Annotated in this window: 97 protein-coding genes, 2 pseudogenes and 1 riboswitch (1 of these 100 running past the window's edge); of the genes and pseudogenes, 49 read left to right on the top strand and 50 right to left on the bottom strand. The window is 68.2% G+C overall.

What is annotated here, in order from left to right; genetic code table 11:
* Positions 1–27: 27 nt before the first annotated feature.
* On the bottom strand, positions 28–1788 hold the full coding sequence (locus tag ACFWZ3_RS11515; protein WP_439707872.1) for a GMC family oxidoreductase: 1761 nt from the start codon (positions 1786–1788) through the stop codon (positions 28–30).
* Positions 1788–2504 (bottom strand): gluconate 2-dehydrogenase subunit 3 family protein, encoded by a 717-nt coding sequence (locus ACFWZ3_RS11510; protein ID WP_439707871.1) that lies wholly within the window; start codon positions 2502–2504, stop codon positions 1788–1790. Before ACFWZ3_RS11510 ends, ACFWZ3_RS11515 begins: the two co-directional genes overlap by 1 nt.
* A gap of 358 nt (positions 2505–2862) precedes the next feature.
* Between ACFWZ3_RS11510 and ACFWZ3_RS11505 the strand changes: the two genes are divergently transcribed.
* From ACFWZ3_RS11505 to ACFWZ3_RS11465, 9 genes are all read left to right on the top strand, one after another.
* A complete protein-coding gene (locus ACFWZ3_RS11505; RefSeq protein ID WP_439707870.1) occupies positions 2863–3288 on the top strand; it encodes a response regulator in 426 nt (141 codons plus the stop codon).
* 141 nt (positions 3289–3429) lie between these two features.
* Positions 3430–5376, top strand: coding sequence for a PAS domain S-box protein (locus ACFWZ3_RS11500; RefSeq protein WP_439707869.1), 1947 nt, complete (start codon positions 3430–3432; stop codon positions 5374–5376).
* A gap of 215 nt (positions 5377–5591) precedes the next feature.
* Positions 5592–5864, top strand: a complete 273-nt coding sequence (locus tag ACFWZ3_RS11495) for a hypothetical protein (protein WP_439707868.1) — start codon at positions 5592–5594, stop codon at positions 5862–5864.
* A 62-nt stretch (positions 5865–5926) separates the two neighbouring features.
* A complete protein-coding gene (locus ACFWZ3_RS11490; RefSeq protein ID WP_439707867.1) occupies positions 5927–6979 on the top strand; it encodes a BON domain-containing protein in 1053 nt (350 codons plus the stop codon).
* 278 nt (positions 6980–7257) lie between these two features.
* Complete coding sequence (locus ACFWZ3_RS11485) at positions 7258–8598, top strand: sigma-54-dependent transcriptional regulator (protein WP_439707866.1); 1341 nt, start codon at positions 7258–7260, stop codon at positions 8596–8598.
* 1 nt (position 8599) lies between these two features.
* Positions 8600–9316: a hypothetical protein gene (locus ACFWZ3_RS11480; RefSeq protein ID WP_439707865.1), complete on the top strand. Its 717-nt coding sequence runs from the start codon at positions 8600–8602 to the stop codon at positions 9314–9316.
* Between the two features lie 373 nt (positions 9317–9689).
* On the top strand, positions 9690–9983 hold the full coding sequence (locus tag ACFWZ3_RS11475) for a KGG domain-containing protein (protein WP_439707864.1): 294 nt from the start codon (positions 9690–9692) through the stop codon (positions 9981–9983).
* Positions 9984–10034: 51 nt separating this feature from the next.
* Positions 10035–10685, top strand: a complete 651-nt coding sequence (locus tag ACFWZ3_RS11470; RefSeq protein ID WP_439707863.1) for a DUF4142 domain-containing protein — start codon at positions 10035–10037, stop codon at positions 10683–10685.
* A 4-nt stretch (positions 10686–10689) separates the two neighbouring features.
* Positions 10690–10875, top strand: a complete 186-nt coding sequence (locus ACFWZ3_RS11465; RefSeq protein WP_439707862.1) for a hypothetical protein — start codon at positions 10690–10692, stop codon at positions 10873–10875.
* 45 nt (positions 10876–10920) lie between these two features.
* Here the strand turns inward: ACFWZ3_RS11465 and ACFWZ3_RS11460 are convergent, their stop codons facing one another.
* The gene (locus tag ACFWZ3_RS11460) at positions 10921–11730 is read right to left on the bottom strand and encodes an alpha/beta hydrolase (protein ID WP_439707861.1); all 810 of its coding nucleotides are present in this window, start codon (positions 11728–11730) and stop codon (positions 10921–10923) included.
* Positions 11731–11888: 158 nt separating this feature from the next.
* Here ACFWZ3_RS11460 and ACFWZ3_RS11455 point away from each other — a divergent pair.
* Both ACFWZ3_RS11455 and ACFWZ3_RS11450 read left to right on the top strand, forming a co-directional pair.
* Positions 11889–12569: pseudogene (locus ACFWZ3_RS11455) on the top strand (DEAD/DEAH box helicase); the annotation flags it as partial.
* Between the two features lie 144 nt (positions 12570–12713).
* A pseudogene (locus tag ACFWZ3_RS11450) lies at positions 12714–16706 on the top strand (DEAD/DEAH box helicase); the annotation flags it as partial.
* A gap of 80 nt (positions 16707–16786) precedes the next feature.
* Here ACFWZ3_RS11450 and ACFWZ3_RS11445 read toward each other — a convergent pair.
* From ACFWZ3_RS11445 to ACFWZ3_RS11435, 3 genes are all read right to left on the bottom strand, one after another.
* The gene (locus ACFWZ3_RS11445; RefSeq protein WP_439707860.1) at positions 16787–17158 is read right to left on the bottom strand and encodes a nuclear transport factor 2 family protein; all 372 of its coding nucleotides are present in this window, start codon (positions 17156–17158) and stop codon (positions 16787–16789) included.
* 167 nt (positions 17159–17325) lie between these two features.
* Positions 17326–18921 carry a S10 family peptidase gene (locus ACFWZ3_RS11440; protein WP_439707859.1) on the bottom strand — a complete coding sequence of 532 codons (1596 nt, stop codon included), beginning with the start codon at positions 18919–18921 and terminating at the stop codon, positions 17326–17328.
* A gap of 71 nt (positions 18922–18992) precedes the next feature.
* Complete coding sequence (locus ACFWZ3_RS11435) at positions 18993–19853, bottom strand: EamA/RhaT family transporter (protein WP_439707858.1); 861 nt, start codon at positions 19851–19853, stop codon at positions 18993–18995.
* Positions 19854–19956: 103 nt separating this feature from the next.
* Here ACFWZ3_RS11435 and ACFWZ3_RS11430 point away from each other — a divergent pair, with 103 nt between their 5' ends.
* Positions 19957–20265 (top strand): DUF1272 domain-containing protein, encoded by a 309-nt coding sequence (locus tag ACFWZ3_RS11430; RefSeq protein WP_439707857.1) that lies wholly within the window; start codon positions 19957–19959, stop codon positions 20263–20265.
* A 129-nt stretch (positions 20266–20394) separates the two neighbouring features.
* Here the strand turns inward: ACFWZ3_RS11430 and eda are convergent, their stop codons facing one another.
* From eda to zwf, 4 genes are all read right to left on the bottom strand, one after another.
* Positions 20395–21039 (bottom strand): bifunctional 4-hydroxy-2-oxoglutarate aldolase/2-dehydro-3-deoxy-phosphogluconate aldolase, encoded by a 645-nt coding sequence (eda, locus tag ACFWZ3_RS11425; RefSeq protein WP_439707856.1) that lies wholly within the window; start codon positions 21037–21039, stop codon positions 20395–20397.
* Positions 21039–22856 carry a phosphogluconate dehydratase gene (edd, locus tag ACFWZ3_RS11420; RefSeq protein ID WP_439707855.1) on the bottom strand — a complete coding sequence of 606 codons (1818 nt, stop codon included), beginning with the start codon at positions 22854–22856 and terminating at the stop codon, positions 21039–21041. Before edd ends, eda begins: the two co-directional genes overlap by 1 nt.
* A gap of 43 nt (positions 22857–22899) precedes the next feature.
* The gene (gene pgl / locus ACFWZ3_RS11415) at positions 22900–23613 is read right to left on the bottom strand and encodes a 6-phosphogluconolactonase (protein ID WP_439707854.1); all 714 of its coding nucleotides are present in this window, start codon (positions 23611–23613) and stop codon (positions 22900–22902) included.
* Positions 23614–23682: 69 nt separating this feature from the next.
* Positions 23683–25149 carry a glucose-6-phosphate dehydrogenase gene (gene zwf / locus ACFWZ3_RS11410; protein WP_439707853.1) on the bottom strand — a complete coding sequence of 489 codons (1467 nt, stop codon included), beginning with the start codon at positions 25147–25149 and terminating at the stop codon, positions 23683–23685.
* Between the two features lie 162 nt (positions 25150–25311).
* On the opposite strand from zwf, the gene ACFWZ3_RS11405 reads away from it, so the two are divergent.
* Together ACFWZ3_RS11405 and ACFWZ3_RS11400 are read left to right on the top strand one after the other, a co-directional pair.
* Positions 25312–26064 (top strand): GntR family transcriptional regulator, encoded by a 753-nt coding sequence (locus tag ACFWZ3_RS11405; RefSeq protein ID WP_439707852.1) that lies wholly within the window; start codon positions 25312–25314, stop codon positions 26062–26064.
* Positions 26065–26111: 47 nt separating this feature from the next.
* The gene (locus tag ACFWZ3_RS11400) at positions 26112–27710 is read left to right on the top strand and encodes a tetratricopeptide repeat-containing sulfotransferase family protein (protein ID WP_439707851.1); all 1599 of its coding nucleotides are present in this window, start codon (positions 26112–26114) and stop codon (positions 27708–27710) included.
* 289 nt (positions 27711–27999) lie between these two features.
* Here ACFWZ3_RS11400 and ACFWZ3_RS11395 read toward each other — a convergent pair whose 3' ends face one another.
* The 4 genes from ACFWZ3_RS11395 to ACFWZ3_RS11380 form a co-directional block, all read right to left on the bottom strand.
* The gene (locus ACFWZ3_RS11395; RefSeq protein WP_439707850.1) at positions 28000–31059 is read right to left on the bottom strand and encodes a TonB-dependent receptor; all 3060 of its coding nucleotides are present in this window, start codon (positions 31057–31059) and stop codon (positions 28000–28002) included.
* A 595-nt stretch (positions 31060–31654) separates the two neighbouring features.
* Positions 31655–33361, bottom strand: a complete 1707-nt coding sequence (locus ACFWZ3_RS11390) for a tetratricopeptide repeat-containing sulfotransferase family protein (RefSeq protein WP_439707849.1) — start codon at positions 33359–33361, stop codon at positions 31655–31657.
* A gap of 54 nt (positions 33362–33415) precedes the next feature.
* Positions 33416–35038: a tetratricopeptide repeat-containing sulfotransferase family protein gene (locus tag ACFWZ3_RS11385; RefSeq protein WP_439707848.1), complete on the bottom strand. Its 1623-nt coding sequence runs from the start codon at positions 35036–35038 to the stop codon at positions 33416–33418.
* Positions 35039–35306: 268 nt separating this feature from the next.
* The gene (locus ACFWZ3_RS11380) at positions 35307–38378 is read right to left on the bottom strand and encodes a TonB-dependent receptor (RefSeq protein WP_439707847.1); all 3072 of its coding nucleotides are present in this window, start codon (positions 38376–38378) and stop codon (positions 35307–35309) included.
* Positions 38379–38648: 270 nt separating this feature from the next.
* Positions 38649–38871: riboswitch (cobalamin riboswitch) on the top strand.
* Between the two features lie 136 nt (positions 38872–39007).
* Between ACFWZ3_RS11380 and btuB the strand changes: the two genes are divergently transcribed.
* Together btuB and ACFWZ3_RS11370 are read left to right on the top strand one after the other, a co-directional pair.
* Positions 39008–40858, top strand: a complete 1851-nt coding sequence (gene btuB / locus ACFWZ3_RS11375; protein WP_439707846.1) for a TonB-dependent vitamin B12 receptor — start codon at positions 39008–39010, stop codon at positions 40856–40858.
* 259 nt (positions 40859–41117) lie between these two features.
* Positions 41118–44300: an efflux RND transporter permease subunit gene (locus ACFWZ3_RS11370; protein ID WP_439707845.1), complete on the top strand. Its 3183-nt coding sequence runs from the start codon at positions 41118–41120 to the stop codon at positions 44298–44300.
* 3 nt (positions 44301–44303) lie between these two features.
* On the opposite strand, the gene ACFWZ3_RS11365 is transcribed toward ACFWZ3_RS11370, so the two are convergent.
* Together ACFWZ3_RS11365 and ACFWZ3_RS11360 are read right to left on the bottom strand one after the other, a co-directional pair.
* Positions 44304–45593, bottom strand: coding sequence for an MFS transporter (locus ACFWZ3_RS11365; protein ID WP_439707844.1), 1290 nt, complete (start codon positions 45591–45593; stop codon positions 44304–44306).
* 34 nt (positions 45594–45627) lie between these two features.
* On the bottom strand, positions 45628–46230 hold the full coding sequence (locus ACFWZ3_RS11360) for a DUF2239 family protein (RefSeq protein ID WP_439707843.1): 603 nt from the start codon (positions 46228–46230) through the stop codon (positions 45628–45630).
* A gap of 140 nt (positions 46231–46370) precedes the next feature.
* On the opposite strand from ACFWZ3_RS11360, the gene ACFWZ3_RS11355 reads away from it, so the two are divergent.
* From ACFWZ3_RS11355 to ACFWZ3_RS11345, 3 genes are all read left to right on the top strand, one after another.
* Positions 46371–47747, top strand: coding sequence for a M16 family metallopeptidase (locus ACFWZ3_RS11355; RefSeq protein ID WP_439707842.1), 1377 nt, complete (start codon positions 46371–46373; stop codon positions 47745–47747).
* Positions 47744–49225, top strand: a complete 1482-nt coding sequence (locus ACFWZ3_RS11350; protein ID WP_439707841.1) for a M16 family metallopeptidase — start codon at positions 47744–47746, stop codon at positions 49223–49225. Before ACFWZ3_RS11355 ends, ACFWZ3_RS11350 begins: the two co-directional genes overlap by 4 nt.
* A 173-nt stretch (positions 49226–49398) precedes the next feature.
* A complete protein-coding gene (locus ACFWZ3_RS11345) occupies positions 49399–49926 on the top strand; it encodes an acyloxyacyl hydrolase (protein WP_439707840.1) in 528 nt (175 codons plus the stop codon).
* Between the two features lie 48 nt (positions 49927–49974).
* Here the strand turns inward: ACFWZ3_RS11345 and ACFWZ3_RS11340 are convergent, their stop codons facing one another.
* The 5 genes from ACFWZ3_RS11340 to ACFWZ3_RS11320 all read right to left on the bottom strand — a co-directional run bounded on the left by ACFWZ3_RS11340 (position 49975) and on the right by ACFWZ3_RS11320 (position 55069).
* Entirely contained in the window at positions 49975–51498 is a 1524-nt protein-coding gene (locus tag ACFWZ3_RS11340) for a DHA2 family efflux MFS transporter permease subunit (protein WP_439707839.1), read from the bottom strand.
* A gap of 84 nt (positions 51499–51582) precedes the next feature.
* Positions 51583–52776 carry an HlyD family secretion protein gene (locus ACFWZ3_RS11335; RefSeq protein WP_439707838.1) on the bottom strand — a complete coding sequence of 398 codons (1194 nt, stop codon included), beginning with the start codon at positions 52774–52776 and terminating at the stop codon, positions 51583–51585.
* Between the two features lie 9 nt (positions 52777–52785).
* The gene (locus ACFWZ3_RS11330; RefSeq protein WP_439707837.1) at positions 52786–54264 is read right to left on the bottom strand and encodes an efflux transporter outer membrane subunit; all 1479 of its coding nucleotides are present in this window, start codon (positions 54262–54264) and stop codon (positions 52786–52788) included.
* 23 nt (positions 54265–54287) lie between these two features.
* Positions 54288–54746 (bottom strand): MarR family winged helix-turn-helix transcriptional regulator, encoded by a 459-nt coding sequence (locus ACFWZ3_RS11325; RefSeq protein ID WP_439707836.1) that lies wholly within the window; start codon positions 54744–54746, stop codon positions 54288–54290.
* A gap of 74 nt (positions 54747–54820) precedes the next feature.
* The gene (locus ACFWZ3_RS11320; protein WP_439701033.1) at positions 54821–55069 is read right to left on the bottom strand and encodes a hypothetical protein; all 249 of its coding nucleotides are present in this window, start codon (positions 55067–55069) and stop codon (positions 54821–54823) included.
* A 262-nt stretch (positions 55070–55331) separates the two neighbouring features.
* Between ACFWZ3_RS11320 and ACFWZ3_RS11315 the strand changes: the two genes are divergently transcribed.
* Together ACFWZ3_RS11315 and ACFWZ3_RS11310 are read left to right on the top strand one after the other, a co-directional pair.
* Complete coding sequence (locus tag ACFWZ3_RS11315) at positions 55332–56186, top strand: helix-turn-helix transcriptional regulator (RefSeq protein ID WP_439707835.1); 855 nt, start codon at positions 55332–55334, stop codon at positions 56184–56186.
* A gap of 67 nt (positions 56187–56253) precedes the next feature.
* Complete coding sequence (locus tag ACFWZ3_RS11310) at positions 56254–56616, top strand: hypothetical protein (protein WP_439707834.1); 363 nt, start codon at positions 56254–56256, stop codon at positions 56614–56616.
* Positions 56617–56709: 93 nt separating this feature from the next.
* Here ACFWZ3_RS11310 and ACFWZ3_RS11305 read toward each other — a convergent pair whose 3' ends face one another.
* Positions 56710–59133: a prolyl oligopeptidase family serine peptidase gene (locus tag ACFWZ3_RS11305; RefSeq protein WP_439707833.1), complete on the bottom strand. Its 2424-nt coding sequence runs from the start codon at positions 59131–59133 to the stop codon at positions 56710–56712.
* Positions 59134–59281: 148 nt separating this feature from the next.
* Between ACFWZ3_RS11305 and ACFWZ3_RS11300 the strand changes: the two genes are divergently transcribed.
* The 4 genes from ACFWZ3_RS11300 to hemC all read left to right on the top strand — a co-directional run bounded on the left by ACFWZ3_RS11300 (position 59282) and on the right by hemC (position 63234).
* Positions 59282–59947, top strand: a complete 666-nt coding sequence (locus tag ACFWZ3_RS11300) for an alpha/beta hydrolase (RefSeq protein WP_439707832.1) — start codon at positions 59282–59284, stop codon at positions 59945–59947.
* 539 nt (positions 59948–60486) lie between these two features.
* Positions 60487–61536 (top strand): sensor histidine kinase, encoded by a 1050-nt coding sequence (locus tag ACFWZ3_RS11295; protein WP_439707831.1) that lies wholly within the window; start codon positions 60487–60489, stop codon positions 61534–61536.
* A complete protein-coding gene (locus tag ACFWZ3_RS11290; protein ID WP_439707830.1) occupies positions 61536–62240 on the top strand; it encodes a LytR/AlgR family response regulator transcription factor in 705 nt (234 codons plus the stop codon). Before ACFWZ3_RS11295 ends, ACFWZ3_RS11290 begins: the two co-directional genes overlap by 1 nt.
* Positions 62241–62319: 79 nt before the next feature.
* Entirely contained in the window at positions 62320–63234 is a 915-nt protein-coding gene (gene hemC / locus ACFWZ3_RS11285; RefSeq protein ID WP_439707829.1) for a hydroxymethylbilane synthase, read from the top strand.
* A gap of 198 nt (positions 63235–63432) precedes the next feature.
* Here hemC and ACFWZ3_RS11280 read toward each other — a convergent pair whose 3' ends face one another.
* Positions 63433–64239: a DUF481 domain-containing protein gene (locus tag ACFWZ3_RS11280; RefSeq protein ID WP_439707828.1), complete on the bottom strand. Its 807-nt coding sequence runs from the start codon at positions 64237–64239 to the stop codon at positions 63433–63435.
* 86 nt (positions 64240–64325) lie between these two features.
* Entirely contained in the window at positions 64326–65240 is a 915-nt protein-coding gene (locus ACFWZ3_RS11275) for a hypothetical protein (RefSeq protein ID WP_439707827.1), read from the bottom strand.
* A gap of 125 nt (positions 65241–65365) precedes the next feature.
* On the opposite strand from ACFWZ3_RS11275, the gene ACFWZ3_RS11270 reads away from it, so the two are divergent.
* Positions 65366–66364, top strand: coding sequence for a helix-turn-helix transcriptional regulator (locus ACFWZ3_RS11270; RefSeq protein WP_439707826.1), 999 nt, complete (start codon positions 65366–65368; stop codon positions 66362–66364).
* A gap of 280 nt (positions 66365–66644) precedes the next feature.
* Here ACFWZ3_RS11270 and ACFWZ3_RS11265 read toward each other — a convergent pair whose 3' ends face one another.
* A complete protein-coding gene (locus ACFWZ3_RS11265) occupies positions 66645–68411 on the bottom strand; it encodes an SLC13 family permease (protein ID WP_439707825.1) in 1767 nt (588 codons plus the stop codon).
* 222 nt (positions 68412–68633) lie between these two features.
* On the opposite strand from ACFWZ3_RS11265, the gene ACFWZ3_RS11260 reads away from it, so the two are divergent.
* A complete protein-coding gene (locus tag ACFWZ3_RS11260; RefSeq protein WP_439707824.1) occupies positions 68634–69536 on the top strand; it encodes a patatin-like phospholipase family protein in 903 nt (300 codons plus the stop codon).
* 9 nt (positions 69537–69545) lie between these two features.
* Here ACFWZ3_RS11260 and ACFWZ3_RS11255 read toward each other — a convergent pair whose 3' ends face one another.
* From ACFWZ3_RS11255 to ACFWZ3_RS11230, 6 genes are all read right to left on the bottom strand, one after another.
* A complete protein-coding gene (locus ACFWZ3_RS11255; protein ID WP_209620593.1) occupies positions 69546–69914 on the bottom strand; it encodes a DUF488 domain-containing protein in 369 nt (122 codons plus the stop codon).
* A 166-nt stretch (positions 69915–70080) separates the two neighbouring features.
* Positions 70081–70797 carry a glycosyltransferase family 2 protein gene (locus ACFWZ3_RS11250; protein ID WP_439707823.1) on the bottom strand — a complete coding sequence of 239 codons (717 nt, stop codon included), beginning with the start codon at positions 70795–70797 and terminating at the stop codon, positions 70081–70083.
* Positions 70798–70942: 145 nt separating this feature from the next.
* Positions 70943–71812, bottom strand: a complete 870-nt coding sequence (locus tag ACFWZ3_RS11245) for a ParB/RepB/Spo0J family partition protein (protein ID WP_439707822.1) — start codon at positions 71810–71812, stop codon at positions 70943–70945.
* A 2-nt stretch (positions 71813–71814) separates the two neighbouring features.
* The gene (locus ACFWZ3_RS11240; RefSeq protein WP_439707821.1) at positions 71815–72660 is read right to left on the bottom strand and encodes a ParA family protein; all 846 of its coding nucleotides are present in this window, start codon (positions 72658–72660) and stop codon (positions 71815–71817) included.
* Positions 72661–72693: 33 nt separating this feature from the next.
* Positions 72694–73356, bottom strand: a complete 663-nt coding sequence (gene rsmG / locus ACFWZ3_RS11235; RefSeq protein ID WP_439707820.1) for a 16S rRNA (guanine(527)-N(7))-methyltransferase RsmG — start codon at positions 73354–73356, stop codon at positions 72694–72696.
* A 64-nt stretch (positions 73357–73420) separates the two neighbouring features.
* Positions 73421–73867, bottom strand: coding sequence for an SPFH domain-containing protein (locus ACFWZ3_RS11230; RefSeq protein ID WP_439707819.1), 447 nt, complete (start codon positions 73865–73867; stop codon positions 73421–73423).
* Between the two features lie 180 nt (positions 73868–74047).
* Between ACFWZ3_RS11230 and ACFWZ3_RS11225 the strand changes: the two genes are divergently transcribed.
* Positions 74048–74566 carry a gluconokinase gene (locus ACFWZ3_RS11225; protein ID WP_439707818.1) on the top strand — a complete coding sequence of 173 codons (519 nt, stop codon included), beginning with the start codon at positions 74048–74050 and terminating at the stop codon, positions 74564–74566.
* Between the two features lie 71 nt (positions 74567–74637).
* Here ACFWZ3_RS11225 and ACFWZ3_RS11220 read toward each other — a convergent pair whose 3' ends face one another.
* The 6 genes from ACFWZ3_RS11220 to ACFWZ3_RS11195 all read right to left on the bottom strand — a co-directional run bounded on the left by ACFWZ3_RS11220 (position 74638) and on the right by ACFWZ3_RS11195 (position 81416).
* Positions 74638–75471, bottom strand: coding sequence for a pirin family protein (locus tag ACFWZ3_RS11220; protein WP_439707817.1), 834 nt, complete (start codon positions 75469–75471; stop codon positions 74638–74640).
* Between the two features lie 155 nt (positions 75472–75626).
* The gene (locus tag ACFWZ3_RS11215; RefSeq protein ID WP_439707816.1) at positions 75627–76382 is read right to left on the bottom strand and encodes a DUF4336 domain-containing protein; all 756 of its coding nucleotides are present in this window, start codon (positions 76380–76382) and stop codon (positions 75627–75629) included.
* Between the two features lie 5 nt (positions 76383–76387).
* Positions 76388–77071, bottom strand: a complete 684-nt coding sequence (locus ACFWZ3_RS11210) for a YecA/YgfB family protein (RefSeq protein WP_209620611.1) — start codon at positions 77069–77071, stop codon at positions 76388–76390.
* A 6-nt stretch (positions 77072–77077) separates the two neighbouring features.
* Positions 77078–77848 (bottom strand): exodeoxyribonuclease III, encoded by a 771-nt coding sequence (xth, locus tag ACFWZ3_RS11205; RefSeq protein WP_439707815.1) that lies wholly within the window; start codon positions 77846–77848, stop codon positions 77078–77080.
* Positions 77849–77879: 31 nt separating this feature from the next.
* Positions 77880–79241 (bottom strand): cation:proton antiporter, encoded by a 1362-nt coding sequence (locus ACFWZ3_RS11200; protein ID WP_439707814.1) that lies wholly within the window; start codon positions 79239–79241, stop codon positions 77880–77882.
* Between the two features lie 117 nt (positions 79242–79358).
* Positions 79359–81416, bottom strand: coding sequence for a M3 family metallopeptidase (locus ACFWZ3_RS11195; protein WP_439707813.1), 2058 nt, complete (start codon positions 81414–81416; stop codon positions 79359–79361).
* A 96-nt stretch (positions 81417–81512) separates the two neighbouring features.
* Here ACFWZ3_RS11195 and ACFWZ3_RS11190 point away from each other — a divergent pair, with 96 nt between their 5' ends.
* The gene (locus ACFWZ3_RS11190) at positions 81513–82043 is read left to right on the top strand and encodes a gamma carbonic anhydrase family protein (protein ID WP_439701072.1); all 531 of its coding nucleotides are present in this window, start codon (positions 81513–81515) and stop codon (positions 82041–82043) included.
* Here the strand turns inward: ACFWZ3_RS11190 and ACFWZ3_RS11185 are convergent.
* Positions 82028–82531 carry an energy transducer TonB gene (locus ACFWZ3_RS11185; RefSeq protein WP_439707812.1) on the bottom strand — a complete coding sequence of 168 codons (504 nt, stop codon included), beginning with the start codon at positions 82529–82531 and terminating at the stop codon, positions 82028–82030. The genes ACFWZ3_RS11190 and ACFWZ3_RS11185 overlap by 16 nt on opposite strands.
* Before the next feature lie 228 nt (positions 82532–82759).
* Complete coding sequence (gene aroE / locus ACFWZ3_RS11180) at positions 82760–83599, bottom strand: shikimate dehydrogenase (protein WP_439707811.1); 840 nt, start codon at positions 83597–83599, stop codon at positions 82760–82762.
* A 115-nt stretch (positions 83600–83714) separates the two neighbouring features.
* Between aroE and ACFWZ3_RS11175 the strand changes: the two genes are divergently transcribed.
* Together ACFWZ3_RS11175 and ACFWZ3_RS11170 are read left to right on the top strand one after the other, a co-directional pair.
* On the top strand, positions 83715–83930 hold the full coding sequence (locus ACFWZ3_RS11175) for a hypothetical protein (protein ID WP_439707810.1): 216 nt from the start codon (positions 83715–83717) through the stop codon (positions 83928–83930).
* A gap of 110 nt (positions 83931–84040) precedes the next feature.
* Positions 84041–86131, top strand: coding sequence for a putative bifunctional diguanylate cyclase/phosphodiesterase (locus ACFWZ3_RS11170; protein ID WP_439707809.1), 2091 nt, complete (start codon positions 84041–84043; stop codon positions 86129–86131).
* 91 nt (positions 86132–86222) lie between these two features.
* On the opposite strand, the gene ACFWZ3_RS11165 is transcribed toward ACFWZ3_RS11170, so the two are convergent.
* Positions 86223–87707, bottom strand: coding sequence for a RimK family protein (locus ACFWZ3_RS11165; protein ID WP_439707808.1), 1485 nt, complete (start codon positions 87705–87707; stop codon positions 86223–86225).
* A gap of 205 nt (positions 87708–87912) precedes the next feature.
* Here ACFWZ3_RS11165 and ACFWZ3_RS11160 point away from each other — a divergent pair, with 205 nt between their 5' ends.
* Positions 87913–88395 (top strand): GNAT family N-acetyltransferase, encoded by a 483-nt coding sequence (locus ACFWZ3_RS11160; RefSeq protein WP_439707807.1) that lies wholly within the window; start codon positions 87913–87915, stop codon positions 88393–88395.
* 117 nt (positions 88396–88512) lie between these two features.
* On the opposite strand, the gene ACFWZ3_RS11155 is transcribed toward ACFWZ3_RS11160, so the two are convergent.
* On the bottom strand, positions 88513–89196 hold the full coding sequence (locus ACFWZ3_RS11155; protein WP_439707806.1) for a hypothetical protein: 684 nt from the start codon (positions 89194–89196) through the stop codon (positions 88513–88515).
* A gap of 62 nt (positions 89197–89258) precedes the next feature.
* Between ACFWZ3_RS11155 and lptM the strand changes: the two genes are divergently transcribed.
* From lptM to ACFWZ3_RS11120, 7 genes are all read left to right on the top strand, one after another.
* Complete coding sequence (gene lptM / locus ACFWZ3_RS11150) at positions 89259–89423, top strand: LPS translocon maturation chaperone LptM (protein WP_439707805.1); 165 nt, start codon at positions 89259–89261, stop codon at positions 89421–89423.
* A gap of 5 nt (positions 89424–89428) precedes the next feature.
* Complete coding sequence (gene dapF / locus ACFWZ3_RS11145) at positions 89429–90265, top strand: diaminopimelate epimerase (protein WP_439707804.1); 837 nt, start codon at positions 89429–89431, stop codon at positions 90263–90265.
* A gap of 160 nt (positions 90266–90425) precedes the next feature.
* Positions 90426–91112, top strand: a complete 687-nt coding sequence (locus tag ACFWZ3_RS11140) for a DUF484 family protein (protein WP_439707803.1) — start codon at positions 90426–90428, stop codon at positions 91110–91112.
* A complete protein-coding gene (xerC, locus tag ACFWZ3_RS11135) occupies positions 91109–92002 on the top strand; it encodes a tyrosine recombinase XerC (RefSeq protein ID WP_439707879.1) in 894 nt (297 codons plus the stop codon). The genes ACFWZ3_RS11140 and xerC overlap by 4 nt, the downstream gene beginning before the upstream one ends.
* Positions 92003–92172: 170 nt before the next feature.
* Positions 92173–92724: an ATP-dependent protease subunit HslV gene (hslV, locus tag ACFWZ3_RS11130; protein ID WP_209620653.1), complete on the top strand. Its 552-nt coding sequence runs from the start codon at positions 92173–92175 to the stop codon at positions 92722–92724.
* A gap of 71 nt (positions 92725–92795) precedes the next feature.
* Entirely contained in the window at positions 92796–94133 is a 1338-nt protein-coding gene (gene hslU / locus ACFWZ3_RS11125; protein ID WP_439707802.1) for an ATP-dependent protease ATPase subunit HslU, read from the top strand.
* Between the two features lie 36 nt (positions 94134–94169).
* The gene (locus ACFWZ3_RS11120; protein ID WP_439707801.1) at positions 94170–94784 is read left to right on the top strand and encodes a hypothetical protein; all 615 of its coding nucleotides are present in this window, start codon (positions 94170–94172) and stop codon (positions 94782–94784) included.
* 78 nt (positions 94785–94862) lie between these two features.
* Here ACFWZ3_RS11120 and ACFWZ3_RS11115 read toward each other — a convergent pair whose 3' ends face one another.
* Positions 94863–95474 carry a cation transporter gene (locus tag ACFWZ3_RS11115; protein ID WP_439707800.1) on the bottom strand — a complete coding sequence of 204 codons (612 nt, stop codon included), beginning with the start codon at positions 95472–95474 and terminating at the stop codon, positions 94863–94865.
* A 152-nt stretch (positions 95475–95626) separates the two neighbouring features.
* Here ACFWZ3_RS11115 and rbsK point away from each other — a divergent pair, with 152 nt between their 5' ends.
* The gene (gene rbsK / locus ACFWZ3_RS11110) at positions 95627–96520 is read left to right on the top strand and encodes a ribokinase (protein ID WP_439707799.1); all 894 of its coding nucleotides are present in this window, start codon (positions 95627–95629) and stop codon (positions 96518–96520) included.
* A 99-nt stretch (positions 96521–96619) separates the two neighbouring features.
* On the opposite strand, the gene ACFWZ3_RS11105 is transcribed toward rbsK, so the two are convergent.
* From ACFWZ3_RS11105 to rpmH, 5 genes are all read right to left on the bottom strand, one after another.
* A complete protein-coding gene (locus ACFWZ3_RS11105; protein WP_439707798.1) occupies positions 96620–97156 on the bottom strand; it encodes a YciE/YciF ferroxidase family protein in 537 nt (178 codons plus the stop codon).
* 149 nt (positions 97157–97305) lie between these two features.
* Positions 97306–98646: a tRNA uridine-5-carboxymethylaminomethyl(34) synthesis GTPase MnmE gene (mnmE, locus tag ACFWZ3_RS11100; RefSeq protein ID WP_439707797.1), complete on the bottom strand. Its 1341-nt coding sequence runs from the start codon at positions 98644–98646 to the stop codon at positions 97306–97308.
* A gap of 106 nt (positions 98647–98752) precedes the next feature.
* Positions 98753–100444 (bottom strand): membrane protein insertase YidC, encoded by a 1692-nt coding sequence (gene yidC, locus ACFWZ3_RS11095; protein WP_439707796.1) that lies wholly within the window; start codon positions 100442–100444, stop codon positions 98753–98755.
* A 61-nt stretch (positions 100445–100505) separates the two neighbouring features.
* Positions 100506–100886, bottom strand: coding sequence for a ribonuclease P protein component (rnpA, locus tag ACFWZ3_RS11090; RefSeq protein WP_439707795.1), 381 nt, complete (start codon positions 100884–100886; stop codon positions 100506–100508).
* 14 nt (positions 100887–100900) lie between these two features.
* On the bottom strand, positions 100901–101035 hold the full coding sequence (gene rpmH, locus ACFWZ3_RS11085) for a 50S ribosomal protein L34 (protein ID WP_007809828.1): 135 nt from the start codon (positions 101033–101035) through the stop codon (positions 100901–100903).
* 182 nt (positions 101036–101217) lie between these two features.
* Between rpmH and dnaA the strand changes: the two genes are divergently transcribed.
* The 9 genes from dnaA to ACFWZ3_RS11040 all read left to right on the top strand — a co-directional run bounded on the left by dnaA (position 101218) and on the right by ACFWZ3_RS11040 (position 111625).
* Complete coding sequence (dnaA, locus tag ACFWZ3_RS11080; protein WP_439707794.1) at positions 101218–102546, top strand: chromosomal replication initiator protein DnaA; 1329 nt, start codon at positions 101218–101220, stop codon at positions 102544–102546.
* Between the two features lie 227 nt (positions 102547–102773).
* Entirely contained in the window at positions 102774–103874 is a 1101-nt protein-coding gene (dnaN, locus tag ACFWZ3_RS11075; RefSeq protein ID WP_439707793.1) for a DNA polymerase III subunit beta, read from the top strand.
* Between the two features lie 87 nt (positions 103875–103961).
* Positions 103962–105041, top strand: a complete 1080-nt coding sequence (gene recF, locus ACFWZ3_RS11070) for a DNA replication/repair protein RecF (RefSeq protein ID WP_439707792.1) — start codon at positions 103962–103964, stop codon at positions 105039–105041.
* 65 nt (positions 105042–105106) lie between these two features.
* Complete coding sequence (gyrB, locus tag ACFWZ3_RS11065; protein ID WP_439707791.1) at positions 105107–107521, top strand: DNA topoisomerase (ATP-hydrolyzing) subunit B; 2415 nt, start codon at positions 105107–105109, stop codon at positions 107519–107521.
* A gap of 290 nt (positions 107522–107811) precedes the next feature.
* Entirely contained in the window at positions 107812–109113 is a 1302-nt protein-coding gene (locus tag ACFWZ3_RS11060) for a tetratricopeptide repeat protein (protein ID WP_439707790.1), read from the top strand.
* A 206-nt stretch (positions 109114–109319) separates the two neighbouring features.
* The gene (locus ACFWZ3_RS11055) at positions 109320–109976 is read left to right on the top strand and encodes an energy transducer TonB (protein ID WP_439707789.1); all 657 of its coding nucleotides are present in this window, start codon (positions 109320–109322) and stop codon (positions 109974–109976) included.
* A 53-nt stretch (positions 109977–110029) separates the two neighbouring features.
* On the top strand, positions 110030–110788 hold the full coding sequence (locus ACFWZ3_RS11050) for a MotA/TolQ/ExbB proton channel family protein (protein ID WP_439707878.1): 759 nt from the start codon (positions 110030–110032) through the stop codon (positions 110786–110788).
* An 11-nt stretch (positions 110789–110799) separates the two neighbouring features.
* Positions 110800–111213, top strand: a complete 414-nt coding sequence (locus ACFWZ3_RS11045; RefSeq protein ID WP_439707788.1) for an ExbD/TolR family protein — start codon at positions 110800–110802, stop codon at positions 111211–111213.
* 37 nt (positions 111214–111250) lie between these two features.
* The gene (locus ACFWZ3_RS11040; protein WP_439707787.1) at positions 111251–111625 is read left to right on the top strand and encodes an ExbD/TolR family protein; all 375 of its coding nucleotides are present in this window, start codon (positions 111251–111253) and stop codon (positions 111623–111625) included.
* Between the two features lie 146 nt (positions 111626–111771).
* On the opposite strand, the gene ACFWZ3_RS11035 is transcribed toward ACFWZ3_RS11040, so the two are convergent.
* The 3 genes from ACFWZ3_RS11035 to acs all read right to left on the bottom strand — a co-directional run.
* The gene (locus ACFWZ3_RS11035; protein ID WP_439707786.1) at positions 111772–112515 is read right to left on the bottom strand and encodes a pyridoxine 5'-phosphate synthase; all 744 of its coding nucleotides are present in this window, start codon (positions 112513–112515) and stop codon (positions 111772–111774) included.
* Positions 112516–112558: 43 nt separating this feature from the next.
* Positions 112559–113200 (bottom strand): 4'-phosphopantetheinyl transferase family protein, encoded by a 642-nt coding sequence (locus ACFWZ3_RS11030; protein ID WP_439707785.1) that lies wholly within the window; start codon positions 113198–113200, stop codon positions 112559–112561.
* A 184-nt stretch (positions 113201–113384) separates the two neighbouring features.
* On the bottom strand, positions 113385–113567 hold the 3' portion of the coding sequence (gene acs, locus ACFWZ3_RS11025; protein WP_439707784.1) for an acetate--CoA ligase. 1758 nt of this gene lie beyond the right edge of the window; only the last 183 of its 1941 coding nucleotides appear in the window; the start codon falls outside the window, past its right edge — the gene reads right to left on this strand; the stop codon is at positions 113385–113387.

The following is a 113567-nucleotide window of genomic DNA, read 5'->3' as shown; positions in this document are numbered from 1 at the left end:
CTTGCGGGGAACGGGCAAACGGCGCGCTCATGTCGTCACCAGCGGGCCGGGATTCTTCAGATACCGCTTCATCGCCTCCGCCGACCAGTAGGTCAGCGCGCCGACCGTGCCGGTCGGGTTGTAGCCGGCGTTCTGCGGGAACACGCTCGCGCCCATCACCCACAGGTTGGGCACGTCCCAGCTCTGCAGGTAGCGGTTGACCACCGAGGTCTTCGGATCGTCGCCCATCACGGCTCCGCCGGTGTTGTGCGTGGTCTGGTAAGGCACGATCGAGTACGGACCCTGGCGCTTCTTCTCGTGGATGCCGGCGCCGGGTATCGCGCGGCCGATCTGCGCGGCCTTGTCGGTGAGGAAGCCGGACATCTTCAGCTCGTTCGGCTGGAAGTCGAAGGTCAGCCGCAGCAGCGGATTGCCGTAGACGTCGCGCCAGGTCGGGTCCAGGTCCAGGTAGCTGTTGCGATAGCTCATCACGCTGCCGTGGGTGGCGATCGAGCAGGCGGTGAGGTAGTTCTCGTGCATCGCCTTCTTCCAGCCGGCGCCCCACTTGGGCGCGTTTTCCGGCAGGTAGTGCTGCAGGATCGGCCGCCCGCCCGTGTTCCACAGCGCGATGTAGCCGCCGCCGACGAAACCGTGCGGGCCGTGGTCGAAGTTGTCGCCGTTGAACTCGTCGATCGCCTGCCCGAGCGCGCCGGCGCCCATGAACGGGTTCAGCCGCTCCTTCTGGAAGACGTCGACGGAGGAAGTGATCTGGTAGGCATAGTTGCGCCCGACCACGCCGGTGTTCGACATCGGGTCATACGGCTGGCCGATCTTCGAAAGCAGCAGCAGGTGCACGTTGTGCTGGGCGAACGCGCACAGCACCACCATCTGCGCCGGCTGCTCGAACTCGTTGCCCTCGACGTCGACGTAAGTGACGCCGGTGGCGCGCTTGCCGGTCGAATCGGTGTTGACGCGGGTGACGTTGCAGTGCGTGCGGAAGTGGAAGTTGTCCTTCTTCAGCAGCACCGGAAGGATGGTCGTTTGCGGGCTCGCCTTGGAATAGTTGCCGCAGCCGAACCACTCGCAGTAGCCGCAGTAGGTGCACTGGCCCATCTGCACGCCCAGCGGGTTGCGGTACGGCCGCGAGGCGTTGGCGGCCGGGCACGGGAACGGCTTGAAGCCCACCTCGCGCGCAGCCTTGTCGAACAGCACGGTGGAAGCGCTGCGTTCCAGCGGCGGCAGCGGATAGCCGCGCTTGCGCGCACCTTCGAACGGGTTGCCGCCGACGACCAGCTGGCCGTTGACGTTGCCGGCCTGGCCGGAGATGCCGCAGAGGTATTCGAAGCGGTCGTAGTGCGGCTCCAGCTCCTCGTAGGTGACGCCCCAGTCCTGCAGGTTCATGTCGGCGGGAATGAAACCCTTGCCGTAGCGCTGCTCGGTATGCGAGCGGATCACGAAATCCTGCGGCAGGAAGCGCCAGCACTGGCCGTTCCAGTGCACGCCGGCGCCGCCCACGCCCGCCGCCGGCATGAACGAACCCAGATGGCGCATCGGCAGCGCGGTCTGGCTGGCGTTGTTGCGGAAGGTGAGCGACTCGCGCTCGGGCGATTCGAAGATCTGCTTGCGCACCGCGTAGCGCAGTTCGTCCTGGATGTGGTCGGTGGCGAAGTCCGGGACGGTGTCGCGCCAGGCGCCGCGCTCCAGTGCTAGCACCTGCACGCCGGCGTCGGTCAGCTCCTGCGCGATGATCGAGGCGGTCCAGCCGAAGCCAACCAGCACCACGTCCACGGGCGGCATCTGCCGCGCCATCAGGAAGCCTCCCCGGCATGCGCGAGCGCCGCGCCGGGCACGCGGCCGATCAGGCTGACGTAGGGCTGCTGGTAGGGCTTGCCGTATTCGCCGATCTCGCGCACGTAGTTGTAGCGGGGGCCCGGGAAGCCGACCAGTTTCCAGCCGGCGAAGTCGCGGTTGCCGCCGTAGGCCGGGTCGGCCAGGAAGCCTTCCTGGGTGTTCTGCCAGAGCAGGTTAAAGAAGGTCGTGGAGGGCACGTCGCCCAGGTCGACCTTGCCGCCCTCGAGCGCGTGCAGCACTTCGTCCTGCTGGTCGCCGGTGAGTTTGGCAAATGGCTGCTGGTACTTCCCGCGGCAGTGTTTGTCGATGCCAGCGATCGCCTGGCGATAGAGCTGGGCGGGGGTGAAGCGCAACTGGTAGCCCTGGCCGTTGATGCCAGTGGGCCACGGACCCTGCATGTACCAGCGCTCGGCACGACCGTAGGGGCCGGCCAGTTGCAGGTCGAGGAAGGTGGGGATGCCGGCCTTGTCGCCTCCCGGGCCCAGCGCATCGGTGGGGATCAGTCGCGCGGTGGCGGCCTGGATGAAATCCATCTCCCCGGGTGCGAAGAAGGCGTTGGCGGTGCCGCCGTGCGCATCGGTACCGCTACCCCCGCAGGCGCACAACACCATGCCGGCCGGCACCGTCACGCCGATCAGCCTGAGGAAGTCCCGGCGTGCCGGATCGTGGTTCACGTTGCCGCTCCTCTCCTTCACTGGAAAAAGAGAGCCTAGGCAGGCGGCGGTGAAGAGCCGGCGTCATCGGGGTGAAGGCCGGGTCGTAATTCGGTCGCAATAACTTACGTTTCTTCAATGACTTGCGAGGCCGCGCGGTATCGAAGAGCCCGTTGATCGGCGACTGACGGCCGCTTAATGGCCGGCAAGCAGCCTCGGCGGCGGAAGCGGTTGCACGGGTGGTGAACATTTCTGAACCCGATACCGAAGTTCGCATGCTTAATGCTTGACGCAGCAATGCTTTGGCCTGCACGCTTCCCTCACTTCTGTATGGTCAGGATTCACGGTTCGGGCCGCGCGTGCGGGTGTGGGAGGTGTCATGGCGAAGGACAACCTTGTGTTGCTGGTGGAAGACGACTCGGACACGCGCGAGGTCATGGCGCTGCTGCTCGACGCGGCCGGCTACCAGGTGCTCTCCGCGCGCGACGCCAGCACCGGCATCCGCCTGATGGACGAACAGCCCGGGATCGACGTGATCGTCACCGACGTCAACATCGGCGGCGGCCAGGATGGCATCAGCATGACCGAGGAGCTGCGCCGGCGCGGATCGAACGCGGCCGTCGTGGTGATTTCCGGCGATCCGGAGGCCTCCAGCGAACGGTTGGGCCCGACCGCCACCTTCCTTCCCAAACCGTACGACCGCAAGGCGCTGCTGGCGGCCATCGCCGATGCGCGCGCCAAGAACGCCCGCGCCTGCGCCGTCGCCGACGAGGGTCGGCCGCCGTATCCCGGTTTATCTCATTGACCACTTGAGGTAGGTTCGGTTGAGGCCGGCCAACCGGAACGCGGTCGTGCTGCGACTGCAACCCTTTTGTCCGGGGAACGAATGCCGATGACACCGTCATGGACGGCCGTGACGCGGTGCTTGCTGTGCAAGGACGGTGGCGTGGAGACGAGCGGTCCCAATTCTTACCAGTTGCTGGTTCAGTCCATCCTGGACTACGCCATCTTCATGGTCGATCCGCAGGGCCGCATCCGCAGCTGGAATGCCGGTGCCGAGCAGATCCACGGCCACCGCGCCGCCGACATCGTCGGCCGCGCCTTCGCCCTGTTGCATACCGAGGAGGAACGCGCCGGCGGTAGACCGGAGCTGATCCTGCACATGGCCGCGGCGCACGGCCGCTTCCAGGAAGAGGCCGAACGACTGCGCCGCGATGGCAGCCGCTTCTGGGCGCACGTGGTGTGCGACGCGGTGCGTGACGAGCACGGCCATTTGCTCGGGTTCGCCATGGTCACCCGCGACATCACCGAGCGGCGCATGACCGAGCAACGGCTGCGCGAGGTGGAGCGGCGCTTCCGCCTGTTCGTCGACGGCGTGACCGACTGCGCCATCTGCATGCTCGACCCCAGCGGCATCGTCACCGACTGGAACGCCGGTGCGGAACGCATCAAGGGCTACACCGCCGCGGAGATCGTCGGCCATTCGCTGACGCGGTTCTTCGTCAATCCACTGGTCGCACAGACGGCCATGACCGTGGCCAGCGAGAACGGCCGCTACGACGTGGTCGACTGGCAGGTGCGCAAGGATGGCTCGCGCTTCATGGCCGAGATCGCGATCGATGCGATCCGCGACAACGATGGCCAGTTGCTGGGCTTCGCCAAGATCACCCGCGACATCACCGCGCGGGTGGAGGCGGAGCGTCATCTGGAGGACACCCGCGCGCAGTTGTTCCAGTCGCAGAAGATCGAAGCGCTCGGCCAGCTCACCGGCGGCATGGCGCATGATTTCAACAATCTCCTGCAGGGCATCATCGGCTCGCTGGAAGTGGTCGAGATGCGCCTGGCCGCCGGTCGCCAGGATGTCGAGCGCTTTCTCGGCAACGCGCTGGATTCGGCCAAGCGCGCCGCCACGCTGACCCATCGCCTGCTCGCCTTCGCGCGGCGCCAGCCACTGGCGCCCAAGAGCGTGAACCTCAACGACCTGGTCGCGCAGATCGCCGAGCTGCTGCCGGCCACGCTGGGCGAGCGGATCCGGCTGGAGCTCGACCTGGCGCCCGCGCTGGTGCCGGTGCTGTGCGATCCGAACCTGCTGGAAAGCGCGATCCTCAACCTGGCCATCAACGCGCGTGACGCTATGCCCGAGGGCGGCCAGCTGACCATTCGCACCGGCTCGGTGCCACCCGGCGAAGGGCCGCTGCGCCGTCCGCACAGCCTGCGCGATGCGCCCACGCTGCTGCTGCAGGTAAGCGACACCGGCGTGGGCATGACACCCGAGGTGCGTGCGCGCGCCTTCGATCCGTTCTTCACCACCAAGCCCAAGGGCCGCGGCACCGGGCTGGGTCTGTCGATGATCCACGGCTTCGTCAGCCAGTCGCGCGGCGCCATCGAGCTGGAAAGCGAGCCCGGCCACGGCACCACCGTGTCGATCTACCTGCCCAGCGGCGAGCGCCGCAGCGTGCGCGCGCTGGACGACCGCGGCGGCGCCGGCACGCGCTGGGAGCCTGCCGCCGGCGAGACCATCCTGCTGGTGGAGGACGAGGACGTGGTGCGTGACCTCATCGCCGGCAAGCTGCGCGAGCTGCGCTACCGTGTGCTCGAAGCGCGCGACGGCCATGCCGGCCTGGCCATCATCGAGTCGACCGAGCGCATCGACCTGGTCGTCTCCGACATCGGCTTGCCCGGCCTGACCGGCATGCACATGGTCGAGATCGGCCGGCGCCGCCGACCCGACATGAAGGTGCTGTTCGTGACCGGCTACGCCGAGACGATGCCGGAAGACTGGACGCTGGACGCCAACACCGACCTGCTGACCAAGCCGTTCGAGTTCGACGCCCTGGTTGCGCGCATGCGCGCACTGCTGCCCGGTCCGCTGAAGCAGGCAAGCTCGCCGTAGGGCGGGCTTGAGCCCACCGGGAGCATCCGCAACGGAGGCGGCGGGCTGAAGCCCACCCTACGGCCTCCAGACAGGCAGGCGCCCGCCTGTAAAAACTGCCGCGACCGGTAAAACCTGCCAGCGCCCGGTGCACGGCCGGGCTCGCCGTCGCCCGCGCGTGGGATTGGCACATGGCTTGAATGGCGTCAGATGTCCCTCCTTCACGAGGCATCCCCATGCACGTGTTCCTGCCCTGCCCGCCGCTGGTCAATCCGATCCGCGTGCCGCGCATGCCGCCGCCCGGCAGCATGGTGCCGTCCAAGCCGGTCGGCGATCCCGAATCGCTGCCGCCCGATCCCACGCCGCCGCAGCCCTACGACCCGGGCGATCCGGTTCGCGCGCCGCGTCCGCGCGAACCGGACATGCCAGCGATCGATCCGCACGAGCCCGGCATTCCCGTACCGCGCATCGGCGAGCCCGGCACGCCGCTGTGCCGCTGGCTGAACTGACGAAAAAGTTGACACGAAGTCTGCAATTTTTTCGCGTCCGACCCCTTTCCACAGGAGGCCCCATGAGCCAAGACGACGATCGCTACGACGACGAAAAGTCACGCTACCGCACCCGCGGGGACCGCATCCGGGAACGCAACCTGCGCGATCCGTACGAGGCCGGCCGGCAGGTCCGCACCTACGGGCCCGAGCAGGATCGCCCCTGGCAGGCCGCGCACCCGCACCGCGACGTCGAGCGCAGCCAGCGGCCCGACTGGAACGAGCAGCCCGCCCGCTATGGCGGCGGCTACAACGACGACGATGAGCTGTGGTCGCGCCCGCGTGGCGCACGCGGCGATGCGCGCTACGGCCTGGACACCGACGCCGAACGGCACTTCGTCGAGGGCTACCAGAACCCGGACAACCGCCACCGCGCGCATGGCTACGGTCGCTCCTACGACACCTGGCGCGGTGAACCGCGCCATGGCCAGAGCAACAGCGGCTACGACACCGCGCGCGCCTACGGTCAGGGCAGCCGGCAGGACGACGCACGCAGCGACCGCATGCACGCCAGTTGGACCCAGGAACACGACTACGAAGGCCCGCGCTACGGCGCCGGCGAGCCGCGTCCCTCACCCGGCCGGCGTGGCATCGGCAGCCAGTACGCCCATACCGACACCTACGGCGGTGCCGGTTTCCGCCAGCAGGGCAAGCGCTACTGGTTCGACGAGGGCGACCAGCGCGGCCAGTTTCGCGGCACCCAGCCGCGCGGCTACGAACGCAGCGACGAGCGCCTGCGCGAACTGGTCTGCGAACACCTGACCGACGCGGACGTGGACGCCAGCGACATCGAGGTCAAGGTCAACCAGGGCACGGTCACGCTCGAGGGCAGCGTGAGCGCACGCTGGATGAAGCATGCCGCGGAGGACATCGTGGACGACCTGGGCGGCGTGAAGGACATCCAGAACCAGCTGCGCGTGCGTCGCGGCGATACCGACACCGGGGCACAAGCCGCGTCGACGGGCGGCAACACGGCGGGTACCGCCGCGTCGACTGCTACGCCCGCCGGCACCGGTTCCTCGGGCGGCCTCGCCGGCCAGGGCGGCGGTGACATCGGCGGACGCAGCCGGCATTGACGATGCATGGCGCCTGCCTGCATGGCACACAGGCAGGCGCCGACCGACCGCTGGTCTCACGTGTACGGCATGCGCCACACGCGTGTCGGGCAATCCTTACAACTAGGAACATCTCTTCGACGCTACTTGCACTTCGCATGCGGCATCGTCGGTTTCGTCCACGCCGACCTGCCAAGCGCTGCACGGTTTCAGCTGCCGCCGTGGATACACGGGCGCACGGACGTCCCGATTTCCTCCACGAGACAGCCTGGGGTCACGGACCCCTCCCCGGTGAAATTGTGCCGACGACTGCTTCCATCCTGCTCGTTGACGACGACCTTCAATTCCTAGACGTGGTAACCGCCTTTGCCGAACCGAAAGACTGCACCGTCACCGGTGCCGGAAGCCTGGCGCATGCGCTCAAGCTCACCGCCGAACAACGATTCGATCTTTTGTTGCTCGACCTGTCGTTGCCCGATGGCAACGGGCTGGAACTGATCGGCCGCCTGGACCCGCAACAGACCGGGCAGGTAGTCGTGGTCACTGGACATCCTTCGGTGGAGACCGCCGTGCGTGCGCTGCAACTGCCCGTGCTGGATTACCTGATCAAGCCGATCGAAGGTGCGCAGCTGAACTGCCTGCTCGACCAGGCGATCGCGGCGGCCAAGCTGCGCACCGCCTCGCGCGAAGACAGCGAGCGCTGCGGTGACCTGATCGGCGCCAGCGCAGTAATGCAGCGGCTGTTCGACAAAATCCGCCGCGTCGCGCCGCTGGACGTGACGGTGCTGGTCCACGGTGAAAGCGGAACCGGCAAGGAGCTGGCCGCGCGCGCGCTGCACCAGTACAGCGAACGCAGCGGCCGCTTCGTCGCGGTCAACTGCGGCGCGATTGCGCCGGACCTGCTCACCAGCCAGCTGTTCGGCCACGAGCGCGGCAGCTTCACCGGCGCGGTCAAGGACCATGCCGGCTTCTTCGAGCAAGCGCAGGGCGGCACGCTGTTCCTGGACGAATGCACCGAGATGCCGCTGCAGCTGCAGACGCACCTGCTGCGCGTGCTGGAGGAGCGCGACGTCACCCGCGTCGGCGCCAGCGCCAGCAAACCGGTGGACGTGCGCGTGATCGCCGCGACCAACCGTGATCCGCTGCAGGCGGTGCGCGATGGCGTGCTGCGCGCGGACCTCTACTACCGCCTGATGGATTTCCCGCTGGCGATGCCGCCGCTGCGGGAGCATCCCAGCGACATCCCGCTGCTCGCCCAGCGTTTTCTCGACCGTCTCAACGAGCGCTACGGCACTTCGCGTCGCTTCGCTCCCGACGCGATGCGCCGGCTGCTCACCCACGACTGGCCGGGCAACGCACGCGAGCTCAAGCACGCCGTGCAGCGCGCATGGGTGATGTCCGGCGAAGAGCTGGACATGCGCATCGCCCAACAGCCACAACACCCCCTGCACCAGGCGCACGACCACGGCAGCATGCCCTTCCGCATCGGCATGACCATCGAGGAAATGGAAAAGCAGATGCTCCTGCGCACGCTTGCGCATTTCGACAACGACAAGACGCGGACGGCCGAGGCGCTGGGGGTCAGCCTCAAGACGATCTACAACAAGCTGTCGCGTTACCAGCACGAAGACCGCGAATGAAATGAACGCACGACCGGCCAGCTCAGCCATCACCCCCATCCCCCTGCCGCTGCCGACCACGTTGCAAGCGCTCGATGCCTCCTCCGCGGAGGAGGCCATCACGCGCCTGCTGCAGCACGTCAGCCTGCAATGGCACGCCGAGGTCTGCCTACTGGTGGCTCCGCACCGCCAGAGCGGGCAGGGCCGCTACTGCTGGCAGCTGCCGCCGCCACCAACCTCGCGCCGTGACGCACGCGCGCTGGCCGGCCAGGTGGCGACGCAGTCGCTGCGCTCGGCGCTGACGGTCGAACGCAGCGACGCGCGCGAGCGCGGCGGCAACGCCCGCCTGCGAGCGATCGCCCTGCCGTGCCGGCGTGCGCGCCGTCCGGCCGCCGCCCTGGGCCTGGCCCTGTATCGCCCGCGCATGCTCGACGCAGAGGAACGGGCCGCGCTGGCCCACGTCGGCGCCTGGCTGGCGGTGCTGTTGCAGCGCGAGCGGCGCGAGTCGACCGAGCAGGAGCAAAGCACCGATCCGGTGCTGGTCGTCGACGCGATCAACAACGCACTCAACGTGATTCTGATGCGCACCGACCTGGCCGCGTTGATGCTCGAGCGCAAGGAGCACGCCAACGTGCTCAACGTGCTCAACCAGATCGGCAGCGGCTGTCTGCGCTGTGCCGAACTGGCCCGCGGCCTGCTCACCGAGCCGCGGCCGCTGCGCCGGTCCGAGCTGAACTGACCCGCCCCCATGTAGGAGCCCGCGTGCGGGCGATGCTGTTGCGCAGGTGCATCCGGGCAAAAAGCATCGCCCGCAAGCGGGCTCCTACCAACATCGCGCGGCAAACGTCGAGCCGCGCTCCACACCGCCGTCACCGCCCGTAGCTGCCCGCATCGGCAAGTTTTCCAAGCGGCTTTGTAGTTTTGCCGCGACCGCTTGCGAGCAGGCGCGACAGCACCCGGCCTGTCGACGACGTTGGCCGCGAAACGGCGGCGTTCGGCGCATTTCCAGACTGGCATGGATGTTGCCACCACACGGCAGCCGTCGCGCAACGCGGCGCGCCGTCGGGCCCCCCACTGCTCGACGTCCCCCGAACGCATGAGAGAGCACCCACATGTCCAGCAAGAATCCAGGCAGCAGCACCAGCAAGCGCGGCTTCGCCAGCATGGACGAGGAGCGCCAGCGCGAGATCGCCAGCGAAGGCGGCCGCGCGGCGCACGCCAGCGGCCATGCCCACCAGTTCACGTCCGAGGAAGCGCGCCGGGCCGGCCAGAAGGGCGGCGAGGCGGTGAGCGCCAACCGCGAACACATGGCGGCGATCGGTCGCAAGGGCGGCGAGGCGAGCCATGGCCGCCGCGGCGACACCAAGTCCGCCCGCTCGGGCCAGAAGGACGAGGAAGGGGACTGATCGCGCGCCACGCAAAACCAGGGGCCGCAAACCATCCACGAGGAAAAGCACATGACCGTACGACCCATCAGCCTGGTGCTCGGCACCGTGCTGCTGGCCGGCCTGTCCTGCAGCGCGTTCGCGCAGAGCAGCACGGGCCAGGACAGCAGCGACCGCATGACCCACAGCATGCAGAGCGACGGCAGCCACGACGCGATGTTCATGCGCAAGGCGGCCGCGGCCAACATGGCCGAGATCCAGGCCGGTCGCATCGCGCTGGACAAGTCCAGCAACGCGCAGGTCAAGCAGTTGGCCCAGCGCATCATCGATGACCACACCAAGGCCGGCGACCAGCTGATGAGCATCGCCCAGCGCAAGCAGGTGTCCCTGCCCACCGAGCCGATGCCGATGCAGAAGCAGGAGGCCGACCACCTGAAGTCGCTCAGCGGCTCGGCATTCGACCAGGCCTATGCGCAGGCGATGGTCAAGGACCACCGCAAGGCGATCAAGCTGTTCGGCATGGAAAGCGCCAGCGGCAGCGATCCCGACCTCAAGCAGTTCGCCAGCACCACGCTGCCGGCGCTGAAGATGCACCTGCAGATGGCCGAGCAGCTCCCGGGCGGAAGCGGCATGCACCACGATGCGATGGACCACCACAGCGCCACGCCGATGGACGACAGCGGGTCGATGGGCATGCCCGCCTCGGGCAGCAGCACGCATTGACACCATGAACGCCACCGCCCACCAGCGCTGCGCCCACCCGGCCTGTCGCTGCAGCGTGCCTGTGGGCGACACCTACTGCTCCGAACACTGCCGCCAGACAGTCGACGAGCCGGCCGAGGGCCCGTGCGGGTGCGGACATGCGCCGTGCGAGCCGGGCAACGCGCCCGGGCAACCGCCGGCGAAGCCGTAGGGTGGACTTCAACCCACCATGCGCGTCGGCGGGCTGAAGCCCACGCTACGGGGTTTGCGCCAGCCACGACTCCAGCCGGGCCAGCACCCGGCTGCGGCCGGGCTCGGCCTCGTTGAAGAGCTCGTGAAAGAGATCCTCGTACACGTGCGTCGTGAGGTGGCCGCTGGCCCGGGCCGCCGCGGCGAACGCATGGCTCCCCCGCGCATCGACCAGGCGGTCGGCGCCGGCCACCAGCAGCAGCGTCGGCACCGGCAGCGTGGCGGCCAGCGCGATGCAGTGCCGGCCGCTCTCGAAGATGAAGCGCGCCAGCCGCGGCGTGATCCAGCCCGATCGCAGCGGGTCGTGCCGGTAGGCATCGACCACGGCCGCCTCGTGCGACAACGCCTCGAACGGCAAGCCACTGCGCAGGGGCAGGTTCGGCAGCACGCGTGCGAGCCGCGTGGCCAGCGCCTGCTCCCAGGCCGGCGTCCAGGCCCGCAGCGCCGGCGAGGAAAGCACCAGCGCGGGCGGCACCACCCGCCTGTCGAGTACCGCGCGCAAGGCGACCAGGCCGCCCATGCTGTGGCCCAGCAGCACCGGCGGTGCAGGCAGGTCGGCGGCGAAGCCGTCGTAGACCTCGGCGAGATCGTCGATCAACTCCAGCGGCCTGGACAGTGCGCCGCGCGGGCCCGGCGTGCGCCCGTGCCCGCGCTGGTCGTAGCTGCGCACCGCGTAGCCGCGCGCGTTGAACCAGGCGGCCAGCGGGCCGTAGCGGCCGGCGTGTTCGCCCAGCCCGTGCACGATCAGCACCCCGGCACGGGCATCCTCCCGCGGCCAGTCATGCACGCACAGCTGCCGGCCGTCGGCCAGCGTCATCCGACCGAGCGCCTCCCTGTCTGCCTGCCGTGCATCCACGCGCCTGCCTCGCTCTCCACCGGTTCCTTAAGCTAGCCCGACGGCGCCATCCTGAACAGGCTCGAAGTGTGAGACAGGCGCCCCATATCATCGGGACACGCCCCGCCGTCCTGGCCGCCATGCCGCTCGAACATTTCCACCCCGCCGTCGCGCGCTGGTTCCAGCGCAGCTTCCCGGCGCCCACCGCGGCGCAGGCGGGCGCGTGGCCGAACATCCACGCCGGCCGCCACACCCTGGTCGCCGCGCCAACCGGCTCGGGCAAGACGCTGACCGCCTTCCTCGCCGCCATCGACGCGCTGGTGCGCGAGGGCCTGGCCAACGGCGGCGCGTTGCCGGACGAGACGCGGGTGGTCTACGTCTCGCCGCTGAAGGCGCTGTCCAACGACATCCACATCAACCTCGAGGCCCCGCTGGAAGGGATCCGCGCCGAACTCGAGGCCGAGGGCCTGCCGGACGTGGCAATCCGCACCGCCGTGCGCACCGGCGACACGCCGCAGGCCGAACGCGCGCTGATGCGCAAGGTCAGCCCGCACATCCTGGTGACCACGCCCGAATCGCTGTACGTGCTGCTGGGCTCGGCGTCGGGGCGCGAGATGCTGAAAAGCACGCGCGCGGTGATCGTGGACGAGATCCACGCGCTGGCCAATTCCAAGCGCGGCACGCATCTGGCGCTGTCGCTGGAGCGGCTGGAATCGCTGTGCCAGCGGCCGTTGCAGCGGATCGGTTTGTCGGCCACGCAGAAGCCGATCGAGGAGGTGGCGCGGTTTCTCGTTGGAGCGAGAGACCAGGCTCCTTCTCCCCTCCGGGGAGAGGGCTGGGGTGAGGGGCGGGGCTTGCCCGACACTTCCCGAGGGCGAACCGAAGGCAACTTCCCCGCGAGTTCCGGCCCCTCATCCGACCCTTCGGGCCACCTTCTCCCCGCAGGAGAGAAGGATTCATCGCGCTGCGCGATTGTCGACGTGGGCCACACCCGCCCGCGCGACCTCGCCATCGAAGTCCCGCCCGTGCCACTCGAAGCGGTGATGTCCAACGACACCTGGGAAACGGTCTACGACCGCCTCGCCCAGCTCGCCCGCGAACACCGCACCACGCTGGTCTTCGTCAATACCCGCCGCATGGCCGAACGCGCCGCGCGCCACCTGGCCGAGCGGCTCGGCAAGCAGGCGGTCGCCGCGCACCACGGCAGCCTGGCCAAGGAGCTGCGGCTCGACGCCGAACAGCGCCTCAAGCGCGGCGAACTGAAACTGCTGGTTGCGACCGCCTCGCTGGAACTTGGCATCGACATCGGCGACGTCGACCTGGTCTGCCAGCTCGCCTCGCCGCGTTCGATCGCCGCGTTCCTGCAGCGCGCCGGCCGCTCCGGCCACGCGGTCAACGGCACGCCCAAGGCGCGGCTGTTCCCGACCAGCCGCGACGACCTGCTCGAATGTGCCGCGCTGCTCGATTGCGTGCGACGCGGCGAACTCGACGCACTGGTCCAGCCGGTGCAGCCGCTGGACGTGCTCGCGCAGCAGATCGTTGCCGAGGTCGCCAGCCAGGAGTGGGACGAGGACGCGCTCTACGCGCTGGTGCGCGGCGCGCATCCCTACCGCGAGCTGCCGCGCGAGCAGTTCGACGCCATCGTGCGCATGCTCGCCGAAGGCTTCAGCACCCGACGTGGCGCGCGTGCGGCCTACATCCATCGCGACGCCGTGCATCGGCAGCTGCGTGCACGGCGCAATGCGCGACTGACCGCGGTGACCTCCGGCGGCACGATCCCCGACACCGCCGACTATCTGGTGGTGATGGAGCCGCAGAACACCATCATCGGCTCGGTCAACGAGGACTTCGCGGTCGAGAGCCTGGCCGGCGACGTATTCCAGCTCGGCAATACCAGCTACCGCATCCTGCGCGTCGAACGCGATCGCCTGCGCGTGGAAGACGCGCACGGCGCACCGCCAAGCATTCCGTTCTGGCTGGGCGAGGCGCCGGGGCGCAGCGACGAGTTGTCGATCGGCGTGGCGCGGCTGCGCGAGGAAGTCGGCGCGCTGCTCGACGCCGGCGGTGTCGCCGCGGCGCTTGCGTGGCTGCGCTCGATGCTAGGCATGAGCGAAGCCGCCGCCCAGCAACTGGCCGATTACCTGCACCGCGCCAAGATCGCGCTCGGCGTGCTGCCGACCCAGCACACGATCGTGTTCGAGCGCTTCTTCGACGAATCGGGCGGCACCCAGCTGGTTATCCACACGCCCTTCGGCAGCCGCATCAACCGCGCCTGGGGCCTGGCCCTGCGCAAGCGCTTCTGTCGCCAGTTCAACTTCGAGCTGCAGGCGGCGGCGACCGAGGACGCGATCGTGCTGTCGCTCTCGACCAGCCACAGCTTTCCGCTGGAGGAAGTCGCCCGCTACCTGCATTCGAACTCCGCCGAGCATGTGCTGGTGCAGGCGCTGCTGGACGCACCGCTGTTCCCCGCGCGCTGGCGCTGGAACGCGGTCACCGCGCTGGCGCTGCCGCGCTATACCGGCGGCAAGAAGACCCCGCCGCAGATCCAGCGCATGAAGAGCGAGGACCTGCTCGCCACCGTCTTCCCCGACCAGGTCGCCTGCCTGGAGAACATCGTCGGCGAGCGGCAGATCCCCGACCACCCGCTGGTCAACCAGACCCTGCACGACTGCCTGCGCGAGGCGATGGATGTCGACGGCCTGCTGCGCATCCTGCGCGGCTTCGAGACCGGTGCGATCACGGTCGTCGCGCGCGACCTCACCGGCCCCAGCCCGCTCGCCTCCGAGGTGCTCTCCGCCGCGCCCTACGCCTACCTCGACGACGCGCCTCTGGAAGAGCGCCGTACGCAGGCGGTGCAGAACCGGCGCTGGAACGCCGAGGACGCGGACGACCTGGGCCGGCTCGATCCGGAAGCGATCGCCGCGGTGCGTGAGGAGGCCTGGCCGCAGGTGCGCAGCGGCGACGAGATGCACGAGGCGCTGACGTTGCTCGGATTCATCACCGAGGGCGAGGTGGCGGCCAACATCGGTTGGCAGGAACGCCTGGAGGCGCTCGCCAGGCACCAGCGCGCGACGCACCTCACGCTTGCCTCGAACAAGGCTCCCTCTCCCCTCCGGGGAGAGGGTTGGGGTGAGGGCGCTTCAATCGGATTTCAGCGGCGCGAAGCGCCACGTTCGCTTCCTCTCCCCTCTGGGGAGAGGATTGAGGTGAGGGGCCAATCTTGCGTTGAACTCACTCCAGGCCCTCCCGCGAGCCCCGGCCCCTCATCCAACCCCTTCGGGGCCACCTTCTCCCCCAGCTCTCATCCAACACGGGGGAGAAGCAACGGAAGCGTGTGGGTCGCGGCGGAGGTGTTGCCGCTGTGGCAGGTCATCCACGCGGACGCCACGCTCCACCCGCCCATCAGCGCCCCACCCGACTACGCCGCCCAAGCGTGGACCCGCGACGATGCCCTGCTCGAACTGATCCGGCGCCGTCTCGGCGGCCTGGGCCCGACCACGCCCGCCGCACTGGCCGCCTCGCTCGCCGTCGATCCGGCCGACGTCGAACCCGCCCTGCTGCGCCTGCAGTCCGAAGGCTACGTCATGCAGGGCCGCTTCACCCCGGACGCGCCGGTCATCGAATGGTGCGAACGCCACCTGCTCGCGCGCATCCATCGATACACCATCGGCCGCCTGCGCCGTGAGATCGAACCGGTCAGCCGCCGCGACCTGATCCGCTTCCTGGCCGACTGGCAGCACCTGACGCCGGACATCCGACTGGAAGGCCCCGACGGCCTGATCGCCACGCTGCACCAGCTGGAGGGCTTCGAGGCGGCCGCCGGTGCCTGGGAAACCGAGTTGCTGCCATCGCGCGTGGGCGACTACACCAGCCGCTGGCTGGACGAGCTGTGCCGCGCGGGCCGCTTCGGCTGGAACCGCCTGCGCGCCGGCGGCGGCAGCGCCGGCCCCGTGCGGGCCACGCCGATCGTGTTGCTGCCGCGCCGGCAAATGGCCATCTGGACGGCCATGGCGGCGGGGGAGCAGCCGCAGGAACCCTTGCTTTCCTCGCGCGCCCAGGCGGTAGCCGATGCCTTGGCCAGCCACGGCGCGCTGTTCTTCGACGAACTGCTCGATGCCACGCACCTGCTGCGTACCGAGCTGGAGAACGCGCTGGGCGAACTGGTCGCCGCCGGCCGTGTCACTGCCGACAGCTTCGCCGGTTTGCGTGCGCTCCTGCTGCCCGCCGCCAAGCGCGATTCACGCCCGCACCGGCGTGCCCGGCGGCATGCGCTGAGTGAGATCGAGGACGCGGGCCGCTGGTCGCTGGCACGCACTGTCCTTCTGCCAACCGGGGAGAAGGTGGCCCCGAAGGGGTCGGATGAAGGGGCGGGGCTCGCAGGGAGCTCGGTCGAGAACCACTCGCAGGATCGCCCCCTCACCTCCCCGGAGGGGAGAGGAGGCGAACGTGCCGCTTCGCGCCGCTTCGATTCAGATGAAGCAGAGCACGTCGCGCGGGTCTTGCTTCGCCGCTACGGCGTCGTGTTCTGGAAACTGCTCGAACGCGAAGCCCCATGGCTGCCTTCCTGGCGCGAACTGCTGCGCGTCTACCACCGGCTGGAAGCGCGCGGCGAGATCCGTGGCGGGCGCTTTGTCGAGGGCCTGGTGGGCGAGCAGTTCGCCCTGCCCGAGGCGATCGGCGCCTTGCGCGGCGTGCGCCAGCGCGAGGCCATGCAGCAGCTGGTGTGTGTCAGCGGCAGCGACCCGCTCAACCTGGTTGGCACCGTGCTCGCTGGCGACAAGCTGCCTGCGCTCGCCGGCACCCGCGTGCTGTACGAGGACGGCGTGCCGGTGGCCGCGCTGGTGGCCAACAAACCGCAGTTCCTGCTGGAAGCCGACGGCGCCACCCAGCAGCGCTGGCGCAACGCGTTGCTGCGCCGTCCGGGCAGCGAGGCGCACGGGATCGGCCTGGCGGTGTGAGGTCGTGGTGGGCTGAAGCCCACCCTACGAGTTCTCGGCGGTGCGTAGGGTGGGCTTCAGCCCACCAACCGCGGCCCGCCTCAGTCGCTGATATCGGCGATATGGATCAACAATCCGTCGTGCATGCGGAACTCGCTGCGCCCGTTCAACGCGATCGTCTGTCCAGCCTGCGCGCCATTGGGCAGGTCCAGTGCAAACACGCCTTCGAACGCGATGCCGACCTGCGCCACGCCCTTGCTCTCGGCGTAGCTCGTCACCGTCTGCCGGCGACGCGCGAACAACGGCAGCGTGCTCTGCGCCAGCCGGCGGAACTCCTCGATGCCTTGCGTGTTCACCGTGGTGACGCCCGCGGTGACGTTCTCGAAGGTCACCTGCGGATGCAGCGTGGCCAGCATGCCGTCCACGTCCAGGCGGCTGTAGGCGTCGATGTAGCGGTCGATCAGGGCGCGCATGGGGCTCACCGGCGTTGGGGACGCCGCGAGCATAGCAAGCACGCGATGCAACGCCCCCTCCCTCCGGGAGAGGGCTGAGTGGGGAGCCGGGCCGTGCGGAACGGTCCGCTCGCCCGTCCCCTCCCCCGCTCCACGGGCACCCTCTCCCGGAGGGAGAGGGAACAGCCTCACTTCACGTTGTCGGTCTGCTCGATGAAGCGCGCCACGTTGTCATGCAGTTGCTTCAACGAGTCCTCGTGCGCATAGACCATGTGTCCGGACGGGTACCAAGCGTAGGAGATGTTCTTGCGCAGCGAGTCCGGGATCGGCAGGTGGCTCATCTCGTACTCGGCCGCGAAATAAGGTGTGGCCAGGTCGTAGTAGCCCCCGTTGAGGAACACCTTCAGATCGGGATTGGTCTTCATCGCGACCGCCAGGTCCGGCATCACGTTGGTCGACTGCTGCAGCGCCTCGCCGTGCACGCCCGGCGCCTTGTGTGCGAAGTCCCAGTGGTCGATGTCGGCGAACAGCCGGTATTGCAGGCCGTCGCCGAACTTGAGCTGCCGGCGCACATAGTCGTTGAAGGCGGACACGTAGGCCGAGCTGATCGCCGAGGATTGGGGGTCGTATTCGGAATCCTTCGCCAGCGGATCGAGCGCCGGGCCGGCGAAGCGGCTGTCCAGGCGGCCGGTGGTGAGCCCGCCGTCGAACTGCAGCTCGTGCTCGAACATGCCGCCGGTGACGCGCAGGTCCGCCTTGACCAGGTAATCGACCGGCAGCCCGCTGTACTGGTGCAGCTTCTCGGCCACGGCACGCTTGCGCGCCGGGTCCAGGTTCGCGCCTTGCATCAGCGCGCTGGCGTAATCGCCCAGCGCGTACTGCTCGACCTCGCGCAGGAACGGCTCCAGTTGTGCCGGCGGCTGCGGGAGCTTGTGGTGGTAGTACGCGGTGGCGGCGAAGGTCGGCAGCGCCAGCGCGTAGGGCAGGTCGACGCCCGGGTTGAACTCGGGGCCATCGATGCTGGTATCGAACGAAAGGATCTGCGAAAGCAGGATCACGCCGTTCAGATCGACGCTGGCGTCGTTCTGCAGGATGTTCGCCAGCACCGCCGAGCGGGTGGTGCCGTAGCTCTCGCCGAACAGGTACTTGGGCGAGTTCCAGCGGCCGTACTTCGAGAGGAACTGGCTGATGAACTGCGCGAAGGCATGGCCGTCACCATCGACGCCGTAGACGGCCTTCTTGCGCTTGTCCATCTGCTCGTCGCGCTTGGATTTGTCCTTCTCGTCGGCGACCAGGCGCGAGAAGCCGGCGCCGGGCGCGTCGATGAATACCAGGTCGGACGCATCGAGCAGGCTGTAGTCGTTGTTGACCAGGCCGTACGGCGCCGCCGGCGTGTGGCTGTCGTCGCTGGTGACCACGCGCCTGGGGCCGAATGCGCCCATGTGCAGCCATACCGTCGCCGAGCCGGGACCGCCGTTATAGATGAAGGTGATCGGCCGCCGCGCCGGGTCGACACCCTGCTTGAAGTAGGCGGCGTAGAACATGCTGACGGTCGGGTCGTCGCTGGCGTCGCCGTGCTCGTGCAGCACCAGCGTGCCGGCGACCGCCTGGTAGTCGATCCGCTTGCCCTCGACGGTCACCGAACCGGTGGTCTCGGCCCGGTGCGGCTTGGCCAGCGCCGCATCGGGCCTGGTGTCGTCTGCGGCCTTGTCCTTGTCCGCGGCGAAGGCACCGGGAGCGATCAGCAGCACACTGAGCGCCGCAACGAGGGGAAGCTTGCGCATGGGACGATCTCACGAGGCACACGGAAGCGGCCAGCATAGGCGCGCCCGGCAGCCCCTTCACACCCCAGAAGTCATCCCTGTGCCAGCAGGGCAATCGCCAGCACAGCCAGGCCCAGGCCCGCGAGGTTGATCCGCGAGAGCCGCTCGCGAAAGACCACCATGCCCGCCAGCGCGCCCAGCGCCACCACGCCCAGGTTCATCCCCGCGAACACCAGCGCCGGCTGCCCCGGCAAGGCCTGGTGTGCGCGCAGGTAAAACAGAATGTTGCCGAAGTTGAGCAGGCCGAGCAGCAGGCCGGCGGTCAGGCTGCGCACGCCGAGCCGTGCCGCCCCGCGCGCCAGCCGCCAGCCTTGCAACACGCACGAGACCAGCAGCGCGAGCACGAACATCGCCAGCAGCGCCGCCCCGAGCGGAACGCCGGCGGATGCCACACGCTTGAACAGCACGTCGATCACGCCGAATCCCAGGAACACCAGTAGCGGGTAGATCCACCCGCCTGCGCCGCCGGACGTCGCGTCGCCCCGGGCCGGTCGCCACATCAGGCCCGCCAGCGCCGCCAGGCCGGCGGCCATCCCCCAACTCTTGGCGGCGCTCAGCGGTTCGCCGAACAGCACGAATGCCGCGATCAACGAAATGAGCAGTGACAGCCGCTGCGCCACTTCCGAACGCACGATGCCGGCGTGGCGCACCGAGCCGGCCAGCGCCAGGAAGATGGTCGGCAGCAGCAGGCCCAGGCCGACCAACGCCGGCCACGCGCCGGCCGCGGCATGCAGTGCCGACGACGCGGGCGCGAACACCAATGCACTCGCTGCAGCTGCGACCACATAGTTCCAGGCGATCGCCTGACCCACGTCGATGTCCAGCCGGCGGGCGAGCTTGAGCAGCACCGAAACCAGCACGCTGCACAGCGCGGCGGCCAAGAAGAAGGGCATGGCGGAGGGTCCGGGAAAAACCGAAGGATAAGGGACACACGCTCCGGCGGGGCGGACGCCACCCGCCTGGCGCATGATGTGCGCCTTGGAACGGGAGGCTCCCATGCTCGAACTGCGACCGACCTGCGAACACTGCAACAAGCCGCTGCCGCCGGCATCGACCGCGGCGCGCATCTGCTCGTTCGAATGCACCTTCTGCCATGGCTGCGTCGAAGGCGTACTGCAGGGCGTGTGCCCGAACTGCGGCGGCGGTTTCGTGCCGCGGCCGGTGCGGCCGGCGCACGACTGGAAGAACGGCAACTTCCTCGGGCGCTATCCCGCCACGGGCAAGGTCACGCACAAGCCGGTGGACGCGCTGGCCCACCGGGAACTGGTCGGCCGCCTGGCGGCCATGGCGCCGCACGAACGTTGAGCGCCCGATGGTGCGTGGTCGCTCGAATCGGGCCGCGTAGGGTGGGCTTGAGCCCACCACCGATCCGGCCGGGTCGAACGGCGGTGGGCTGAAGCCCACCCTACGAAGCGGTCGCAGGCTTCGATCGCTTCAGGTCCTGAGGCCTGCCGCGGCGCTGGCGAGCGCTTCGATACCGGCCCAGTCGCCGGCAGCGAGCTTGTCGGCGGGCGTGAGCCAGGATCCGCCCACGCACAGCACGCTGGGCAGGGCAAGGAACTCGCCGGCGGTGGCGGCGCTGATGCCGCCGGTCGGACAGAAGCGCAACTGCGGCAGCGGCCCAGCCCATGCCGCCAGCAGCTTCGCGCCGCCAGCGGGCACGGCGGGGAAGAACTTCAGGTGCCGGTAGCCGCGCTCCAGCAGCGCCATCGCCTCGCTGGCGGTGGCCGCGCCGGGGAGCAGCGGCAGCGGGATGTCCGCGGCGGCATCCAGCAATCGCGAGGTCGCGCCGGGCGAGACGGCGAAGCGTGCACCCGCCTCGTACGCCGCGCGCAGGTCGGCCTCGCCCAGCACCGTGCCCACGCCGACCATCGCGCCCTCGACTTCCGCGGCGATCGCACGGACGGCCTCCAGCGCGGCCGCCGTGCGCAAGGTCACCTCGATCGCCGGCACGCCGCCGGCGACCAGCGCGCGCGCCATCGGTACGGCGGCGCGCGCATCCTCGATCACCACCACCGGGATCACCGGCGCCAGGCGCATCGCCCGTTCGATTTCCTGCTGCCTGTCGGCTTGGTTCATCAGAGCACTCCGGCGCCGAGGTCGGCGTTCATGGCGTGGTTGCGGAACAGGGCGAAGAGTTCGCGGCCGGTGCCGGCCTGGTGCGCCGCCTGGCTGCCGGCGTCAGGCGCACGGGTGGCAAACTCGGCGGCATCGACCAGGACGTCCAGGCGTCCATTCGCACAGTCCAGCCGGATCAAGTCGCCCTCGCGCACGCGCGCCAGCGGCCCGCCTGCGGCGGCTTCCGGCGTGACGTGGATGGCCGCCGGCACGCGGCCGGAGGCGCCCGACATGCGCCCGTCGGTGACCAGCGCGATGCGGTGGCCGCGGTCCTGCAGCACGGCGAGCGTGGGCGTGAGCTTGTGCAGCTCCGGCATGCCGATCGCCTGCGGGCCCTGGAAGCGCACCACCGCCACGAAGTCGCGGTTGAGTTCGCCGCGCTCGAAGGCGGCGCGTACCGCGTCCTGGTCGTCGAACACCACGGCAGGGGCCTCGATCAGCAGGCGATCCTCCGGTACGGCCGAGACCTTGATCACCGCCCGGCCCAGGTTGCCGTCGAGCAGGCGCAGGCCGCCATCGGGACGGAACGGCTCGTCTGCGCTGCGCAGCACGCCGCGGTTGCCGCTCTTCTTGCCGACCGGCTTCCACGCCAGCTGGCCGGTCCCGTTGAGTTCCGGCACGAAGGTGTAGGCAGCCAGGCCCTTGCCGGCCAGCGTCTGCACGTCGGGGTTGAGCAGGCCGGCGTCGAGCAACTGATCGATCAGGAACGCCATGCCGCCGGCCTCGTGGAACTGGTTCACGTCGGCGTAGCCGTTGGGGTACACGCGCGCCAGCAATGGCACCACGGAGGAGAGCGCGTCGAAGTCGTCCCAGCTCAGCATGACGCCGGCCGCGCGCGCCATCGCCACCAGGTGCATCAGGTGGTTGGTCGAGCCGCCGGTGGCGTGCAGGCCGACCACGCCGTTGACGATCGCCCGCTCGTCGACGATGTGGCCCAGCGGCAGGCGCGTGGCGGGCGCCGCGTGCACGGCGACCGCCTGCACCGCGGCGCGGGTAAGCGCGTCGCGCAGCGGCGTGTCGGGCGCCACGAAGCTCGCGCCCGGCAGTTGCAGGCCCATGATCTCCATCAGCATCTGGTTGGAGTTGGCCGTGCCGTAGAAGGTGCAGGTGCCGGGGCTGTGGTAGGACGCCGCTTCGGCTTCCAGCAGCTCGGCACGCGTGGCCTTGCCCTCGGCGAAGGCCTGGCGCACTTTGGATTTCTGCTCGTTGGGGATGCCGCTGGGCATCGGTCCGGACGGCACGAACGCGCCCGGCAGGTGGCCGAAGCTGAGCGCGCCGATCAGCAGGCCCGGCACGATCTTGTCGCATATACCTAAGTACAGCGCGCCGTCGAACATGTCGTGCGACAGCGCCACGGCGGTGGCCATCGCGATCACGTCGCGCGAGAACAGCGACAGTTCCATGCCGGCACGGCCCTGGGTGACGCCGTCGCACATCGCCGGCACGCCGCCGGCCACCTGCGCGGTGGCGCCGAACTGGTGGGCCAGCTCGCGGATCAGCGCCGGGTAGCGCTCGTAAGGGCGGTGCGCCGAGAGCATGTCGTTGTAGGCGGTGACGATGCCGAGGTTCGGCCCGCGGCCCTCGCGCAGCGCGGCCTTGTCGTCGCCGGTGCAGCCGGCGAAGCCATGCGCGAGGTTGCCGCAGGACAACTGCGCGCGGTGCGGGCCGTCACCCCCGGCAGCCGCGTCGATGCGCGCGAGATAGGCCGCGCGACTGTCGCGGCTGCGCTCGATGAGGCGCGCGGTGACTTCGGCGACGACGGGATGCAGCGAACTCATGGCAGGTACTCCATGCCGGTCGATTCGTTCCGGCAGTCAATGATCAGGGACACCAGTACACGTCGGCCGGCACCGGCGAGCGCGCCAGCACGACGCGGATCGGATAGTGCGCGGCCTCGCCCAGGCCAAGCCGCGCCTGCGCCAGCACGTCGCGCTTGTCCTCGCCTTCGATGTGCAGGAACAGGTGGCGGGTTTCGAGCAGGGTGGGCAGGGTCAGGGTGATGCGCGGCTCGCCGGCGCCGGGCGCGCGCATCGGCAACACGCCGCTGGGCTGGTTCGGATCCAGTGCGGCGGCGAGCTGGTCGCCCCCGGGGAAGAACGAGGCCGTATGCCCATCCGGCCCCATACCCAGCACCACCGCGTCGAATGGCAGCGGCAGCGCATGGATGCGCCGGCCGGCTTCGGCCTGCCCTTCCTCCGGCGTGGCCGCGCCGGTGTACAGCGGCACGAACGAGGCAACGGCCGCCTGGTTCTGCAGCAGGTGCCCACGCACCAGGCGCGCGTTGGAGCGCGGATCGCCCTCGTCCACCCAGCGCTCGTCGACCAGGGTGACCTGCACCCGGGACCAGTCCAGCGTGGCCTGCGACAGCAGATCGAAGAAGCGCAGCGGCGTGCGTCCGCCGGAGACTGCCAGCAGGGCGAAGTCGCGCTCCAGCAGGCCCGCGCGCAAACGGTCGGCGACGCGCTCGGCCAGGGCCAGGGCGAGCGCATGGCCGTCGGCGAAGCTGTGGGTGGTGACGTTGATCGAGGTCGTCATGGGCGCACTGGCGTGGAAAGGGTCCGACAGTGTCGGCAGCCGGTTGCGGGCATCGGGTGAAGCACCGCGCTACTCGCTGTCCTCGTTCCAGGTGCGGCCGTCGCGCTCGATCAGCGCCACCGCCGCACTCGGCCCCCAGCTGCCGGCGGCGTAGGGCCGCGGCGGCTCGCCGGCGGCACCCCACGCGGCCAGGATAGGATCAATCCAGCGCCAGGCCGCCTCGACTTCGTCGCGGCGCATGAACAGCGTGGGATTGCCGCGCACCACGTCCAGCAGCAGGCGCTCGTAGGCATCCGGCTGTTGCACGCCGAAGGCTTCCACGAAGCTCATGTCCAGCGGCACGTGGCGCAGGCGCAAGCCGCCCGGGCCCGGATGCTTGATGGTCAGCCACAGCTTGACGCCTTCGTCCGGCTGCAGCCGCAGCACCAGCCGGTTCTGCGCCAGCGGGCCGGCCGAGGCATCGAAGATCGAGTGCGGCACCGACTTGAATGCCACCACGATCTCGGACAGCCGCGCGGACAGGCGCTTGCCGGTGCGCAGGTAGAACGGCACGCCGGCCCAGCGCCAGTTGGCGATTTCCGCCTTCAGCGCGACGAAGGTCTCGGTGTTGGACTGGCCGTCGTCCAGTTCTTCCAGGTAGCCCGGCACGCGCTCGCCGTCGATGGCGCCGGCCTTGTACTGGCCACGCACCGTGAGCTGGGCGCTGTTGCGCATGTCGATGGGCTTCAACGCATGCAGCACCTTGAGCTTCTCGTCGCGCACGGCGTCGGGCGAGAGCGAGGCCGGCGGTTCCATCGCCACCATGCACAGCAGCTGCAGCATGTGGTTCTGCACCATGTCGCGCAGCGCGCCGGCGCGGTCGTAGTAGCCGGCACGACGGCCCAGGCCGAGCGTCTCGGCCACGGTGATCTGCACGTGGTCGATGTGGCCGGCGTTCCACAGCGGCTCGAACAGCGCGTTGCCGAAGCGCAGCGCGAGCAGGTTCTGCACCGTCTCCTTGCCGAGGTAGTGGTCGATGCGGAAGGTCTGCGCCTCGGAGAACACGCGACCGACCGCCTCGATGATGCCCATCGCGCTGGCCAGGTCGCGGCCGATCGGCTTCTCCAGCACCACGCGCGAGTTCGGCCCGTTGAGGCCGTTGGCGCCAAGCCGGTTGCAGATGTCGACGAACAGCTCCGGCGAGGTGGAGAGGTAGAACACGCGGATGTGTTCGGGCTGCTCGTTCACCAGCGCGGCGAACGTGTCCCAGCCCTCGTCCTTGCGTGCATCCAGCGGCAGGTAATAAAGCTGTGGCAGGAACGCTTCGATCTGCTCGCTCGCGCCGCCGCCATCGGCGAGCACGTCGCGTACCAGGCCGCGGTAGCCGGCATCGTCCAGGCCTTCGCGCGCCACGCCGATGATCCGGCTGGCCGCGGGCACCTGGCCGTCGACGAAACGGTGGAACAGCGCCGGCAGCAGTTTGCGCAGGGCCAGGTCGCCGGTGCCGCCGAAAATCACCAGGTCGAACGGGTCGACGGGCGGGGGAGAAACCGTCACGGTTCACCTCGATTGCGTGTTGGGCAGACGGAATGGGCCATCCCGCCTGGGCGCCGAGGATGGTACCAGTGAAATACCAGATTACGCAGCCAGGCGTGCAGGTCATGCATACGTTTTCATGGCGGCTTGCCGCAAATGGTGTGAGATTGGTATGGTTCTGCCATGGAGACCGCGCTCGCCGCCGAATACCGCCGCCTCTGCGAAAGCCCCGATACGCGCCAGCCGCTGGCCTACCTGCGGCTGCGCCGGGCGATCCGCACCGTGGTCGAACACCGCGACATCGAACCGGGCCAGGCGCTGCCCAGCGAGCGCGACCTGTCGCAGGCGCTGGGCCTCTCGCGCGTGACCGTGCGCAAGGCCATCGCCGGCCTGGTCGAAGAGGGCCTGCTGACCCAGCGCCACGGCGCCGGCACCTTCGTCGCCGAGCGCATCGTCAAGCCGATGTCGCGGCTGACCAGCTTCACCGAGGACCTGCGCGCGCGCGGCCTGAACCCCCGCTCGGAATTCTTCGAGCGCGGCATCGGCGAGGTGACGCCGGAAGAGGCCATGGCAATGAACCTTTCGCCCGGCGCGGCCGTGGTGCGCCTGCACCGCGTGCGCTACGCCGGCGACGAGCCGCTGGCGATCGAGCGCAGCGTGGTGCCCGCCAGCGTCCTGCCCGATCCGATGGCGGTGCGCGATTCGCTCTACGAAGCGCTGGAACAACGCAACGCCCGCCCGCGCCGCGCCCTGCAGCGCCTGCGTGCGGTGTCGCTGAGCGCCCAGCACGCCCGCCTGCTCCACGTGCCCACCGGCAGCGCCGGCCTGAGCATCGAGCGTCGCAGCTTCCTCGACGACGGCCGCGTGGTGGAATTCACCAGCTCGTGGTACCGCGGCGACATCTACGACTTCGTGGCCGAGCTCCATACGGACTGACTTGCGTGCGCGGTACACGCAGCAGGTCGGACGGTTACCATCGAGCAATGACTGCCAGCCAACCCGTATCACTCGACACCTTGCGTGAGCGCGCCCGGATCTACCTGGAGGGCGGACAGTTGCCTGCCGCGCAGGCCACGCTGGAAACCATCCTCCGGCAGGCCCCGAACGACCTGGCATGCAGCCTCCAGCTGGCCGACCTTTTGTTCCAGCAGGGTCACCTGCAGGCATCGACCCTGCCGCTGCTCCGGGCCCTCCATCGCTTGCCGAAGGATGCACTCCTGATCGTCGGCATGATTCAACGCCTGGTCGGGCGTGGAGAGATTGTGGCTGCCCGTGCCTGCCTCGATTTACTGACTCAGGCGCCGGACCCGCCGGCCCACGTCGTGCTGGCACAGGCGAAAATGCGATTCATGATCGGCGAGTTCCGCGAGGCGCTGGAGCTCACGGAAAAGGCGGTACGCGCCGGCGTGGAGACGCCTGAAGCAGGCCGGCTCCATGGCATGTTGCTGCAGTTCAACGGGCGCATGGACGAGGCGTGCAAGGTACTGGAGCAATGCCTGGATCGCTGGCCTGATTTCGGTGATGCGGCGCCCGCCTTGGTCGATATGCGCAAGCAGACACCGGATGCCAACCATCTGGCCCGCCTGCAGGAGCAACTTCAGCGCTTGCCGGAGCAACCCACGGACTCGGGCCAGGCCTTCGCGCGGGCCGAGTTCGAGTACGCAGTCTTCAAGACGCTGGACGATCTTGGCCGGTACGACGAAGCATGGCGGGCACTGGCGCGCTGCAACGCGTTGATGTCTCGCTTGAACCCCTACAACCCCACGACGCAGGAAGCGGTAACCGACGCGCTGATCCGGGCGTCGGCCGAACGGGACGCGGCCGCCACGCAATCTCCGGCATTCGAGGGACCGATCCCGATTTTCATCGTGGGCATGCCGCGCTCAGGCACCACGCTGCTGGACCGCATCCTGTCGAGCCATTCCAAGGTGACTTCCGCGGGCGAGATCGGCGACTTCTGGCGCCAACTGCACTGGATGGCCGACGTTATTCCGGAGCAGGCCGAAGGGTTGCTGCGCGTAACCCAGCGCAGCCGTGATATCGACTTCCATCAGGTCGGCCTGCGCTACCTCAAGCAGACGCAGTGGCGAGCGGAAGGCCGGCCGTACTACGTCGACAAACTGCCCGGCAACATTCAGCTGGTGGCGTTCATCCGCCGGGCTTTGCCGCATGCGCCGATCCTGCACATGGTGCGCGATCCGATGGACACGTGCTTCTCCAACTTCAAGGCGATGTTCGGCAACATTTCGGCCCACACTTACGAGCTAGGCGCCATGGCGCACTACTACGGGCAACACGCCCGTCTGGTCCGCCATTGGCACGAGACCCTGCCCGGCGCCATGCTGGATGTTGACTACGCCGAACTGGTTCGCGATTCGGCCACGACCATCCCACGCGTGCTCGCCCATTGCGGGCTTGATGTGGAAGAAGCTTGCCTGCGCCCCGAAAGCAACGCCGCTCCGGTCGCCACGCGAAGCAGCCCGCAAGTCCGGGAGTCCATCCATACACGCGGACTGGGTGCCTGGCGCCATTACGAAAGCCAGCTCCAACCCCTGCGCAAGGCGCTTGCGGACCTAGGCTGAACGCGCATCCGTTCGCCGAAGGCGAAATTCGGGCGCGTCACGCCTGGCCTTAGGTAGACCGTTGTACGGCCCGCAGCGCGGGTGCTCGTTCGGTCGGGAAGGTGGCGCGGGTTTGTCGTCGAAACCGTCTCCGCACCAGCCCTCGAGCGCATCTCACGCGTTGACTCATGACGGTCGGGGCATCCTTTCTTCCGGGCCGGCCGCCTTCCTTGCGGTGGGTCGAACGCTTGGAAAAAAGCCACCGGTCTCGCGACCGGTGGCTTCAGGGCTCAACTCAGCCGATCTTCTCTTAGTAGTCGTAGCTCACCGACAGGCGCACGTAGCGCGGCGGCTCGAACGTCACCGGCGTGTGGAACTGGTTGTCAATGAAGCCCGGATCCGTATCCCGGGTCGGGTAGGTCTGTGTCGCGCGCTGCTCGTTGAGCAGGTTGAAGACGTCCAGTTTGAATGCAAGCTTGTGATCGGCAAAGGCGGGCATGTACTGCATGCCGACGTTGATCTGCTTGGTCCACGGCGTGTGCGTTTCACCCGGCGGCGACTTGCGGCCACCGCACCAGTGGTAGTCCGGGCCGTAGGCTGTCGGGTCCTGGTCGGCGGTCGGGCCGTAGTAGCCGAGGCACGACTCGGCCACGCCCGACTGGATCAGGGCGGTACCGGAGACCAGCCATTCCGGCGAGAACGAGTAGGCGCCACGGATGCGAAGCTGATGCTTGCGCACGTTGAACAATTCGCCGTTCTGGCCGTCCATTAACTGCCAGGCATCCCAGTCTTCGGTCTTGGACACGTCGCCCTGGCCGAAGTCCGAACGAACCTGGCCTTCGGTGTTGCCGAAGCCGCGGGAGTAGGTGTAATCCACGCGAGCTTGCCACTTGCCGTCGAACGGATGCTCCAGGTACAGGTTCAGCGAGCCGGTCTTGCGCTTGACGCCCTGGGTAAAGCCCCAGTCCTCCTGAGTCATCGACACCAACTGGTCGGGCAGGCCGCTGCCTTCATCCGCCCTGACCAACATGGTATTGGTCTGACCCGGGTTGATCAGGCGGCAATACGCCGGGCCCAGTAGCGAGTTGTAGTAGCCGCTGTTCACGATGGCGAGATAGTTGTCGTAGCTGTACTCGCCGCCCGGCGCGATTCCCATCTTTCCGGCGATGCGGTACGGGCTGCACTCGTCGTCGATGGCGGTCTTCAGATCACGCCACATAGCCTTGGCGCCGTAGTTCCAGCTGTCGTTGAGCTGCTTGTCGAAGCCAACAATGAACTCGTCCAGGTATTCGGGCTTGAGGTTGCGCGCGGTGACCTGCTCGGGGTCCTTGGGCAGGCCGAACTCGCCATCGGGGGAAACCAGGCCGCCGACGGGCGTCAGCCCCTGCGGAATGCCGTTCGCATCCACACTGGTGTAGTCGTAGGTCTGCCAGGTGTAGGTCGATATGTTGGCCGCGCGTTCGGCGGCGTTATCCGGCAGCGCGAGGTAGTAGCGGCCGACGTTACCGTAGATCTTGAACGAGGAATCGCCGTTGACGTCCCAGCTGACGCCGATGCGCGGCTCCCACTGGTTCTTCATGTCGACGAAGGCATCGCCGCGATCGTTGTAGTTGGTGAAGTGGTCGTTGCGCAGACCCACCTTCAGCAGGACGTTGGAGGAGACCTGCCAGGTATCCTGGATGTACCACGCCTTCTGATCCATCGACATGCTGGTCTGCCAACCGATCTTGTACTGGCGCACCGTGCCATTGGAGCGGTAGGACCAGAAGTAGTCGATCGCCGGATTGAACGGGTTGATCTGTGACTGGCCCTGGTTCGTGGCCTCGTAATGCATGTTGTCGATACCGACGGCCAGGTCGTGGTCGCCCAGGCGGTAATCGAAGTCGACGCGCAGCCCGTGGGTGCCGTTGGTGGCGTCGCTGGACAGCCAGCTGCTGTTGGTCTGGGTGTTGCTGATGCCGGTCGGCGGCGTACCCGCCGGAACCTTGGTCGGATCCTGGTACTGCGGGTTGGAGATGAACGGCAGCTCGCTGTGGTTGCCGTAGATGTTGGGATTCTTGAAGTCTGCCTTGCCGTAGACGATGCTCAGCGTCGCATTGTCAGTGATGTAGCTGGTGAAGTGGCCGATGTAGAAGTCGGCGTTGTCCTTGGTGATGTCATTCGGGGCCGCGAACGCACCTGGGGTGAGCGTCGCGTAGTCGAAGTAGTAGGTCGAGCCGGTGCCGGTGGTCTGGTTGTTCTTCAGCGCGGTCAGCTCGAGAACGTTGTTGTCGGTAATGTTCCAGTCCAACTTGCCGTAGAACTTGGTGTTCTTGTCGCGGTTGTAGGACACGCGCTCGGTGGTGTCGGTACCGACCGTGGTGTAACCGGTCTTGGTGGTTTCGGCGGCCAGGAACATGAACAGCTTGTCCTTGATCAGCGGACCGCCCAAGTAGGCCGAATAGACCGTTTCCCATTGTTTGTTGTCACTGCGGTACTGATGCAGCGCGCCCACCAGGTCCGGATCCGCCCACTGGTATTCGAGGGCTCCCGTCGGCGGCGGCAGCGCACCACTGGCGTAGTAGCGGTTGCGCGGGCTGGCCTGCAGATACTTCGGTTCCCACACGACCTGGCCACCAAAGTGCCATTCGTTGGTGCCGCGCTTTCCGATCTGGTTGATCACGCCACCATCGGAACGACCGTACTTGGCGTCGTAACCGCCAGTGAGGGTTTCCTGCTGGTCGATCGCACCATAGGGCAACTGGAAGCCGCCGATGTTGCGGTACGGCTCGCCGGTGTTGTAGCCGTTCACGTAGTACGCGTTTTCGGAGACGCTCGAACCACCGAAGGCCACGGCGTTGGCAAAATAGCTGCTGCCCTTCACGGTGCCCGGAGCGAGCAGCGCGATGGCCTCGGCGCTACGGGTCACCGGCAGCTTCTGCAGGTCGGCCGCGGTGATGATTGTGCTGGAGTTGACGCTGGTTACGTCGATGGCGGGCAGCGCGCTGGCGACCACCTGCACGGTGCCGAGGTTCTGCGCGTTCTCCGCAGTCGCGGCGGCAAACGGTACCTGGGTACCCGCGCCCGGCGAAACGCCGACGTTTTCCTGCGTGGCGAGCACTTGGCCATCCTTGCGCAGGGTAACCGTGTAGCGACCCACCGGCACGGTGACCGAATAGCGACCGCTCGCATCCACCGCGACTTCTCGGGTGGCGCCTCCGGCGCCCTGGACGACGACGGTCTCGCCTGCGGCGACCGGAGCTGTACCGAAGATGGTGCCGGTTGTGGACTGGCCGTGCGCGAGGCCGGTCAAGCCTAGTCCCAGGGCCAAGGCCACGGTCAAAGCGGTCGGGCGTGGCAATGCCCCGTGCAGTTTATGAAGCTTGTTCATTTAGCGATCTCCCCAAAGCGGCCGTTAGCCGGGCCATGAAAGTCCTGGCAGAAGAAAGGCCAAACCCATGCTTCCTAACCGACATCGCTGCGATAGGTGTCGGCACCCCAGCGGGTTTTAGCCGCAACCAACACTCGGCTGCGGCCTGAAGCTAGCTCTGCCCGAGATGGAGTGTCAACTTTTTTTTAATCATCTCACCGTTCATGAGATGCTTATATTCGTGCAGAGAATGTGAAGTAAGTGCCGGTCGCCTCAGGGTTTTTGTCGATCCGGTGGATAGCCGTATTTAATGGATAGAGTTAAGCGGAGTGCCACTCCGCACTCTCCAGCCGAAGTTAATCGCATGTATTTTTAATGAATAGAGCTTCACCGCATACCGCAGCGGTTTTGCTCCGCATGCAGTGGCGCACGGCGGCGCGAGTTCGGCAGGCGCGATACATCGGTTGGCTGCGTTACGTGGGCTTTCGTCCCGCTTTGGCGCCCAACCCCGGCTGATTCTGTGGCCTGTCGACCACGGGTGCGTAACCGAACGCACGCCTCGGCGATCGCGCTTTCAACGCCAACGCTATTTTTGATGGCGTCGCTCCCTGCGTACTTAAGCAAGCGCCCGCTGCAAAGGCCCAAGATATTTTGCGTAGTGCTGCCACTCGCCCACGGAGCGAGAGTGAATGGGCTCGCGTACTTGTGTACTGCTCTGCGTGGCTACCGGGTCCGTATTGCGCTCCGGATGGAGGCATCCTTCCTCCAGATCCAGACCACAATGGACCAGCACGCGGTGAAGCGTCTCGCTGGGTTCAGTCACGAGCGCCGCGTAGGACACATCCAGCATGGCGCCGGGAAATGCGACGCGCCAATGATCAGTAAGCCGTGAATACTGTTTGTAGTAGTGCGCCAGCGCTTGCTGCTCGTAGCAATAGGCCGACGCATTGCCAAACATGACCTTGAGGTTGGAGAAACACACATCCATGGGGTCACGCACCATGTGCAGGATGGGCGCGTGCGGCAGCGCTTGACGGATGAACGGCACCATGCGCACGTTGATGGGCAGCTTGTCGATGTAGAACTGGTGGCCGCGCGCTCGCCAGGCTGTCTGGCGGATATAGCGCGCACCCAGTTCCGCAAAGTCGATATCGGCGGCTCTTTCGATCATCCGAAGGAGGCCCTGCACGCCTGCGGGAGGGGCATCGGTCATCCACCGGAGCTGGCTAAGGAAGTCATTGATCTCGCCCGCGGAGGCCACCTGCGAATGGGCCGCGAGCATTTGGTTGAGCAGCGTCGTTCCCGATCGCGGCATGCCCACGATGAAAATAGGTGTGGGACCGGCAAGTGGCGCCGCTGCCGCCGGGCGATCCGTCAGTTTGCGCGAAGCCTGGATGAGCGCATCGATCGCCGCCACTTCGCCCGACGCGTTGTAGGGATTGAGCTTGTGCATCAGTGCATTGCTGCGTTCCAGCGCGGCCCACGCCTCGTCGTGGACGCCCAGATCGTCAAGCACCTTGAACACGGCTGATTCGAATTGCGCGCGAACGTAACTCGCGCGCGTCCCATCGGGCACTGGAAGCCGATCGAGGCAACCACGCAACAGATCCAAGTGGTTGGCTGCCGGCGTCTGCGTCCGCAGGTTCACCAGCATGACGGCGGCGTCTCCCAGGTCGGGCCAGTGATGGAGGCAACTCGCCAGAATTCCTTCCGCTTCAGTCAACTTTCCCGAACAGCGCAACAACATGGCGTGGAGGTACCGGTCGTCAGCCCCATCGACTCCCGCGGCGACCGCTCTTCCCATCAGGGAGGTCGCGCTCGATACGTCGCCGATCATCCAGTGCAGGTGCGCCTGCTCGGCAAGAACCGACGCAGGCGGCTGGGGTGCACGGGCCAAATGATCCAGGCAGGCACGCGCCGCCTCCACTTCGCCAAGCATCAGCAGGCGAACCGTCAGTTGCGCGATGAGGGGGACATGGTTGGGCAGCAAGGGCACCGCATCCAGCAGTTGTCGGCTTGCCGCCTGCAGATGGCCCTGCCGAAGCAAAACGCTGGCCATCTCGATACGTATGGGCACGTCGCCCGGAGTGCGCTGCAGCAACGATTCCAACGCCATTCTTGCCGCGTCCCATTGCTGGGCATCCATGTGGAACTTGGCCTGGCGCCTGAGCTCAGTGATCACCGCCGTACTGTTTTCTGTCATGAGAAGAAGGCTACTCAACGCCATGGGGTTCGACAAATGCGCCTGCCGTGTTGTGCAGCTGGACGGCGCGCTGCCGGCTTCGATACGCGGAATGGGCTTTTTCGGCGTCGTGGTATGCATGAAGCGTGTGCAAGGAACGGGAGCCGTGCCCCATGGTCTCGCTTCGACCGATGGTTACTTACGAAACCGCATGGCGTGTATATGGCGGTCAAGCGCACTCTGCAGGTCGGAAAGCTGGGTGGCATAACTACGCCATTGGCCAAGTGCGCGAGTGTGTACCGGTTCGCGCACCTGCACGCTGCTTGGCGTTGCAACGGGCGTAGCGTTGCGCTCCGGAGACAAGCAGCCCGGTTCGAGTTCGAGGCCGCAGTAGTCAAGGACCTGGCGAAGGGTAGCCTCTGGCTCCTGCACCAGAGCGGCATACGAAACATCGAGCATGGCCTTGGGCAGGACCGTCCGCCACTGGTCTGCCTGGCGCACATACTGGGCGTAGTAGTGCGCCATTGCGTCGATATCGTAGCTATAGGCCGAGACGTTGCCGAACATGGCCTTGAGATTGGAGAAGCACACATCCATTGGTTCACGCACGATGTGCAGGATGCGCGCATGTGGAAGCGCGTGTCGGATGAAGGGCACCATCTGGATATTGGACGGCAATTTGTCGATGTAATAAGGGTGTCCCTTCGCGCGCCATTGGGTCTGTTTGAGGTAGCGCGCGCCCAGGTCCGCAAAATCGATCCTGCCCACGCGCTCGAACGCCTTTGCAAGCGCTCGTGCGCCTGCCGGCGCGACATCGGCGGCCCAGAGAAACTGACGTTGGAAGTCATTGATCTCGCCCGCTGAAGCCACGCGCGAATGATTTGAGAGCATGCGCTCCAGTAATGTCGTGCCGGATCGCGGTAGACCGACGATAAAAATCGGGATCGGGCCATCTGCCTGTCCTGCGGCGCTCGCGGCCGCCGCGATGGCGGCGGGCGCGCCAATGAGCGCCTGGGTAAGCGCCTCTTCCGCGGCGGCATCATAGGGATTGAGCGCCTGCATCAATCCGTTGCTGCGCGCCAGGGCCGACCACGCCTCATCGTAACGTCCCAGGTCGTCCAGCTCCTTGAAAAGCGCGGCCTCGAATTCCGCCCTGACATGATTGTCGTCACGGTGATGGCTGCCGACAGGGATGCGAGCCAACTGCGCGTGCAGGAAATCGAGATGGTGCGTATCGGGCGTCTGCTTCTGCACGTTGGCCAGCGCCATGGCAGCGCCTCCGAACAGCGGCCATCGACGCAGGCAAGCCTCAAGCACCTCCCTGGCGGCAACCAGCTCGCCGCTGTACTGCAGCATCATGGCGTACTGGAGATGGGCGTCCGGTTCGTCCGCGCCCTCGGCGATGGCGCGCTCGATCAGGCTCCTCGATTCGCCGATTTCACCAAGCATCCACCAGAGCCTCGATTGCTCCGCGAGCGTATGGGCGGGTTGTCCGCGAATCGCAGTGAAGCGGGAAAGGCAGGCGCGGGCGGCCAGAGTCGCTCCGCCGGTGAATAACCCACGCACGAGCTCGATCATCGTGGGGACATCGTCCGGTGGTGTCCTGGCGACATGCATCAGCTGCTCGGTCGGGGCACGCAGTTGCCCCTGCCTGAACATGACGTTGGCCAGCCCCATGCGCGCCCGTGCATCATGCGGCGCCAACTGTACAAGTGACTCCAGCGTCGCCTGCGCAGCAGCCCATTGCTGCGTGTCCATGTAGTGCTGGGCGCGCCGGTGTCGCCGATCCTGTGCCATCGAAAGATTGGGTGTATTCATCGAAGTGATTGTCCATTATCGAAGGCGCCTGCGTCCGGCTCCGAGAGCGCATCTTCCATTGAGCCCCCGCGCCCGGGTTTGCGTCGGCTTTCGGCATATCCAGACCTGTCTTTGGAAGGAATATCCCTACGTCAGGTCCAGCCGTTGGCGGCTTCCTGTCCATGGCACGACCGGTTTTCGCCTTGCCGAGCGCAACGGAAAAAAAAGGCGCCACCTTTTCAGGTGGCGCCTTTGGCGAATCTAACTGCAAATTCGCTTACTGGCCTGATCAGAAGTCGTAAGACACCGACAGACGCATGTACCGCGGCGGATCGAAGTAGAGGCCCTGACCGTAGGTGTTGGACACCGTGAAGACGGACGAGCGGCTCTCCGAACGCGGGTCAAGCTGCAGCGGCTTCTGTTCGTTCAGCACGTTGTACACCTCCAGCTGCAGAGCGAGCTTGCCGTCTGCGAACGAGGGGGTGTAACGCACGCTCAGGTTCAGCTTCTTGGTCCACGGCGTGAAGCCCGTGTCGCCGAGCCTGGACGGCTGGCCGAAGCAGAAGTGGTAGTCCGAACCGTAACCGGTCGGATCCTCTTCGTTCGGGCCATAGAAGCCAAGGCACTCCTTCGGGGTGCCCGACTGCGCCAGCAGGACGCCCGACACCAGCCACTCAGGCGTGAACTGGTACGCGCCGCGGATGCGGATCTGATGGCGACGGTCGTTCGACAGATAGCCGTTGCCGTACTGCATCAGCTGCCAGGAATCCCAGTTCTCGGTCTTGGAGACGTCGCCCTGGCCAAAGTCGGAACGCACCTGGCCTTCCGTGTTGCCTTCGTTCTTCGACCAGGTGTAGTCGATACGGCCCTGCCACTTGCCATCGAACGGATGCTCGAGGTACAGGTTCACGCCCTTGTAGGTGCGCTTGGCCTTGTAGTCGTAGCCCCAATCGGCGGCCGTCATGGTCACGTTGGTGTAGGTGCCATCGACGTCGCTCTTGAGCGCGAACGTATTGGTGCCACCCGGGTTGAACAGACGGCAGTACGGGTTGACCAGCGCACCGTAATAGTCGTCCGGGTTCAGGCCCATCGACTCGAGCTTGGGCACGAGGCTGCCGAACGGATCGCACTCGTCGTCGATCGCGGTCTTCAGTTCGCGGTAGGTCACCTTGGCGCCGTAGACCCAATCCGCACCAAGCGTCTTGTCGAAGCCCAGGATGTACTCGTCCTGGTACTGAGCCTTCAGGTCGAGCGCCGAAACCTGGCGAGCGTCCTTGGGATCGCCGGTCTCGAAGTTCGAGGACACGGGGCCCGGACCGGCCGGATTGCCGTCAGCCGACGGAACCGGCGTGAGGTCGAGCGGAATACCGTTCGAATCCATACCGCCATAGGTGTAGTACTGGCGGGTGAAGGTCGACCGGTTGGCGGCGCGCTCGGCAACGTTGTTCGGCAGCGCGAGGTAGTAGCGGCCGGCGTTGCCGTAGACCTTGAAGCTCGAGTCGCCGTTGACGTCCCAGCTGGCGCCCAGACGCGGCTCCCACTGGTTCTTTTCGTCGACGAAGGCAATGCCGAGGTCGTTGTAGTTGGTGAAGTGGTCGTTGCGAACGCCGATGTTCAGCTGCAGGTTGTCAGTGACGTTCCACACGTCCTGCAGGTAGTACGCCTTCTGGTCCATCGTCATGCTGGTCTGGACACTGAAGATGTACTTGGCGACGTAGTAACCCTCGCCACCCGGTGCGCCGACGTTCAGCGTGGTGCTGATGTTCTTGGAAGGATCGGTCGCATGCGAGTAGATCCAGGCGTAGCCCGGGCCCGACATGGTCTGGCCCTGGTTCTTGGCCGTGTACTGCATATTGTCGATACCGACGGCAAGGTCGTGGTCACCCAGGCGGTAGTCGAAGTCGACGCGCAGACCGTCGGTGTGATTGGCCGCGTCCGGCGAATACACGTAGAAACCGCTCTGGTCGTTGGTGACGAACGGGCCACCGTACGCCGGGTTCTGGTTGGCCGAACCCGAAATCGCCGGAAGCTCGCTCTTGTTTCCGTAGACGACCGGGTTCTTGAAGTCGCCCTTACCGTAGGTGACGCTCAGCGTGGCGTTGTCACCGATGTAGCTGGTGTACTTGCCGATCAGGAACTGGGCCGAGTCCTTGTTCACGTCGTTGACGTAGGAGAAGGGCCCGGAGGTCAGCGTGTCGTAATCGAAATCGTACGCCGCGCCGCTGCCCGTGCTCTCCTCGCTCTTCAGCCCGGTCAGCTCGAAGACGTTGTTCTCGTCGATGTTCCAGTCCAACTTACCGTAGAAGTGCGTCTCGTGGTTGCTGTAGTAAACGTCGTTACCACCGATCGACTGGATGTTGCGCCCCTTCGTCTTGTTGGTCTCGGCCGACACGAACAAGTACAGCTTGTCCTTGATCAGCGGACCGCCGACGTAAGCGGAGTAGATCGTTTCCCAGCTCTTGTTCTTTTGCTTGTAACGGTACAGCGTGCCTTCCAGCTCGGGGTTCTCAACCTCATAGCCCGCCGGAAGCTCGCCAAAGGTCGGGTAATAGACGTTCTTGCCACCTTCGGCAAGGAAACGCGGCGCCCAGGCAATCTGACCACCGAAGTGCCATTCGTTGGTGCCACGCTTACCGATCTGGTTGATCACGCCGCCGTCGGAGCGACCGTACTTGGCGTCGTAGCCGCCGGTGAAGGTCTGCTGCTGGTCGATCGAACCGTACGGCAGGGAGAAGCCGCCCGTGTTGCGGTAAGGCTCACCGGTGTTGTAGCCGTTGACGTAGTAGGCGTTCTCGGTAACGCCAGCGCCGCCGAACGACACGGCATTGCCAAAGAAGCCACTGCCCTTCACCGCGCCAGGAGCAAGCAGCGCGATCGATTCGGCGCTACGGCCCACCGGCAGCTTCTGCAGGTCGGCAGCAGTGATGATGGTGCTGGAGTTGACGCTGGTGACGTCGATGGCGGGCAGCGCGCTGGCAACCACCTGGACTGCGCCCAGGTTCTGCGCGTTCTCTGCATTGGCAGTGCTGAAGGAGACGGACGTACCACCGCCCACGGCGATGCCGACGTTGTCCTGGGTCGCGAGGACCTCGCCGTCCTTGCGCAGGGTGACGGTGTAGCGGCCGACTGGCAGGCCATTGACGACGAAGCGGCCGTCCGCATCAACCGCGACTTCGCGGGTGGTGCCGTTCGAGCTCTGCACCATGACAGTCTCGCCGACAGCGGCCGGAGCCGTGCCGAAGATGCTGCCGGTTGTGGCCTGGCCGAAGGCCACACCAGTGAAGCCCAGACCCATGGCCAAAGCCAGCGTCAGGGCAGTGCGACGGGGCTGAGCCCCACGCAGCATGTAACCCTTGTTCATTCAAAATCTCCCCAGATCGACCCACAGACGAGTCTTGTAAAAAGCCGGGCGCGAGCTTTCGAGGCCAGCGTACCGACACCAACGACAAACGCTTCCTGTCCCGACATACGACTTATCGGACACGCCCCAGCGCTTCTTCGTTTACCTGCAAATCACAATACCGCAACGATTCGCTTGCCGAACGTAGCGTCGCCACTAACGGAATGTCAACCTTTTGTTAGCACTTTTCAGCAATGACCTTCGCTGTTGGGGAGCTTGGCTTTCCGCGTTAACATTCCGCCCGTTTTGGGTGTCCCTTGGCTCGCACCAAGGGATGAAACGGGAAGCCGGTGCGTTGTGCGATGCACAACAAGGCCGGCGCTGCCCCCGCAACGGTAAGCGAGTCGAACGGACGGCCCACGCCACTGTGCTTTGAGCATGGGAAGGCGCCGCCCGGCAGGCCTCATCGCCTGCGCCCGCGAGCCCGGAGACCGGCCCGAAGCGTTTGCCTGGTGGACCTGCGGTGGGCGGGCCGGACCTCGTGCGTGGCCCCGTGCCTGCCCGTCGCTCCTGTCCCCCGCCTCCGGTCGCCAGCTCATCCACGCTTGAGGCCGTGCGTGGGCGCACGGCCTAAGGACACACACCTCACCATGAAGAAGACCTTGCTTGCCGCCGCCTTGTGCGGCAGCTCGTTCGCCGCGCTGGCGGCCGACGCCACGGACCCGGCCGCGCTGTCGCCGGTGATCGTCACCGCCACGCGCACGGCGATTACCGTTGACGACGCGCTGTCGTCGGTCAGCGTGATCACCCGTGATGACATCGACCGGCTGCAGCCGGTCTCGCTGATCGACCTGCTCCAGGGGCTGCCCGGCGTGACCTTCGCCCAGGCTGGCGGGCTGGGCCAGCAAAGCTCGCTGTTCCTGCGCGGCACCAATTCCTCGCACACGTTGCTGCTGATCGATGGCGTGCGGGTCGGCACCGTGAGTGCCGGCATCCCCGCCTTCGACCAGTTGCCGCTGGACCAGATCGAACGCATTGAAGTGGTACGCGGACCGCGCTCGAGCCTTTACGGTGCCGATGCCATCGGTGGCGTGATCCAGATCTTCACCCGGCACGGGCCGCGCAACGGCAGCCTGGCGCCGTCGATGCGCCTGGGCACCGGCAGCCGCGGCTACGCCGACGGCCAGTTCGGCCTGGCCGGGGGCGACACGCACGCCTGGTACAACCTGAGCATCGGCGGCCAGTACACCCGCGGCATCAATGCCTGCCGCGTCGGCGCGGGTACCGTCTTCGCCGGCTGCTTCACCGACGAGCCGGATGCCGACGCCTACCGCAACCGCAACGCGCTGGCCAACGCCGGTTACCGCTGGGACAACGGCACCGAGCTGACCGCGACCTGGCTGCGCAGCGACAGCCGCGTGGAGTTCGACGGCGCGCCCTACGGCAACCAGCATCACAACCGCCAGCAAGTCGCCGGCGCGCAACTGGGCTTCGCTCCGCTGGCCGCCTGGAAGGTCACGCTGGCTGCCGGACAGAGCCTGGATGAGCAACGTACCGACAACGACGGCGTGTTCATGCGCTACGGCGATTCGCGCCGCAGCCAGGCCTCCTGGCAGAACGACCTGAGCCTGGCGGACAACCAGTTGCTGACGCTCGGCATCGACTGGCAGCGCGAACACCTCTCCAGCGACACCGGTTATCTCGACGACAGCCGCAGCGACACCGGCGGGTACGCGCAGTACCAGGGGAGTTTCGGCCGCCATGAGATCCAGCTGTCCGTGCGACGGGACGACAACCAGCAGTTCGGCGGCCATACTACCGGCGCGGCGGCATGGGGCTACGCCTTCGATCACGGACTGAAGCTGTCGGCCAGCTGGGGCAGCGCGTTCCACGCACCGACCTTCAACGACCTGTATTACCCCTACGGCAGCGGCAACCCCGACCTGCAGCCGGAGACTTCGCGCAGCGCCGAAGTGGGTCTCGCGCAGCAGAAGGCGACCTGGCATTGGGCACTGAACGCCTACCAGACCACCATCGACCAGCTGATCTCGCTGGACGCCAACTACTTCCCGCGCAACATCAGCCGCGCGCGCATCCGCGGACTGGAGGCCCAGGCCGGCACCGAGCTGGCGGGCTGGCGGGTGGAGGGCTACCTGACGCTGCAGCGTCCGGAAAACCGCGACGGCGGCGCCAACGATGGCCACCTGCTGCCGCGCCGGCCGGAGCGCACCGCGCGGGTGGAGCTCGACCGCCGCTTCGGCGCCTTCGGCGTGGGCGCCACCGTGCTCGCTGCCGGCGCGCGTTACGACGATCTGGCCAACCAGCGCCGGCTGGGCGGTTATGCGACCACCGACCTTCGCGCAAGTTACGCGTTCGCAGGCGGCTGGCAGGTGGAAGCGCGCCTGGCCAACGCATTGAATCGCCGCTACGAGACGGTCTACTACTTCAACCAGCCAGGGCGAAGCTGGTATCTGACGCTGCGCTACACGCCCGGGGGTTGAGCTTCGCGCCAGCCCGCCCCGTCCGCCCTTCTGGCAACTTCCCCCCGCAATCGGGGGAAGCTATGGCTGTCGACTGATCCGGCCCTGTCTTTCGGCAGGGGCCGGACTTCAGGCACATCCTTGCCGCAGGCCGGGAGGGCATAACGTGCGGCATGACCTTGCCCATCCTCTGGCCCACGAACCGCGCGGCGGCCTCGCGCTACGCTAGCCGTCCCGGCGCGGTGTCTGTGACGCGCCTTCCCCGCGGTACGGACGCCCCGTGAACATCTTCGCCCCCCTGATCCGCCGCCCGATCGGCACCTCGCTGCTGGCCCTGGGCCTGACCCTGGCTGGCCTGTGGGCCTACCTGCTGCTGGGCGTGGCCGCACTGCCTTCGCTCGATTTCCCCGGCGTCTACGTGATCGCCAGCCAGCCGGGCGCAAGCGCGCAAACCATGGCCACCACCATCCTGGCGCCGCTGGAACGCCACCTGGGCCGCATCCCGGGCGTGGACGAGATGTACGGCAACGCCACCGAAGGCCAGGCCTCGGTGATGGTGCGTTTCACTTTCGACCGCACCGCCGACAGCGCCGCGCGCGACGTGCAGGCGGCGATCAACGCCGCGGCGCCCGACCTGCCCTCGGGCATGCCCGGGCCGCCGCAGTACTTCAAGTTCGACACCGCGCAAATCCCGATCCTGTTCATCACCCTGACCTCCTCGGGGATGCCGCAGGACCAGTTGTTCGACCTTGCCGACACCCTGCTCAAACCGGCCGTCTCGCAGATCCAGGGCGTGGCGCAGGTGCAGGTGTTCGGTGGCACGCCGCACGCGGTGCGCATCGAGCTGGACACCGATGCACTGGCCGCCAAGGGGCTGACCGCCAATGACGTGGCCAACGCGCTGCGCGCGGCCAACGTCACCTCGCCGCAGGGCACGCTGAGCAACGGCCGCACGCAGATGACCGTCACCGCCAGCGATGGCCTGCAGACACCGGACGAGTTCGCCCATCTGCTGATCGCGATGAAGCATGGCGTGCCGGTGCGCCTGTCGGATGTCGCCCGCGTCTACGGTGGCCAGGAAGACAAGTACCAGGCGGCCTGGTTTGCCGACGCCAGTGGCAGCGCGCGCACGGTCGGCCTGCAGATCGCCAAGCGCCCCGAAGCCAACGCGGTGGCCACCGTGGAGGCGATCCGCGCCAAGCTGCCGCAACTGCGCGCCTCGCTGCCGGCCAGCATCCAGATGCACGCGGTGTTCGACCTGACCCAGACGACCAAGTCGGCGCTGCACGAGGTCGAGGTCGCGCTGCTGATCTCGATCGTGATGGTCGTGCTGGTGATGCTGGTGTTCCTGCGCCGGCTGCGGCCGACGCTGATCGCCACGCTGAGCGTGCCGCTGTCGCTGGCCGGCGCATTCGTGGCGATGTGGGCGCTGGGTTACACGCTGAACACGCTGTCGCTGGTCGCGCTGGTGCTGTGCATCGGCTTCGTGGTCGACGATGCGATCGTGGTGATCGAGAACATCGTGCGCCACATGGAACACGGCATGCCGCCGCTGCAGGCGGCGCTAACCGGCGTGCGCGAGATCGGCTTCACAGTGGTGTCGATCACGCTCTCGCTGGTGGCAGTGTTCGCACCGCTGCTGTTCGGCAACAACATGCTGGTGATGCTGCTGCGCGAGTTCTCGGTAACGCTGACCGCGGCGGTGGTGATCTCGGCGATCGTCTCGCTGACGCTCACGCCCGCCTTGTGCGGGCGCCTGCTCACCGCCGAGCCGGCCAACCCGCGCCCGCCCGGCCGCATCGAGCGCGCCGTGGAGAACTTTGATCGCGCGCTGCTGCGGCTTTACGAGCGCTCGCTGGACTGGGCCATGCACCATCGCCGGCTGATGCGCTGGCAGCCGCTGATCCTGCTGGTACTGACCGTCGTGCTGGGCATTGCGGTGGGCAAGACCGCCGGCGGCACCTTCATGCCCGACGAGGACACCGGCCAGCTGCAGGCGCAGGTCACCGCCGACGCCAACGTGTCGCCCGAACTGCTGACCGAACGCGTGCAGCAGGTGGCCAGGCTCATCAAGGAAGACCCCGCGGTCGCGGACATGCTCACCATGCTCGGCGGCAACGGCGGCGGCAACGGTGCGGTCGGCAACTCGGCGCAGATGTTCATGGACCTCAAGCCCCGCGGCGACGCCCCGGGCGACCGCCAGGTCGGCGCCAAGGAGGTGGTCGAGCGCCTGTCCAAGCGGCTGGACAAGCTCGCCGGCGTCGAGGTCGAAATCAGCATCGCGCAGTTCCTGGGCGGCGGCGGCAGCGGCGACAAAGGCGGCCAGTATGAATTCCAGCTGGTCAGCGACAACGGCGGCGACCTGCAGCCGTGGACGCTGAAGATGGTCCGTCGCCTGCGCGACACCAAGGAGTTCCGCGACGTCGGCAGTGACTTCGACCAGGCCGGCAAGCAGCAGATGCTCAAGGTCGACCGCGAGACCGCCGGCCGCCTGCACGTGAGCATGGGCGACATCGATTCGGCGCTGTACAACTCGTTCGGGCAGAACCCGGTATCGGTGATCTATTCGGACATCAACCAGTACCGCGTCGTGCTGACCTCGGCCAAGGCCGAGTCGATCAGCCCGCAGGCGCTACTCAACATCCACGTGCGCAACAGCCGCGGCGAGATGATCCCGCTCTCGGCGCTGGCGCGGATCGAACCCAACATCGCGCCGATGCGCATCCGCCACCACAACCAGCTCGAAGCCGCGACGGTCACCTACAACCTGGACAAGGGCGTGGACCAGCAGCGGGGCGTCAAGCTGGTCGAGCAGGCGGCCTTTGCGGTGCACCTGCCCGACGGCATCCGTGTCGACTTCACTGGCGCCAATCAACGCCTGCAGCAGGCCAAGTCCAACGGCCTGATCTTGTTGCTGGCCTCGATCCTGGCGATGTACATCGTGCTGGGCATCCTCTACGAGAGCCTGGGCCATCCGCTGACCATCCTTTCCACGCTGCCGGCCGCGGGCATGGGTGCATTCCTTGCCATGCTGGTGACGCAGACGCAGCTGTCGCTGATGGCGATCATCGCGATCCTGATGCTGATCGGCATCGTCAAGAAAAACGCGATCCTGATGGTCGACTTCGCGCTGGTCGCCCAGCGCGAGCGCAGCCTGCCACCGCCGGAGGCGATCCGCGAAGCCGCGCTGGTGCGCTTCCGCCCGATCACCATGACCACGCTGGTGGCGATGGGCGCGGCGCTGCCGCTGGCAATCGGTTTCGGCATTGGTTCGGAAATGCGCCAGCCGCTGGGCATCGCGATCGTCGGCGGCCTGCTGGTGTCGCAGTTGCTGACGCTGCTCAGCACGCCGGCGATCTACCTGTGGGGCTACGACCGCAAGATCCGCAAGGCCGCCCGGCGCCAGCGCCGCGAGGAGAAGAAGCGGCTCAAGGCGCTGGGCCGGCAGCAGGCCGCGAGCTGAGCCTCAGGCGGGCGCGCTCTGCGGGCGCGCCGCGCCGATGCCGCGCAGGGCCGGGCTGGCCAGGCAGCCGAGCGCGATCACGCTGAGCGCGAGCCCGGCACCGGCGAACAGCGCGCCGAGCGACACCAGCTTGAGCAGGCTGCCGGCCACCGCGGCGGACACCGGCCCGATGCCCATGAAAGTGAACATCAGCAGGCTCATGGTGCGGCCCATCAAGGCTGGCGGCACGCGCTGCTGGATCCAGCTCACGATCGCGATCTGCGCGATGCCCGCCAGCACGCCCACGCCGGCCAGCAGCAACGCGCCATGCACGGTGCTGTGCACCAGCGCGAGCGCGGCGAGCGCGAAGCCGGCCAGCGCGTCCATGCCCAGCACCAGCATGCCCAGCCGCCCGCCTACCGCACGCGCCACCGTCCGTGCCAGGAAGCCACCCACCAGCATGCCGCCGCCGTTGGCGGTCATCAGGATGCCCAGCGATGCGGCGCCAAGGTCCATCCGGCTGTTGGCCAGCACCGGCAGGCCGACCTGGATCGGCCCGCCGACGAAGATCGTGACCACCGCCGCGTAAAGCATGAAGGCGCGCAGCGGCAGATCGCCCCAGACATGGCGTACGCCAGCGCCGATGTCGGCCAGCACGCCCTTGCCAGCCGGTTTGGGCTGGCGGTCGGCGGCCGTGCGGATCAACCACAGCGAGGCGAGCGAGGCGAGAAAACTGACCGCGTCGATGGCGAACGCGAGACCGAGCCCCCGTGCCTCGGCGGCGCCATGGCCGGCATGCACGCCGATCACTACACCGGCCAGCGCGGGGCCGACGAACAGGCTCAACTGCCGCATGCCCATGAGCAAGGCGTTGGCCGAGGCCAGCTGTGTCGGTGGCACCAGCTGCGGCAGCAAGGCCGAGCCGGCGGGATAGGCGAACGCCGTCGCCACGCCGATGCCCAGTGCGATCGCATAGATGGCCGGCATGCCGACCGCGCCGGTCAGCACCAGGGCGGCCAGCAGCGCTACCAGCAGTGCGTTGACGCTGCGCGCCAGGAGCAGGACGCGCCGGGCCGAGAGCCGATCGACCATCGCGCCACCGATCAACATGAAGATCGCTCGCGGCAGCGCCATCGCGGCCAGTACCAGGCCGAGCGCCACCGGGTTGCCGGTCAGGCGCAGGACCAGCCATGGCAGCGCGACCAAGGTGAACTGATCGCCCAGCGCCGATACCGCGCTGCCGCCGAGCAGTAGGCGAAAGTCGCGATGGGCAAACAGCGGGGACCGGCGGCTTTCCGTCGGGTGATGATCCATGGGTGTCCTTGGCTGGCGACGTGGCGCCGGTGTGTCAGGGAGAAGAGGCGCGGCCCGGGCTGGCCGCGTCGGCCTCGTCCCACGCGATGGCGGCCAGGTGCCGCAAGTGATCACGTACGTCGCGCGGCCAGGCCTGGGTGAGTTGGGCGAAGCGTTCGCGTTCGCCGCGCCAGAACGCGCGGCTGGCCTCCTCGTGGCCGGGCAGGTTGCCGGTCATGGCGAGCATGAAGCGGTCGACCGCCTCGGCCGATTCGCGCGCGCGCTGGCGACCGCCGCCCTCGCGGATGGTCTGCTCCACCAGCCGCCGCAGCACCCCCGAGGCGCCGCCCGGCTGACTGGCCAGCCAGTCCCAGTGGCGTGGCAACAGGGTGACCTCGCGCGCGGTGACGCCCAGCCGCGGCCGGCCCGGCCCACGCACCGGGGCCGGTGCCGGTTGCAGCCGCGCCAGCACGTCCGCCTCGCTGCCACGCAGGTCGAACTCGACCGGGCGGCCGTTGCGGTCGTCGAACACCAGCAAGGCATCGGCCGCACCGCCATCGGCGGCGCGCTTGACCGCCAGCGCAACTTCTACGCACGGGCCACTGGCGAGCAGGCGGTGACCCTCGAAGGCGGTACAGGTCCTCGCGTGGGGATGCATGGCGTGGGTTCTCTGGCGGGGCGCGAAGTTTTACCCGGATTAAATGTCGAGTCAAGCGGCAACGGGGCTCTCCCATCAGTCCTGCATCCGCGCCCCTGCCCGCTTGCTAAGGTGCAGGCTTTCCAACGGAGGGATCGATCATGCGTAAGCGCCGGGCCAGCTGGCTGGCCTCCATTCCCCTGCTCGCCGCGATGGCGGGCACGCCGCTGGCGGCGGCCGAGCTGTCAGTGCCGCCGATCCCGTACCAGCAGCGCACGCTGGCCAACGGGCTGGAGGTGCTCAGCATCGAGGATCACGCCAGCCCGACCGTGGCGGTGCAGGTCTGGTACCACGTCGGTTCCAAGGACGATCCGCAGGGCCGCTCCGGCTTCGCGCACCTGTTCGAGCATCTGATGTTCAAGAGCACGGCGCACATGCACGCCGAGCAGATGGACCGGCTGACCGAGGACGTCGGCGGCGCCAACAACGCCTCCACCGGCGACGACGTCACCAATTACTTCGAGGTGATCCCCGGCAATTACCTGCAGACGCTGCTGTGGGCCGAAGCGGAGCGGCTGTCCAACCTCAACGTGGACGAAAAGAATTTCAAGTCCGAGCGCGCTGTGGTGGAGGAGGAGTACCGCCAGAGCGTGCTGGCCAACCCCTACGGCAAGCTGTTCAACACCATCGACCCGCACTCGTTTACGGTGCATCCCTACAAGCGACCGACCATCGGCAGCATCGAGGACCTGGAAGCGGCCTCGCTTGAGAACGTGATCGACTTCCACCGCACGTTCTACCGGCCCGACAACGCCACGCTCATCGTCGTCGGCGACTTCGACCCCAAGCAGCTCGATGCCTGGGTCGACCGCTACTTCGGCTGGATCCCCAAACCGTCCACGCCGATCCCGCAGGTGACCGTGCAGGAGCCGGCGCGCACGCAGGACAAGCGCTATACCGAGACCAGCGCCACGGCGCCATTGCCGGCGCTGGCGATCAGCTGGCTGGCTCCGCCGGCGCGCGACGCCGACACCATTCCGTTGCAGGTCGCCGCGGCACTGCTCTCGCAAGGCGAGTCCTCGCGTCTCTACCAGTCACTGGTGTACCGCGCCCAGGTGGCGCAGCAGGCCGGTGCCGAGGTCGATGCGCGGGTTGGGCCGGGGTTGTTCGTGGCCTATGCCATCCTCGCCAGCGGCCACTCGCCGGCCGACGCGGAAAAGCTGCTGCGCGCGGAAATCGAAAAGCTCGCCACGCAGCCGATCGCCGCGGCGGAGCTGGACAAAGTCAAGACGCAGCTGCTCACCACTGAAATCAAGGGACGCCAGACCGCGCAGGGCAAGGCCTTCGGCCTCGGCCAGGCCGCGTTGATCGAGGGTGACCCGGCTCGCATCAACACGGATCTGGCAGCGTTGCAGAAGGTCACTGCCGACGATGTGCAGCGCGTGCTCAAGCAGTACGTGACCGGCGCACACAGCGTCACCATCGATTACCTGCCGCAGGCCAAGGCCGGCGGCGCGCACCAGGGAGGTGCCCGATGATCCGCCTGAACCGTACGCGGCTGGCCGTCTTTACGGCCGCCCTGCTGTGCACCACGGCCGCTGCGGCGGTGGACTTTCCGACCACGCCGCCGGCGCCGGGCCCCGCGCCCACGCTGTCGCTGCCCACGCCGTCCAGCCAGGTCCTGTCCAATGGGCTGGAAGTGATCAGCATCCACCGCGACGGCCTGCCGCTGGTCACCGCCGAGCTGCTTCTGCGCCGGGGCAGCGCGCTGGATCCGGACGGCAAGGCCGGCCTGGCCCAGCTCACCGCCACGCTGCTGACGCGCGGTGCGGCCGGACGCAGCGCGCCGCAGATCGCCGCCGCCGCCGAGGCGCTGGGCGGTTCGCTGGATGCCGGCGCCGGCTGGGACCACAGCAGCGTCGCCATCACCGTGACCACGCCCCGGCTGCCCGCAGCACTGGCGCTGCTGGCGCAGGTCGCGCGCCAGCCCGACTTTGCGGCCACGGAACTGGAACGCGCGCGCAGCCAGGCGCTGGACGACCTGCACCTGATGCTCAGCCAGCCGACCCGCCTGGCGGCGCTGGCCGCCGGCCGCGCGGTATTCGGCGACGGCGCCTACGGTCATGCGTCGATGGGCACGCCCGGCTCGCTCAAGGCGATCACGCGCGCGGACGTGCAGGCGATGCACGCGGCGATCTACCGGCCGGATGATGCGGTGCTGATCCTCACCGGCGATATCACCCCGGCGCAGGCACGCACGCTGGCCCAGCAGGGCTTCGGCGACTGGTCGCGTCCGGCCACGTCGCTCGCGGCCATGCCGGCCGGCATGGGCAAGAGCACGCTGCCGCCGCTGCTGGTGATCGACCAGCCCGGCGCCGGGCAGGCCGGCGTAGTGGCCGCCCACGCCGCGCCGCCGCGTGACGACGCCGGTTACTACGCCGGCACGGTGGCCAACGCGGTGCTGGGCGGCTCGTACTCCGCCCGGCTCAACGAGGAGATCCGCATCAAGCGCGGGCTTTCCTACGGCGCCTTCAGCGGCCTTGACGGCCGGCGCGGCAGCGGCTTGTGGATCGCCTCGGCGCAGACCAAGAACCCGTCCGCGGCGAAGGTGGTCGACCTGATGCTCGGCGAGTTCAGCCGGCTCGGCCAGGCGCCGGTGGCGGACGACGAACTGGCCGCCCGCAAGGCCACCCTGATCGGCAGCTACGGCCGCAGCCTGGAGACCACTGCCGGCCTGGCCGACCAGCTGGAGGAACTGGCCACTTACGGCGTCGACCTGGCCGAGATCGGCCGCTATGTCGATCGCGTGCAGGCGGTGACCTCGACGCAGGTGCAGGCCTACGCCAGGGCGCACCTCGGCCCGGCCACGACCCACGTGGTGGTGGTGGGTGACGGGGCACAGTTCGACGAAGCGGTCCGCAAGGCGCACCCGCAGGCGGTGCGGCTGGAGGCCGCGGCACTGGACCTGGATCGCCCTGCGTTGGGCACCGGGGCGGCCGGGGCGCACAGCGACTAGGCGTCCCGGCACAACCGTTGTGGCGTAGGCGAACCCGGCTTCGAGGCCGGGTTCTTTTTTGTCGTGCGCGCGACACAGTGTTCGCCAGCATGCACGGCACGCTTCACCCGCCCACGACGGGATATATTAAACTATCGGGTACACAAACCTTCCCGTCCAAGAAAGGTCCCCCCATGTCCCCCATTTCTCCGCGTCTGTGCGGTGCACTGACGCTACTCCTGGCGACCACCGCGCTGCCGGCCGCCGCCGCCCACCTGGAAGTGCAGGGCGGGCGCAGCTACATGGACGACCATGGCGCCAATGCGGCGTTCGTGGAAGCCACGTTCGCACCGCACGCGGTCGGCAACAGCCGGCTGAACTGGTCGCCGGACGTTTCGGCCGGCTGGATCGACGGCCGCGATGTACGCCGCTATCGCACGGCCCCATTCGACACCCACCGGTCGGTGGCACTGCTGGCCGCCGGCGCCCGCTTCCACTACGGCGCGCCCGACGCCTGGTACCGCCCGCTGTTCTTCAGCTTCCAGCTGGCCGGCATCAATCACACCACCCAGGCGCTGTCGAGCCATTATCAGTTCGTCAGCACGCTGGGCTGGCAGGGCGAACACCTGAGCTTCCAGCTGCGCCATGTGTCCAACGGCGGCCTCAACGGCCCCAACCGCGGCGAGACCATGGCGCTGGTGGGCGTCGGGTTCGATCTTTGAAGAAGCCCACCCTGCGAAAAGAAAAGGCGCCCGCGGGCGCCTTTTTCGTCAGTGCCCGCCGCTGGCCGCCGGCCCGGCCTTGGCGATGAACGGCGGCCGGGTCAGCCAGATCACCAGCACCAGGCTGATGAAGACCCAGCCCAGCACATGGAAGATCTCGTTGAAGGAGATCTGATAACCCTGCTGGGTCGCCATCTGGTTGATCATCGCCGCGGCGCTCTGCGGATCGCCCATCGACGCCATCGCCGCGCGCGTGCCGGGGTCGTAGGCGGTGATGTGCTCGACCAGCTGCTCGTGGTGGGCCACCGCGCGGCGCTCCCAGAACAGCGTGGTGATCGAGGCGGAAAAACTGCCGCCCAGCGTGCGCAGGAACGTCGCCAGGCCCGAGCCCGACGCGATCTCGTTCTGCTGCAGGTCCGACAGCAGGATGGTCAGGATCGGCATGAAGAACAGCGCCACGCCCAGGCCCTGGATCAGCTGCACCAGCGCCACGTGATAGAAGTCCACGCCGATGTAGAAGTCCGAGCGCATGAAGCAGGTCACGCCCAGCACCACGAAGGCGATCGACGCGACCATGCGCAGGTCGAACTTGGGCGCGAACTTGCCCACGAAGAACGTCAGCAACACCGGCAGCACGCCGATCGGCGCGGTGGCATAGCCGGCCCAGGTCGCGGTGTAGCCGAGGTTGCGTTGCAGCCACAGCGGCATCAGCAGGCTCATCGCGAAGAAGGCCGCGTAGGCCAGGATCAGCGCGATCGTGCCGTAGGTGAAGTTGCGGTGGCGGAACAGCTTCAGGTCGACGATCGGGTCCTTGTCGGTCAGTTCCCAGATCAGGAAGATCGCCAGCGCGATCACCGAGACGATGCTGGTGACGATGATGAAGGTGGAATTGAACCAGTCCTCGTCGTTGCCCTTGTCCAGCACCACCTGCAGCGCGCCCACGCCGATGATCAGCGTGATCAGGCCGACGTAGTCGACCTTCGGCCGCTCGGTCTTGTCCGCGCGCCCGCGCATCTGGTTGCCCACCACCACGCTGGCAAAGATGCCGATCGGCACGTTGATGAAGAAGATCCACGGCCACGAGTAGTTGTCGGTGATCCAGCCACCCAGGATCGGGCCGGCGATGGGCGCGACTACCGTGACCATCGCCAGCAGCGCCAACGCCATGCCGCGCTTGGCGGGTGGGTAGATCGAGATCAGCAGGCTCTGCGTGATCGGATACATGGGTCCGGCCACCGCGCCCTGGATGGCGCGGAACAGGATCAGCATCTCCATGTTCTGCGACACGCCGCAGAGGAACGAGGTGAGCGCGAACAGCAGCGTGCACCAGATGAACAGCTTGATCTCGCCGAAGCGGCGGGTGAGGAAGCCGGTCAGCGGCAGCGAGATCGCCATGCTCACGGCGAACGAGGTGATCACCCAGGTGCTCTGGTTCACGCTCACGCCGAGGTTGCCGGCGATGGTCGGCAGCGACACGTTGGCGATGGTGGTGTCCAGCACCTGCATGAAGGTGGCCAGCGAGATGCCGACCGTGGTGAGCGCCATGCTGGGTGGACGGTATTGGGTGGTCATCGCGGAGGATTCGCTCGTTTGTAGGAGCGCCCTTGGGCGCGACCGAGGTGTCCGGTCGCGCCCAAGTGCGCTCCTACAGGTGGGTCAGTGGCCGCTGCCGGCCATGTTCGCGTGGATGATGGTCGCAATCAGGTCATCGGCCTGGTGCAGCTGCCGTTCGTACACATCCGTGCTGAAGGCCGGCTTGGACGGCGGCTGCTGCGCCAGCATCGGGCCCTGCTGGTTGTGCAGGTTCACCGTCACGTCGGTTGACAGGCCGATGCGCAGCGGATGCTTCTCCAGCTGGCCCGGGTCGGCGAACACCACCCGCACCGGAACACGCTGCACGATCTTGATCCAGTTGCCGGTGGCGTTCTGCGCCGGCAACAGCGAGAACGCGCTGCCGGTACCCACGCCCAGGCTCTGCACCATGCCCTTGTAGGTCACGTCGCCGCCGTAGACGTCGGCATGGATCTCCACCGGCTGGCCGATGCGCATGTCGGTCAACTGGGTTTCCTTGAAGTTGGCGTCGATCCATACCTCGTTGAGCGGCACCACGGCCATCAGCGGCGTGCCCGGCGCGACGCGCTGGCCCAGCTGCACCGAGCGCTTGGCAACGTAGCCGTCGACCGGCGCAACGATGGTGGTACGCATGGCGTCGAGGTAGGCAGCGCGCAGCTTGGCCGCGGCCGTCTGGACGTCCGGATGCGAGGCGACCACGGTGTCGTCGACCAGCACCTTGCTGGTCTGGTACTGCTGCGTGGCGGCGGTCAGCGCGCTCTGCGCGGCGGTCAGTTCGTCGCGGGCGTGCGCCAGTTCCTCGGCCGAGATCGCGCCGGACTTGGCGAGGTCGCGGCGGCGGTTGTAGTCGGCCTGTGCCTTGGCCACCGCCACCTTGCGCGCGGCCACGTCGGCTTGCGCGCCGCTGACGGTGCTGTACAGGCCGCGCACCTTGCGCACGGTGCTGGCGAGATTGGCCTTCGCTTCGGCGAGCGCCACCTGCGCGTTGCTCGGGTCGAGCTTGATCAACGTCTGGCCGGCTTTGACGCGGTCGCCGTCGTCCGCGCCGATCGATACCACGGTGCCGGGGAGCTGCGGCGTGATCTGCACGATGTTGCCGCTGACGTAGGCATCGTCGGTGCCTTCGTACCAGCGGCCGTCGAAGTAGTACCACAGGCCCCAGCCGATCAGGGCGAGCAGCACCACCACGCCGAGCGCGCGCAGCAGGAAACCGCGCTTGTTCTTCGCGGCCGGCGCGGGAGCGGCGCCGTTGGGTTGGGAAGCAGGCTGGCTGGACATGGAAAAGCCTTAGGAATGAGCGGGGGTGGAAGGAGTGGAAGCGGTGGACTGGTCGGCGGTGGGCTGGCCGGTGGCCGCCTCGGGGCGGTAACCACCACCGAGGGCCTGGATCAGCTGCACGGAAAGGTCGACCTGCTGTGCCTTGAGCGCCGCCATGCGCTGCTCGGCCAGGAGCAGTTGCTGGCGCACGCTGAGCGCTTCCAGGTAACTGCCGACGCCCGCGCGATAGCGCTGCTCGGCCAGGCGCCAGGCGTCGTTGGCGGCATCCAGCGCGCGCTGCTGCGCCTGGACCTGGTCGATGAGCGATTGCTGCGCGGCGTAGTCGTCGGCAACCTCGTTGAGCGCGCCGACCAGGGTCTGGTTGTACTGCGCCACGGCCAGGTCGTACTGGGCATCCTTCCCGGCGAGGTTCGCGCGCAGCCGGCCGCCGTCGAAGATCGGCAGGTTGAGCGAAGGGCCGACCTGGTAGAACAGCGAGGACGCGCGCAGCAGCGGGTTGCCGCCCATCGCAAGCAGGCCCGCCATGGCGCCGAGCTTCACGTTGGGCAGGAACTCGGTCTTGGCGGCGGCGATGTCGTGCCCGGCGGCCTCCACGCGCCAGCGCGCGGCGACCAGGTCGGCGCGATGGCCGACCAGGTCGACCGGCAGGTCCGTCGGCACCGCCAGCGCGTCGGGCGTCAGCGGCTGCGGACGGGTGATATCCAGGCCGCGGTCCGGGCCCTTGCCCAGCAGCACCGACAGCGCCGAGCGGGCCGCGTCGATCGCGCGCTGGGCGACCGCAAGCTGCTGCTCGGCGGTGGCCACCTCGGCGTCACCCTGCTTGAGCTGCAGCTGGCTGTCGAGCCCGGCGTGCACGCGCTGGGCGGTCAGCTCGCGCGCCTTGGAGGCGCGTTCGATTTCGGCCTGGGCCAGGTCGAGCTGGGCAAACGCATAGCCCAGCTGCGCGTAGGCGCGGGCAACGTTGCCCGAGAGCTCGATGCGCGCCGCGCGCGCCTCGACTTCCGCCGCACGGGCCTGGCCCAGCGCGGCCTCCCACGCGGCGCGTTGGCCGCCCCACAGGTCCAGGCCCCAGTTGAAGCTCAAATAGCCGTACTTGGCGACCGAGAAATGAGCGTTCTCCCCGAGCAGACCCGATGGCGGCTTGGCGCCAGCCACGCTCGCGCCCAGACCCAGCTGGGGCTTGCGCGCGGCATCGGCGATGCCGGCGGCGGCCTGGGCGGCGCGCGCACGCGCATCGGCCGCGGCGAGGCCCGGATTGCCGGCCAGCGCTTCGCTGATCAGGGCATCGAGCTGGGGATCGCCCAGCCCGCTCCACCACGCCTGGTCCGGCCAGGCCGCCGGCGAGAGCGTGGCGTCGCCCAGGCTGCGCCGGGCCTGCAGCGCGGACGGATCGAGCAGCTTGCCGTCCGGATGCAGGCCGCCGCTGCTGGCGCAACCGGCCAGAACGAGGGTCAGTGCGGTGGCCGCCGCAAGGAGATGCAGACGCATGGTGTGGGGATTCCGGGTGAGGGTCAGTCTTTGGCGCGCAGTGCGTGCAACACGCGCGTCAGGTAGTCGTGCAGGTGCTGGCGTTCCGTTTCGCCGAGCGAGCGCTGGGCTGCCTCGAGCACGCGCTCGTTGCAGTCGGTCAGCTGTTGCCAGAGCGCGTTGCCTTCATGGGTCAGCTCGATGCGCAGCGCGCGACGGTCCTGTTCATGCGGGCAGCGGCGCAGGTAGCCCTTGCCTTCGAGCTGGTCGAGCTGCCGGGTCATCGCGCCGCCATCGAGCTCGACCGAGCGGGCCAGCTCCGAGGCCGTCATCGGGCCCAGCCGGGCCAGCCGCTTGAGGATCAGGAACTGGGTGAAGCGCAGCTCCACGCCGAGCGCCGCCAGTTCGGCCTCCATGGCGCGCACGATCTCCGAGCGCACCAGGCCGAGCAGGACGCCGAGGCTTTCTTCGGGCGCGGGATGGACGAGCGCTTCATTAACCATGGCCGCGCATTCTATTGCCGGAAGAATATTTGTCAAGGCAAATATCGTGACGGCGGCTTTTGTTCGGGCAAGGGTTAGGCTGCGCGTGCCTGGCGTGCCGCCAGCTCGTCGCGTACCAGCGTGGCCAGCGCCGGATCGCGGATGGTGAACAGCTCGAACACGCCCAGCGCCTGCAATGTCGGCAGCAGGGAGAGCAATCGGGGCTCGGCCTGGCAGCGCACCGGCTCGGGCGTGGTCGGGTCGAGCATGAGTTGGGCATGCACCACGAAATCGACGAGCGCGTCGGTGTCGGGCGCGGCGGGGGGCGGAGTGATGAGCGACATGCCGGTCTCCTCTGGGTGGGGCATTGTCGGGACGGCCCCGGTCGAGCGCTTGAACCGAAGGGCTGACCCTCATGCACAGGACGCGGCAACAGGCAGCAACGTGACGTCCGTCCGGTGCGGTCGGCGGGTGGGGAGCCCGCGACGGGCCGGCGCACGAGGCTCGTGCGCCGGCACGCAACGTTAGCCGGCGGCGGTTACCATGGGCAGGCAGCCGATACTGCTGGTACCCCCACTACCACCCGTTCCTCTCCCGGGGCTCACGATGAGCACGCGCATGCAACGCATCGAGTTGAAGGCCTTCCTGCGCGCGCGCCGCGCGGCGCTGACGCCGGAGGCGGTCGGCCTGCCGCGCGGGCAGCGCCGGCTGACGCCCGGCCTGCGCCGCGAGGAAGTGGCCGCGCTGGCCGACGTCGGGCTCACCTGGTACACGTGGCTGGAGCAGGGCCGGCAGATCAACGTCTCGGCCGCCGCGCTGGCGCGCATCGCGCGTGCGCTGGCACTGTCGCCCAGCGACGAGGCCTACCTGTTCGCCCTGGCCGGCCTCGCGCGGCCGGAACCTGCGCCTGCGCGGATCCGCGTGCCGACGCCGATCCTGGGCATGCTCGAGCGCTACCAGGGGCCGGCGTTCGTACTCGACCCGCTGTTCGACCTGCTCGCCTACAACCGCTACGCCGACTTCCTGTTCGACTTCGAGGCGGTGCGCGGGCCGTTCGCGCGCAATCACGTGTGGAACGCCTTCATGCATCCGCCGCGGCGAGTGCTCTACCAGCCGCATTTCATGCGCAGCGCAGCCAACCTGGTCGCGATCTTCCGCATGAGCCACGCCGCGCATCCGGACGACCCGCGTTTTGACGCGCTGGTGGAAGCCCTGGTGCAGACCAGCGCCGAGTTCGCCGGCCTGTGGGAACAGCAGGAAACCGCACCGCTGTCGGCGCTGGAACTGCCACTGTTCGACGCGCGGCTGGGCCACTTCTGCGTGCATTCGACGCGCCTGCCGATCCGCGATGGCCAGGCCGACGGCGCCACGGTGTTCTGTTTCGTACCGGCCGACGCCGCCTCGGACGCCTGCTTCACGCGCATGGTCGAGCTGGTCGACGGCGCCGCACTGCCGGCCTGAGCGGCTGACGCGCACGTCACGCGGGCGGATCGACGATCGGCGCGATTTCCCGCAACGGAGCGCGATCATGGAACCGATGCTGAGCATGCGTACCGCGGTGGTGCTGCTGGTCCTGACCGCCCTGGGCGGCCTGCTGATGGCCGGCATCCGCTTCGCCGGCAAACCGCACCCGCCGACCTGGCTGGCGATGGGGCACGGCTTCATCGCCGGCGCCGCCGTCACCCTGCTGGTCTATGACTATTTCACCACCGGCCTGCCCGGCATGGCGCAGCTCGCGCTGCTGTTGTTCCTGCTGGCGGCCGCCGGTGGCATCGTGATGAACCTGGGCTACCACTGGAAGCGGCTGGCGCTGCCCAAGTGGCTGGTGGTGGTGCATGCGCTGATCGCGGTGGCGGGATTCGTCTTGTTGCTGATCGCCGCCTGGCCCTAGAGCCGGCTTACCCTGTAGGAGCCCGCGCGCGGGCGATGCCTTGGCCCCCGCGAGAGCGAAAGGCATCGCCCGCGCGCGGGCTCCTACACAGGATCAACGCCCGGCGGGTTTGACGTAGGTGTCGAACAGCTCGTCGATGCGCCGGTATTCGTCGTACCACGAATCCGGATGCACGAAGCCGTGCCGTTCCATCGGGTACAGCGACATCCAGAAGTTCTTCTTGTGCAGCTCGATGAAGCGCTGGTACAGGCGGATCGAATCGGCTGCCAGCACGTTGTCGTCGATCAAACCGTGCTCGATCAGCAGCGGGTCGGCCAGCTGGTCGGCGAAGTTGATCGGCGAGCTGATCGCGTAGGCGCGCGGGTCGAGTTCGGGCGTGTTGAGGATGTTCGCGGTGTATTCGTGGTTGTACAGCCGCCAGTCGCTGACCGGGCGCAACGCGGCGCCGGCGGCGAACTCGCCCGGCGCGCGCAAGAGCGCCATCTCGGTCATGAAGCCGCCATAGCTGCCGCCGTAGATGCCCACGCGCTTCGGGTCCACATGGTGGTGCTTCACCAGCCAGGCCTTGCCGTCGAGCAGGTCCTCCAGCTCCGGGTGGCCCATCTGGCGGTAGATCGCGTCGCGCCAGGCCCGTCCGTAGCCCTCGGAGGCGCGGTAGTCCATGTCCAGCACCACGTAGCCCTTCTGCACGAGCATGTTGTGGAACATCTGCTCGCGGAAGTAGTAGGGCGAGGACAGGGTGACGTTCTGCGTGTAGCCGGCGCCGTGCACGAAGATCACCGCAGGCTTCGCTGCGGCACTCTCGTCGGCCGGGCCGTAGTACTTGGCGTAGATGGTCCCGGCGCCGTGGCTGGAAGGCACCTGGACGATCTTCGGCGCAATCCAGTCGTGCGCGGTGAAGGCGCTCTTCATGGTGTGGGTCAACTCGCGCGGCGTGCCGCCGGCGGCCGGCTGTACGGCCAGCTGGTCGAACACGTAGGGCGCCGAATGCAGCACGGCGAGGCGGCTGCCATCGGGCGACAGCGCGAACCCGTCCATGCCCTGGTACTGCGTGACGCGGACCAGCTCGCCGCCGGCGCTCGGCACCCGGTAGACGTCGTAGCTGTAGGGCGCGACCCGGTTGGTGCGCAGATAGAACCACTGGCCGTCCTCGGACAGCTGCGGGTGACTCACTTCGAACGTGCCGGAGGTCAGCGCCCTGGCCTTGCCGTCCAGCGGCTTGACGTAGAGCTGCGACCAGCCGGTTTCCTCGGACAGGTACCACAGCGTGCGGTTGTCCTTCAGCCAGCCGAAATCGTTGAAGTTCCAGTTGATCCAGGCGTCGTCGTGCAGGCGCTGCTGGTTGGTGAGCGCGTGGCGGGCGAAGTCGACGCTGGCGATCCAGCGGTCCTTGTTGTCGATCGCGCGCAGCTGGATCGCGAGGTTCTTGCCGTCCGCGCTCCACACGATGCCGCCGCCACCGCCGTCCTCGGCGCTGGAGACGATGCGCACCGGACGCACTTCCGGCGCCTTGAGCGCCTCGGCGTCATCGTCCTTGCCGGCCTTCTTCAGCGCCGCGACGGTCTGCGCGCGGATCGATGCGAGCGGATCGTCCTTGATGCCCGGCAGGCTGTCGGTCGGCAGCGCGTAGTGCCGGTGCTCGCGCAAGTCCAGCAGCAGCAGCGACTGCGCCGCCGGCTCGTTATGGCCGACGTAGACGCGGGTGTCCTCGCCTTCGGCATAACCCGAGTCGGTGACGTAGTGGGTGAGTTTGGGGTGGCGGCCGGTCTCGTAGGACTTCGGCCGCGTCACCACCAGCAGCCAACGACCGTCGGGCGAAAGTTCGGTGTCGACCGCGACGATCTTGTCGCCCAGCCAGAACGGCTGCGGCGCACGGCCCGGATCGGCGGCGGCCAGCGCCCGGGCGTTGGCCTTCTCGGCGTCCTTGTCGGCCTTGAGCTGGCGCAGCGTGGAGAACAGCTCGAGCTGTTCGTCCTCCAGCGCGTCGGTCTTTTTCTGGTCCGGGTCGTCGGCGAACTTCAGCACCGCCACCGGCGCGCTGACGCCGCGGGCCAGATCGTAGCGGTACCAGTCGTTGCCCGAGCGGTACTGCAGCGCGCGGCTGTCGGCGGAGAACTGCGGCGCCGATTCGTCCTCGACCGTCTGGGTCACCTGCACGGTGCGCCCGTCGGCCAGGGTACGCAGGAACACGTCGCCGTGGCGCACGAACGCCGCGTAGCGGTGGGTGCGGTCGTACACCGACGGGGCGTCGGCGCCGGCCACCGCGGCGGGGTCGAGCTTCTCGCTGCGGCCGGTCGCCGGATCCACCCGGTACAGGTCGCGCACCTCGCTGCCGTCGCGCTTGAGCTGGTAGTAGATCGCCTGTCCGTCGGCGCTCCAGTACGGCGACTCCACTGGCTGCCCGATCCAGTCGGGGTTGGCCATGATGGTTTCCAGGTCCAGCGGTTGGGCGGGCGGCGCCGCCAGCGCCGGCAGCGCGGTGAAGGCGGCCAGGCCCGCCAGGAGAAGTCGACGCATGCAAGCGCTCCGCTAGTGGCAAAGCACCCGAGCATAGCCAAGCCTGCCCGGGCCGCAAGCGCCATACGTCCCGGCGACGGTGCGCGGGCTGGCGATGGCCGGAGGCATGGGCGAGACTGACCGTTTCGTCCTTGCCGCTGGAGCCCGCATGAACCTGCTTCCGACCGTCGAACGCGAGACCGGCACCGCTCCCCGCCACAGCGTGATCTGGCTACACGGGCTGGGCGCCGACGGCAACGACTTCGCGCCGATCGTGCCGGAACTGGTGGATGCGTCCTGGCCGGCGCTGCGCTTCGTGTTTCCGCATGCGCCGGTACAGCCGGTCAGCATCAACGGCGGCGTGCCGATGCGCGCCTGGTACGACATCTACGGCTTCGATGCGCGCGCGCCGCAGGACGAGGCGGGCATCCGACGCGCGATCGAGGCGGTGGAGGCGCTGATCGCGCGCGAGCATGAACGCGGTGTGCCGAGTGAGCGGATCGTGCTGGCCGGGTTCTCGCAGGGTGGCGCGATCGCGCTCGCCGCCGGCCTGCGCCACGCGCAGCCGCTGGCCGGCATCGTGGCGCTGTCCACCTATCTTCCGATCAGCGCCACGCTGGCGCCCGAGCGCAGCGACGCCAACACGGGGGTGCCGATCTTCTGGGGCCACGGCAGCGCCGACCCGATCGTGGTGCTGCAGCGCGGGCTCGATTCGCGCGTGGTGCTGGAAGGCCTGGGCTATGCGGTCGACTGGCACACCTACCCGATGCCGCATTCGGTGTGCGCCGAGGAAATCGCCGACCTGCGTCGCTGGCTTGGCGCACGCCTCGCCTAGTCTCCATATCGAGCCTTCTCCCGCGAACGCGGCGGAAGGTGCCGTCAGGCGGATGGGGCGCTTCTGGGCGCGATGCCCGGGTGGCCTTTCGCAAGACCTCCCCCATCCGCCCTTCGGGCACCTTCCCCCGTAAACGGGTGAAGGACCTGAGCCAGTGTTTGCCAACTTCTGCCGCGTCTCCATGCCGAGCCCTCCTCCGCGAACGCGGGGGAAGGTGCCGACAGGCGGATGGGGGCGCTCCTGGGCGCGATGCCCGGGTGGCCTTTCGCAAGACTTCCCCCATCCGCCCTTCGGGCACCTTCCCCCGTAAACGGGTGAAGGACCTGAGCCAGTGTTTGCCGACTTCTGCCGCGTCTCCATGCCAAGCCTTCCCCCGCGAACGCGGGGGAAGGTGCCGACAGGCGGATGGGGGCGCTCTTGGGCGCGATGCCCGGGTGGCCTTTCGCAAGACCTCCCCCATCCGCCCTTCGGGCACCTTCCCCCGTGAGCGTGGGTAGGACCGGGGCCAGCGTGCGAACCCCTGCGGCATACTGATGCGCATGAGCGATCCCCGCCCAGCCCGTGCGCCCAACCCGTTGCCGGACTTCTGCCGCCTGCCGGCGGTCGCGGCGCTGTTCGCGGTGGGCGCACTCACCGTCACGCTGATGTGGCTGGCGCCGGACAACACGCGCGGCTGGCGCGGCTACAGCATCGGCATGCTGTTCGTAACGTGGCTGTCGATGCTGATCGCGCTGGCGCTTTGCTACGCGCGGCCCTGGCTGCAGCGGCTGGGTGGCTGGATGCCCTATGCCGGCGTGTGGCTGCTGATCGAACTGGTGGTGGCGCTGGCCAGCGCGGTGGCCCGCTGGATGGACGTCGCCCTGCAGCTGAACCTGGTCCGGACCGCGCCGTCAGCGTTCGTGCGCGACAACCTGCTGATCGCCGCGCTGCTGGGCGCGGCGATGCTGCGCTACTTCTATGTGCTGGCGCAGTGGCAGGCACGCCTGGCCGCGGTGGCGCACGCGCAGGTCGATGCGCTGCAGGCGCGCATCCGTCCGCACTTCCTGTTCAACAGCATGAACACCGTGGCCGCGCTCGTGCGAGTCGACCCGACGGCCGCCGAGCGCACCATCGAGGACCTGTGCGAGCTGTTCCGCGCGGCGCTCGGCCAGTCGGGCAGCCGCGATGGCACGCTGGGGGAGGAGCTAGCCCTGGTCGAACGCTACCTCGCCATCGAGCAGTTGCGCCTGGGCGAACGCCTGCGCGTGCGCCGTGAGTTCGGCAGCCTGCCGATGGACTACCCGCTGCCACGCCTGCTGCTGCAGCCGCTGGTGGAGAACGCCGTGCGCCATGGCATCCAGCCGCGCCGCGAAGGCGGCCAGATCCTCCTGCGCGGCGTGCTGGACCGGGACGCCCTGCTGATCGAGGTCAGCAACCCGCTGCCCGTTGCGCCGACCACGCCAGGCCACGGCCACGGGCTGACCAACGTGCGCCAGCGGGTGGCCTATCGCTACGGCGCGCGCGCGGCAGTCGAGGCCGGGCCGCACGAGGACCGTTTCGTGGTGCGCCTGCGCCTGCCGCTCGAACCTCCGCCGGCGGAGCCGAGCTGATGCGCGTGCTGATCGTCGACGACGAACCGCTGGCGCGCGCGCGCCTGGCCGCCCTGCTGGGCGAATGCGACGGCGTGGTGGTGGCCGGCGCCGTGGCCGACGGCGAAGCGGCGCTCGCGGCGATCGGACAGACGCAGCCGGACCTGCTGCTGCTGGACATCAACATGCCTGGCCTGGACGGCGCGGCGCTCGCCGCGCGGCTGGCCGGGCAGGCGCGTCCGCAGGTGGTGTTCTGCACTGCCTACGAGAATCACGCGCTGACCGCGTTCGAGTTGGGCGCGGTCGACTACCTGCTCAAGCCGGTGCGGCTGGAGCGGCTGCGCGAGGCCCTGCAGCGCGCGCGCCAGCGCCTGGCCGCCGCGCCGCCCGAACCGGTCGGCTACCTGCGCGGCCGGCTGCGCGGCGAGCAGGTCCGCATCGCGCTGACCGAGGTGGTCTGCCTGCTCGCCGAAGAGAAATACGTGGTGGTGCGCCACGCCGGTGGCGAGCTGTTGATCGAGGAATCGCTGCGCCAGCTGGAGGAGGCCTACCCGACCCAGCTGGTGCGCCTGCACCGTAACTGCCTGGTGCCGGCGCCGCGCCTGCTGGGTCTGAAGACCCTGGCCGACGGCCGCGTGCTGGCCCGGCTGGCCGGCACCGAGTTCAGCCCCGAGGTGAGCCGGCGCAACCTGCCGGCGGTGCGCAAGCTGCTGCGCGCGGGGTAAGGCCCTGGGGCGCCACGCCGCACGCGCGATCCGGCGAATGCGGCGACAATGGGCACTCAGCTTGATCGCCGGAGTCCCCATGCCCCCTTCCATCCTGCGCATCGCCACCCGCAAGAGCGCGCTCGCGCTGTGGCAGGCCGAACACGTCGCCGCGCGCCTGCGCGCCGTGCATCCAGGCCTGGCCGTCGAACTGGTGCCGATGACCACCCGCGGCGACGAGATCGCCGACCGTCCGCTCGCCACCATCGGCGGCAAGGGCCTGTTCCTGAAGGAACTGGAGGTGGCGATGCTGGAAGGCCGTGCGGACCTGGCGGTGCACTCGCTCAAGGACGTGCCGGCCGAGCTGGAGCCGGGCTTCGTGCTGCCGGCCATGCTGCCGCGCGCGGACGCGGCCGATGCCTTCGTCAGCAACGACCACGCCACGCTGGATGCGCTGCCGGTGGGTTCCCGCGTCGGCACGTCCTCGCTGCGCCGCCAGGCGCAATTGCGCGCGGCGCGACCGGACCTGGAACTGCTGGACCTGCGCGGCAACGTCAACACGCGCCTGGCCAAACTCGACGCCGGCGACTACGACGCGATCGTGCTTGCCTGCGCAGGCCTGGAACGACTGGGCCTGGCCGCGCGCATCCGCCAGCGGCTGGCCGCGCCGGACTGGCTGCCGGCGCCCGGACAGGCGGCGATTGCGATCGAGGCGCACGCGGACCAGCCGGCCGTGCTGGCACTGCTCGCGGCGCTGGACGATGCCGACACGCGCGTGACGGTCAGCGCCGAGCGTGCGATGAACCACGCGCTCGGCGGCAGCTGCACCGTGCCAGTGGCGGCCTGGTGCGTGCTGGGCGAGCGCGGCCTGCACCTGCGCGGGCTGGTGGGCGATGCCGCCAGCGGTCGACTGGTGCGGGCGGAGGCGAGCGGTCCGATGGAACAGGCCGAGGCGCTCGGCCGCGCCGTGGCCGACGCCTTACTGGCGCAAGGTGCGGGCGAGATGCTGGGCTGATGCTTTGCTCCTTCTCCCCTGCGGGGAGAAGGCCGGGATGAGGGGCCGGGGCTCGCGGGAGTGTCGGCTCCGGAGCCAAGCACTTAGTTGTCCCCCGCAAGATTGGCCTCTCACCTCAATCCTCTCCCCCGTCCTTGATAAGAGCAGGGGGAGAGGAGGCAAACGAGGCGCTTTGCGCCGCGAAAGCTTTCAATAAAGCTAGAAGTTGTAGACCAGGTTGGTCGTGGTCAGCGTGTCGGTGCTCTGCGTGCCCGGCTGGGTGTCGGAGTTGTAGCGCACCTGGAAGCCGAGCTTGAGCGCCAGCTTCTTGGTCATGCTGACCGAGAGGCCCGCGTCGTTCTGGTAGTACTTGTTCTTGGAGCCCGCTTCGACCAGCAGCGTATCCTCGAAGGCGGTGTTGTCGGTCAGGCGATACTTGAAGTTGACCAGGCCGCGGCCGACCACCTCACTCTCGGTGGGCTGGCGCACCTCGACGGTCTCGCCGTCGACCAGCATCGTGGTGTCCGCCGGACGGTAGCGCTTGTAACCGGGGCCGATTTCGAAGGACAGCTCCGTGCGCTCGTTCTTCAGCGCGATGTAGCCATAGCCCAGCGAGACGATGCCCTGCCACAGGTTGGCGCCGAAGTCGTCATGTTCGTAACGGCCCGCGCCGACGATGTAGCTGCGCGGATCGAGCTTGTAGCCGACCGAGGCGCCGGCGTCATAGCGGTTGGCGGTGGTGCTGAAGCGGTCGACCGTCTGCCCGGTCTGGGCGTCCACCACGCTGACCTCGCCCTTCGAACGCATGCCGTTCAGGAAGAAGTTGTTCTTCCAGTACTCGTTTTCCTGGTTCAGGCCGAGCTTGGCGTTGACGTTTTCGGTGCGCGAGTTGCCGCGCGCCGAGGCGAAGCCGAACTCGCCCGAGCCGGTCCAGCCGCCGTTGTCGGTGGCGGTATCGGTGTCCTGCGCCTGCGCCACGCCGGCGAAGGCGAACAGGCACGCGGCAACGATCAGGGTCTTGTTCATCGGGCGATCCAGTGAATGGGGGGTCAAAACGGAGAGGCCGCCACCTTAATGCGGCGGATTGAACTAGCAGTGAACACGCGCGCCGCTTACAGGTCCCGGGCGGGCGCATGGTCCGCGCGGCACAGCCGCGCCAGCGCCGCCTCGTAGGCGCGCTGCTCGATGGTACGGCCAAGCAGGCAACTGGTTGCCGCCAGCGCCACCAGTGCCACGCCTGCGTCGGACAGGTCCACCACCAGCAAGGCCAGGCTCGGCACCGCGTAGGTGAACAGGGCCGCGACGAAGCGCGCCGTGCGCCCGCGCATGCGCTGCGTCGACGGACGCCCTTCCGGCGGGCTGAGTGCCTGCCAGCGCAAACCCTCGATCAGCCCCAGCAGCAGGGCGAGCACCAGCAACACCATGATCCACGGACGCGTGCCAGCTGCATGCGCGGCGCCGTCCTGCGCGGCCAGGCACAACCACAGCCACAGCCCGCCCGTGTACAGGGATGCCACCAACCGGCTCAGCGGCAGTTGCGCCGAACAGCGGGACACGCCGGCCGGCAGCCGGCGCCGATAGTTGTGCACCGTGTAGACCAGGCTGGCCGCGCTGCACAAGGCCAGGGCCGCGCCGGCCGCGCGGGTCGCCCAGAAGGTGTTGTCGCCACGAACCAGGCCAGCGACCGCCAGCATCGGCAGGTAGGCCGCCAGCGCCAGCAGCGCCTCGCGCGTGGGCCGGCTGCGGCGCGCCGGGAACCAGCCGTGCCACTCCGACAGCCCCCGCAGGTGCAGGCAGGCGACCACCAGCCCGGCGCTGACGAACGCCGCGCCGAGCGCCAGCGGCAGCAAGGCTTCGCTGCGACCGCCACGGTAGATGCCCAGCGCCAGCGCCAGGCCCAGCAACATCCACAGTCCATAGCCGGACAGCGCCAGCGTGCGCAGCAACGAGACCGGATAGGCCGGCGGCAGCGGATGCTCGCGCATCGCGCCGGAGACACAGGCCTGCATGTCGCTGGATGGGTGCATCACATCGAAGGCTCGGCGGCTGGGGGAAAACCGCGACCCGGCTCTCGTGCCGGGCCGTGCGACGGACTTGCGGCCGTCGCGGGCCGTACCCATGCTACACAAAGCTCCCACCCCAGCGGTATGCCATGGATCGCTACGAACGCATTCTGACCCTGCACCGGGTTCTCAAATCGGCGCATTACCCGGTACCGCTGGCGCGGCTGATGGACGAGCTGGAGTGCTCCCGGGCCACGCTCTATCGCGACATCGCCTTCCTGCGGGACGGCCTGGGCGCGCCGATCGAAAGCGCCGGCACCGACCAGGCGGCGTTCCGCTACGAAGTGGGCGAGGGCGAGCGCTTCGAACTGCCGGGGCTGTGGCTGACCTCCGACGAGCTGGCCGCGCTGCTGGCACTCAACGAGCTGATCGGCCGCTCCGGCCCCGGCGTCCTGGCCGGCGCGCTGGCGCCGTTCAAGGCGCGCATCGAGCGCCTGCTGACCGGGCAGGAGAAGGACAAGGCACTGCCGATCGAGCGCATCCGCGTGATCCCCTGGGGCGAGCGCAAGCTCGACCAGCAGGTGTTCCGGGTCACCGCCGGCGCGGTACTCGAGCGCAGCCGCCTGCGCTTCTCCTACCGTGCGCGGACCACCGACTCGGACAGCAAGCGCACGGTGTCGCCGCAGCGGCTGACCCACTACCGTGACAACTGGTACCTGGACGTCTGGGACCACGACCGCGAAGCCCTGCGCAGCTTTGCCGTGGACCGCATCCGCGACGCGCATGCGCTGGACGAGCCGGCGATCGACGTGCCCGAAACCGATCTCAACGAACTGCTCGCCTCCAGCTACGGCATCTTCGCCGGCAAGCCCAAGGCCTGGGCCACGATCCGCTTTTCCGCGCACGCCGCCCGCTGGGTCGCCGACGAACACTGGCACTCGCAGCAGAAGGGCGAGTGGCTGCCGGACGGGCGCTACGAACTCAAGGTGCCCTACTCCAAGTCGCGCGAACTGCTGATGGACGTGCTCAAGTACGGCCCGGATGCCGAAGTGGTGGCGCCGCTGCCGCTGCGCGAAGAGATGAAGAGCCTGCTGCACATGGCGCTGGGGGCCTACGGAAATCGGGAATCGGGAATCGGGAATCGTTAGGAGCAAGAGCCTGCGCGCTGCAACGTGTGGCCTTACGCTTCAAGAGCCGGGGCGACACCAAGAGGCCATTCGGTTGTGCGCAGCCGCCTTCCCGGCGAAACGGCAAGCACCATGTAGGAGCGCCCTTGGGCGCGACCGCGGAGCTCCGATGTGGCATGGCGGTCGCGCCCAAGGGCGCTCCTACGAAAGCTCAGGTCGGGCGCCCGTGGCGATCGCGTCCCGGTTGGCACGGAACCGCCTTTAAACGATTTCCGATTCCCTATTCCCCATTCCCCGCCCGTCAGGGATGAAACGGCCAGAACTGGGGAATCAGCCACATCGAGAGCGTGCAGAACAGCGCAATCAGCGGAATGCCCACCTTCATGAAATCGGTGAAGCGGTAACCGCCGGCGTAATACACCATGGTGTTGGTCGGATAGCCCACCGGCGTGGCGAACGAGGTCGCCGCGGCGAAAGCCACCGCTACCACGAACGGGCGTGGATCGGCGTGCGCCGCGTGCGCCACGGTCACCGCAATGCTGACCATCAGCACCACCGAGGGGTTGTGCCCCATCAGCTCGGTGAGCAGCGCGGTCAGCAGGTAGACCATCAGCAGCGCGGCCAGCGGACCGTGGCTGCCGACCAGCCCCATGGCGCCCTGCACCACCACCGTGGACAGGCCGGTCTTCTCGATCGCCAGGCCCAGCGGCAGGATTGCGCCGAGCAGGATGATGATCTTCCAGTCCATCCCCTCGTAGATGTCCTTGCGACCGAAGCAGCCGGTCAGCGCCATCGCCGTGGCGCCGCACAAAGCGGCGATCGGGATCGGCAGCCAGTGCATGCCCGAGGCGACCACCACCGAGACCATGATGGCCGCGGCGATCCAGGCCTTGCGCATGTTGCCGCGCGCGTCGTCACGCTCGGACAGCACGATGAACGCATCGTCGGTGCGCAGCTTGGGCATGCCGCCCTCGTCGACCAGCGCCAGCAGCACGTCGCCGACCGCCAGGTCGGTGTTGCTCAGCTTGTCGCGCAACACCTGGCCGCGGCGGTGCACGGCCAGCACGGTGGCGCGGTAGCGCCAGTCCAGGCCCAGTTCGGCCAGGCGCCGGCCCTCGGCGGGACTGCCCGGCGCGACCATCAGCTCGGCCAGCACGCGGGGGCGGTCGCCATCGCGCTCGTAGTGCTGATCGGGCGCGTTGCGCAGGCGCGCGCGACGCTGGAACTCCTCGATCTTCTCCCAGTCGCCACGCACCAGCAGCACGTCGCCGGCGGCCAGCTGCTGCTCGCGTGGCGACCACATGCGCCGCTCGCCGCGCAGCAGCTCCAGCGGATAGACACCGTACTTGTCGCCCAGCTGGGCATCGGCGATGCGCGTGCCCAGCAGCGGCGAGTCCTCGCCCACTACCAGTTCGGTCACGTACTTGCCCACCTCGCCGCCCTCCGGCAGCGCGGCGTCGATGTGCTTGGGCAGCAGCTTGCGACCGATCAGCATCATGTAGGCCATGCCGGCGACCGCCAGCAGCGCGCCCATCTTGGTGAACTCGAACACGCCAAACGGCGGCAGGCCGTGCTTCTGCGCCAGGCTGTCGGTGAGCAGGTTGGAGGAGGTGCCGATCAGCGTGCACACGCCGCCCATCTGCGCCGCATAAGCCATCGGCATCAGCACGCGCGCCGGCGAGGTGCCGGTGCGCTGGCACACGCGCAGCGCCAGCGGCAGGAAGGTGGCGACCAGCGCGATGTTCTTCACGAACGCGCCCAGCGGCGCGATCGCGAGCATCATCGCCAACGTCAACAGCCAGGGCTTGCGGATGCGCATCAACAGGCGTGTCAGCGGTTCCAGCGCGCCGGAGCGCTCGATGCCCAGGCTCAGCGCGAACATCGCTGCCACCGTCACCGTCGCCTCGTTGCTGAAGCCGGACAGCGCTTCCTCGGGCGTGACGATGTGCAGCACCACCAGCGCCGCCAGCGCCAACAGCGCGACCAGGTCGATACGCACCTTCTCGCTGGCGAAAAGCGCCATCGCGCCGACGATGATCGCGACCGTGGCCCAGGCCTGCCAGCTCATGCGCGCGCTCCGCGGCGACGTGAGGAGCCACCCGGGGTGGGCGTGCGGCGCGGGGCGTTCGGGCGGGTATCGGCTGGCATGGTTCCTTTTTGGGCTGCCTGGTCAATGGCGCGGACGCCGACGGACCATCATAACGGTCGTGGCCGCTGGACGTCCGGACGCAGACTTCACCACAGCCCCACGCTAACGTATCGTGAGGACTTGCTCTTCACAGGCTATCGCATGAGCCAGCCCGCAGCCGCGGATGTGCCGCGCCCACGTACCGTCGCCCTCGCATTGGGCGCCGGTGGCGCGAAAGGACTGGCGCACATCGGCGTGATCGAGGAGATCGAGCGCCAGGGCTATGTGATCGGCGCCATCGCCGGCTCCTCCATGGGCGCGTTGATCGGCGGCATCTACGCCATGGGCAAGCTCGACGTCTATCGCGACTGGGTCTGCAAGCTGGCGCGATTCGACGTGCTGCGGCTGGTCGACTGGACCTTCCGCGGCGGCCTGATCAAGGGCGAGAAGATCATCGAGACGTTGCGCGAGCTGATCGGCGACGCGCGCATCGAGGATCTGCCGCTGGCCTATACCGCGGTAGCCACCGACATCGACCGCGAGCGCGAGGTGTGGCTGACCCGCGGCCAGCTGTTCGACGCCATCCGCGCCTCGATCGCCATCCCCACCATCTTCCGGCCGTACACCATCGAGGGCCGCCGGCTGGTCGATGGCGCCCTGCTCAACCCGGTGCCGGTGACGCCGCTGATCCGCGAGCGCGCCGAGATCGTGTTCGCGATCAGCCTGGACGGCCCCTCTGGCGCCCTCGCCGCCCCCGAGCGGGATGCCAAGGCCGACCCCGGCGCCGAACCCAGCTGGCTCGACCGCCTGCTCGCGCGCGGCGAGGACAAGCCCGCGCGCGTGCCGGAACCCGGTGCACTGTCCCTGCTGAACCAGGCGATGGACCTGATGCAGTCCAACCTCTCGCGGCTGCGCCTGGCTGCGTACGAGCCGGACCTGCTTATCGAGATCCCGCGCGACGCCGCCGCAACCTATGAGTTCTACCGCGCCAGCGAATTGATCGAGCTGGGTCGGACGCGCACGCGCGAGGCGCTGGAACGGTTCGAGGCCGCGCGCCGGGGCTAGTTGCCGCCGTCAGTGCGGGCCGTGCGCGCTGAGGTAGTTTTCCAGGTAGGCCTTCAGCGCCACCGCGTTGTTGTGCTCCTCGTCGCGCGCGCCGAACAGCAGGGTCACATGGTGGTGGCGGGCCTTTTCGGCCAGCGTCTGCCAAGTCTCAGGGACGTTATCGAGCTCGCCCGCGTAGCGATGGCGAAACCCTTCCCAACGATTGGGCTCATGGCCGAACCACTGGCGCAGTTCGCGCGAGGGGCCGACGTCCTTCATCCACAGGTCGAGCGCGGCGTTGTCTTTCTTCAGCCCACGCGGCCACAGGCGATCGACCAGCACCCGGTAACCATCGCCGGGCGAGGGCGGGTCATAGACGCGTTTGACGGTCAGGCTCATGGCGTCCCCCTTGGAAGGAAACCTGCGCCAAGCTTACCCCCACCGGGTGAGCGGTACGCGAAGCGACGCGCCTCTTGTAGGAGCCCGCTTGCGGGCGATGCCCTTCTGTCGGGATTTTCGAAAAGGAGCATCGCCCGCAAGCGGGCTCCTACAACGGCAACGAGGCTCAGAGCTCCTCGACGCGGGTGACCTTGGCCCGGCGCATCAGCCAGGCGACGCCGCGCAGGTCGGCCAGGCCGACCCACAACCGATCGAGCATGCCGTACTTGGAGGTGCCCGCAGTGCGCGGGCGATGGCCCACCGGCACGCTGCGGCTCTCGAAACCGGCGCGTCGCACCAGCGCCGGCAGGTAGCGGTGCATGTGGTCGAAGTAGGGCAGGCGCAGGAAGATCTCGCGCTCGAACAGCTTCAGGCCGCAGCCGGTATCGGGCGTGGCGTCCTTGAGCATGCGCGAGCGCACCGCGTTGGCAATCTTCGAGGAGATGCGCTTGTTGAAGCTGTCCCGGCGTGTGGTGCGCCAGCCGGCGAACAGCTTCACTTCGGGCGGCGCATCCCGGCGCGCCTCGAGCAGGCGCGGGATGTCCGCCGGATCGTTCTGGCCGTCGCCGTCCAGGGTGGCGATCCAGCTGCCGCGCGCGGCGCGCACGCCGTTGGACACCGCGGTGCTCTGGCCGCTGCGGGTCACGTGGTGCAGCACGCGCAGCTCCGGATACTGGGCCTTCTGCGCGGCCAGCACCGCGCGGCTGTCGTCGGTGGAATCGTCGTCCACGTAGACGATCTCGAAGTCGGCCTTGCCGCGCAGGGCGGTGGCGATTTCCGCGAGCAGCGGCGGGATGTTGTCGCGCTCGTTGAACACGGGCACGACGACGGAAAGATCGGGCATGGGGCCAGTCCGGAGGAACGATATGGGCGGCGATTATCGCCGATGCGCGCCGACGGCGCAGGTTGAGATCCCTGTAGGAGCGCCCTTGGGCGCGACCGTGATGCATGGCGGTCGCGCCCAAGGGCGCTCCTACAGGAAAGGCCGATCAGCGCAGTTTGCCGAGGATGCCGTCCAGCTCGTCGTTGCTGTGGTAGTGGATGACCAGCTTGCCGCGGCCGCCACGGCCCTGCGCCAGCTCCACGCGCGCGCCGAAGCGTTCGCCCAGCTCGCGCTCGAGCGCGTCGACATTGGGATCGCGCGAGCCGCCAGCCTTGGCCTTGCCCTTGGGCGCGGCCTGCGCGCGGCGCGCGGCGTCTTCCAGTTCGCGCACGCTCCAGCCCAGGGTCGAGGCCTGGCGCGCCAGCGGTACGGCGATGCCTTCGTCCAGGGTGAGCAGGCAGCGGGCGTGGCCCATCTCCAGCTTGCCCTCGTCGAGCAGCTTCTTGATCGGCGCGGGCAAGTCGATCAGGCGCAGCAGGTTCGACACCGCCGCACGCGAGCGGCCGACCGCGTCGGCGGCCTGCTGATGCGTGAGGTCGAAATCGTCGATCAGGCGCTTGAGCGCATCGGCTTCTTCCAGCGGCGTGAGGTCCTGGCGCTGGATGTTCTCGATCAGCGCCATCGCCGGCACGGCGGCCTCGTCGACCGTCTTGACCAGTGCCGGGATCTCGCCCATCTGCGCGCGCTGGGCGGCGCGCCAGCGGCGTTCGCCGGCGATCAGCTCGTAGCTGTTGCTGCCGATGGCGCGCACCACCACCGGCTGGATCAGGCCTTGCGCCTTGATCGAGGCGGCCAGTTCGTCCAGCGCCTCCTCGTTCCAGTGCCGGCGCGGCTGGTACTTGCCCGGCTGGATCTGCTGGATCGGCAGGCTGCGCAGCTCGCCTTCCTGCTCCAGCGACGATGCGGCGCCGGCGCCGTCGCCGCCGAGCAGCGCGTCCAGCCCGCGGCCGAGTCCCCGTTTCTTCGCGGCGGCCATGGTTACTCCTGGTGGATGTCGGCGGCCGCGTCGAGCGTCGCGCCGGTATCGTGCATGTCGTTGAGTGCGGCCACGGCCGCCTGCGCGCCGCGTTCGCGGCGGATGATCTCGCCGGCCAGGCCGATGTAGGCGATCGCGCCGCGCGAGCTGCGGTCGTACAGGTGGATCGGCTGGCCGTGGCTAGGTGCCTCGGCCAGGCGCACGTTGCGCGGGATGATCGAGCGCAGCACCTTGTCGCCGAAGTGCTGGGTCAGCTGCGCCGAGACTTCGTTGCCCAGGTTGTTGCGCACGTCGTACATGGTGCGCAGCAGGCCCTCGATCTCCAGCTTGGGATTCAGCCGCTGGCGCACCGCCTTGACCGTGTCGAGCAGGCTGGAGAGCCCTTCCAGCGCGAAGTATTCGCACTGCACCGGGACCAGCACGCCGTCGGCGGCCGCCAGCGCGTTGAGCGTAAGCAGGTGCAGCGAGGGCGGGCAGTCGACCAGGATGGTCTGGTACCTGTCCGAAATCTTCGCCAGCTGTTCCTTGAGCCGGCTCTCGCGGGCGATCGCGTCCATCAGCTTGAGCTCGGCGGCGGTCAGGTCGCCGTTGCCGGGCAGCAGGTCGTAATGCGCCTCAGTGGCGACGATGGCGCGCTCGATCGGCGCTTCGTCCAGCAGCACCTCGCAGCCGTTGGGCTTGGCCTCGCGCTTGTCCACGCCCGAGGCCATGGTGGCGTTGCCCTGCGGGTCCAGGTCGACCAGCAGCACCTTGCGCTTGGCGGCCGCGAGCGCCGCCGCGAGGTTGACCGCCGTGGTGGTCTTGCCGACGCCGCCTTTCTGGTTGGCGACAGCGATGATACGGGCCATGGTCATCCGGTCGTGCAACAAAGGACAGGTAGATTAGCAGGGCGCGGCAGGGCCGGATTCACCCGGGCCCGCGCGGCCGATGACGACCAGGCTGCGCTCGGCGCCCAGCCCGGGCACGTCCAGCGCATGGATGGCCTGGACGGCGAAGCCGGGCGGCAGGGCGGCGATCTCGCTGGCCGACGGCTTGCCCTTCATGGCCAGCCAGCGGCCCGCCGGGGCGAGCAGGTGGCCGCCCCAGGCGAGCATGTCGGCCAGGCTGGCGAAAGCGCGGGCGGTGACGCAGTCGAACCGGCCCTCGACCTCCTCCACCCGCGACTGCACCGCGCGCACGCCGTCGAGCTTCAACGCACGGATCGCCTCGCGCAGGAAACGCACCTTCTTGCCGTTGGAGTCGACCAGCAACACCTCGCGCCCGGGCGCCGCGATCGCCAGCGGGATGCCGGGCAGGCCCGGGCCGGTGCCGAGGTCGGCCAGGCTGGCGCCTTCCACGTAGGGCAGGATCGCCAGCGAGTCGAGCAGGTGGCGGGTGACCATCTCGGCGGGGTCGCGCACGGCGGTGAGGTTGTAGGTGCCGTTCCAGCGCTCGAGCAGGGCCTGGTAGTCGAGCAGGCGCTCGACCGCGCCGGGTGGCAGCACCAGGCCCATTGCGGCCAGGCCCTGTTCGAGCCGGTGATGCAGGACGGGGCGGGAGCTCATGGACGGTCCGGGGGCTGGCAGGACCGCCCAGTATCCCCGGGTGGACGCGGCGAAGCCAGCGCCCTCAGGCCAGCTCCAGCTCCACCCGGGTGACCATCAGGCCGCGCTCGCGCAGCACGCCGTTCAATACGCGCTTGAGCCGGCTGCCCAGCGCGCGCTGGTCCGGTTCGGGCGCCGGTTCGCCGTGCAGGGCTTCCAGCGCGCTATTGCGGATCAGTTGCGCCGCCTGCTCGATCACTGGATCGACCCGCTCGGGCTCCAGCACCTGCCAGTAGACCCGGCCGCGGACGCCGCGCGCGTCGCCCAGCGCGTCCTGGAACTGCAGGATCTGGCCGGTCAGGTCGATCCGGTGCCCGGCGCGGTCCAGCCCCGGCCACAGCAGGTGCAGGCCCGGCTCGAGCAGGCGCGACTGGCCGCGGCGGTGGACGACCTGCACGTGCCCGGGCGGCACGCGGCGCAGCACGGCCGAAACCAGGCAGGGGAGGGCGATGGAGACCAGGAGCGCGATCATGGCGGATGGCCGGTGGGTTGCAGACGACTTGGCAGGGGTCCGATGCTAGGGCGGCCCGTGCCAGGCAGGATTAATGGCTTTTTAACTCCCTTGCCAAGCACATCGGCCGCCCGCTCCCTGCCTTGAGTGCCACGACGTGACTGCACGCACACTTCGCCCGCTTCCCGCCGCCCGGTGCCGATGAGCGACCCGGTGATGCTGGTGGTGATGGGGGTGTCCGGCTCGGGCAAGAGCACCATCGCCCGGCGACTCGCCGAGGCGCTGGGCTACGCGTTCCTGGACGGCGACGACCTGCACCCGTCCGCCAACATCGCCAAGATGAGCACGGGCGTGCCGCTGGAGGACGCCGACCGCGCGCCCTGGCTGGACGCGATCGCTGCGTGGATGCAGCAGGAGCTGGCGGCCGGGCGCAGCGCCGTGGTCGCCTGTTCGGCGCTCAGGCGGGCGTACCGCGAGCGCCTGCGGCAGGCCGGTCCGGCGGTGTTTTTCGTTTACCTGCAGGTCGACCACGGCGAACTGGCCCGCCGCATGCGCGGGCGCGAGCACTTCATGCCGCCAAGGTTGCTGGGTAGCCAGCTGGCGACGCTGGAGGAGCCGGAACGCGACGAGCCGGCACTGCAAGTCGATGCCAACGGCAGCATTGAGGCGACCGTGGCCAAGGCACTCGACGGCCTCGCGCAACAGGACCTGCCGCGCTAGCCGCGCACAGGGTGGGTTTCAGCCATCTCACCTGCAGGTGGCTCAAGCCCGCCTTGCGGCGGCAGCGGACGTCAGAACCGCCCGGCGCGGAAGTCGGCGATCGCCTCCTGGATCTGCGCCGGCGTGTTCATCACGAACGGCCCGTAGCGCGCGACGGTCTCGTTGAGCGGCCGACCAGCCACCACCAGCAGCCGCGCGGCGCTCGCGCCGGCACCCAGGGTCAGGCGGTCGCCCCCGGACAGCACCGCCAGCTCGCCGCGCGGCAGCGGTTCGCCACCGACCTCGGCCGCCTCGCCTTCGAACACGTAGGCGAAGGCGTGGTGTTCGGCCGGCAGGTCCAGTTCGAAGCGCGCGCCGGCGGCCAGCATGATGTCCAGGTACAGCGGCTCGGTGGCAACGCCCTGCACCGGGCCGATCGCGTCGCCCAGCCGCCCGGCGATCACCCGCGCCTGCACGCCCGGCGACGGTTCCACCTGCGGGATGCGCTCCGGCGCGATGTCCTGGTAGCGCGGCGCGGTCATCTTGTCCCCGGCCGGCAGGTTCACCCACAGCTGGAAGCCCCACAGCAGGCCGTTTTCCTGCTGCGGCATCTCCGAATGCAGGATGCCGCGCCCGGCGGTCATCCACTGCACGCTGCCGGGGCCGAGGTCGCCCTGGTTGCCGTGGTTGTCGCCGTGGCGCATGTGCCCGGCCAGCATATAGGTGACTGTCTCGAAGCCGCGGTGCGGGTGTTCGGGGAAGCCGGCGATGTAGTCGCCGGCCTGGTCGGAGCGGAACTCGTCCAGCAGCAGGAACGGGTCGAGCATGTCCAGGTTGGGCTGGCCGATGATGCGCTTGAGCTTCACCCCGGCGCCGTCGTTGGTGTCGATGCCGCGCACGCGGCGGGTGATGGTGCGTTGGCTCATGGAAAACGCCTCCGGCTTGGAAGGATGTCCATGAGCATGGGGCCGGTGGCCGACCGGGCCAAGCGTGGCGGCGTGAACGGATTGTTCGCCGAAAGCTTTCTGTAGGAGCGCCCCTGGGTGCGACCGGTGCATGGCGGTCGCGCCCAAGGGCGCTCCTACAGGGGACCCAGCCAAGCGAAAGCGCGACGCAGCTCGGCTTCGCCGTGGTCCATGAAGCACTGGCCGTGCGCCAGGAGGATGCGCTGCGGATGCCAGGCGAGCATGCGTTCGAGGCAGGCGCGCGCCTCGGCCTTGTGGCCCAGGTAGGTCAGGCGCATGTCCAGCGGCATTCTGCCTGCGGGCGCAAGCACGCCGCCGAAGCGCGCGAGCCAGCGCATCGGCGTGTCGAGGCGGTCGGCTTCGAAGTTCTCGATCAGGTCGGCCAGGATCAGCGTGGCGCTCGGGCGGTGCAGGAACACCACTTCCTCGATGGCCCGGCTGCCCTTGAATCGCAGCTGGTCGAGCGTGCCGGCCCAGGCCGACGGCGCGGTGTCCTCCAGGTCGGCGTCGAAGTGCACCTCGATGCGCTGGCTCGCGGCACGCTCGCGCACGCCCGGCGAAGCCCAGGCGACGGCCTGCGGGTAACGCCGCTTCCAGGCGGCCATGTGCGTGTAATGGATCTTGTTCGGCGAGACCAGGTGGCGCACCGGGCCGAGCGCGTCGACAGCCTCGAACAGGGACGCATCCGGCGCGATCGGCGAGTGGCACCACAGCCCGCCATCGGGCAGGCGCACCACCGTCATGCGGGTCGGGAACGGCGCGCTCATGCCCAGCGGCGCCGCCATGCGCACGATCGGGCCATCGGCGATCCAGAGGTCCGGCGCGACCGGCTTGAGCGTGTTGATCGGTGCGTAGAGCGCCGGACCGCCCACGCCGGTCAGTGCACCCAGTGGCCGCTACGCTGGCGCGGCGGCGGCGGCGCTTCCTCGCCCGGCGGCGGGGGCGTGCGGGCGAGCGCGGCCAGCTCCGCTTCGGTGGCCGGGTGCTCCTGCCAGTAGTGGTCGACCGCGCCCAGCACCGGCGCGACCTGCGCCAGGCACTCGTCGTATTCCTCGTCGGTGAGTTTCTCGAACTCGGCCTCAGCCGAGAGGATGCCCTCGTCCACTGCCAGCGCCATCACCGGACCGAGCATCTCCATCAGCTGCGGGTCCTCGGCCAGGCGCTTCTCCCACAACGCGGCACGCAGATCGATGCCGCGGCTGAAGCCTTCGCACCAGCCGGCCGCCGACAGCGCCGGGCCGGTGTCGGTATCGACTTCGCCCAGGATCGGCTCGTACGCCTCGACGTCCAGCTCGACGCGGATCGAGTCGTTCAACTTGGCCAGCAATTCCAGCACGCGGTTGCCTTCGGCCTCGTCGACGAAGGGATCGTGCAGCACCTCGGGCAGCCACTCGTCGGGCAGCACCTCGAGCGGGCCGACGGCGATCGCCGAGAGCATGCCGTGGACGCCGTCCAGTAACAGGCGGCCTTCGTCCGCGTGGCCGCGCAGATAACGGTCAAGCTCGTCCAGTTCCTCGTCGGTGAGGGAGCTGGGCCATTCTTCAGGCGGAGTGCTGTTCATCGTTCCTCAGATATCCAGATCGAGCGTCACCGGGGTGTGATCGGAAGGGCGTTCCCACTTGCGCGGCACGCGGTCGATCGCGGCCGCGCGCGCGGTGCCCTTGAGCGCCTCGCCGAGCAGGATCAGATCGATGCGCAACCCCAGGTTGCGGCGGAAAGCGGCCTGCCGGTAATCCCACCAGCTGTGGTGGCCGGCGTCCTGTTCGAACAGGCGAAAGCTGTCATGCAGGCCGAGAGCGGTGATCGCGTTGAGCGCCGCGCGCTCGGGTACCGAGCACAGCACCGAATCGCGCCAGGCGACCGGGTCGTGTACGTCGCGGTCCTCCGGCGCGATGTTGAAGTCGCCCAGCACCACCAGGTTCGGATAACGCTCGTGCTCGCGCGCCAGAAATTCGCGCACCTTGGCCAGCCAGTCCAGCTTGTAGTCGTACTTCGGATCGCCCACCGCCTTGCCGTTGACCACGTACAGGTCGACCACGCGCAGGTCGCCGACGGTGGCAGCGAGGATGCGCCGCTGCGGATCGTCCAGCCCGGGAATGTCGGTGACCACATCGGTCGGCGCATGTCCGCGCGCCAGGATCGCCACGCCGTTGTAGGTCTTCTGGCCGGAGAACACCGCGCGGTAGCCGGCCGCGGCCAGCTCGTCGACCGGGAACTTCGCGTCCTCCAGTTTGGTTTCCTGCAGCGCCACGATGTCCGGTTGCGCCTCGGCCATCCACTGGGTCAGCTGCGGCAGGCGCACCTTCAGCGAGTTCACGTTCCAGGAGGCGATCTTCATCGGCGCATTGTAGGCGATGCGCCGGGCACGGCTATCCGCGCGCGGCCGCCTTGCGCTGCTGGCGTGCCATGCGCCGGCGGCGCCAGCTCAGCAGCGGCTGCGCACTGAAGCCGTGCACCACCACGCTCAGGGTGATGGTGGTGACCGCCACGCCGGCGACCAGCCGCGCCGGCTCGCCGTCCAGTCCGTGCAGCAATGCAAAGGCCAGGTAGTTCAGACCGCCGATGCCCCGGATGCCGAGCCAGCCGAGCAACAACCGCCGGCGCCAGTGCAGCTGCATGCCGATGGTGGTGATCCAGGTGGCGAGCGGGCGCACCACCAGAAAGAGCACACCCGCCAGCAGCAGCGCCTGCGGTTCCCAGTGGCGCGCCAGCGCGATGCCCAGCAGCAACACCAGCAGCGGCCCGAGCAGGTGCTCCATGACGTTGCCGAAGGTCAGCGCCTCGGCCACCAGGTGACCGACGATCTCCACCGGCTGGTCGCGGTCGACGCCGCCGTCCAGGACCGGGCGCACCACGAATTCGGCCGGCGGCGTGCGGGTGATGTCGTGCTCGCGAGGCAGGCGCGGATGCGGGTGCTCGCGCATCACGCCGACCTCGACCACGCGCATGCCCACGCCCGCGGCGAACGCCGCCAGGTAGCCAAGGGCGCCGATGCCCTCGGCGACCGCGTAGGTCACCGCGACCAGGCCGGTGATGAGCAACGCGCCCGGTCCCGGGTCGCGGCCGATCCGCATCAACTGCGTGCCGAGCCGGCCGACCAGCCAGCCGAGCCCGAAGCCGAGCGCGAGTCCGGCGCCCACGCCCCACACGAGCTTGACCAGCGCCCACTCGCCGACGGCGCCCCATGAGAGCCCGCCATGCAGCCAGCCAAGCGCCAGCAGCAGGAACGGCATCGCGCTGCCGTCGTTCATCCCCGCCTCGCCGGACAGCGCCACGCGCAGGCCGTCGTGGTCGGCCGCGTTGTCCACCGCGATGGTGCTGGCCAGCACCGGGTCGGTCGGCGCCAGCATGGCCGCCAGCAGCAGCGCCAGCGGCCAGTCCAGAGAAAGGAGCAGGTGCGCCGCCAGCGCGGTGCCCGCGATCGACAACGCCATCGCCGGGAACGCCAGCCGCCGCGCCACCTGCCACGGCCGCGCGCGCCAGGGCATGCGCAGCTTCAGGCCGCCGACGAACAGCGAGATGATCAATGCCACCTCGGTCAGCCGCTCCAGCCAGGGCGCGTCAGCCAGGAAGTTGACGTCGAGCAGGTACAGGCCCCACGGCCCGATCGCGACGCCGACCACCAGGTACAACGCGAACTGCGTCAGCGGCAACGGCCGGATCCATCCGGCCGCCAGCGACATGACCATCAGCAGGGCGCCGCAGGCCGCCATCCATCCAAGAAAACCCATGTCGGTTTCCGTCGACCGAACCGGCCCCTAGCGTCGCCGGGGTGGCATCGACAGCGGATGAACAGCGCCGGCCCCGCGCCGGCAGGAACCGCGTTCGGCTCCCGCAGGGTTTGCCTGTCAGGTCAGCCCGTGACTGCGCAGCAGCGCCTCCGGCTCAGGTTTGCGGCCGCGGAAGGCGATGAAGCTTTCCAGTGCGGGACGGCTCGCGCCGACGGCGAGGATCTCGCGGCGGAAGCGCTCGCCGGTGGCCTGGTCGATCACGCTGCCGCCGTGCTCGGTCAGTTCCTCGAAGGCACCGAAGGCATCGGCGCTGAGCAGCTCGGCCCACAGGTAGCTGTAGTAGCCGGCCGCGTAGCCGCCGGAGAAGATGTGCGTGAACGCATGCGGGAAACGCTGCCAGGCCGGCGGGTGCAGCACCGCGACCTGGTGGCGCACCTGCTCGAGCACTTCCATCGTGCGGGCGCCGCGGGCCGGGTCGTATTCCAGGTGCATGAGGAAATCGAACAGCGCGAACTCGAGCTGGCGCACCAGGAACAGGCCGGCATGGTAGTGCCGCGCGGCGAGCATGCGCTGGTAAAGCTCGTCGGGCAGCGGCTCGCCGGTCTGCCAGTGGCGCGCGAACAGGTCCAGCGCCTCGCGGTTCCAGCCGAAGTTCTCCATGAACTGGCTGGGCAGTTCCACCGCGTCCCACTCCACGCCGTCGATGCCGCCGATCGAGGGCAGCGCGATCTCGGTCAGCAGGTGGTGCAGGCCGTGGCCGAATTCGTGGAAGAGGGTGAGCACGTCGTCGTGCTTGAGCAGCGCCGGCTTGCCCTCGGTGGGCGGGGCGAAGTTGCAGGTGAGGAAGGCGATCGGCAGCTGGTGCGCGGCGGCATCGTCGAAGCGCGCGCGGCAGACGTCCATCCAGGCGCCGCCCCGCTTGCCGTTGCGCGCGTAGAGATCGACGTAGGCGCCGGCGAACACGCGCCCGTCGGCGTCGCGCACGTCGTAGTAGCGCACGTCCGGATGCCATACGTCGACGTCCTCGCGCGGGCTCAGCGTGATGCCGTAGAGCTTGCCGGTGAGGGCGAACAGGCCGTCGAGCACCGCCGGCAGCGGGAAGTAGGGCTTCAGTTGCTCCTCGTCCAGCGCGTAGCGCTGCTGGCGCAGTTTCTCCGAGACATAGGCGACGTCCCAGGGCTCGAGGTTGTCCAGGCCCAGTTCCGCCTGCGCCCAGGCGCGCAGCTCGTCCAGCTCCTGCTGCGCCACCGGTCGGGCGCGCGCGGCCAGGTCGTGCAGGAACTCCAGCACCTCGGTCGGCGAGCCGGCCATCTTGGTGGCCAGCGACTCCTCCGCGGCGTTGGCGAAGCCGAGCAGCTGCGCCGCCTCGTGGCGCAGCTTCATGATCTCTTCGATGCGCGCGCTGTTGTCGAACTTGCCCGCGTCCGGGCCCTGGTCGGACGCGCGGGTCTGGTAGGCCCAGTAGACGCGCTCGCGCAGGCCGCGATTGTCGGCATAGGTGAGCACCGCCTGCACGCTGGGCTGCTTGAGCGTGACCAGGAAGCCTTCCAGGTCCTGCTCGGCGGCGTAGCGACGCAGCACCGCGCTCGAAGACTCGGGGAGGCCTTCGAGGTCGCGTTCGTCGGTGACGTGCTCATGCCAGGCCTCGGTCGCGTCCAGCACGGCGTTGGCGAACTCGGTTGACAGGCGCGAGAGCGCCACGCCGATCTCCCGGTAGCGCGAGCGCGCCGGTTCCTCCAGCGCGACGCCGGAGAGCCTGAAGTCGCGCAGCGCGTGCTCGACCAGCGCGCGTTCCGGTCGTGGCAGGGTGGCGAAGGTCGGCGCATCGGCCAGCGCCTGCACGGCGGCATACAGCGCGCGGTTCTGGCCCAGCTCGATGGCATGCTCGGTAAGTTTTTCCTCGGCCGGTCCATACACCGCGCGCAGCGCCTCGCTGTCGGCCACCGCGTGCAGATGGCCGACCGGCGCCCAGGCATGCGCCAGGCGCTGCTCGAGCCGCTCCTGGGTGAGCATCACCGTGGCGAAGTCCTTCGGCGCGTCCGCGGCGGTCAGCGCGTCGATGCCGGCGCGGTAGTCGGCCAGGATGGCGTCGACCGCCGGTTCGATGTGTTCGGGCGTGATTTTCGAGAAGGCGGGAAGCGGCTGGTCGGCGAGCAGCGGGTTGGCTTGGTCCATGAAAAACTCCTTGGGATCGTTCCAGCGTGGCGACCGGGCTGGGCGAATTCAAGCCGCGCAGGCACCGCCGGTGTGTGCTCACTTACAATCGGGCGGATGAACAATCTGCGTATCTACAAGGGCATCGCGCCCACCCTGGGCCAGCGCGTCTATGTCGACCCGGCCGCCAGCGTGATCGGTGACGTGGTGCTGGGCGACGACGTGTCGGTCTGGCCCGGCGTGGTGCTGCGCGGCGACGTGCACTCCATCCGCGTCGGCGCGCGCACCAACATCCAGGACGGCACCATCGTGCACGTCAGCCATGAGGGACCCTACGGCCCGGGCTATCCCTGCCTGATCGGCGAGGGCGTAACGATCGGCCATGCCGCGGTGGTGCATGCCTGCACGCTGGAGGACTACTGCCTGATCGGCATGCACGCCACCGTGCTCGACGGCGCGGTGGTGAAGAAGCACGGCTTCGTCGGCGCCGGCGCGGTGATCCCGCCGGGCAAGGTGGTCGGCGAGCGCGAGCTGTGGCTGGGCAACCCGGCCCGGTGCGTGCGCGTGCTGACCGACAGCCAGGTCGAGCAGCTGCATTACTCGGCCGAACACTACATGCGCCTGAAGGACGCCTACCTCGCCGGCTGAACGGCCCGGCGCGCCAGCCGTGCCTGCAGGATCGCCGCGCGTGCCTCATGCCGGCGCACTTCCAGGTGGCGCTGCGCGGTGAGTTTGCCGGCCAGCAGCGCCAGCAGGTAGTTGTCCGCATCGAAGTCACGCAACAGGCGCAGCTCGCGCTCGGCCTCGTCCAGCTCGCCACGGTCGATCGTCTGCTCGACCACCTTCGTGGCCGTGGGGAACAGCCGTTGCAACGCCTCGCGGGTGGCCGCGTCGTCGGGCTCCAGGCCGAGCACGCTGAGGTAGAACTCGTAGGCGTTGCTGCCGGCCGGGGCCAGCAGGCGATGCTCGCGTTCGGCGGTCTGCGCCAGCGCCAGCAGGATGGCGCGTCCGCCCGCTTCGTCGTCGGCCACGGGGCGGATAGAGGGGCGCCGCAGTAGGCCCAGCGCGGCCACGACCAGGAGCAGGGCGCCGACGGCCAGCAAGTGGCGGCGGGTAGGCGCGAGGGAAACGGACATGCAGGGGTCGCCAGTGGCCCGCGCAGGGACGCGGCCGGCGCACGGTAGCGAGGGCAGGTTGCAGTGGCGTGACTCGCGCGGCCGGTCGGCGCGTCACCGGCAGCCGTGTCTGCACATGGCTGGAGTGCGCGCTGGTGCGAGTGGCATTCGCCCGCGCGAAGCAGCGGTTGGAATCGGCCGCGCGCGGGTCGCTCCTGCAAGAGGCCCTGTCCTTCTTGCGCGAGGATCTCAGGCCAGCGTTGCGCGCAGTTCGGCGTACACCGGGTCAGTGTCTGGCCTGCAGCCGTGCCACAGCGCGAAGGCGTCGGCGGCCTGCTCCACCAGCATGCCCAGGCCATCGCATGCCAACGTGACGCCGGCGGTCCTGGCCCACGCCAGGAAACTCTGCGCGCCCGCGCCGTAGGACAGGTCGTAGCCGACCGTCTGCCGGTTGGCCAGGCCCGGCGGCAGCGCCAGCGGCTGGCCAAGCACGCCGGCCGAGGTGGCGTGCACGATCACATCGAAGCTGCCCAGCTCGGCCAGGTCCTGCCAGTAGCGCGCGCGTGCGCGGGTCACGCCCAGCGCGCCAGCAAGCGCCGCAGCCGTGTCGGGCGTGCGATTGACGATGGTCAGCTCCTGCACGCCCGCATCGAGCAGCTCCCAGGCCACGCCCCGCGCCGCGCCACCGGCACCGAGCAGCAACACGCGGCGGCCCGGCAGTGCGCAGTGCTGGCGCTCGGTGAGGTCGCGCACCAGCCCGGCGCCGTCGGTGTTGTGCGCGGCCAGGCGCCCGTCCGCCAGGCGGGTCAACACGTTGGCGCTGCCGGCGCGGCTGGCGGCCGCGGTGCGCTCGTCGGCCAGCGCGAAGGCCGCGGCCTTGTGCGGCAGGGTGATGTTGGCGCCATGGCCGCGGGCCAGGAACCGGCGCACGGCATCGGTGAAAGCTTCTGGCGCCGCGTCGATCGCGGTGTACTCCAGCGCGATGCCGCATTGCTGGCCGAACAGCCGGTGGATCGCCGGCGACAGCGAGTGGCTGATCGGGTGGCCGAACACCGCGTAGCGTGCGGGAGGGTCGATGCCGTGCGGCATGGGCGGTCCAGTGGGCGGTTGGTGCGCGCATTCTAGGCACGCGCGCGGTCGGTCGCAGCTGCTGAGATGGGCGCACCGGAGCATGGCTTGCACTGTCCTTCCGGAGTCTCGCGCCATGCCCGTCACTCGTTCCCAGGCGTTTACCTTCCAGCTGGCCGCCGGTGCCGGTCTGTGGGCGTTGCTCGGCGCCTTCGTGCTCGCGCTGACGCCGGTGCCGGCGCATACCGAGGCGCTGGGCTGGGCGCCGCTGTTCTGGTTGCTGCTCGCGCCGCTGTGCGTACTCGCCGGCCTGCGGCTGCGGCGGCTGGGACTGGCCCTGCCCGTCAGCTGAACATTCAGCCAGGGGCAGGGGCGCGCCCGCTGCGGACCGGTCCGTTGTGCTACAACGCGCGATCGATTTCGCGACGCGCTGGCGTCCGGCAGGGGGCCGGCAACCCGGGCATGATGGCGGTCAGTTACAACCCGTGGCTGGTGTTGCTTTCGCTCGCGCTGGCCGCGCTGGATGCGTATGTGGCGTTCAGCGTGGTCGGCCGTATCGCCCGCTCGCGCGGGCCGGCCGCCATGCTGTGGACGGCGTTCGGCGCGCTGGCGATGGGCTCGGGCGTGTGGGCCATGCACTTCATCGGCATGCTGGCGCTGCAGGTGCCGATCCCGCTCGGTTACGGCAGCCGGCAGACCACGTTGTCGGCCGTGCCGGTGGTGCTGGCCACCGGCGCCACGCTGTGGCTGCTCGCCCGGCACCCGAACCGCACCGGCGCGGTGCTTGCCGGTTGCGTGCTGGGCCTGGGCATGACCGCGATGCACTACCTGGGCGTGGGCGCGCTCGACATGCAGCCGGCGATCGCCTGGAGCGTGCCATGGACGGTCGCTTCCGTGCTGCTTGCGCTGGTCGGCTCCATTGCCGCCATCGGCCTGCACAGCATCATCTGGCGCAGCGAACGGCGCCGACGCTGGTGGCTGCGCGTGCTGGCCGCGCTGATGCTGGGCAGCACCTCCACCGGCGTGCACTACCTGGGCATGGCGGCGATGCAGTTCGCGCCCGGCGCGGTGAGCCTGCAGGCCCGCGCTGGCCTGCACGGGCTGGGCCTGGGGCTGGCGGTCAGCCTGGTCTCGGGTCTGTTGCTGTTGCTGACGCTGGGGGTGAGCCTGGCGCACCGGCAGCTGCAGCGGCATACCGAGGCGATCTCGCGTGAACTCGGCCAGGCGCGTGATGCGCTGAGCTGGCTGGCCTATCACGACGAACTGACCGCGCTGCCCAACCGCGCCAACGTGCTCGACCTGCTCGACCGCCTGCTGCCGCTGGCCAGCGAGGAGCGCTTCGAGGTGGCGGTGATGTTCGTCGACCTGGACGGGTTCAAGTCGATCAACGACACGCTCGGCCACGAGGTGGGCGACGAGTTCCTGCGTTCGGTCGCCGACGCGCTGCGCGCCAGCGTGCGCAGCCGCGATACGGTGGCGCGCTTCGGCGGCGACGAGTTCGTGGTGGTGCTCGAGCGCTTCCGCAGCGAGCAGAACCTGAGCGCGATCTGCCAGAAGATCCTCAGCTTGGTCAGCCGCCCGGTGACCGTCGCCGGACACAGCGTGAGCGCCACGCCCAGCATCGGTGTGGCGATGTTCCCGCGCGACGGCGGCGATGCCGCCAGCCTGCTGCGCCACGCGGACCTGGCGATGTACAGCGCCAAGGAGCACGGCAAGGCCGGCTACTGCTTCTACCAGCCACGCATGAGCGAGCAGGCGCGCGACCGGCTGCTGCTCTCGGCCGAACTGCGCGAGGCGCTGCAGCGCGAGGAACTGGTGGTCCATTACCAGCCAAAGGTGGCGCTGGACACGCGACGCGTGGTTGGGCTGGAAGCACTGGTTCGCTGGCCGCATGCCGAGCGCGGACTGCTGCTGCCGCAGCATTTCGTGCCGCTGGCCGAAAGCAGCGGCCTGATCGCCCAGCTCGGCCGCGTGGTGCTGCGCCAGGTCGCCCGCCAGCTCGCCCTGTGGCGCACGCGCGGGCTGCCGCTGGTACCGGTGGCGATCAACGTCTCGCTGCAGGAGATCCAGGACGGGCAGTTCGTCACCGGCCTGCTCGGCACCCTGCGCGAGTTCGGGCTGCACCCGAGCCTGATCGAGTTCGAGATCACCGAGTCGGCGGCGATGAAGAACGCCGAGCACACGCTGCGCCAGTTGCGCCAGCTGGAGGCGCTCGGCTTCCGCATGGCGATCGACGATTTCGGCACCGGCTTTTCCAGCCTCAGCCACTTGCGCCAGTTGCCCACGCAGACGATCAAGATCGACCAGAGTTTCGTGCAAGGTGCGGAGCGCAATCCGGCCGACCGCGACATCACCGAGGCGATCATCGCGCTGGCGCGCAAGCTGCGCCTGAGCACCGTGGCCGAGGGCATCGAGACCGAGGCGCAGGCGGCGTGGCTGCGCGAGGCCGGTTGCGAGACCGGGCAGGGTTTCCTGTTCGTGCCGCCGTTGCCGCCCTCGCAGGTGCCGGCTCTGCTGCTGGCAGAGCGCACGCCGGCCTCCAGCACCCTGTAGGAGCGCCCTTGGGCGCGACCGCGGAGCCGACGCTTGCCGCACGATCGGCATGGCGGTCGCGCCCAAGGGCGCTCCTACAGGGATCCGGCCATTAGCGGACGATGCCCAGCCGCTTGTGCTCCATGCGGCGCAGGAACTCCTGCATGATGCGCCGGTAGAGGTCCACGCCGAGGTAGGCATCCTCCACGCCGGCATCGATCGACGGGTTGTCGTTGACCTCGATCACCACCGGCTTGTTGCCGACCTGCTTCAGATCCACGCCGTACAGGCCATCGCCCACCGCCTGCGTCGCCTTGAGCGCGAGCTTGACCACTTCGGCCGGCGCGTCGCGCACCGGCACGGTCTCGAAGCCGCCGGACTTGGCGGTGCCCTTGGCGCCGTGGTTGTAGATCTGCCAGTGCCCGCGCGACATGTAGTACTTGCAGGCGTACAGCGGCTCGCGGTTGAGCACGCCAATGCGCCAGTCGAATTCGGTATAGACGAACTCCTGTGCCAGCAGCAGTGCGCTGTGCGAGAACAGCTCGCCGGCGGCCTTCTCCAGCGCCTCGGCGTTCTCCACCTTCACCACGCCGCGCGAGAACGAGCCGTCGGGAATCTTCAGCACCAGCGGGAAGCCGAGCTTGGCGGCGGTTTCCTTCCACGCCTTGGCGTTGTCGCGATAGAGGATCTCGGTGCGCGGCACGGCGAGCTTGCGCGAGACCATCAGGTCGTTGAGGAAGATCTTGTTGGTGCAGCGCAGGATCGAGGTTGGGTCGTCGATCACTACCATGCCTTCCTTCTCCGCGCGGTGGGCGAAGCGGTAGGTGTGGTTGTCCGACGCGGTGGTCTCGCGGATGAACAGGCCGTCGTATTCGGCCAGGCGCGGGTAGTCGATCTTGCCGATAGGATCGACCTCGATGCCCAATTCCTTGCCGGCGGCGATGAAGCTCTTGAGCGCCTTCTTATTCGATGGCGGCATCGCCTCGTCGGGATCGACCAGCATCGCGATGTCGTAGCGGTAGAGCTTGCGCGTGCGTGGCTTGCGCCAGAGCTTGCGCGAGAAGCGGTCCAGCTCCGCGGCGAAGGCGTCTTCCTGCGCATCGTCCAGCGTGTGCAGGCCGACCGGCTTGATCGAGGCGACCTGCCACACGCGCTCGCGCTCGAACTCGATGCGCAGCAGCGGGCAGGGGAACATTTCGAACAGCTGCCGGGCCAGGTCCTGCAACGCCGGGTAGGCGGTCTCGCCGAAGTACACCAGGATGCCGAAGTCGGTGGTGTCGCGGCCGCCAGCCGGCAGGAAGTGGGTCAGCTTGCTGTTGAGGTCCTCGATGTCCAGGCCGTACAGCGAACGCCGGCGCAGGTCGTTGATGGTGCGCACCGAGGGCAGCACCTTGTGCCCGCGCGCCTCGGCCAGCAACGAGACGTAGTAGCCCGTGCCCAGGTACTTGTAGCTGCGGCACAGGTTGATCACGTGGGTGCGTTCGTCGTCGCCGCCGACCGGTTCGCGCAGGTAGTCCATTGCGCTCATGACGTCCACGGAAGGGTAGTAGGCGCTCCAGTCGGAGGCTTTCTCGACGACGATCACCAGGCGGGTCATGGCACCTCGCTACACGCAAAAGGGAATGCCGTCGCGTGGCGGGAACGAGGCGGCAGGGCGCAAGTGGCGAAGTTTGGCATAGGCGCGAGCGTCCGCAATGGCGCCACCGGCGTATCGTTCAGCGAGCTGTGCGTCGCAGCGCGGGTGGGTTCGGCGACCGCCGCAATCTGCTCCACGTCGCCCTGCGTCTGCGTAGACTGCGCCGATGACGCATGCGCCAGCCCACGCCCTGACGATTCCCCTGCGCCGTGCCGCGCCGGCGGACCTCGACGCCCTGGTCGCGCTCGAACGTTGCGCCTTCAGTGGCGATCGCATGAGCCGGGCGCAGTACCGTCGCCACCTCGCCAGCCCACGCGCCGCCGTGCTCGTCGCCGACACGCCGGATGAAGGCCTGCTGGGTAGCGCGCTAGTGTTCTTCCGTGCCGGCAGCACGCTGGCGCGGCTGTACTCGATCGCCACTGCCCCGGCCGCGCGCGGCCGCGGGCTCGGCGGGACGCTGCTGGCCGCCGCCGAAGATGCCGCACGGGCGCGCGGTTGCCGCGGCATGCGGCTGGAGGTGCGGATGGACAACACGGCCGCGATGGCGCTGTACGAGCGCGCCGGCTATCGGCGCATCGGCCGCTACGCCAGCTATTACGAGGATGGCGCCGACGCCTGGCGGTACGAGAAGGGCCTCGCCGGTTGCTGAGGCTGGTCGCGGCGATCCTGCGCCTTCGCGCATCGCGCCTGTGCCCGGAACGAACGATCCGGGCGAATGGTTTCAGACCGTTCGGGCCGAGGGCAGGCCGCAGCCGAAGCGTGGCGCTCAGAGCGGATGCGCGATCCGGTCCGCGGTTTCGTCGTCCGGCCGCGCCACCAGCGCACCGGTGCGCATCAGGCTTACCGTGTAGTGGCCGCCGTCGACCAGCGGCAGGTACGCGCCGCTGCCGTAGACGGTGTCGACCATCGGCAACCAGTCCGGATGGGCGCGGGCGAGCGTGATCAGGTCGCCGTCGCCTGCCTCGCGGAAGTCGACCACCGTGCGCATCGCGCTCATCTCGTCGGCCGGGTCGTCGTAGCGGCCGGACAGGCGGTCCAGCCGATACAGCGGCGGCAGGCCGGCGAGCACGGCGGGCAGCTTCCACTTCAACACCAGTGCCTCGATGCGCCAGGCGTCGCCGGCCAGGGCCACGTCGCGACGCTGGCCGTCGGGCCAGGTCAGCGTGAGCGCCCAGCGCTGCGGCGAGAGGATGCGCGCGTCGACGCTCACCACCGGGGCTTCCTCGCCGAGCAGGCGGTAGCCGCGCAGGCTCCACCCGGCACCGGCCAGCAGCACCGCCAGGCCCAGGCCCACCAGCAGGAACAGCGTGCGCAGGATCGCCGCGAACGGACGTCGCGCCCGCAGGCGGCGGCCGAGCGCCGCCAGTTGCACCAGCGCGAACAGCAGCGCCAGCGCGGCGAGGATCCACAGCAGGGTACTCGGCAGCTGCAACAGCGTGGCCCAATCCATCGAAGACGACCCGCGACGTTATGATGCGGGCATCATAGCCGCCGCCTTCGTCGAGGAAACCGATGCGCCGATTCATCCTCTGCACTGCCCTGCTGCTGGCCGCAGGCCTGCTCGCCGGTTGCGGCAACAAGGGCCCGCTGGTGCTGCCGCCGGCATCGTCGGGCAGCACGGTGGCACCGGCCGCGACCGCGCCGGCGCCGGCCACGAGCGCGTCGCTGCCCGACTGACGGTCATGCGCTTTTCCAAGATGCACGGCATCGGCAACGACTTCGTCGTGGTCGACGCGCGCGAGGCACCGCTTGCCCTGCCGGCCGCGCAGATCCGCGCGCTGGCCGACCGCCACACCGGGATCGGCTGCGACCAGCTGCTCAGCGTGGAAGCGCCGCGCGATCCGTCCTGCGCGTTCTACTACGGCATCTGGAACGCCGACGGCAGCCCTTCGGGCCAGTGCGGCAACGGCGTGCGCTGCGTGGCGGCCTGGCTGCATCGCGCCGGCGCGCTGGCCCTGGACACGCCCGTGCGCATCGAAAGCCCCTCCGGGCCGGTGAGCGTGCGCGTGCTCGATGCGCACCGCGTGACCGTCGACATGGGCGAGCCGGTGTTCGAGCCGGCGCGCATTCCGTTTACCGCCGATACGCAGGCCGCGTCGTACCCGCTCGACCTTGCCGAGGGAACGGTGCAGATCGGCGCGGTCTCGATGGGCAATCCGCACGCGGTGATGGCGGTGGCGGACCTGGCCGACCCCGTGCTCGAACGTTTCGGTCCACAACTCACCACGCACGCGCGGTTCCCCGAAGGCGCCAATGCCGGGTTCGTGCAGATCCTCAGCCGCGGGCATCTGCGCCTGCGCGTGCACGAGCGGGGCAGCGGCTGGACCCGGGCCTGCGGCACCGGCGCCTGCGCCGCCATGGCGGTACTGCGCCTGCGCGGCCAGGTGGACGAAAGCGTGCAGGTCGACCTGCCCGGCGGGCGCCTGCAGATCGACTGGCCGGGTCCGGGGCAAACGCTGTGGATGACCGGCCCGGCCGCGTTCGCCTTCGAGGGCAAGTGGCTGCCGGACGCTCCGTAGGGCGGGCTTCAGGCCACCGCACGGGGTGCAGGCAAGGTGGGCTGAAGCCCACCCTACGCAAATGAGCGGGAAACCCTTCCTTGGCGATTGATGCGCGGGCGCGCGCGTCGCACACTCGGACCTGGCCGATTCGCCGCCTGACGTTCCCCTAGGTCGTTCCATGCCCGACACCCTGCTCGACGAGATTCCCGGCGCCACTGCGGTGGCCGCGTACCTCAAGCGCCATCCGCACTTCCTGGCCGACTACCCGGACCTCGCCGCGCAGCTGACGCTGCCGCGCAGCGAAGGACCGGTGGCGTCGCTGGCGATGTACCAGCTGCAGCAGTTGCGCGAGAAGAACGCCGAGCTGGAACGCCGGCTGGCCGAGCTGATCGCGATCGCGGCGGAAAACGAGCGCCTGATGCAGCGGGTGCACGACCTCAACGTGACCATGCTGCGCGTAGCCACCCCTGCGCTGGCGGCACGCAGCGTGATCAGCCGGCTGGCCAGCGACTTCCGCATCGAGCAGGTGCGGCTGCTGCTGTTCGGGCAGGCCTACGGTCTGCCGCAGGCCGAGTGGCTGGTGGTCGAGCCGGGCGGTCGCGCGGCGCTGACCGAGTTCGCAGGGTTCCAGGGCAACCACGAGCCACTGGTCGGGCGGCTGTCGGCCGAACGCCTGTATCGCCTGTTCGGCGACCACGCGCCGGAGGTGCATTCGGCCGCGGTGATGCCGCTGGGCGAGCTGGGCCTGCTGGCGCTGGGCAGCGCCGATCCGAACCATTTCCAGCCGGGCATGGGCACGCTGTTCCTCAAGATGCTCGCCGCCACGGTCGGCGCCGCGCTGACCCGCTCGCAGGAACTCGCCTGAGCAGTACGCCGCGCGCGCAGGTCGAGGCCTGGCTGGGGCGGCTCGCCGGCGAGCGCCAGGCCTCGGCGCACACGGTCGCCGCCTACCGACGCGACCTGGACAAGTTGCTCGGCTGGATGGAAACGCAGGGCATCGGCGGGTTCGCCGCGCTGGACGCGCACCGCATGCGCGCGTTCGTGGCTAGCCAGCACCGCGGCGGACTGTCGCCGAAAAGCCTGCAGCGCCTGCTCTCCTCCTGCCGCAGTCTGTTCCGCCAGCTCAGCCGCGAGGGCCTGCTGGCGCATGATCCGGCCGCCGGCGTGCGCGGCCCGAAGGTCCACCGCAAGCTGCCGCAGGTGCTGGACGTGGACGAAGCCGGTGCGCTGGTGGAAAGCCCCGGGGACGGCGCGCTGGCCTTGCGCGACCGCGCCATGCTCGAGCTTTTCTATTCCTCCGGGCTGCGCCTGTCGGAACTGTGCCGCCTGCGCTGGGGCGATCTGAGTCTGGACGAGGGCGAGGTACGCGTGCTCGGCAAGGGCGCCAAGACCCGCATCGTGCCGGTCGGCAGTCACGCGGTGGCCGCACTGCGCGCGCTGGGCAAGGCCGAGGGCATGGCGCCGACCGCGCCGGTGTTCCGCGGCCGTGCGGGCGTGCCGATCAGCCCGCGCACGGTGCAGGCGCGCCTGAAGCAGCTGGCGCTGGCGCAGGGATTCGCCAAGCGCGTGCATCCGCACCTGCTGCGCCACACCTTCGCCAGCCACATGCTGGAATCCTCGGGCGACCTGCGCGCCGTGCAGGAACTGCTTGGCCACGCCGACATCGCCACGACGCAGATCTACACGCACCTGGATTTCCAGCACCTGGCCAAGGTCTACGACGCCGCACACCCGCGCGCGCGCCGCAAGGGTTGAGGCCTTCTGCGCGCTCTCGCCTACGGGGGAGGGCCGGGGTGAGGGGCCCGCGCCCGCGACGTACTGGGCACCAGCGTCTTCGCTTTGGGATGGCTCAGACGCCACGGCCCGTGTTGAAGGCCAACCGCCCGACCCCATGTATGCCCGCTCAAGCCTTTCGCGGAGCCCACATGGAATCGTTCCACGCCACCACCATCCTTTCGGTCCGCCGCGGCGGGCGCGTCGTGCTGGGCGGCGACGGGCAGGTCACCCTGGGCAACACCGTGATGAAGTCGAACGCGCGCAAGATCCGCCGCCTCGGCAAGGGCGACGTGCTGGCCGGTTTCGCCGGCGCCACCGCGGACGCGTTCACCCTGTTCGAGCTGTTCGAGCAGAAGCTCGACAAGCACGGCAACAACCTCGTCCGCGCGGCGGTCGAGATGGCCAAGGAATGGCGTACCGACCGCCGCTTCGGCAAGCTCGAGGCGATGCTCGCGGTGGCCGACAAGGACGCCTCGCTGCTGATCTCCGGCAACGGCGACGTGCTCGAGCCCGAGCACGGCCTGATCGCGATCGGTTCGGGCGGCCCCTATGCGCAGGCCGCCGCGCTGTCGCTGCTGGAAAACACCGACATGGACGCGCGCCAGATCGTCGAGAAGGCGCTGAAGATCGCCGGCGACATCTGCATCTATACCAATCACAGCACGACCATCGAGGAGCTGGAAATTGTCAATGGCGAATAGGGAATCGTAAAAGCTCCCGCCCCGGCACGCCTTGCTCCCCCACCATTCCCTATTTGCGATTCCCTATTCCCATGTCCGAACTCACCCCCCGTGAAATCGTCAACGAGCTCGACCGCTTCATCGTCGGCCAGAACGACGCCAAGCGCGCCGTCGCCATCGCCCTGCGCAACCGCTGGCGACGGATGCAGCTCGACCCCGAGATGCGCAACGAGGTCACGCCGAAGAACATCCTGATGATCGGCCCCACCGGCGTGGGCAAGACCGAGATCGCGCGCCGCCTGGCCACGCTGGCCAACGCGCCGTTCGTGAAGGTGGAGGCGACCAAGTTCACCGAGGTCGGCTACGTGGGCAAGGACGTCGAATCGATCGTGCGCGACCTGGCCGACGTCGCCTACAAGCTCACCCGCGAGCAGGCGACCAAGCGCGTGCGCTCGCAGGCCGAGGACCGCGCCGAGGACCGCATCCTCGACGCACTGCTGCCACGCCGGCAGACCGCCAGCGACTGGTCGCATGACCTGACCGTGTCCTCCACCGACAGCGACACCCGCCAGAAGCTGCGCAAGCAGTTGCGCGAGGGTGCGCTGGACGACCGCGAGATCGAGCTCGACTTCGCCATGAACGTGGGCGTCGAAATCATGTCGCCGCCGGGCATGGAGGAGATGGGCCAGCAGCTGCGCCAGATGTTCCAGAACCTTGGCGGCGCACGCACGCAGTCGCGCAAGCTGCCGATCAAGGTGGCCCGGCCGCTGCTGGTCGAGGAAGAGGCCGGCAAGCTGGTCAACGAGGAGGAGATCCGCGCGCAGGCGGTCGAGGCCGCCGAGCAGAACGGCATCGTCTTCATCGACGAGATCGACAAGGTGGCGCAGCGCTCGGAGTGGGGCGGCGCAGGCGTCTCACGCGAGGGCGTGCAGCGCGACCTGCTGCCGTTGGTGGAAGGCTCCACCGTGTCGACCAAGTACGGCCCGATCAAGACCGACCACATGCTGTTCATTGCCTCGGGCGCGTTCTCGCTGTCCAAGCCTTCGGACCTGATCCCCGAACTGCAGGGGCGCCTGCCGATCCGCGTGGAGCTGTCCGCGCTGTCGATCGACGACTTCAAACGCATCCTTCGCGAGCCGCACAACGCACTCACCAAGCAATACGTGGCCCTGCTCGCGACCGAGGGCGTGGCGATCGAGTTCACCGACGAAGGTGTGGACCGCCTGGCCGAGGTCGCCTGCCAGGTGAACGAGCGCACCGAGAACATCGGGGCGCGCCGCCTTCATACGGTGATGGAGCGCCTGCTGGAGAAAATTTCGTTCGAGGCGGCGGACAAGTCCGGCGAAAAATACCTGATTGACGCCGAACAGGTGAACAAGAGTCTGGGATCGCTCGTGAAGGACCAGGACTTGAGCCGTTACATCCTCTAAACAAGCCGCAGCGACCCGTCTGGTAAAATTCCTGTCATGGGCAAGGTCATTGAACTCAAAACCACCGGCCAGCGTGCACAGCTGCGCGAGGCGCAGCAGAACCAGCAGCTGATCCGGCTGTGGCGCGCCGAGCTCGAGCACGGCAGCTTCTGCGGCTACGTGGGTGGCGTCGGCCGCGAGTTCTTCCTGTTGTGGGTGGTCGGCGACGGCATTACCTACGACGGGATGTACGTGATGCGCCACCGCGACGTCTCCGAGCTGGAGGCGCCGGACAAGCACCACCAATTCATGGAGAAGGCGCTGCAGCTCAAGCAACTGCTGCCGCGCACGCCGCGCGGGTTCCCGCTCGACTCGATCCGCGAGGTGGTGCAGGCCGCCGGCCGCGTGGCGCCGGTGATCGGCGTGCACGTGGACAGCGAGGACGAGGCCGAGGTCTGCTACATCGGGCGGCTGGTCGGCGTGGAAGAAGACGGCTTCACCCTGCAGGAGATCAGCCCCGACGCCGAATGGCTGCGCGAGGCGTCGTTCTTCGCCTGGGACGAGGTGTCCACGATCAGCATGGAAGACGGTTACGCGCAGTCGCTGCTGGCCGTGGCCGGCACGCCGCCGCCGCTGGAGCAGGGCGACTCGGGCATCGGCCACGCGCACTGAGGCGCTGGCGTAGGTGGGCTTCAACCCACCAGCCTTTCCGGCAACACCGCTGCTTGGCTGAAGCCTACCCTGGCTTGCCTAAGCCTGTGCCTGGCGATGCTCGCCGCGGGCCGCTTCCCACACCTCCCGCGCCGCATCCGCGTTCATCGCCGCGATGCCGAGTCCCACTGCCACGTCCGGCCAGACCGAGCCGGTCCATGCGGTCACGCCGCCGGCCAACACGATCGCCACGTTGGCGAACGCATCGTTGCGCGCCGAGAGGAAGGCGGCACGGGTGAGGCTACCGGCATGATGGCGAAAGCGCGCCAGCACCCAGGCGCAGGCCAGGTTCACCACCAGCGCGCCCAGGCCTGTGGCCGACAGCGGCAGCGGCGCTGGCGGCACCGGCAACTGCAGCTTGCGCCACAGCGCCCACAGCAGCGCCAGCGCCGGCACCAGCAGGATGGCGGCCAGGGCCATGCCCACGCGGGCCCGCGCCGCCGGTGACCAGCCCAGCGCCAGGAAGATCAGCAGGTTGACCGAAGCGTCCTCGAGGAAGTCGATGCTGTCGGCGAACAGCGACACCGAGCCGATCGACAGCGCCACTGTGAACTCCACGCCGAAGTAGGCGAGGTTGAGCAGGGCGACCAGGCGCACGGCACGGTGCAGGGCGGTACGCGATCCGTGGGTGGGCAGGGCGGGGGGAGGCATGGAGCGCATGCTCGCATGCCGGCATCGGGCCGGCCGTCAACGCGCGATCGATCCGGCTCAGCGCTCGTCGGCAGGCCCGACGGGGCGCGCAGGGGCGCCTTTGGCGGCGCCACCGCCGCTATGCTTCAGGCATCGTTTCCCAGGGAGTCGGCATGACCCGCCGCATCGTCGTCGTCGGCAGCATCAACATGGACCTGGTCACGCAGGCGCCGCGCTTTCCGCAACCGGGCGAAACACTGCTGGGCGACGGCTTCATCACGGTACCCGGCGGCAAGGGTGCCAACCAGGCGGTGGCGGCGGCGCGGCTCGGTGCCGAAGTGGCGTTGGTCGGTGCGCTCGGTCGCGACGCCTTCGGTAACCAGCTGCACGCCGGCCTGCGCGAGGAAGGCGTGGATCTGGCGCACATGCACCGGCTGGACGACCAGGCCAGCGGGACCGCCTCGATCACCGTGGCCGGCGGCGAGAACCAGATCGTGGTGGTGCCGGCCGCCAATGCCTGCGTCACGCCGGCGCACGTGGAGGCTGCGCACGGGGCCATCGGCCGCGCGGATGTGGTGCTGGTCCAGATGGAGATCCCGCTGGACGCCATCGAAGCGACCCTGCGCCTGGGCCAGCGCGCGGGCGTGCCGGTCATCCTCAACCCGGCGCCGGCGCGGCCGCTCCCAGCCGAATGGCTCGCGCTCGCCCGCTACGTCACGCCCAACCAGCATGAGCTGGCGGTGTTGCTGGGGGCCGACCCGGCCGAGGATTTCCGCGCGCTGATGCGCCGCGCGCCAGGGCCAGTGGTGCTGACCCGCGGCGGCGAGGGCGCCTGGTATCGCGAGCAGGCGGGCGAGCCGGCGCACCAGCCCAGCTTCGACGTCGCGGTGGTCGACAGCACCGGCGCCGGCGACACCTTCAATGCGGCACTGGCGGTGTTCCTGCACGAAGGGCTGCCGCAGGCGGTGCGCAAGGCCTGTGCGGCCGCCGCGCTGGCAGTCACGCGGCTGGGCGCGCAGCCGGGCATGCCTCGCAAGCAGGAATTGGAAGCCTTCCTCGGCCGATAGCAACACCTCGACCTTGTAGGAGCGCACCCTGTGCGGGACCCGCACGCCGCATCTGGGCGCGCGGTCGCGCACAGGGTGCGCTCCTACAGGCAGCCTGCTTCAGTGACGCGCTTCGGACGACGGGGCGTGCTTCTGTCCACCCTGCTGCGATGCCTGCTGGTTGACGCCGCCTTGCTCGGCCAGCTGGGTGAGCTTCTGGTCGGTCGCCTTTTCTTCCTGCAAGGTCTGATCGAGCTGCTTGGCCGCGTCCTCGTGGCCCATCTGCCTGGCCAGCACGCACAGCGTGCCGTAGGAGGCGATCTCGTAGTGCTCGGCCTTCTGGGCGCCGGCGATCAACGCGGCATCGCGCAACGCGCCCTGCGGTACCGTTTCGATGATCTCGCGCGCCTCGTCGACCAGTCCTTCCATGCCTTGGCACTTGATGCGCTTGAGCCGGATGTCCAGGTCCTCGACGATCTTGTCGATACGCTCGATCTGCCCGCGCGTCTCTTCCAGATGCTGGTCGAACGCCTTGGACAGATCCTGGTTGTCGGCTGCGCGCGACAGGCGCGGCAAGGCCTTGGCCAGTTGCTTCTCGGCGCTGTAGATGTCCGAGAGCTCGTGGATGAAAAGGTCCTGCATGGTCTTGATGGTCATGGGCTCCTCCGGGGGATGAAGGGACGCGCCGTATGGTCGTGCGGCGCCTATCCACTCTAGGAACGCGATCGTCAGGGGCCGGTGCAACGGAGGGAAAAGGCAGCACAAGGCCACGGCCCGGGCTGCCTGCGATTCATCCGGCGAGCGTGCTATTTGCCAATACAGAAGCTGCCGAAGATCGCGCCGAGCAGGTCGTCGCTGCTGTAGCTGCCGGTAATTTCGCCTAGCGCGTGCTGGGCTTGGCGCAGGTCTTCGGCGGCCAGTTCCCCCGCACGGGTGTTGGTGAGCGCGGCCGCGGCGTGCTCGAGATGGACCTGCACGCGTTCGAGCGCGGCGACGTGGCGACGGCGGGCGCTGAAGGCACCTTCGCCGCTGCCGAGGCCGGCGCGGGTCTTCAGTTCCGTGCGCAACAACTCGAGCCCTTCGCCCGTGCGTGCCGACAGCCAGAGGTGAGGCAGGCCAGCGCGCGTTTCCGCGCGCGGCGGCTGTGCGTCGAGGTCGATCTTGTTGACAATGGCCAGCCGCGCGACGTGCGGCGGCAGTTCGTCGAGCAGGCCGGGGTCGGCCTCGGCGTGCGCCGCGTCGGTGACCAGCAGCACGAGATCGGCGCGGGCCAGCTCAGCGCGGGCACGACGCACGCCTTCGCGCTCCACCTCGTCGTGCGTCTCCCGCAAGCCGGCGGTGTCGGCGAGCTCCAGCACCGCGCCATCCAGGCTCACCGTTTCGCGCAGCACATCGCGGGTGGTGCCGGCGATCGGCGTCACGATCGCGCGCTCGCTTTGCGCCAGCGCGTTGAGGAGGCTGGACTTGCCCGCGTTGGGCCGGCCCACGATGGCGACCTTGAGGCCGTCGGTGAGGCGCACGCCGCGACGCGTTTCGTCCAGCAGCCCGGCCAGCTGCGTGCGCAGCGCTTCGAGCTGGCGCGCGATGGCGGGATCGGCGAGAAAGTCGATTTCCTCTTCCGGGAAATCGATCGCGGCTTCCACGTGCACGCGCAACGCGATCAACGCATCCAGCAACACGTGCACGCGCTGCGAGAACACGCCCTCGAGCGAACACAACGCCGCGCGCGCGCCCGCTTCGGAACGCGCTGCGATGAGATCGGCCACGGCCTCGGCCTGGGCGAGATCCAGCTTGCCGTTGAGGAAGGCCCGCTCGGTGAATTCGCCCGGCCGGGCCAGTCGCGCGCCGAGCGCGCACACCCGCTTGAGCAGCAGGTCCAGCAGCACGGCGCTGCCATGGCCCTGCAGCTCGAGCACGTGTTCGCCGGTGTAGGAGCGCGGTGCGGGAAAATGCAGCAGCAGCCCGCGGTCGATCAGGGCGCCGTCGCCGTCAAGGAAGGTGGCCAGGTGCGCGTGGCGCGGCTCGGGCGCGCGACCCAGCAACACCTGAGCGATCGCAGGCACGCGCGGCCCCGACACGCGCACCACGCCGACGCCGGCGGCGCCGGGAGCGCTGGCGATGGCGGCGATGGTGTCGGTCTCGGCCATGCGCAATACCCAGGAAAACCGCCGGAACCCATGGGGTGGACCTCAGCCCACCGCAAACCGCGAGGAGGATGGAAGGTGGGCTGAGGCCCACCCTGCATTCCGAGCGTCAGGCCTTCGCCTTCGCCTCGCCGTGCTCCACCTTGTGCGTGATGTACCACTGCTGGCCCAGGCTCACCAGGCCGTTGACCACGTAGTACAGGCACAGACCGGCAGGGAAGAAGGCGAACAACACCGCGAAGATCAGCGGCATGAACTTCATCATCTTCGCCTGGGTCGGGTCCATCCCGGTGGCCGGCATCAGGTACTGCTGGCCCAGCATCACCAGCGTGTACACCGCCGGCAGCACGAAGAACGGATCGGGCGCGGACAGGTCGTGGATCCAGCCGACGAACGGCGCCTGGCGCAGCTCCACGCTCTCGCGCAGCACTTCGTACAGGCCGTAGAAGATCGGGATGGTGATCAGCACCGGAAGGCAGCCGGTCATCGGGTTGACCTTCTCCTTCTTGTACAGCTCCATCATCGCCATCTGCATTTTCTGCTTGTCGTCGCCGTAGCGCTCCTTGAGTGCGGTCACGCGCGGCTGCAGCTTGCGCATCTTGGCGCTGGAGCGGTACTGCGCGGCGGTGAGCTTCCAGGTCAGGCCCTTGATGATCAGCACCAGCAGGATGATCGCCACGCCCCAGTTGCCGCTGACCTTCTCCAGCCACGACAGCAGCGCATGCATCGGCTGGGCGATCACGGTGAACACGCCGTAGTTGGTCGCCAGCGCCAGGCCCGGTGCCACCGAGTCGAGCGTACCGACCAGCTTCGGACCGATGTACAGGCGCGCGCCGGTGGTCTGGCTCTGGCCCGGCGCCACCGTCAGCGCAGGACTGACGGCGCGGATCAGGTAGGTCGGATGGTCGCTGTCGGGGTTGACCACGTCGGTGCTGTAGCTGGCCTTTTGCTGCGCCGGCGGAATCCACGCGGCGAAGAAGTAGTGCTGCAGCATCGCGGCCCAGCCCCCGGCGAAGGACTGCTGCAGCGCGTCTTCCTGGAACTTGTCGAATTTGAGCGACTGGAAGTGATCTTCCGGGCTGTACCAGCCGGCACCGAAGAAGCTGGCGGCCGACGGGTCGGTCATGTTCTGCAGCCAGCCACCGTGCTCCTGGCGCGCCGCGCGCTGCAGCTGCTCGTAGGCGCTGCCCTGCCAGGGCGTGCTGCCGGTGTTGTCGATGCGCTGGTCGAGCCCGACCACGTACTGGCCGCGCTTGAGCGTGTAGGTCTTGGTGACCTTGATGCCATCCTGCTGCCAGGTCAGGTCGACCTTGAGCTCGGGCTTGCCGTCGGCCAGCTCGTAGTGCGTCTGCGCCGACTGGAACAGTGCACGGTGGTCGGGCGCCGGGCTGCCTGCGCTGACCAGGCCGCTCTGGGCGACGAAATACTTGTCCTGCATATCGGCCAGCAGGCGTACCGGCGGCGGGTTCGGATGCTTGCGGGTGATCGGCTCGGCCGGGTAAGCCAGCAGGTCGGCGCGCACCACGCTGCCGCCGCGGGTGTCCACGGTCAGGCGCAGCACGTCGTTGCTGATGGTGATCAGCTGGCCGGCGGCGGTGCTGGCCGGGCCACTGCTGGCGATCGCCGGGGTGGCGGCGCCGCTGGCGCCAGGCACGGTGTTATCCGCCGGCGCGTTCGCACTGGCGGCCGCGACCGGAGCAGTGTGCGCCGGCGCCGGCGCGTAGTCTTTCTCCCAGGCCATCCAGAGCAGGTAGGCCACGGCCAGCAGGGCAAACAGGAGAAACGTACGCGTCTGGTTCATCGCGGGGCAATTCCGGTGGCACCGCGAGCTGCAGCCGCGGAAGGACAGGAGAAAAGACAGGTCAACACGCGATTGTGCCGGTGCCTTCGGTGGGCTTCAACGGCGGCAGCCGGCGCCAGAGCGCGTCGAGCTCGGCCAGCAGGTCGTTGCCGGTTGCCGCGGCGGCGGCTTCGCGCGCCATGACGACCAGGTCGATCGGCGGCAACCCGTGGCGGGCGCGGCGGAACGATTCACGCACCAGGCGTTTGATCCGGTTGCGGTCGACGGCGCGCTTGGAGACGCGCTTGGACACGGCCAGGCCCAGGCGGGCGTGGTCCAGTCCGTTCGGACGCCAGCGCACAGAAAAACAGCGGCCGCCGAGGCGGCCGCTGGCTTGACGCAGGGCGGCGAAGTCGCCGGCGCGGCGGACCCGCGCGTCGCGCGGCAGGCCGGCGGCAGGCATGACTGCTGCGCCGCTTACGGGATCAGGCGCTTGCGACCCTTGGCGCGACGGGCGTTGATCACCTTGCGGCCGTCGGCGGTCGCCATGCGGGCACGGAAGCCGTGGGTGCGGGCGCGCTTGAGCTTGCTCGGCTGGAAAGTCCGCTTCATGGCTTGAGCTCCAGAAGATAAGTCGACAAAAAGGTTGGAAATTATGGAGCCAGCGTGGAGGAGCTGTCAAACCCGCCCTGATGCAGCCTGTGGACATCGCTGGGGATATGCTGGGGGTTGGCTGTTAGACTTGCCGGTCCACCCTGCGCTTCGGCGCCCTATCGTTGGTCAAGAACTATCCCATGAGTGATTTGTGGCGGCGCTGCCTTGAGCGTCTGGAAAGCGAGCTGAGCGCCGAGGAGCTGCACACCTGGCTCATGCCGCTGCAGGCGCGCGAGGACGACGCTGGCGTGCACCTGTTCGCGCCCAATCCGTACACGCTCGATACGGTTCGCGAGCGGTACCTGCCACGGATCGAGGTGGTGCTGGGGCAGCTGGCCGGCCGCGATTGCCCGGTCCGGCTGGAGGTGGGCTCCAGCGCGCCGCGCCCTGTCCGGCCTGCCGCCCCCAAGGCCGCCGCGGCGGAACCGGTAGCGCCCGCGCCGGCCTTCCCACACAACCTTGACCCGCACTACACCTTCGAGACCTTCGTCGAGGGCAAATCCAACCAGTTGGGCAAGGCCGCCGCGATGCAGGTGGCGATGAACCCCGGCCGCGCCTACAACCCGCTGCTGCTCTATGGCGGCACCGGCCTGGGCAAGACCCACCTGATGCACGCGGCCGGCAACCTGATGCGCGAGCGCAACGCCAGCTGCAAGGTGCTCTACCTGCGCTCGGAGCAGTTCGTCGGCGCCATGATCGAGGCGCTGCGTACCAAGAACATGGACCAGTTCAAGCAGCGCTTCCGCTCGGTCGATGCGCTTCTGATCGACGACATCCAGTTCTTCGCCGGCAAGGACACCACGCAGGAGGAGTTCTTCCATACCTTCAACGCGCTGTTCGAGTCCAAGCAGCAGATCATCCTGACCTGCGACCGTTATCCGAAGGAAGTGGACAAGCTCGAGCCGCGGCTCAAATCGCGCCTGGGCTGGGGCCTGTCGGTGGCGATCGAGCCGCCGGACTTCGAGACGCGCGCGGCGATCCTCTTGTCCAAGGCGCAGGACAAGGGCGTGGCGGTGAGCGAGAACGTGGCGATGCTGCTGGCCAAGCGTATCCGCTCGAACGTGCGCGACCTGGAAGGGGCGCTCAACACGCTGGCGGCGCGGGCCAACTTCTACGGCAAGCCCATCACCACCGATTTCGCCGAGGAAACCCTGCGCGACCTGTTGGCCACGCACGCGCAGGCGGTGACGGTACCCAACATCCAGAAGATCACCGCCGAGTACTTCAACGTGCGCCTGCAGGACCTCTTGTCCAAGCGGCGCGTGCGTTCGCTGGCGCGGCCCCGCCAGATCGCGATGGCGCTGTCGAAGGAGCTGACCGAGCACAGCTTGCCGGAAATCGGCGAAGCCTTCGGTGGTCGCGACCACACGACCGTACTGCACGCCTGCCGCACCATCCGCAAGTTGTGCGAGACCGATGCGCGCATGCGCCAGGACTGGGAACAGCTGATCCGCGTACTGACGGGCTAACCGCTTGAAAAGCAGGGGTCCAAGCTGTGGATAATAGGTGGATGACTCCGTGCCTGACTTTATCCACAATCGACCCACAGCCGGCCGGTACGATTGAACACAGGCAAGAAATGAAGTAACACCCTGATTTATAAAGGGAAGTTGGCGAAAATAAGATATCCACCGCGCCAACAACTACTACCGTACTTCTTTTAAAAAACAGAACAGCAGTTAGGGGAAGCCCACACATGCAATTCAGCATCCAACGAGAAGCCTTGCTCAAGCCGCTGCAGCAGGTCGTGGGCGTGGTCGAACGGCGACAGACGCTGCCGGTTCTGGCCAATCTGCTGGTGAAGGTCGGCGATGGGCGAGTGTCGTTGACCGGCACCGACCTGGAAGTGGAGATGGTCGCCACCACGCCCGCGGATCAAGTGGGCGACGGCGAGATCACGATCCCGGCGCGCAAGCTGTTCGACATCGTTCGCGCGCTGCCCGACGGCGTACGCATCGACCTCAAGCTCAACGGCGACCGCGTGGCGTTGAATGCCGGTCGCAGCCGTTTCACCCTGGCCACGCTCCCTGCGAGCGAATTCCCGACCATCGACGAGATCGAACTGGTCGAGCGCGTGAGCCTGCCCGAGGAAGTACTGCGCGATCTGATGGAGCGCACCGCGTTCGCGATGGCAAACCAGGACGTGCGCTACTACTTGAACGGCATGCTGCTCGATCTGCAGGAACATACCCTGCGCTGCGTCGCTACCGACGGCCATCGTCTGGCACTCAAGGAAACCCAGCTCGATAGCAAGGTCGCCGCGCGTCGCCAGATCATCATCCCGCGCAAGGGCGTGAACGAGCTGGTCGGCCTGTTCGAAACCGGCGACGGCCAGGTGGAGCTGGAGTTCGGCCGCAATCACCTGCGTGTGCGCCGTGGCGATGTGGTGTTCACCTCCAAGCTTATCGATGGCCGTTTTCCGGATTACGAGGCGGTGATTCCGCTGGGCGCCGACAAGCGCGCGACGCTGGACCGTGAGGTGCTGCGCGGGGCGCTGCAGCGCGCGGCAATCCTCTCGAACGAAAAGTATCGTGGCGTGAAGTTGGAACTGTCGCCCGGCAAGCTGCGCATCGTCGCGCACAACCCGGAACAGGAAGAGGCAGTCGAAGAAGTCGAGGCGGACACGGTCGTTTCGGATCTCGCCGTGGGTTTCAATGTGGGCTACCTGCTCGATGCGCTGGCAGCCCTGAAGGGCGAGCGTGCGCGCCTGAACCTGCGTGATGCCCAGTCCAGCTGCCTTGTGCAGGAGGACGACAATGACCAGTCGCGCCACGTGATTATGCCGTTGCGCCTGTGACCGCATGAGGGTCGGCCGACGTAACGTCGCCCTGCAACGCCGGAGCCGTCGCGAGACGCTCCGGCGTTGTTCGTTGGAGCGGGGCGGATGAGGTTCGAGCGCCTGCGAATCCAGGGGCTGCGCTGCCTCACCGACATCGCGGTCGAATTGGCCGAGGGCATTCACGTCTTCGTGGGGCCGAACGGTGCCGGCAAGACCAGCGTACTGGAGGCGGCCTATCTGCTGTCGCATGGGCGATCGTTCCGAAGCGGCGCGCGCGACGCGCTGTTGCAGCGGGGTAGCGCCTCGTTGGCAGTGTTTGCCGAGGCGAGCACCCCTGGAACCATCCGGCGGCGCCTGGGTCTGGGGCGGGCTGGCCAGCGGTGGGAGGCGCGTCTGGACGGCGAGGACGTACCACTGGGCGCACTTGTCCAGGCCTGTGCGGTGGTGTGTTTCGAGCCGGGATCCCACGCATTGATCGCGGGTGCGGCCGACGAGCGCCGTCGTTTCCTCGACTGGGGCGTGTTCCACGTGGAACAGGAGTTTCTCGGGGCGTGGCGGCGATACCAGCGTGCGTTGAAGCAACGCAATGCGCTGCTGCGGACCGGCGCTTTGGGTCCCGATGCCCTGTATGCCCCGTGGGAGCTGGAGCTTGGGGAGACGGCAGCCGCCATCGACATCTACCGCAAGAGCTACCTCGATCGTCTCCTTCCTGAACTCGCAGCAAGCGCCGGCTCGCTGCTGCCGGAGCTCGGGCCGATGGCTCTGCGCTATCGGAGGGGATGGAACGAGGAAGCGGATCTGGCCAGCGTGCTGGCCGACCAGCGGAGCAGGGATCTGGCGCGGGGTCATACGACAGCAGGCCCACATCGGGCGGACTGGTCGCTGGCCTTCGAACAGGCGCCCCTGCGAGAGCATCTTTCGCGGGGTCAGGAAAAGCTGACGGCACTTTCCTGCCTGCTGGCTCAGGCCGGCCTCCACGCCAAGTGCCGAGGGGAGTGGCCTGTCGTGTGCCTGGACGACCTGGCCTCGGAGCTGGATCTGGCGCACCAGGAGGCGGTGGTCGAACGCCTCGATGCGGTGGGTGCTCAGGTCCTGGTCACGGGTACCGAATGCCCGCGGCCCCTGCTGGCCCTCCCGCACCGTATGTTCCACGTGGAACAGGGGCAAATCCGCCCTCTGCTATAATGGTCCGATGGCTTTTCCCACCCCGGCGCCCGCCGTAGGGTGGGCGGCGCGGCAACGGGCAGGGCATGAACGCATCCTACGATTCGAGCAACATCAAGGTTCTCAAAGGCCTGGAAGCGGTGCGCAAGCGCCCGGGCATGTACATCGGCGATACCGATGACGGCACCGGCCTGCACCACATGGTGTTCGAGGTCGTCGACAATGCGATCGACGAAGCCTTGGCGGGCTACTGCGACCACGTGACGGTCACCATCCTCGACGACGGTTCGGTCAGCGTCAGCGATAACGGCCGTGGCATCCCGGTCGACATCCATCCGGAAGAGGGACGCTCCACCGCCGAGGTGGTGATGACCGTGCTGCACGCCGGTGGCAAGTTCGATGCGAACTCCTACAAGGTGTCCGGCGGCCTGCATGGCGTGGGCGTCTCGGTGGTCAATGCGCTGTCCTCGCACCTGTGGCTGACGATTCACCGCGATGGCAAGGAATACCAGCAGGAATACTCGCTGGGCGAGCCGCTGTATCCGCTCAAGGAAGTGGGTGACTCCACCCGCCGCGGCACCACCGTGCGCTTCCTGCCGAGCACGGAGACCTTCTCCAACATCGAGTTCCATTACGACATCCTGGCCAAGCGCCTGCGCGAGCTTGCGTTCCTCAACTCGGGCGTCACCATCGACCTGGTCGACGAGCGCGGTGAGGGTCGCCACGACACCTACGCCTACGAGGGCGGCATCCGTTCCTTCGTGCAGCACCTGGCGCAATTGAAGACCGCGCTGCACCCGAACGTGATCAGCCTGTCCGCCGAGCAGGACGGCATTACGGTGGAACTGGCGATGCAGTGGACCGACTCCTACCAGGAGACGATGTTCTGCTTCACCAACAACATCCCGCAGCGTGACGGCGGCACCCACCTGACCGGTTTCCGTGCCGCGCTGACCCGTTCGCTGCAGAACTACATCGAGAAGGAAGGGCTGGCCAAGAACGCCAAGGTTGCGCTCTCGGGCGACGACATGCGCGAGGGCCTGATCGCGGTGCTGTCGGTGAAGGTGCCGGACCCGAAGTTCTCGTCGCAGACCAAGGACAAGCTGGTTTCTTCCGAGGTCAAGACGGCGGTCGAGCAGGCGGTCAACGAGAAGCTGGGCGAGTTCCTGCTGGAGCACCCCAACGAGGCCAAGTCGATCGCCTCCAAGGTGGTCGATGCGGCTCGCGCCCGCGAGGCCGCGCGCAAGGCGCGCGAGATGACCCGTCGCAAGGGTGCGCTGGATATCGCCGGCCTGCCGGGCAAGCTTGCCGATTGCCAGGAGAAGGACCCGGCGCTGTGCGAACTGTTCCTGGTCGAGGGTGATTCGGCCGGCGGCTCGGCCAAGCAGGGCCGCAACCGCAAGACCCAGGCGGTGCTGCCGCTGAAGGGCAAGATCCTCAACGTCGAGAAGGCGCGCTTCGACAAGATGCTGTCCTCGGCCGAGGTCGGCACCCTGATCACCGCGTTGGGCACCGGCATCGGCAAGGAGGAGTACAACCCGGACAAGCTGCGCTACCACCACATCATCATCATGACCGATGCGGACGTGGACGGCTCGCACATCCGCACGCTGCTGCTGACCTTCTTCTACCGCCAGATGCCCGAGCTGATCGAGCGCGGCCATGTCTACATCGGCCTGCCGCCGCTGTACAAGCTCAAGCAGGGCAAGCAGGAGCTCTACCTGAAGGACGATGCGGCGCTCAACGCCTACCTGATCTCCAGCGCGGTCGACGGCGCCGAACTGGTAGCCGACCCGCATGCGCCCGCGATTACCGGCGAACGGCTCGAAAAGCTGCTGCGCGACTACCAGACCGCGCTGGACCAGATCGAACGACTGGGCCACCGCTTCGATGCGAACGTGCTCACCGCCATGCTCGAGCACCCGCCGATCGATCCGGCGCTATGGACCGACGGGGCAGCGATGCAGGGCTGGCTGGACGCGCTGTCCGGGCGCCTGGCGGCCAGTGGTCTGGGCAAGCCGCGCTACCGGATTGCCCTGCGTCCGGCCAACGAACAGCAGCCGGCTGCGATCGAAGTCGTGCGCGAGCAACACGGCCTGTCGCATACCTGGCTGCTGCCGCAGCCGTTCTTCGGCAGCGCGGAGTTCCGCCCGATCCTGACCGTCAGCCAGCAGCTGGCTGGCCTGATCCAGCCGGAGGCCGTAGCGCGCCGGGGCAATGCCTCGCGCGGCATCACCTCGTTCGCCGAAGCACGCACCTGGCTGCTGGACGAGGCCAAGAAGGGCCGCAGCATCCAGCGCTTCAAGGGCCTGGGCGAAATGAATCCGGAGCAGCTGTGGGAAACCACGGTCAATCCGGAAACCCGCCGCATGCTGCAGGTGGGGATCGAGGACGCGATCGCCGCCGATCAGATGTTCTCGATGCTGATGGGCGAAGCGGTCGAACCGCGTCGCGACTTCATCGAGGCGAATGCACTGAAGGTCGCGAATCTGGATATCTAGAAAAACCGACGCTGCCGCGTATCGCGCGGCAGCGTTTTCTTTGTTCACCTGTAATAGCACGTTAACGCAACATCACAGCAGGCGAAGCCTTGCTCAAGGTTTTCCGACGCGTTGCCCGTCATGACACCAAATTGCCGGAAAATTTTCATACGGCATGGCAACGTAGCCGCAAGCCTTTGATTTGCATAAAGCTTACATGCGGCAGTGCGACTTGTTATCGCCTGCCTGCTCGCGGTACGCTCAACGATCCCCCGCACTGCTTGTGCGAAAAACCTTACATGAGGACTGCCATGAAGCATGTTCCCTTCCTCAAGCTGTTGAGCGGCACCGCACTCGCGCTCGCGCTCATCAGCAGCCCGGCGATCGCGCGTGACCGCCACGGCGACCAGGGCTCCAAGGAAACCAAGCAGGCGCTCTACCCCAATGCCACCCGCAAGGAGCCCAAGCTCGACCTCAAGAGCGAGAAGGAGCAGAAAAAGCTCAACGAGGGCCTCGAAGCGGTCAACGCGGGCGACAAGGACAAGGCGATGCAGTTGCTGCAGCCGCTTGCCCAGGACGCGGACAGCAAGTACGCCCAGTCGCTCGCGCTGCAGGGCATCGCCAACCTCAAGTACAACGACGGCGACCTGAAGGGCGCCATCGCTTCGCTCAAGCAGGCGCTGGACATCGGCGTGCTGCCGAACGACACCTTTTTCCAGCTCGAATACGAACTGGCCCAGTTCTACCTGGCCGACGAGCAGTACCAGACGGCGATCGACACCGTCGAGAAATGGCGCGCCGAAGGCAAGCGCGAAACCGCCGAGTCCTATGCGCTGGAAGGCAACGCCTATTACCGCCTGGAAAAATACCCCGAGGCGATCACTGCGCTGAAGAAGGCGATGTCGATGACCGACAAGCCGGAAACCTCGTGGACGCAGGTTCTGATGGCCTCCTATTCGGAGTCCGGTCAGGCCGACCAGGCCGCGCAACTTGCCCAGCAGCAGCTGTCCTCAAACCCCAACGACGCGACCGCGATGAACAATGCGGTGGCGGTGCTGATGCAGGCGCAGAAATACCCCGAAGCCATCGACCTGATGGAGAAGGCGCGCGCCGGCGGCACCCTGAAGGACGAAAAGCAATACGTGAATCTGGCCAAGCTGTACCTGATCACCGGCCAGAACAGTGACGACCCCAAGCCGAACGCCAAGAAAGCCGAAGCGGTGCTCGAAGACGGCATGGCCAAGGGCGTGGTGTCCTCCAACTACGACAACCAGAAGCTGCTCGGCGACGCCGCCTACATTGCAGGCGACGAGTCCAAGGCCATCGCCGCGTACAAGAAGGCGATGCCGATGGCCAGCGACGGCGAGGCCGCGCTGCGCGCCGGCCAGCTGCTGCTGGGCCAGCAGAAGTACAGCGACGCCCGGACACTGATCAAGCAGGCCATCGCCAAGGGCGTGCAGCACAAGGGCACCGCCTACATGATGCTGGCCGATGCCGAACGCGGTCTCAAGAACAAGCCGGGTGCGATCGCGGCCATGAAGCAGGCGGCGCAGGACCCGGATACCGCGGCCAAGGCGAAGGCCTGGCTGAAGCAGGCAGGAGCTGGCAAATAAGGCCTGCGGCGCAAGCCTCCGTGAGGCCGGATGGACGTCCATTTGGCGGCCTCACGGGTGCTATACAAACGCCATGGCCTGTTGTACCGTTGAGAACCCTTTTCCCGCGCAATGTCCAGTGGCAGATGTCACCCGATCGGGTCGAGATTTGCTGTTCGATGCTGCGACCCCGCCTTTCCCGATTGACTAGCTCCAGAAAGTGACAGATGGCCTCGAGTAACGAAGAATCCGGCCGCGCGTTCAGTTGGAGGCGCACCTGGGCGTTGGCTGTTGCCATCGCGCTGCATTCGTTTGCGTTCCTGCTGCTGATCGCGCCGCCGGCGCCGCCGAAGCAGGAACAGGCGAAGAAGGAGCGCATCGTCCAGGTGAACTTCATCGAGCCGCCGCCGCCGCCGCCGCCGCCGCCGCCGCCGCCGCCGGAACCGCCGAAGCAGCCGCCGCCGAAAATCATCCAGCAGGTGACGCCGCCGCCGACCCCGCCGCCGCCGGCTCCGCCGCCGGCCGTGGAAGAAGCGACGACCAACCCGATCCCGGCGCCGCCGCCGGCGCCGCCGGCACCGCCTGCGCCGCCGTCGGACATCACGGCCAGCCAGGACATCAGCTACAACAGCCGCATGCAGCCCCGCTATCCGCCGCAGGCGATTCGCCAGCGCCACGAGGGCACGACGACGCTGTTGATCCTGGTGGCCGCGGACGGCACGCCGAAGGACATCAAGGTCGAGACCTCCAGCGGCTATCGCGAGCTGGATCGCGCGGCGATTGAAGCGGCCCGGAAATGGCGCTTCAATCCGGCCATCAAGAATGGTCAGAAGACCGAAGGCTACGTTCGCGTTCCCGTCGCCTGGAATCTCAACCAGCTGTAACGAAGGTTACAGTCCACCAGTTCACGCCTGACATCTCTAAAGGTAGCGTCATGATGTTTCTACAAACTGCACCGACCCAAGGCGGCACCTCCAACGCCGAAGCCATGAAGCACATGGGCTTCGGGGATCTCATCCACAACTTTGATGCGCTCGGCTGGATCGTGTTCATCACGCTGGTGGTGATGTCCTTCGCCTCCTGGTATTTCATCATCGCCAACGCGATCCGCAATGCGATGGTCCGCTCGCGCGCCGAGAAGGTCATCTCGAACTTCTGGAGCACCGCTTCCACCCAGGAAGCGATCCGTGAGCTGGAAGCCCAGCCCAAGGGCGAGCCCTTCTCGAAGATCGCGCTCGACGCTGCCTCGGCGGTGGCCCACCACCAGCAGGCTACGGCCGCCGGCGGTCGTCTGGCCGAGTCGCTGAGCCGTTCGGAGTTCATCGACCGCGCCCTGCGCCAGGCCGTGGCCCGCGAGAGCCTGCGACTGGAAGGTGGCATGACCCTGCTGGCGACCACCGGCTCCGCTGCGCCGTTCATCGGTCTGCTCGGTACCGTGTGGGGCATCTACCACGCGCTGATCAAGATCTCCGCGTCGGGCAACGCCTCCATGGAAGCGGTGGCCGGTCCGGTGGGTGAGGCGCTGATCATGACCGCGTTCGGTCTGTTCGTCGCGATCCCGGCCGTGCTCGCCTACAACTTCTTCAGCCGCTCGAACCGCATGACCTATGCCCAGTTCGACGAGTTTGCGCACGACCTGCACGACTTCTTCGCCACCGGTTCGCGTGTCGAAGGCGTGGCGCCGACCCAGAAGTGAGGGCTTGACCCATGGCAATGAGTACCGGAGGCAATTCCGGCGGCCCGATGTCGGAGATCAACGTCACGCCGCTGGTCGACGTGATGCTGGTGCTGCTGATCATCTTCATGATCACCGCGCCGCTGATGTCGCACCGGGTCGTCGTGCCGTTGCCGAACGCCAATCCCAAGGCGCCCGATACCGGTTACGTCGAACCCATGGATGTGGCTCTGAAGCAGGATGGATCGATGTACCTCAATGACGCCGAGGTGACCGAGGCGGAGTTGAAGGCACAGTTCGCGGTTGCGGCATCCAAGACGCCGCAACCGGAAATCCAGCTTCGTGCGGACAAGGACACGGAGTACAAGTACGTCCGCAAGATCCTCACCGACGCGAAGGCGGCAGGCATGGTCCATGTCGGTTTCATGACGACCGGCAAGGAGTAAGACGATGGCTTTCAGTTCCGGAAACAGCAGCGGCCCCATGGCCGACATCAACGTCACGCCGCTGGTCGACGTGATGCTGGTGCTGCTCATCATCTTCATGATCACGGCGCCGATGCTCACCCACAAGGTGAAGATCGATCTGCCGCAGCCGAACCCGAACGTCGTCCAGCCGGAAAATCCGCTTGAGCCCATCCGGCTCAAGATCGATCGCGCCGGCGCGCTGTATTGGAACGACACGCCGGTGGACGAGCTGGGCCTGAAGGCACAGATGGCGGTCATCGCCCAGCAGACCAACCAGCCGGAGATCCAGATCAATGCGGATGACGGTGTAGCTTACGAGTCGGTCGCCCGGGTGCTGGCCGACGCCAAGAGCTACGGTTTGACGAAGATCGGCTTCACCGAAGGGCAATGATCTCAGGCGGATCAAACGCTACCGGCAAACCCCCGCGCGAGCGGGGGTTTTGCTTTTCGGCGTACCGAAAGCGCAAGAGCTTCAGCCCACCGCACGCTGGTCGGAGAACGAAGGTGGGCTGAAGCCCGAAACCACGGGTTCGGTGCTCAGCGCAGGATCTGCAGGTACCGGCGCACCGTCGGCGCGAGACCGTCGTACAGGGCCTCGCCGATCAGCGCATGACCGATGGACACTTCGGCCAGGCCAGGAATGGCCGCCTTGAATCCCCCCAGGTTGGCCTGGTTGAGATCATGTCCCGCGTTCACCGCCAGGCCCGCCTGCTGCGCCCGTCGCGCGGTATCCGCGCAAGCGGCCAGCGCATCGCGCGCGTCACCCTCGGTGAAGGCCTCGGCATACGGTCCGGTGTAGATCTCGATGCGCTCGACGCCGATTGCCACGGCCTGTTCGAAACCCTCTGCACCGGCATCGACGAACAGGCTCACGCGGCAACCGAGGCCGCGCAGCTCGGTGACCAGCGGACGTAGCCGCTCGCAATCGGCTGCAAGATCGAACCCGTGGTCGGAGGTGATCTGGCCGTCGCTGTCAGGCACCAGCGTTACCTGCGTGGGCCGTACGTTGCGGACCAGTTCGATCAGCCCGGGATAGGCACCGCGCGCGGGTGCGAACGGGTTGCCCTCGATGTTGTACTCCACCTTGCCGCGCAGCATTGCGGCCAGCGCACGCACGTCGTCGGGACGCACGTGGCGCATGTCGGGCCGCGGATGTACCGTGATGCCGCCGCAGCCGGCCTCGATGCAGGTATGCGCGGCGCGCAGGATGTCCGGCTCGGTGCCGCCGCGGGAATTGCGCAGCACGGCGATCTTGTTGAGGTTGACGCTGAGCAGGGTCATGGGCACCGTCAAGCGGAACTAAGGACCGGCAACAGTGCGCCGATCAACCGGCGCCGGCAAGTACCCGGTACCGGATGTCCCGCGGCGGACCCCGCCATGCGAGGGCCGCCACATGGGCCGGACCCGCGTCGAGGGCGTGCAGCTGCCATGCCGCCGCGTCGTCCCCGGTCAGTTGCCGCAGTTGCGGCACGGCCATGTCCAGGCCGATTTCCAGGCGATGGAGCCCAAACGCCAGGCCGCGACCCAGTGCCTTGAGCACCGCTTCCTTGGCGGTCCACAGCGCAAGGAAGGCCTCCTCGCGTCGATCGGTCGGCTGCGCGGCCAGCCACGCGGTCTCCGCCGGATGGAAATAGCGTTGCGCCAGCTCCAGCGCGCGTGGTCGCGGGCGGCGGCGCTCCACGTCAATCCCGGGTGCTACGCCGCGGCCAATGGCGACAAGGGCGCAGTCACCGCTGTGCGACCAGTTGAGATCCAGCGTGTCGGCGTGTGCCGACGCCAGTTGCGGTCGCCCATGGGGCCCTTCGGCCAGCTGTACGGCACCGGCAGGTACACCGAGGTAGCTGGCGAGCAGCGCGATCAGGGGCGCGCGGCCGCGGCCAGGATCGTAGGCCAGGCGCCAGACGTGCAGCGTCTCGTCATCCAGCTGGGCTGCGATGGCAGGAACGTCGGTCGGCGGGATCGGCATCCGCGGACGGTAGCACCAGCCGGCCGCGCGACGAAGCCATCGCCGACCGATCACCCCGGGGCGCTGCCGATCGTTGCTCGCATCCGGGGCCCACCGGCGATGGCGCCGCTTTCGCCAGGAGTGGCCTGTGTGCGTGGCCGCGGGACAGCACCATCGCGCGGCGCCACAGAACCGCTCCCGCCATTCACTTGATCAGGCGCTCGTCCACGAGCTTCTGCACCACGCTCGGATCGGCCAGCGTGGAAATGTCGCCCAGCTGCCCCGGCTGGTTCTCGCCGATCTTGCGAAGGATGCGCCGCATGATCTTGCCCGATCGGGTCTTGGGTAGCGACGGCGCCCATTGCAGGTAGTCAGGCGTGGCGATCGG

It is taken from the genome of Frateuria sp. GZRR35 (assembly GCF_051900415.1).
Taxonomy (GTDB): Bacteria; Pseudomonadota; Gammaproteobacteria; order Xanthomonadales; family Rhodanobacteraceae; genus Frateuria_A.
Note: the sequence above shows the minus strand (reverse complement) of the source record. Positions and strands in the feature narration are given on the sequence as shown.

Coding starts and splice junctions, on each gene's coding strand:
- ACFWZ3_RS11515 (WP_439707872.1), bottom strand. CDS start 1,788: ATGGCGCGGCAGATGCCGCCCGTGGACGTGGTGCTGGTTGGCTTCGGC.
- ACFWZ3_RS11505 (WP_439707870.1), top strand. CDS start 2,863: ATGGCGAAGGACAACCTTGTGTTGCTGGTGGAAGACGACTCGGACACG.
- ACFWZ3_RS11495 (WP_439707868.1), top strand. CDS start 5,592: ATGCACGTGTTCCTGCCCTGCCCGCCGCTGGTCAATCCGATCCGCGTG.
- ACFWZ3_RS11490 (WP_439707867.1), top strand. CDS start 5,927: ATGAGCCAAGACGACGATCGCTACGACGACGAAAAGTCACGCTACCGC.
- ACFWZ3_RS11480 (WP_439707865.1), top strand. CDS start 8,600: ATGAACGCACGACCGGCCAGCTCAGCCATCACCCCCATCCCCCTGCCG.
- ACFWZ3_RS11475 (WP_439707864.1), top strand. CDS start 9,690: ATGTCCAGCAAGAATCCAGGCAGCAGCACCAGCAAGCGCGGCTTCGCC.
- ACFWZ3_RS11470 (WP_439707863.1), top strand. CDS start 10,035: ATGACCGTACGACCCATCAGCCTGGTGCTCGGCACCGTGCTGCTGGCC.
- ACFWZ3_RS11465 (WP_439707862.1), top strand. CDS start 10,690: ATGAACGCCACCGCCCACCAGCGCTGCGCCCACCCGGCCTGTCGCTGC.
- ACFWZ3_RS11460 (WP_439707861.1), bottom strand. CDS start 11,730: ATGACGCTGGCCGACGGCCGGCAGCTGTGCGTGCATGACTGGCCGCGG.
- ACFWZ3_RS11445 (WP_439707860.1), bottom strand. CDS start 17,158: ATGCGCGCCCTGATCGACCGCTACATCGACGCCTACAGCCGCCTGGAC.
- ACFWZ3_RS11440 (WP_439707859.1), bottom strand. CDS start 18,921: ATGCGCAAGCTTCCCCTCGTTGCGGCGCTCAGTGTGCTGCTGATCGCT.
- ACFWZ3_RS11435 (WP_439707858.1), bottom strand. CDS start 19,853: ATGCCCTTCTTCTTGGCCGCCGCGCTGTGCAGCGTGCTGGTTTCGGTG.
- ACFWZ3_RS11430 (WP_439707857.1), top strand. CDS start 19,957: ATGCTCGAACTGCGACCGACCTGCGAACACTGCAACAAGCCGCTGCCG.
- eda (WP_439707856.1), bottom strand. CDS start 21,039: ATGAACCAAGCCGACAGGCAGCAGGAAATCGAACGGGCGATGCGCCTG.
- edd (WP_439707855.1), bottom strand. CDS start 22,856: ATGAGTTCGCTGCATCCCGTCGTCGCCGAAGTCACCGCGCGCCTCATC.
- pgl (WP_439707854.1), bottom strand. CDS start 23,613: ATGACGACCTCGATCAACGTCACCACCCACAGCTTCGCCGACGGCCAT.
- ACFWZ3_RS11405 (WP_439707852.1), top strand. CDS start 25,312: ATGGAGACCGCGCTCGCCGCCGAATACCGCCGCCTCTGCGAAAGCCCC.
- ACFWZ3_RS11400 (WP_439707851.1), top strand. CDS start 26,112: ATGACTGCCAGCCAACCCGTATCACTCGACACCTTGCGTGAGCGCGCC.
- ACFWZ3_RS11395 (WP_439707850.1), bottom strand. CDS start 31,059: ATGAACAAGCTTCATAAACTGCACGGGGCATTGCCACGCCCGACCGCT.
- ACFWZ3_RS11390 (WP_439707849.1), bottom strand. CDS start 33,361: ATGCATACCACGACGCCGAAAAAGCCCATTCCGCGTATCGAAGCCGGC.
- ACFWZ3_RS11385 (WP_439707848.1), bottom strand. CDS start 35,038: ATGAATACACCCAATCTTTCGATGGCACAGGATCGGCGACACCGGCGC.
- ACFWZ3_RS11380 (WP_439707847.1), bottom strand. CDS start 38,378: ATGAACAAGGGTTACATGCTGCGTGGGGCTCAGCCCCGTCGCACTGCC.
- btuB (WP_439707846.1), top strand. CDS start 39,008: ATGAAGAAGACCTTGCTTGCCGCCGCCTTGTGCGGCAGCTCGTTCGCC.
- ACFWZ3_RS11365 (WP_439707844.1), bottom strand. CDS start 45,593: ATGGATCATCACCCGACGGAAAGCCGCCGGTCCCCGCTGTTTGCCCAT.
- ACFWZ3_RS11360 (WP_439707843.1), bottom strand. CDS start 46,230: ATGCATCCCCACGCGAGGACCTGTACCGCCTTCGAGGGTCACCGCCTG.
- ACFWZ3_RS11355 (WP_439707842.1), top strand. CDS start 46,371: ATGCGTAAGCGCCGGGCCAGCTGGCTGGCCTCCATTCCCCTGCTCGCC.
- ACFWZ3_RS11350 (WP_439707841.1), top strand. CDS start 47,744: ATGATCCGCCTGAACCGTACGCGGCTGGCCGTCTTTACGGCCGCCCTG.
- ACFWZ3_RS11345 (WP_439707840.1), top strand. CDS start 49,399: ATGTCCCCCATTTCTCCGCGTCTGTGCGGTGCACTGACGCTACTCCTG.
- ACFWZ3_RS11340 (WP_439707839.1), bottom strand. CDS start 51,498: ATGACCACCCAATACCGTCCACCCAGCATGGCGCTCACCACGGTCGGC.
- ACFWZ3_RS11335 (WP_439707838.1), bottom strand. CDS start 52,776: ATGTCCAGCCAGCCTGCTTCCCAACCCAACGGCGCCGCTCCCGCGCCG.
- ACFWZ3_RS11330 (WP_439707837.1), bottom strand. CDS start 54,264: ATGCGTCTGCATCTCCTTGCGGCGGCCACCGCACTGACCCTCGTTCTG.
- ACFWZ3_RS11325 (WP_439707836.1), bottom strand. CDS start 54,746: ATGGTTAATGAAGCGCTCGTCCATCCCGCGCCCGAAGAAAGCCTCGGC.
- ACFWZ3_RS11320 (WP_439701033.1), bottom strand. CDS start 55,069: ATGTCGCTCATCACTCCGCCCCCCGCCGCGCCCGACACCGACGCGCTC.
- ACFWZ3_RS11315 (WP_439707835.1), top strand. CDS start 55,332: ATGAGCACGCGCATGCAACGCATCGAGTTGAAGGCCTTCCTGCGCGCG.
- ACFWZ3_RS11310 (WP_439707834.1), top strand. CDS start 56,254: ATGGAACCGATGCTGAGCATGCGTACCGCGGTGGTGCTGCTGGTCCTG.
- ACFWZ3_RS11305 (WP_439707833.1), bottom strand. CDS start 59,133: ATGCGTCGACTTCTCCTGGCGGGCCTGGCCGCCTTCACCGCGCTGCCG.
- ACFWZ3_RS11300 (WP_439707832.1), top strand. CDS start 59,282: ATGAACCTGCTTCCGACCGTCGAACGCGAGACCGGCACCGCTCCCCGC.
- ACFWZ3_RS11295 (WP_439707831.1), top strand. CDS start 60,487: ATGAGCGATCCCCGCCCAGCCCGTGCGCCCAACCCGTTGCCGGACTTC.
- ACFWZ3_RS11290 (WP_439707830.1), top strand. CDS start 61,536: ATGCGCGTGCTGATCGTCGACGACGAACCGCTGGCGCGCGCGCGCCTG.
- hemC (WP_439707829.1), top strand. CDS start 62,320: ATGCCCCCTTCCATCCTGCGCATCGCCACCCGCAAGAGCGCGCTCGCG.
- ACFWZ3_RS11280 (WP_439707828.1), bottom strand. CDS start 64,239: ATGAACAAGACCCTGATCGTTGCCGCGTGCCTGTTCGCCTTCGCCGGC.
- ACFWZ3_RS11275 (WP_439707827.1), bottom strand. CDS start 65,240: ATGCACCCATCCAGCGACATGCAGGCCTGTGTCTCCGGCGCGATGCGC.
- ACFWZ3_RS11270 (WP_439707826.1), top strand. CDS start 65,366: ATGGATCGCTACGAACGCATTCTGACCCTGCACCGGGTTCTCAAATCG.
- ACFWZ3_RS11265 (WP_439707825.1), bottom strand. CDS start 68,411: ATGAGCTGGCAGGCCTGGGCCACGGTCGCGATCATCGTCGGCGCGATG.
- ACFWZ3_RS11260 (WP_439707824.1), top strand. CDS start 68,634: ATGAGCCAGCCCGCAGCCGCGGATGTGCCGCGCCCACGTACCGTCGCC.
- ACFWZ3_RS11255 (WP_209620593.1), bottom strand. CDS start 69,914: ATGAGCCTGACCGTCAAACGCGTCTATGACCCGCCCTCGCCCGGCGAT.
- ACFWZ3_RS11250 (WP_439707823.1), bottom strand. CDS start 70,797: ATGCCCGATCTTTCCGTCGTCGTGCCCGTGTTCAACGAGCGCGACAAC.
- ACFWZ3_RS11245 (WP_439707822.1), bottom strand. CDS start 71,812: ATGGCCGCCGCGAAGAAACGGGGACTCGGCCGCGGGCTGGACGCGCTG.
- ACFWZ3_RS11240 (WP_439707821.1), bottom strand. CDS start 72,660: ATGGCCCGTATCATCGCTGTCGCCAACCAGAAAGGCGGCGTCGGCAAG.
- rsmG (WP_439707820.1), bottom strand. CDS start 73,356: ATGAGCTCCCGCCCCGTCCTGCATCACCGGCTCGAACAGGGCCTGGCC.
- ACFWZ3_RS11230 (WP_439707819.1), bottom strand. CDS start 73,867: ATGATCGCGCTCCTGGTCTCCATCGCCCTCCCCTGCCTGGTTTCGGCC.
- ACFWZ3_RS11225 (WP_439707818.1), top strand. CDS start 74,048: ATGAGCGACCCGGTGATGCTGGTGGTGATGGGGGTGTCCGGCTCGGGC.
- ACFWZ3_RS11220 (WP_439707817.1), bottom strand. CDS start 75,471: ATGAGCCAACGCACCATCACCCGCCGCGTGCGCGGCATCGACACCAAC.
- ACFWZ3_RS11210 (WP_209620611.1), bottom strand. CDS start 77,071: ATGAACAGCACTCCGCCTGAAGAATGGCCCAGCTCCCTCACCGACGAG.
- xth (WP_439707815.1), bottom strand. CDS start 77,848: ATGAAGATCGCCTCCTGGAACGTGAACTCGCTGAAGGTGCGCCTGCCG.
- ACFWZ3_RS11200 (WP_439707814.1), bottom strand. CDS start 79,241: ATGGGTTTTCTTGGATGGATGGCGGCCTGCGGCGCCCTGCTGATGGTC.
- ACFWZ3_RS11195 (WP_439707813.1), bottom strand. CDS start 81,416: ATGGACCAAGCCAACCCGCTGCTCGCCGACCAGCCGCTTCCCGCCTTC.
- ACFWZ3_RS11190 (WP_439701072.1), top strand. CDS start 81,513: ATGAACAATCTGCGTATCTACAAGGGCATCGCGCCCACCCTGGGCCAG.
- ACFWZ3_RS11185 (WP_439707812.1), bottom strand. CDS start 82,531: ATGTCCGTTTCCCTCGCGCCTACCCGCCGCCACTTGCTGGCCGTCGGC.
- aroE (WP_439707811.1), bottom strand. CDS start 83,599: ATGCCGCACGGCATCGACCCTCCCGCACGCTACGCGGTGTTCGGCCAC.
- ACFWZ3_RS11175 (WP_439707810.1), top strand. CDS start 83,715: ATGCCCGTCACTCGTTCCCAGGCGTTTACCTTCCAGCTGGCCGCCGGT.
- ACFWZ3_RS11170 (WP_439707809.1), top strand. CDS start 84,041: ATGATGGCGGTCAGTTACAACCCGTGGCTGGTGTTGCTTTCGCTCGCG.
- ACFWZ3_RS11165 (WP_439707808.1), bottom strand. CDS start 87,707: ATGACCCGCCTGGTGATCGTCGTCGAGAAAGCCTCCGACTGGAGCGCC.
- ACFWZ3_RS11160 (WP_439707807.1), top strand. CDS start 87,913: ATGACGCATGCGCCAGCCCACGCCCTGACGATTCCCCTGCGCCGTGCC.
- ACFWZ3_RS11155 (WP_439707806.1), bottom strand. CDS start 89,196: ATGGATTGGGCCACGCTGTTGCAGCTGCCGAGTACCCTGCTGTGGATC.
- lptM (WP_439707805.1), top strand. CDS start 89,259: ATGCGCCGATTCATCCTCTGCACTGCCCTGCTGCTGGCCGCAGGCCTG.
- dapF (WP_439707804.1), top strand. CDS start 89,429: ATGCGCTTTTCCAAGATGCACGGCATCGGCAACGACTTCGTCGTGGTC.
- ACFWZ3_RS11140 (WP_439707803.1), top strand. CDS start 90,426: ATGCCCGACACCCTGCTCGACGAGATTCCCGGCGCCACTGCGGTGGCC.
- hslV (WP_209620653.1), top strand. CDS start 92,173: ATGGAATCGTTCCACGCCACCACCATCCTTTCGGTCCGCCGCGGCGGG.
- hslU (WP_439707802.1), top strand. CDS start 92,796: ATGTCCGAACTCACCCCCCGTGAAATCGTCAACGAGCTCGACCGCTTC.
- ACFWZ3_RS11120 (WP_439707801.1), top strand. CDS start 94,170: ATGGGCAAGGTCATTGAACTCAAAACCACCGGCCAGCGTGCACAGCTG.
- ACFWZ3_RS11115 (WP_439707800.1), bottom strand. CDS start 95,474: ATGCCTCCCCCCGCCCTGCCCACCCACGGATCGCGTACCGCCCTGCAC.
- rbsK (WP_439707799.1), top strand. CDS start 95,627: ATGACCCGCCGCATCGTCGTCGTCGGCAGCATCAACATGGACCTGGTC.
- ACFWZ3_RS11105 (WP_439707798.1), bottom strand. CDS start 97,156: ATGACCATCAAGACCATGCAGGACCTTTTCATCCACGAGCTCTCGGAC.
- mnmE (WP_439707797.1), bottom strand. CDS start 98,646: ATGGCCGAGACCGACACCATCGCCGCCATCGCCAGCGCTCCCGGCGCC.
- yidC (WP_439707796.1), bottom strand. CDS start 100,444: ATGAACCAGACGCGTACGTTTCTCCTGTTTGCCCTGCTGGCCGTGGCC.
- rnpA (WP_439707795.1), bottom strand. CDS start 100,886: ATGCCTGCCGCCGGCCTGCCGCGCGACGCGCGGGTCCGCCGCGCCGGC.
- rpmH (WP_007809828.1), bottom strand. CDS start 101,035: ATGAAGCGGACTTTCCAGCCGAGCAAGCTCAAGCGCGCCCGCACCCAC.
- dnaA (WP_439707794.1), top strand. CDS start 101,218: ATGAGTGATTTGTGGCGGCGCTGCCTTGAGCGTCTGGAAAGCGAGCTG.
- dnaN (WP_439707793.1), top strand. CDS start 102,774: ATGCAATTCAGCATCCAACGAGAAGCCTTGCTCAAGCCGCTGCAGCAG.
- recF (WP_439707792.1), top strand. CDS start 103,962: ATGAGGTTCGAGCGCCTGCGAATCCAGGGGCTGCGCTGCCTCACCGAC.
- gyrB (WP_439707791.1), top strand. CDS start 105,107: ATGAACGCATCCTACGATTCGAGCAACATCAAGGTTCTCAAAGGCCTG.
- ACFWZ3_RS11060 (WP_439707790.1), top strand. CDS start 107,812: ATGAAGCATGTTCCCTTCCTCAAGCTGTTGAGCGGCACCGCACTCGCG.
- ACFWZ3_RS11055 (WP_439707789.1), top strand. CDS start 109,320: ATGGCCTCGAGTAACGAAGAATCCGGCCGCGCGTTCAGTTGGAGGCGC.
- ACFWZ3_RS11050 (WP_439707878.1), top strand. CDS start 110,030: ATGTTTCTACAAACTGCACCGACCCAAGGCGGCACCTCCAACGCCGAA.
- ACFWZ3_RS11045 (WP_439707788.1), top strand. CDS start 110,800: ATGGCAATGAGTACCGGAGGCAATTCCGGCGGCCCGATGTCGGAGATC.
- ACFWZ3_RS11040 (WP_439707787.1), top strand. CDS start 111,251: ATGGCCGACATCAACGTCACGCCGCTGGTCGACGTGATGCTGGTGCTG.
- ACFWZ3_RS11035 (WP_439707786.1), bottom strand. CDS start 112,515: ATGACCCTGCTCAGCGTCAACCTCAACAAGATCGCCGTGCTGCGCAAT.
- ACFWZ3_RS11030 (WP_439707785.1), bottom strand. CDS start 113,200: ATGCCGATCCCGCCGACCGACGTTCCTGCCATCGCAGCCCAGCTGGAT.